The organism is Aeromonas sp. CU5 (assembly GCF_002586745.1).
In the GTDB taxonomy this organism is placed as follows: domain Bacteria; phylum Pseudomonadota; class Gammaproteobacteria; order Enterobacterales; family Aeromonadaceae; genus Aeromonas; species Aeromonas sobria.
In genome coordinates this window covers 3,232,501-3,347,843 of the sequence record NZ_CP023817.1, presented here as the reverse complement: position 1 = coordinate 3,347,843, position 115,343 = coordinate 3,232,501, and the positions used below count along the sequence as shown (strand labels likewise).

Here is a 115,343-nt window from a genome sequence, read left to right as displayed (position 1 = left end):
GCCGTGCTGGTCACCGCCTTTGCGGTGATTTTGGTGACCAACATGACCCGGGGTCTGACAGCCAAGCAGAACGATCTGATGGCGGAAGAGGATCGCCTCAATATCGAATGGCGCCATCTGCTGCTGGAGCAGGGCACCCTGGCTGAACACTCCCGGGTGGCGAGTCTGGCGATGGACAAGTTACAGATGGGACGTCCGCTGGTGACCACCGAGAAGGTAATTACCCAACCATGAAACGCAAGGCTACAGCCAAAGCTGCCAAAGCGACTGTCAAAGCGCCATCGATCTATCCGTGGCGCTTTCGCACGCTGGTGGTATTTATCGGCATCGCGTTTGTGGGTCTGATCCTGCGTCTGGCGTGGATCCAGGTGATCAACCCGGATCGTCTGCGTCAGGAGGGGGATATGCGTTCGCTGCGGACGACATCCACCCAGGCGGTGCGCGGCATGATCACCGATCGCAATGGCGAGCAGCTGGCGGTTTCCGTGCCAGTCGAGGCGGTCTGGGCCGATCCCAAAACAGTCCATGAGTCCGGCGCCATCAATAACGAGCGGGCCTGGCTGGCATTATCAGCAGTGCTGAAACTCGATATCAATACGCTCAAGCACCGCCTTGCCAACCCCAGCAAGCGGTTCGTCTACCTGCAGCGTCAGGTGACGCCTGCTGTTGCCGAGTATATCAAGGGGTTGAAGCTGGGTGGGGTCTACCTGCGCCCTGAAGCGCGCCGTTTCTACCCGACCGGCGAGATCAGCGCCCATCTGGTGGGGGTGACCAACATCGATGACAACGGCATAGAGGGTATCGAGCGTAGCTACAACGAGTGGTTGACGGCCACCTCTGGCGAGATGCGGGTGCGCAAGGACCGTCAGGGTCGCGTAATTGAACGCCTTGGTGTCGTCAAAGAGGGCAAGAACGCCAACGATCTGCAACTCAGTATCGATCAGCGGGTTCAGGCTCTGGCCTACCGCGCCCTCAAGCGGGCAACCGACGAGAACAAGGCGACCTCTGGCTCCATGGTGATGCTGGATATCAAGACCGGCGAAGTGCTCGCCATGGTCAACACCCCCTCTTACAACCCCAATAACCGTGGTCAGTATCAGAGCTTCCGGGTGCGCAACCGGGTAGTAACCGATACCTATGAGCCTGGCTCCACCATTAAGCCATTGATTTTGTTAAGTGGGTTGCAGGCCGGGGTGACCAGCTGGAGAGACACCATTCCGGGTGGGCCACTGTTTATCGGCGCCAAACAGATCAAGGACGTCAGTATTCACAAGGCGACCAACCTCTACGACATTCTGCGTTACTCCTCCAACATCGGTATGTCGCGCATCGCGCTGCGGATGCCGGCGCAGGAGATGATCAACACCCTCAGCATGTTTGGTTTCGGCATGGATACCGGCAGCGGGCTGATGGGCGAGAGCAGCGGCATGCTGCCCCAGCGTCGTCGCTGGTCTGATATCGAGCGGGCGACCCTCTCATTTGGCTATGGCTTGCGGGTCACCCCGCTGCAGCTGGCTTCCGCCTACGCCACCCTGGCCAACAAGGGCAAGCGGGTGCCGCTCTCCATCGTCAAGGTCACCACGCCGCCCAAGGGTGAGCAGGTGATCGACCACAACAACGCCTCTGCCATGTTGCAGGCGCTGGAATATGTGGTCGACAACGCCATTCCCAAGGCCAAGATCCCGGGCTATCGGGTCGGCGGCAAGAGTGGTACCGCCAAGGTCGCCGTCGCTGGTGGCTATGGCAAGGATTACATGGCCTGGTTTGCCGGTTTTGCCCCAGCCAGTGACCCCCGTTTCGTCATGGTGGTGGTGATCAACGAGCCGAAAGGCAGCGCCTATTATGGCGGCGCCGTGGCGACCCCACCGTTTGCAGAGGCCATGGGCGGGGTGCTGCAGCTCTTCAATATTCGTCCTGATGCGGTGCCCACAGCGGTGCCCACCAAACTTGCCCGTACGGAGGCTTCCTTTGTCCCGCGCACATGAGTACCGCGCACTTGATGCATTACTGCGCCCCTTCGGTATCCAGGTGCCGGCGCTCGCCCTGACCGATATCCAGCTGGATAGTCGGCGGGTCGGCCCCGGCTCCCTCTTCGTGGCCATTCGTGGTCATCAGGTGGATGGCAGACGGTTTATCGAACAGGCGGTGGCTCAGGGAGCGACCGCTGTTGTGTTTGAGGAGGATGGTGAATTTATCCCGCCATCGACTCCGGTTCCCTGTATCGGGATGCGGGAGCTGCCCGCTCATCTTTCTGCTCTCTCAGGGTATTTCTACGACCAGCCAGCCAAAAAACTTGAACTGGTGGGGATCACCGGTACCAACGGCAAGAGCACCACGGCGCTGCTGGTCGCTAACTGGCGTACCCTGCTGGGTGGCAAGGCTGGGGTGATGGGTACCATCGGCAATGGCCTGTTTGGCGATCTGATCGAAGCGGAAAACACCACCGGCAGCGCCGTGCAGGTGCAGTCCACGTTGGCTGCGCTGCAAGAGCTGGGAGCGGATCTGGTGGCTATGGAGGTCTCCAGCCACGGTCTGGTGCAGCACCGTGTCGCCGCGCTGCCCTTTGCCGCAGCCGTTTTCACCAACCTGAGCCGGGATCACCTCGACTATCACGGCACCATGGCAGCCTATGGCGCGGCCAAAGAGCAGCTGCTGCAGCTGGTCGATGAGTCAAATGCGGTGATCAACCGCGATGACGAGTTGGGTGTCAAGTGGCTCGAAAAATACCCGGCTGCGGTGGCCTTCAGTGTGGATGGCCCGATTGAACACCATTCTGGCCGTCAATTAACGGCGCAGCAGCTCGATTTTCACCAGCAAGGTTTTCGCGCGCAGATTAACTCCAGCTGGGGGAATGGTGTATTATCCGCCCCCTTGCTCGGGCGCTTCAACGTCAGCAATGTGCTGGCGGCGATGGGGGTGATGCTGGTGCTCGGTTACGACTTCAACGAGCTGCTGGCGACTGCACCTCAACTGCAGCCGGTGACCGGTCGCATGGAGTGTTTCGGCGGTGGCGATACGCCGCTGGCAGTGGTCGATTACGCCCACACCCCGGATGCGCTGGAAAAGGCATTGCAGGCCCTGCGGGTGCACTGCCAAGGTCAGCTCTGGTGTCTGGTTGGCTGTGGCGGCGACCGCGATCGCGGCAAGCGCCCCATGATGGCGGCGATGGCCGAGCAGTATGCGGATCGCGTGATCCTGACCGACGACAATCCCCGTACCGAGGAGCCGGCCCGGATCATGGCCGACATGGTGGCGGGTCTTCGCGATCCTGCTGCGGTGCAGGTGGAGCACGATCGGGTCAAGGCGATTGCGCTGGCCATCGGTCAGGCGAGCAAACAGGACATCATCCTGGTGGCCGGTAAGGGCCACGAGGATTATCAGATCATTGGAACAGACAAGCGGCACTACAGCGATCGGGAAACCGTCGCAGCCGCCTTGCACACATTACTGGAGTCATTCACATGATGACCCTCAAGCTTGCCGAGCTGGCGCAGGTACTCGATGCCCGTCTGATTGGTGAAGATGGCGAGATCACCGCAGTCAGTACCGACACCCGCACCCTGGGTGCCGGTGCCCTGTTCGTTGCCCTGCGCGGCGAGCGCTTCGATGCCCATGATTTTTGCGAGCAGGCCGTTCAGGCAGGGGCCTCTGCCCTGCTGGTCGAGCGTGAACTGCCGCTGGAGATTCCCCAGCTGGTGGTGGCCGACAGCCTCAAGGGGCTGGGTCGTCTCGGCAAGCTGGTGCGCGAGCGCATCAATCCGAAAGTGCTGGCCATTACCGGCAGCTGTGGCAAGACCACAGTGAAGGAGATGGCGACCGCCATCCTGCGTAACGAAGGGGAAGTGCTGGCCACCGCTGGCAACTTCAACAACGAGGTGGGGGTGCCACTCACCCTGCTGCGCCTTGAGCCGCAGCATCAGTTTGCGGTGATGGAGCTGGGCGCCAACCACAAGGGCGAGATCTCCTGGACCACCTCGCTGGCCAAACCTGATGCCGCCATCATCAACAACGTGGCGGCGGCCCATCTGGAGGGCTTCGGCTCGCTCGAAGGCATTTATTACGCCAAAAGCGAAATTTTTGAAGGTTTGAGCGAAGGCGGCACCGCCATCGTCAACGCCGACAACGAGTTCTGGCCGAAGTGGCGGGAGCGCGGCATTCAGTGCGCCTTCTCCATCGAGGATCAGAGCCAGCCGTTCCACGCCCGTGATGTGGTACTCAACGAGCAGGGTTGTGCCGAGTTCGTGATGGTGACCCCGCAGGGCGAATTGAGCCTGACCCTGGCGATCCCGGGTCGCCACAACGTGGCCAACGCGCTGGCCGCCGCCGCAGGCTGTCTGGCTCTTGGCGCATCCCTCTCCTCGGTCAAGGCCGGACTTGAGCAGATGGCGCCGGTCAAGGGGCGTTTCTGCGTCCAGCGCTGGGGTGGTCTGACTCTGGTGGATGATACCTACAATGCCAGCGTGGAATCCGTGCTGGCTGGCATCGATGCCCTGACCGCCATGGGCGGCTTCAAGGTGCTGGTGTTCGGTGACATGCGGGAACTGGGTGAGGAGTCTGCCGAACAACACGCCCGGGTTGGCCGTCATGCCCGCGAGTGCGGTCTGGACGCCGTGCTGACAGTAGGGGAAGAGAGTCGCCACACCGCAGATGCCGCGGCTGGCCGACATTTTGATAACAAGGCGTCGTTGTTTGAAGTGCTTGCGCAAATGATAAATACACATCAGGAAATTTCGATTCTGGTCAAGGGTGCCCGTGGCTCCCGTATGGAAGATATCGTCGAGATGGTCAAAGACCATCAGGAGTCAGCCACATGCTAGTCTGGCTGGCGGAATTGCTCACCCCGCACTTTACCTTCTTCAACGTCTTCTCCTATCTGACGTTTCGCGCCATCCTGTCGATCATCACCGGTCTGGGGGTCGCCCTCTGGATGGGGCCACGGCTGATCCGCCGCCTGCAGATCCTCAAATTCGGCCAGGTGATCCGCAACGATGGCCCCGAGTCTCACCTCAGCAAGCGAGGCACCCCGACCATGGGTGGCCTGATGATCATTGCATCCATCTTTATCTCGGTGCTGCTGTGGGGCCGTCTCGACAACGGCTATGTCTGGCTGGTGCTGTTCGTGCTTGGTGCTTACGGTGCCATCGGCTTTGCCGACGATTACCTCAAGGTGGTACGCAAGAATACCGACGGTCTGATTGCCCGCTGGAAGTACTTCTGGCAGTCCGCGGTGGCACTGGTGGTAGCGGTTACCCTCTACTGCACCGCGACCCACGATGGCCAGACTCAGCTGGTAGTGCCTTTTTTCAAGGATGTGATGCCGCAACTGGGGTTGATGTTTATCGTGCTGACCTACTTTGTCATCGTCGGCACCTCCAATGCGGTTAACCTGACCGATGGTCTCGATGGTCTGGCCATCATGCCGACCGTGATGGTGGCGGGGGGCTTTGCCCTGATCGCCTGGGCCACCGGTAACGTCAATTTTGCCAACTACCTGCACATTCCCTATGTACCCTATACCTCCGAGCTGGTGATCGTCTGTACTGCCATCGTCGGGGCGGGTCTGGGGTTCCTCTGGTTCAACACCTATCCGGCCCAGGTCTTCATGGGGGATGTCGGTTCCCTGGCCTTGGGCGGCGCGCTCGGTACTATCGCCGTGCTGGTTCGTCAGGAGTTCCTGTTGGTGATCATGGGTGGCGTGTTTGTAATGGAAACGCTGTCGGTGATCCTGCAGGTGGGCTCTTACAAGTTGCGCGGCGTGCGGATCTTCCGCATGGCGCCGATCCATCACCACTATGAGAAGAAGGGCTGGCCGGAGCCGCGCGTCATCGTGCGCTTCTGGATCATCACCCTCGTTCTCGTCTTGCTGGGTCTTGCCACCCTGAAGGTGCGATAAGACCATGGTCATCATCATCGGATTGGGCAAAACCGGACTCTCCTGCGTCGATTATTTCCTCAGCCGTGGCGTAACGCCGCTGGTGATGGATACCCGCGCCAACCCGCCCGGCAAGGATCAACTGCCGCCTGAGGTGGAGTTGATCCACGGGCTAGACGAGGCGCTGCTCAAGCAGGCGCACATGATAGTGGCGAGTCCCGGTATTGCGCTGGCGACTCCCGAGCTGAAAGCCGCCGCTGAGCGTGGTGTGCAGATCATTGGCGACATCGAGCTGTTTGTCCGCGAGACCCAGACCCCGGTCATCGCCATCACCGGCTCCAACGGCAAGAGCACAGTCACCACCCTAGTGGGCGAGATGATTGCCGAAGCCGGGCTCAAGGTTGGCGTCGGTGGCAATATCGGCATCCCTGCGCTGGAGTTGCTCAAGCAACCGATGGATCTCTGTGTACTTGAGCTATCGAGCTTCCAGCTCGAGACCACCTACAGTCTGCGTGCTGCGGCGTCCGTGGTGCTCAATCTCTCCGAAGATCACATGGATCGCTATCAGGGCATGGCCGACTATCGCGCCGCCAAGATGGAGATCCATCAGCACTCCAAACATATTCTGGTCAATCGCGACGATGCCCAGACCCTGCCCGATGTGGGTCAGGTGTGGCAGAGCTTTGGCCTCGATTGCAATGGCTACGGCCGCTGCCTGCTGGATGGCCGCTACTGGCTGACCCTGCATGGCGAACCGCTGCTGGCGGTGGATGAGATGAAGATCGTCGGCGCCCACAATCAGGCCAACGCCCTTGCAGCCATGGCGCTGTGCGATGCGGTTGGTATTCCCCGTGCTGCCCAGCTCACCGTGCTGCGCCGCTTTGAAGGCTTGCCCCACCGCGCCCGCTTCGTGCGGGAGGTAAACGGGGTGCGCTGGATCAATGACTCCAAAGCCACCAACGTGGGGGCCACTCTGGCTGCCGTTGCCGGTGTGCGCGAGTCGGTGCAGGGTCGTCTGTTGTTGCTGGCCGGTGGTCAGGGCAAGGGGCAGGATTTTGGCCCCATTCAGGCGCTACTGGGCAGCCAGATCGATCACATGTACTGCTTCGGTCAGGATGCCGAGGTGCTGCTGGCGCTGGGTGCGCAGACTGAGCTGGTCGCCGATCTGGCGGCCGCGGTCGCCAAGGCGGCGGCAGATGCCAAGCCCGGTGACTGGGTGCTGCTGGCGCCGGCCTGTGCCAGCCTCGATCAGTTCAAGTCATTCGAGGTACGCGGCGATCGCTTCACCGAGATGGTACAGATGCTATGAACGCCCTTCGCGCAGCAGCAGGTCTTTTCCAGCGCTGGTTGTTACCGGCGCGTCCTGCCGGTCTTTACGATCGGCAGCTGGTACTGCTGGCGCTCTCCCTGATGGCGGTGGGGGTGGTCATCGTAGCCTCGGCGTCGATCCCGGAAGGGATTGCGCTGGGGGATGACCCCTTCATGTTCGTCAAGCGGCATGGTCTGTTTCTGGTGATGGCGCTGGGGATCTCCTGGTTTGTGCTGCAGGTGCCGATGGCCCGCTGGCAACAGTACAACGGCCCTATGCTGGTGCTGGCGATCCTGATGTTGGTGCTGGTGCTGCTGGTGGGTCGCAACGTTAACGGTGCGGTGCGCTGGTTGCCGCTCGGCCCCTTCAACCTGCAGCCTGCGGAATTTGGCAAACTGGCTCTGTTTGTCTATCTGGCCGGTTATCTGGTGCGCCGTCAGAGCGAAGTGCGGGAAGCCTGGTTCGGCTTCCTCAAGCCGTTGGCTGTTTTCGGCGTACTGGCAAGTTTACTGCTGTTGCAGCCTGATCTGGGTTCCACCGTGGTAATGTTCGTCACCTCGTTCGGCATGCTGTTCCTGGCGGGGGCAAAGCTGGGGCAATTTATCACCCTGATCGGTGCCGGGCTGGGGGTGGTTGTGATGCTGATCATTGCCGCACCGTACCGGATGAGACGGGTCACCTCTTTTATGGACCCCTGGGCCGATCCGTTTGGCAGTGGCTACCAGTTGACCCAGTCGCTGATGGCATTTGGCCGCGGCAGCTGGTTTGGTGAGGGGCTTGGTAACTCCATCCAGAAGATGGAGTACCTGCCGGAAGCGCATACCGACTTCGTGTTTGCGATCCTCGGTGAAGAGCTGGGTTATGTCGGGGTGCTGGGCGCCCTGTTCCTGATTTTTGCGCTGGCGATCAAGGCACTCAAGCTGGGTCATCGGGCGCTGGTGGCAGATCGGCTCTATGACGGCTATCTGGCCATCGGTATCGGCATCTGGTTCAGCTTTCAGACCTTCGTTAACGTCGGTGCGGCCAGTGGCATGATGCCGACCAAGGGCTTGACCTTGCCGCTGGTCAGTTATGGCGGTTCCAGTCTCATCATCATGACGGTGGCGGTGAGCATGTTGATTCGAATTGATTTTGAGTTGCGTCAGGCGACAGCCCAGGCGCGCGTGCGGGAGGTTTAGTGAGCAAGACTCTGTTGGTGATGGCAGGTGGTACCGGTGGACATGTGTTCCCCGGTCTGGCCGTGGCCGATCGCCTGAAGGCCCAGGGCTGGACTGTCCACTGGCTCGGCACTGCCGACCGGATGGAGGCTGAATTGGTGCCTGCCCATGGCTATCCCATCTCCTTTATCGATATTCAGGGGGTGCGTGGCAACGGCATCAAGCGGTTTCTGGTGGCACCCTACCGTATCGTCAAGTCGATCCTGCAGGCGCGTCAGGTGCTCAAGACAGTTCGCCCAGACGTGGTGCTCGGCATGGGCGGCTTTGCCTCCGGGCCGGGTGGGGTAGCGGCTTGGTTCTCCGGCATCCCGTTGCTGCTCCATGAACAGAATGCCGCTGCCGGCATGACCAACAAATTGTTGGCGCGCATCGCCAAGCGGGTGTTGATGGCATTTCCGGGGGCCTTCGCCCCGAGCCGTCGCACCGCTGTGGTGGGTAATCCGGTGCGCCCGGAAGTGGTGGCCTTGCCGGATCCCCAACTGCGCAGCAGCAGCGAACCGCTGCATCTGCTGATCGTCGGTGGCAGTCTGGGGGCCCGGGTGCTCAACGAGCAGGTTCCTGTTGCAGTGGCAGCGGCCGGTGTGCCGATTGCAGTACGTCATCAGTGCGGCAAGGGTAATGGCGAAACGGTCTCCGCCGCCTACACCCAACACGGCATCAATGCCGAGGTGAGCGAATTTATCAAGGATATGGCCGGTGCCTATGCCTGGGCTGACCTGGTGGTTTGCCGAGCGGGGGCCCTGACGGTCTCCGAAGTGGCTGCCGCCGGTGTGGCCGCCATTTTCGTGCCATTGCCCCATGCGGTGGATGATCACCAGACCCGTAACGCCCTGACGCTGGTCGACGGTGGTGCGGCCGAGTTTCTGCCCCAATCCGAGTTGAATACCGTTTCGCTGGCGGCGCGTCTGACCTGGCTGGCTGGTCGCCGGGAGACCCTGTTTAACATGGCGAAGGCGGCCCGTCGCGTGGCTATTACGGATGCGGCCGAGCGGGTAGCGGACGAGTGCAAGCGACTCGCAACCGGGCAGAGTGGTAAAGATTGATGAGCAAGGTTGCAGCGGCGACCCCGTGCAGCCTTGTACCTGACTATATTGATGCCGCCGTGTGACAGCACACGGCCAGCGGCAGACTAGCGAGACGATTATGACCAAGGTTGAATTGGCAAAACTGCGTACTGTGATCCCCGAAATGCGCCGCGTGCGTCGCATTCACTTTATCGGCATAGGTGGTGCCGGTATGGGCGGGATCGCTGAAGTGCTTGCCAACGAAGGGTATCAGGTAACAGGGTCTGACTTGGCCCGTAATGCAGTGACCGAGCGGTTGGCTGGGTTGGGCGCTCACATCTTCGTGGGTCACAGTGCCGAGCATATCGAAGGAGCCAGCGTGGTGGTGGTCTCTACCGCCATCAAGCAGGATAACCCCGAGCTGCTGGCCGCCCGCGAACTGCGGATCCCGGTAGTGCGTCGTGCCGAGATGCTGGCCGAGCTGATGCGTTTCCGTCATGGCATCGCCATCGCCGGTACTCACGGCAAGACCACCACCACCAGTCTGGTGGCGAGCATTTATGCCGAAGCTGACCGTGACCCGACTTTCGTCATCGGTGGTCTGCTTAACAGCGCCGGTACCAACGCTCGTCTGGGTAGCAGCCGTTATCTGATCGCCGAAGCGGACGAGAGCGATGCCTCCTTCCTGCATCTGCAGCCGATGGTCTCTATCGTGACCAACATCGAAGCGGATCACATGGAAACCTACGGTGGCGATTTCGCCAAGCTGAAAGCCACCTTTATCGAGTTTTTGCACAACCTGCCTTTTTATGGGTTGGCGGTGGTCTGCGTCGATGATCCGGTGATCCGTGGCATGTTGCCCGAGATTGCCCGCCCGACCCTGACCTACGGTCTCGCTGACGATGCCGACGTGCAGGTGCTGGATTTTGTCCAGACCACCAACCACAGCTGCTTCCGGGTGCGTCGTAAAGATGCCGGTGAGTTGCAGGTCACCCTCAATTTGCCGGGTATTCACAACGCATTGAACGCTGCAGCGGCGATAGCTGTCGCGACCGAGGACGGTGTCAGCGATGATGCGATTATCTCTGCGCTGGCCAAGTTTGAAGGGGTGGGGCGCCGTTTCCAGCAATATGGCGAGTTCGAAACCGGTCGTGGCAAGGCGATGCTGGTGGACGACTACGGTCACCACCCGAGCGAAGTGAAGGTCACCATCAACGCCGCTCGTGCCGGTTGGCCCGACAAGCGGTTGGTGATGGTATTCCAGCCACACCGCTATACCCGCACCCGCGATCTCTACGAGGACTTCGCTGACGTGCTCTCCAAGGTAGATGTGCTGGTGATGCTGGAGGTTTATGCTGCCGGTGAGGAGCCGATCCCGGGTGCCGACGGACGGGCACTGTGCCGCTCCATTCGCTCCCGCGGCAACCTCGAACCCATCTTTGTTGCCACCCCGGATGACGTGCCAGCCGTGCTGGCCGACTTGATCGGCGAGGGCGATTTGGTGCTGACTCAAGGTGCCGGCAACGTCGGGGCGCTTGCCCGTCGTCTCGGAGAGATGAAATTGAGCATAGATAGCATGAAATCTGGCGCCTGAGGGCCCAATGAGTATTTTGACCGCCAAGCCGGGGCCTATATAATGGCGAACCGGTCTGTCAAAAGGCCGGTTTAGCGCGTTACACGGGGATCGTCGGGTGGAGGCAAGGGCAGAAGGGCGCACCAAGGGTGGCTTCATCGCAGGCGTAGTGTTTTTCCTGCTGGTGTTATGGGGCTGCTATCAGACTGCGCTGGATGTTAAAGGTTGGCTGACAGATGCCAACCGGTTGCCCATGAGCGAGCTGTTGCTACAGGGGCAACACCAGTATTTGGAAACCGAGGAGTTGCGGCTGGCCGTGCTGGATGGCGCCGAGCTGCGCAACTTCTTCGAGTTGGATGTCAACGAATTACAGGCACGGCTCAATGCCCTGCCATGGGTAGCTCAGGTCTCGGTACGAAAAAAGTGGCCGAACAAGATCAAGATCTACCTCACTGAACAGGATGTGGCGGCGCGCTGGAATGGTAATCGCTTCGTCAATGCCAAGGGCAAGGTGTTCAGTGCCCCGGACAGAGTCAAGACGCCGCTGCTGCAACTGTCAGGGCCGGATGACCAGGCTGCCCGGGTGTTAAAAGAGAGTCGGCAGTACCAGTCGCAGCTGGCTGCCAAAGGATATACGTTGCAAGGGGTTAATTTGACCTCGCGCCATGCCTGGGAACTGACCCTGGATGGCAACATCAAGCTGTTCCTCGGGCGCAATGATATTGCGCTCCGGTTACAGCGGTTTATCGATGCCTTCCCGGTGATCGAACCCCGTGCGCAGGTTGCCTACGTGGATCTTCGATACGACACCGGAGTGGCAGTTGGCTGGAAGAAGAGCGAAGAGAAAGTGCATGACCAACACCGCAGATAGGAATTTGATTGTCGGACTGGATATCGGCACAACCAAGGTGGCGGTTCTGGTCGGGGAAGTATTGCCGGATGGTGAGCTGAATGTCATCGGCATGGGTAGTCACGCTTCCCGCGGAATGGAGAAGGGCGGGGTCAATGATCTCGACTCCGTGGTCAAGTCACTGCGTCGTGCGGTAGAAGAGGCCGAAATGATGGCCGATTGCCAGATCAGCTCGGTTTATCTGGGATTGTCCGGCAAGCATATTGACTGTCGCAATGAGACCGGTATGGTGCCCATCTCCGATGAGGAGGTGACCCAGGAGGACGTGGATAACGTCATCCATACCGCCAAGTCGGTCCGTCTCTCCGACGAGCTGCGGGTGCTGCATGTGCTGCCTCAGGAGTTCGCCATCGACTATCAGGAAGGGATCAAGAATCCGGTTGGCCTCTCTGGTGTGCGGATGGCCGCCAAGGTGCACCTGATCACCTGCCATAACGACATGGCCCGCAACATTGAAAAATGTGTGGAGAAGGTGGGATTGCGGGTGGATCAGCTGATCTTCTCCGCGCTGGCCTCCAGCTATGCCGTACTGACCGAAGACGAGAAAGAGCTGGGTGTCTGTGTGGTGGACATCGGTGGTGGCACCATGGACATGTCGCTGTTTACCGGCGGTGCTCTGCGCCACACCAAGGTGATCCCGTACGCTGGCAGCACAGTGACCAGCGATATCGCCTACGCCTTCGGCACTCCGCCGCTCGACGCAGAAGCGATCAAGGTGCGCTACGGTTGCGCCCTCGGCCGTCTGGTCAGCAAAGAAGACACGATTGAAGTGCCCAGTGTCGGCGGTCGTCCGGCGCGTAGCCTGCAACGGCAGACACTGGCTGAAGTGATTGAGCCCCGTTACACCGAGTTGCTCTCCATGGTGAATGATGAGCTGGTGCGGGTACAAAGCGAACTGAAAGCGCAGGGAGTCAAGCATCAGCTGGCAGCCGGTGTGGTCTTGACCGGCGGCGCAGCCCAGATCGAAGGCATTGTGGAGTGTGCAGAGCAGGTCTTCCAATGCCAGGTCCGGGTGGGAGAACCCATGAACATACGTGGTTTGAGTGATTATGTGCAGGCACCGGTGTACTCGACAGCAGTCGGGTTGCTGCAATATGGCCGCACCCATCAAGCCACAGGTAGCAACAAAGAATATACCGCCAAGGCAAGTGTCGGTGGCCTGGTCAAACGGGTTAGCAACTGGCTGCGTGGCGAGTTCTAAGAATTTTGCTGAGTCAGGCAAATAAAGCGGAGAGACAACATGTTTGAATTTATGGATAGCCACACTGACGAAGCCGTCATTAAAGTGATCGGTGTAGGTGGCGGCGGCGGCAACGCTGTCGAGCACATGGTTCGTCAAAATATTGAAGGTGTTGAGTTTATTACCGTCAACACCGATGCCCAGGCACTGCGTAATTCCAGTGCCAACACTACCCTGCAGATCGGTGGTGGTATCACCAAGGGTCTGGGGGCTGGTGCCAATCCGGAAGTGGGTCGTGATGCGGCCATGGAAGATCGCGAAGCGCTGCGTGAGCTGCTGACCGGTTCTGACATGGTGTTCATTGCTGCCGGTATGGGTGGCGGTACCGGTACCGGTGCTGCACCGATCGTGGCCGAAGTGGCGCGCGAGATGGGCATCCTGACCGTTGCCGTGGTGACCAAGCCGTTCTCCTTCGAAGGGAAGAAGCGGATGGCGTTTGCTGCCCATGGTATCGAAGAGCTCTCCAAGAACGTCGACTCCCTGATCACCATCCCCAACGACAAGTTGCTGAAGGTGCTGGGTCGCGGTATCTCCCTGCTGGACGCCTTCAAGGCGGCCAACGATGTACTGCTTGGCGCGGTACAGGGCATTGCCGAGCTGATCACCCGTCCGGGCTTGATCAACGTCGACTTCGCGGACGTGCGTACTGTGATGCGTGAAATGGGTACTGCCATGATGGGTACCGGTTCCGCCTCGGGTGATGATCGTGCCGAAGAAGCGGCCGAAAAAGCCATCTCCAGCCCGCTGCTGGAAGATGTGGATCTGGCCGGTGCCCGTGGCATCCTGGTCAACATCACTGCCGGTATGGACATGACCATCGAAGAGTTTGAAACCGTGGGTAACGCGGTCAAGGCCTTCGCTTCCGAGAACGCCACTGTTGTAGTGGGTACCGTAATCGATCCGGAAATGCACGACGAACTGCGTGTGACTGTGGTTGCGACCGGTATTGGTGCCGAGCGCAAGCCGGACATCACCCTGGTCAAGAGCAGCCAGGTGCAAGAGCGCCCGGTACGTCAGCCGCTGGTTAGCGACATGATGCAAGGCCGCGTGATGGACGAAGCGCCGGCCAAGGTGGTCAACGCCGAGCCGCAAGCTCGTCGTGAACCGGATTACCTGGATATTCCGGCATTCCTGCGCAAGCAAGCTGACTAAGTCTCTTATGGCTCTGGTTTGTTTGTTGTTCAAGGATTGTGCTAAGATGGCCAGCCAACGACCATCTGGTCCGGAATTTAAGCTGTGTAGGGTACACCCATGATTAGACAAAGAACCTTGAAAACGAGTGTACAGGCGACTGGCGTCGGCTTGCATTCGGGCCGGAAAGTCACAATGACGTTCCGTCCGGCACCTGTTAACACAGGAATCGTTTACTTGCGTACCGACTTGAATCCTGTGGTAGAGCTGCCAGCCAATGCCGATCAGGTGCGCGATACCGTGCTCTGTACTGCACTGGTCAACGAAGCCGGCGTCCGTGTCTCAACCATTGAGCACCTCTCTGCCGCGCTGGCCGGGATGGGGATCGACAACCTCTATGTCGAGGTTGACGCGCCCGAGATCCCGGTGATGGACGGCAGTGCGCATCCCTTTATCTACCTGCTGCAGGAAGTCGGGATCCGTGAGCAAAATGCTGCCAAGCAGTTTGTGCGGATCAAGAAGAGCATCCGGGTTGAAGATGGCGACAAGTGGGCGGAATTCCACCCTTATCGCAACGGCTTCAAGATGGATCTCGAGATCGATTTCCAGCATCCGGTGTTTGAAGGGCGCAACCAGCGCTGCGTACTGGATTTCTCCGGTGCCTCCTTCGTGAAAGAGATCAGCCGTGCCCGTACTTTCGGGTTCATGCGCGATATCGAGTACCTGCGTTCTCAGAACCTGGCGCTGGGCGGAAGCCTGGAAAACGCCGTGGTACTGGACGACTATCGGGTGCTGAACGAAGATGGTTTGCGTTATGAGGACGAGTTCGTCAAGCACAAGATGCTGGATGCGATCGGTGACCTCTATATGTGTAACCGCAGCATCATCGGTGAGTTCCGTGCCTACAAGACCGGACATGCCCTGAACAACAAGCTGCTGCGTGCCTTGCTGGCCGAGCAGGAGGCTTGGGAACTGGTGACCTTCGAGGGTGAGGGCGACAAAGCGCCTATCGCTTACTACGACAACGGTCTGGTTCTGGCCTGATAGCTGTGCAGCGGAACGTCGGTCCTCTCTCCGCACCGACGTTCCGTCATTTATTGACTCCATCCTTTAATACCGATTATCTCCCGGTTTTATTTCCTGTGCAGGCTGTTGGCCGCACCTGACCGAGCAGACAGATTTCTATGAGCATTACCCTGATCCTCCACGGCAAGCAGCGACGCAAGTTGCACTTACCCAAACAACGTCTGGCCTGGGTCGGCGGTATCCTCTTCTCTTTGGCCATTCTTGGTGGTGGTTGGCTCTGGCAGAGCTGGCACCAGAAAATGGAAGCGCTGGAAGTGGCGCTGGCCGTTGCCGAGCAGCAGTCTGTCGCTCAGAGTGGCGATGAGGCTCGTGAGCAGTTGGCAATGCTGGCGGCTCAGGTGGGCACCATGCAGGGTCAGTTGGGCCGCTTGAATGCCCTCGGTGAACGACTGACCGAGCAGGCTGATCTCGATCCTGACGAGTTCAATTTCAAAGAGCTGCCTCCCATGGGCGGCCCTTCTTATGATGAAGAGCTGGAAGTTAACCTCAACGAGCTGCAAGCCTCGATGAAACACCTCAGCCAGCAACTCAGTAGCCGCGAAGAGCAGCTGTCGGTACTTGAATCTTTCATCATGAATCACCATATCACCGATGCCGGCTTTATTTCTGGCACGCCAGTCAAACAGGAACGAGTTTGGGTCTCGTCCGGGTTTGGTGGACGGGTCGATCCGTTCAATGGGCGAGCCAAAATGCATAAAGGTGTGGATTTCCGCGGTAAACCAGGCACTCCCATTCTGGCCACCGGTCCTGGCATTATCAGCTGGGCGGGACGTCATCCGGAATTCGGCAATATGGTGGAGATTAATCACGGCAATGGTCTGGTCACTCGTTACGCCCACAACTCCAAGCTGCTGGTTGAAGTGGGCACCCTGGTTGATCAGGGCCAGAAGATTGCCTTGATGGGGCGCACCGGTCGCGCGACCGGCGTCCATTTGCATTACGAAGTGTTGAAAGACGGTCGTCAGGTCAACCCCGCACGCTTTCTGAGTGCCGGACGGGGTTAGGTTTTTTCTCCAGGTTCCCATGACGGAACGCTTTTATAACCAGAAATAGTTGGTACCCATGATTAGCACACTGCTTACCAAGATTATTGGCAGCCGGAACGATAGAACGCTCAAGGCTTTGCGCAAAATTGTAAAACAAATCAATGCAATGGAGCCTCAGTTCGAAGCTCTGTCCGACTCTGAGCTGCAGGCCAAGACGGCCGAGTACCGTCAGCGTCTGGAGCAGGGTGAGACGCTGGAGCAGCTGTTGCCGGAAGCATTCGCGACCGTACGCGAAGCCTCCAAGCGGGTGTTCGGCATGCGTCACTTCGACGTGCAGCTGATCGGCGGCATGGTGCTGGATTCCAACCGCATCGCTGAAATGAAGACCGGTGAAGGTAAAACCCTGACCGCAACCCTGCCAGCGTACCTCAATGCCCTGAGCGGTCGTGGCGTCCACGTGGTGACAGTGAACGACTATCTTGCCAAGCGTGATGCGGAAGCGAACCGTCCGCTGTTTACCTTCCTCGGCATGACCGTGGATTGCAACGTGCCAGGTATGGATGCGTCGCAAAAGCGTGACGCTTATGCTGCCGATATTACCTACGGTACCAACAACGAATTCGGTTTTGACTACCTGCGCGACAACATGGCGTTCTCGCCGGAGCAGCGCGTTCAGCGTCCGCTCAACTATGCGCTGGTGGATGAGGTTGACTCGGTGCTGATCGATGAAGCCCGAACCCCGCTGATTATCTCTGGCCCGGCTGAAGACAGCTCCGCCATGTATACCCAGATCAACAAGCTGATCCCGCTGTTGGTCAAGCAGGACAAAGAAGACACCGAGGAGTACACCGGTGAGGGGCACTACACGGTTGACGAAAAGAACCGTCAGGCCCTGCTGACCGAAAACGGTCAGATTTTCGTGGAAGAGCTGCTTAAGAAAGAGGGGCTGCTCGATGAGCATGACTCCCTGTTCTCTGCCACCAATATCAGTCTGCTGCATCACGTCAACGCCGGTCTGCGTGCTCACACCCTGTTTGAGCGCAACGTGGATTACATCGTCCAGAAGGACGAGATCGTCATCGTCGATGAGCATACCGGCCGTACCATGCCGGGTCGTCGCTGGTCCGATGGTCTGCATCAGGCGGTTGAGGCGAAAGAAGGGGCCAAGATCCAGAACGAGAACCAGACTCTGGCCTCGATCACCTTCCAGAACTACTTCCGTCTCTACAACAAGCTGGCGGGGATGACCGGTACTGCAGATACCGAAGCCTTTGAATTCCAGCAGATTTATGGTTTGGATACCGTGGTTATCCCGACTAACCAGCCGATGGTGCGCAAGGACATGGGCGATCTGGTCTATCTGACCGCCAATGAGAAGTATGCCGCCATCGTTGAAGATATCCGCCAGTGTGTGGCCAAGGGCCAACCTGTGCTGGTCGGTACCGTCTCTATCGAGAACTCCGAGCTGCTCTCCGGCATCCTGAACAAAGAGCAGATCCCGCACAAGGTGTTGAACGCCAAGTTCCACGCCATGGAAGCGGAAATTGTCGCTCAGGCGGGCCAGCTTGGCGCGGTCACCATCGCGACCAACATGGCTGGTCGTGGTACCGACATCGTGTTGGGTGGTAACTGGCAGGCAGAGATTGCCACGCTGGAGAACCCGTCCAGCGAGCAAGTTGCCGAGTTGAAAGCGGCCTGGCAGGTGCGCCACGATGAGGTGCTGGCTGCCGGTGGTCTGCACATTATCGGTACCGAGCGTCACGAATCCCGTCGTATCGACAACCAGCTGCGCGGCCGTTCCGGTCGTCAGGGTGACCCGGGTTCCTCCCGCTTCTACCTATCCATGGAAGATACCCTGATGCGGATCTTCGCCTCCGATCGCGTGACCGGCATGATGAAGAAGCTGGGCATGGAAGAGGGCGAAGCCATCGAGCACCCGTGGGTGACCAAGGCCATCGAAAACGCCCAGCGCAAGGTGGAAGGTCGCAACTTCGACATCCGCAAGAGCTTGCTTGAATTTGATGACGTGGCCAATGACCAGCGCAAGGTGGTTTACGAGCAGCGCAACGAGTTGCTGGATACCAACGACATCTCCGAGACTATTCACGTCATCCGTGACGATGTCTATGGCGCTGTGATCGACGAGTACATTCCGCCTCAGTCACTGGAAGAGATGTGGGATGTCGCCGGTCTGGAAGCGCGCTTGAAGGCTGACTTCGGGCTGGATCTGCCGCTGCAACAGTGGCTGGCAGAAGATGACAAGCTTTATGAAGAGAAGCTGCGCGAGCGCATTCTGGACGAAGCCAACAAGCTCTATAGCCACAAGCAGGAGCTGGTCGGGGTCGAAGTGCTACGTAACTTCGAGAAGGCGGTGATGCTGCAAACCCTGGATGGCCTGTGGAAGGAGCATCTGGCGGCGATGGATCACCTGCGTCAGGGCATTCATCTGCGCGGTTATGCCCAGAAGAACCCCAAGCAGGAGTACAAGCGTGAATCCTTCGATCTGTTTACCCAGATGCTGGAAACCCTCAAGCGCGATGTAGTCAGCATCCTGAGCCGGGTTCAGGTGCAAGAGCGTGATGTAGAAGTGATGGAAGAGCAGCAGCGCCAGCAGGCAGAAGCGGCTCCCCGTACCTACACCCACGCCGCCGCCGAGAGCCAGCTGGCCGATGAAGAGGCCGCAGGCGAAGAGGGTCACACCACCTTCGTGCGCGACGAGCAGAAGGTTGGCCGCAACGATCCGTGCCCTTGTGGCTCCGGCAAAAAGTACAAGCATTGCCATGGTCAGTTGACCTGATCGATTGCAATGCCATAACAAGGCGGGCCCGGTGCCCGCCTTGTTTTTATCAAACGAGCGAAGACCGTCAAGGTTGTCGATATCAAGCCACAGCAGATGTGAGCGCTAATCAGGGATTGGCGGTATCGAGCAGCTTGATTAAGCAGATGGTGCAAAGGTAACAAGATGGAACAGAAAAAGCGGATCTGGGTGGCGGTTGGCGTCATCGAGAATGAACAGGGCGATATCTTCATCGCCAAACGCTCCTCCGATCGCCATCAGGGGGATCGTTGGGAGTTTCCCGGTGGCAAGGTGGAGTCGGGCGAGGATCTGCTCGGTGCGCTGGATCGGGAGCTGTGGGAAGAGATCGGTATCCGGGTGCAGGATTGCGCACCCTTCATGGAGCTGCAGCACGACTATCCCGAGAAACAGGTGTTGCTGGATATCTGGAAGGTAACCCGTTTCAGCGGCGAGCCGTTCGGCAAGGAGGGGCAAGAGTGCTTGTGGGTGCCGGTAACAGAGCTGCACCACTATCAGTTTCCTGATGCCAATGGCCCGATTGTGACGCGGCTACAGGCCACGCTGGCGTGAGCTGGTAACAAGAAATGAAAAAAGGGCCATTCGGCCCTTTTTTCATGTTGCAGAGGTGAGTGACCACGGGCTTATAGCCACTGATCGCCCTCTTCCGGCTCTGGCAGCAGATCCGGGTTGATCGCCCCAGGGATCCGCTTCTCTTCATCGGCCCATTCGCCAAGATCGATCAGCTGGCAGCGTTTGCTGCAGAAGGGGCGAAAAGGGCTCTGCGGACCCCATTCCAGTTCAGTTTGGCAAGTCGGACACTTAACCTTGGTGACCATCTGGAGGTTTCCTTAACAGCAAGCGAGCTGGAACGGCACATCACCAACCAGCTGTTCAGAGGTGGACAAAAACCGCAAGGCAAAGCGATTTTTATGGCCGCTCAGGGTCGGGTAGCAAGAGAGATTGGCTGGCAGCTTGATGCGGATCAGCTCGGCGCTCTCGGCGGTATCCTGGAAGAAGCCGTTGCTGGCAACCTGCTCGCTGAAGGCGCCTGAATCGCGCCACAGCCCCAGTAGCAGGGTAATGGAATTCATCAACAAGTTGATATCGGCAAGCCAGCTTTGCATCTGCTGGTGACGGGCAATCGCCGGGGTACCGAGCCAGTGGTGCAGTTGCGGTACATCGAAGGCACACAGGCCGCCAGGAATAGAGAAACGCTGGCGGATCGCCGCAAGCTGGCGATCTTCTTTCAGTCGTGCGCCGGGGCGAGGGGACTTGAGCAGATTACGGGAGAGCTGGCTGCTCTCTTGCTGCATCTGCTTGATCTGCTCCAGATCAACGTCAGGCAAGCTGGCCCAGTGGCTCAGGCGCTGACTGAGTCGCTCCAGATCCTTGATAAGATCGGCGCGCAGGTCACCCCGCTCCAGCAACTCTTGCAGGTCAAACAACCCTTTGAAGAAGGCGATATGTGCCCAAGGCTGGTCGCTCTCCAGATTGTCGCGGATCTGGGAAAACAGAGACTCCAGACGAAGATAGGTCCGGCTTTTTTCATTGAGAGGAAAATCGTAAATCATGCCTAATCCTGGCCAGCCATAAACCGGCCTAGTGTACTCACAGTTGGTGGGCTTGTTGAGAGGCAAATGCCAGATATGTTTCGTGCAGCGCCAAAATCCGCGTTTTAATCGCCATTTCGCCGCCATTGTGGTTTTCGATGACATCATCTGCCGCAGCGAGACGCTCTGACCGGCTCGCCTGGGCCGCGATAATCAAACGGGCCTGTTCGGCTGACACCCCATCCCGGCGGCAGGTACGCTCAATCTGGGTCGCTTCGTCCACATCGATCACCAGCACCCGGTTGGCCAGTGTGGTGAGCTGGTTCTCCACCAGCAGTGGCACCACCAGCAGGCAGTAAGGTGGGCGGGCGGCGGCGCACTGGCGCAGCATTTCATTGCGAATGAGCGGGTGGAGCAGGGCATTGAGCCACCCCTTGGCCTGTGGATCGGCAAAGATCTGTTCGCGCAGGCGGCGACGATCGAGCTGACCGGCCGGCTCGATGAGGTCAGCGCCAAAATGCGCAGCGATGGCCGCCAGCGCCGGGCTACCCGGTGCCACTACCTCGCGGGCGATCACATCGGCATCCACTACCTCGATGCCCAGTTCGGCAAACTGGTTGGCGATGGTGGTCTTGCCGCTGCCAATGCCACCGGTAATTGCGACTACATACATGGGTTAGAGCACCATCTGAAGATACCAGCGGGTGATGGTATCGCCCCACAGCAGAGCGATCCAGCCCGCGATGGCGAGGTAGGGGCCGAAGGGGATCGGTTTGCCCTGATGGTGCTTGTGCAAGGCGATCAGGGCGATGCCGATAATGGCGCCGACCAAGGATGAGAGCAGTAACACGATGGGCAACGCCTGCCAGCCCAGCCAGGCACCCAGTGCCGCCAGTAACTTGAAGTCGCCATAACCCATCCCCTCCTTGCCGGTGAGCAGCTTGAAGGCCCAGTAGAGGCTCCAGAGCACCAGATACCCGGCCATGGCACCGATCACTGCATCCCCTAGTGGCACAAAACCACCCAGCAGGTTGAATAGCAGGCCACCCCACAGCAGCGGCAGGGTGAGCTGGTCGGGCAGCAGCATCTTGTCGAGATCGATAAAGGTGAGGGCTACCAGCATCCAGGTCAACAGCAGGGCTGCCAGCGTGCCCCAACCAGGGGTAATCACCATGGCAACGGCAACCGAGAGCAGGGCGGTCAACAGCTCCACCAGCGGATAGCGGGCCGAGATCGGGGCTTGGCAGTCACGGCAGCGCCCCTTGAGCCAGAGCCAGCTCAGCAGCGGGATATTCTCCAGCGCCGTAATGGCATGGCCACAGTGAGGGCAGGCGGAGCGCGGCACCATCAGGTTGTAATGCTCTGCTGAAGCGGCCTCCTCATCGGGAGCGAAGTAGCCGCGATATTCCGCCTGCCACTCCCGCTCCAGCATGATCGGCAAGCGGTGGATCACCACGTTGAGAAAGCTGCCGATCATCAGGGAGAAGAGAAAAACCAGAGAGAGGTAGAGCCAGGGCAAGCCGTGAGCCAGCTCGATAAATAGAGGCATAAGAACAACCGTTACTAACAATGGGTGAAAAAAGGTCTGGTTAGCGCAGAGCAATCGAGCGTTGCAATGGCTGGGCTCGGGCACACGGGTCTATCGCGCATCCTTAGCCAATGACATCACCGAGCTTGAAGATGGGCAGGTACATGGCGACCACCATGCCACCAACCAGCACCCCGAGCACCACCATGATCAGGGGTTCGAGCAGGCTGGTGAGGCCATCGACCAGATCATCCACCTCTTGTTCGAAGATGGTGGCGACCTTGGAGAGCATATCATCGATAGCGCCTGACTCCTCACCGATCATCACCATCTGGATCACCATGTCCGGGAAGAGATCGACCGTGCGCATCGCCACGTTGATCTGCATCCCTGCCACCACTTCGTTACGAATGGCCAGCACGGCGGTACGATAGACATAGTTGCCGGAGGCGCCAGCTGCCGAAATCAGCGCATCTACCAGCGGGATACCTGCTGAGAAGGTGGTCGACAGGGTACGGGCAAAGCGCGCCATCGCCGCTTTGTGCAGGATCATTCCGACCACCGGAATAGTCAGTACAAACTTGTCGGTGTTGTCTTTTACCGTTTGCGAGGCGCGCCAGGCGCGCACATAGAGGAAGATCCCCAGCCCCACACCGCCAAAAATCAGGTACCACCAGTTCTGCATAAAGCGGGAGATGCCGATGACAAACTGGGTGAAGGCCGGTAACTCGGCACCAAAGCTTTTGAAGATATCTTCGAACTGGGGGATCACGAACAACAGCAGGATCGAGGTCACCACAATGGCCACCAGCATGACCATGGCAGGGTAAAACATCGCTTTCTTGATCTTCGACTTGAGCGCTTCCGATTTTTCCCGGTAGGTCGCGATACGGTCGTAGATGGTCTCCAGTGCACCGGATTGCTCACCGGCCTCCACCAGATCGCAATAAAGTTCGTCAAAGTGGCGGGGATGGCGGCGCAGCGCCTCTGACATCGGGGTGCCAGTCTCGACATCCGAGGCAATTTGTCCCATCAGCTCGCGCATTGCCGCTTTTTCATGGCTGCGGGCGATGATCTGCAGGCTCTGGACCAGCGGCACCCCGGCAGAGAGCATGGTGGTGATCTGGCGTGACACGATGGCGATATCCATCGGCTTGATCTTGGCGCCCCCCTTGGAGAAGAGCCCCTGGGATTTTTTGGCGACCTTGGTGACGTTGACCCCTTGCTTGCGCAGCTCGGCCTTGACGGTACTGATGCTGTCAGCCTGCAGTTCGCCGGACACTTTTTGTCCTTTGCGATTGACCCCGTGCCAGCGGAAGGCGAAGACTTTTTTGGGCGCATTACTCTTTTTTGCTAGCGTAGCCATGACTGCATCCTGCAATGGGGTTGGTTGTCAGAGCCGGGCTCTGCGCATCACCAACTGGGTCAAGGTGCCCGGCAGGCTTGATGCCTGCGGGGTACTGATAGGGTGGGTGGTACCTTCTTGGCGCCAGCCCAGTAACTTGAATGTCTGATTACTCTGTTGCCGTGGCTATCATCCGTTCCGTATTCGTGAACGACCGATCCCCTTTGCCAACCAAACTGATGAGACGCTTCGTCATGCGATCTAGTTGGTGGTCACTCGGTTGATTTCAGCCAGACTGGTGACGCCGAGCCGGGCCTTCTCCAGGCCGGAGATCCGCAGGGTGCGCATCCCCTCTTTCTGGGCAATGGCGGCGATCTGCAGCGAGTTGGCCCCTTGCATGATCAATTTGGCGATGTTCTCTGACATCAGCATGATTTCGTAGATACCGACCCGCCCCTTGTAGCCCGCCGAGCACTCTTTGCAGCCAACCGGCTTGAACAGCCGCAAACCAGCTGCCAGTTGCTGCGGGGTAAAGCCCAGCTCCAGCAGTTCGGCTTCCGGTACAACTTCTGGCGCTTTGCAGTGATCGCACAGTTTGCGAGCCAGTCGCTGGGCCATGATCAGGGTCACTGAGGAGGCGATGTTAAAGGCGGGCACCCCCATGTTCATCATCCGGGTCAGGGTCTCGGCGGCGGAGTTGGTGTGCAGGGTCGAGAGCACCAGGTGGCCGGTTTGCGCTGCCTTGATGGCGATTTCGGCGGTTTCGAGATCGCGGATCTCCCCCACCATCACCACGTCCGGGTCTTGGCGTAAGAAGGAGCGCAGGGCGCTGGCGAAGGTGAGCCCTGCCTTGGGGTTGACCTGCACTTGGTTGACGCCGGGCAGGTTGATCTCCACCGGATCTTCGGCGGTGGAGATGTTCACCTCTGTGGTGTTGAGAATATTGAGGCCGGTATAGAGCGAGACCGTTTTGCCCGAGCCGGTGGGGCCGGTCACCAGGATCATCCCCTGCGGTTTGGCCAGCGCCCGCAGGTATTGCGCCTTCTGCCGGTCGTCAAAGCCGAGCTGCTCGATATTGAGGCGGGCCGCTGAGGAGTCGAGCAGCCGGATAACGATCTTCTCCCCCCACATGGTGGGCAGGGTGTTGACCCGCATATCCATCGACTTGTTGCGCGACAGCTTCAACTTGATGCGGCCATCTTGTGGCAAGCGCCGCTCGGCGATATCGAGCCGCGCCATTACCTTGAGTCGGGCGGAGAAGCGATTGGAGAGGTTGACCGGCGGGGTGGCGATTTCATGGAGAATGCCATCAATACGAAAGCGCACCCGATACTTGAACTCGTAGGGCTCGAAGTGCAGGTCAGAGGCGCCGCGCTTGATGGCATCCATCAGGATTTTGTTGATGTACTTGACGATGGGGGCGTCGTCATCGGCGGTATTGACGCTCTCATCGAGCCGGCTGTTTTCGTCAGATACTTCGAGTTCGGAGATCTCGGATTCGTCGATCTCTTCCATGCCGAGGGCGTCGTTTTCGCTCTCCAGCAGCTTGCCGATGGCGATGGTGAGTTTGTTCTCCTCCACCAGCAGCGCCTCGGTATGCAGGCCGAAGCTGAAGCCAAAGTCCTCCAACGCCGAGACATTGGTCGGGTCCGACATGGCGATATAGAGGGTGTGGCCCTGGGTGTAGATGGGCAGTACGTGATGTTTCTCAATCAGTTTCTGATTGAGGTACTTCTGCGGGATCTCGGCCAAATCGAAGGCGGCAAGATCCAGCAGAGGTACCCCATACTCCAGCTCGCAGAAATCTGCCAGCGCCTTGCTGTCGAGGATGTCGTTCTCGATCAGAAAGGTGACAAAGTGCTTGCGCTGGGCCTTGGCCTGGCTCAGATAGCGCTGGGAGTCCTCTTCGCTGATCAGTGAAGAGGCGGCCAGGCTTAGCGCCAGGCCGCTATTGGGGCTTGAGGTCATTATTTAGCTGGACAATAGCTATCAGATGTTGTGGCGGGCAGGCATGATGCGACCCAATTTAAGCTGCTGGTTGAAGAACCACTGACTGCAGCTGTGAGTACGTAGGAGTCTGTGCCAGCAACTAATGGTGCTAGTTGCCCTGCTTTTGGTGTCGCTGTAATAACATAGTTACCGGTACCAGAAGACGGGGGCACAGTGATGGTTACTGCAACGTTCGCTGTATCTGCTGTTGTAGCTGCGGTAGGGCAATTAGACGCAGTCTGAATACAAACTTCCGCTTGTGTTTTTAGAGCTCCAGTCGCAGCTATTAATTCCGTCATCTTGGCTTTTTTGGTGTAGTTCTGATACGCCGGCAGCGCTACCGCCGCCAGAATGGCCACGATCGCGACCACGATCATCAGTTCAATAAGGGTAAAACCCGATTGTTTCTTCATTTCGCTGTTCATGGAAAATATCCTTTTATCCTTGGTTCCTGGGAAGTGCCGGTAGAAAATCGTCCGCACGTCAGTATCTTATCCGAGCTATCAGGGGTGGCAACAGAGATTGCGCTCTTTGTTAACCACTTTTCTATCATTTACCAAAAATATGATATAAATCATAAAATAAGCGGCTTCTATCGACTCTTTTTTAGCGGTTGGGGAAGGCCCATCACTACACTCCTTTTCTGCGGGATCCTGCATAAAGAAAAGGCGCCTATGGCGCCTTTTGCAAGTTGTTTATCCGGTTAGGTCGAGTATTTGCTCAGTTCCGATGGTTCGCCTTACTGCTGGATAAAGCGCATGGAGAGATCGAGCGCCCGCAGATGCTTGGTCAGTGCCCCTACCGAGATAAAATCGACCCCGGTGGCGGCAAACTCGGCCAGAGTATCGAGGGTGACATTGCCGGAGACTTCCAGCTTGGCCCGACCCTGATTGATGGCCACAGCCTCGCCCATCATGGCTACATCGAAGTTGTCGAGCATCACGATATCGGCGTGGGCCGCCAGCGCCTGCTCCAGCTCGGCCAGTGATTCCACCTCCACCTCGACCGGTTTGCCCGGATTGAGGCGGCGCGCTTCACCAATCGCCTCGGCAATACCGCCGCAGGCGAGGATATGGTTCTCTTTGATGAGGTAGGCGTCATAGAGGCCGATGCGGTGATTCTTGCCGCCGCCGCAGGTGACCGCGTACTTCTGGGCGGTACGCAGCCCCGGCAAGGTCTTGCGGGTGTCGAGCAGGCGGCAGTCGGTGCCCGCCAGCTCTGCTACATAGCGGGCGGTAAGGGTAGCGACACCGGAGAGGGTCTGGACAAAGTTCAGCGCGGTGCGTTCGCCGGTCAGCAGCAGGCGGGCAGGGCCGTGCAGGCGGAACAACTCCTGATTGGGGGCGAGCAGTTCGCCATCTTGCACTTGCCACTCGACCTGCACGTCGCCACCGAACTGGGCATTGAGTTGCAAAAAGACTTCGTCCACCCAGGGCTGGCCGCAGAACACCCCGGCTTCGCGGGTGATGATCCGGGCGCTGGCCATCCGATCGGCCGGGATCAGCTGGGCAGTGATATCGGCGCTGGCGTCCGGTTGATCCAGCGTGGTGAGGGCATCGCCCAGATCTTCGAGTAGTGCGGCGCGCACGGCGCGGCTGACATCCTGTTGAAACATGCCTTATTCCTGCAAGGGTCTGAGCAGCAACTGCCGCTCCTTTTGAACCAGCTCCAGCCGACCGAGGGCGTTCATGCCAACCAGCACTTCGTCACCGTCTGCCGCCGGATTGATAAAGATGGCCAGATCGTACAAGGTCAGTGGCCCCATCGCCAGCGTTTCGATGGTGCCGTTGCCAACGCGGATCTGCCCCGCGGCGGTGTTGACCTGGCTGCTGCCCCGGGCGGTCAGGCCGAGCCGCTCGGCAACCTGCTGCGGTATGGTGACGCGGGTGGCGCCGGTATCGAGCAGCAGTTGCACCGGCTGGCCGTTGATGGCACCCTCCAGACGATAGTGGCCGCTCTGGTCGGCCCGCAGTAGCAGCTCGCCGCTGGCGGTGACGCTCGGTTGCGAGCGGGAGTGGAAATAGAGGGTCAGCAGGCCCATCAAAGAGAGCCAGGCCAGTAACCACAACCAGCGCGCCGTTTGCTGCATAGTCCATCCATATCGAGCAAAAGATGACTCAGCCTAACATACAATTTCCCGTTGATTCAGCGAGTTGGTGCAGGTTTGCCCATCACGCATCTTCCTCTTTTCGCCATTTGTCAGCCATATCGAGTAGCCGATGACTCAACTCGCTTTGCAACCTCACTTTGCTATCGATGCCGCAGGCTGGTGCCTGCAGGCGCGCCGGGTGCCCTCTCCCCATCACAACGAACGGACCGCGCCGGACGATATTTCCCTGCTGGTGGTGCACGGCATCAGCCTGCCGCCGGGGGAGTTTGGCGGCCCCTTTATCGACGATCTCTTTATGGGACGGCTCGACCCTGACGCTCACCCCTATTTTGCCGCTATCCATCAGTTGCGGGTCTCGGCCCACTGTCTGATCCGCCGTGATGGTGAGCTGGTGCAATATGTGCCGTTTGGCGCGCGCGCCTGGCATGCGGGGGTATCGAGCTGGCAGGGGCGGGAGGCGTGCAATGACTTCTCCATCGGCATCGAGCTGGAAGGAACCGACGAGACCCCCTATACCGAGGCCCAGTATCGGGCACTGGCGGGGCTCACCCGAGCCATCTCAGGCCGTTATCCGGCGATTACCCACGAAAAAATTGTCGGTCATTGCGACATAGCGCCGGGGCGCAAGACGGATCCCGGTGCCAGTTTTCAGTGGGAGTACCTGAGCCAGTTACTCAACCTTGAAAGCAAATAATAAAATTTAGTTTAGATTTTAAAATCAATGGCTTGCCGATCTGGCAGGCCATTGCCACCGCCAGTTGCTCAAATGTTATCTGTGAGCGCCATCAAAATTATTGGTCAGACCAATTTCTATGAGCTAAATCATGTTTACCCCGTTTTACCCCTTAAGTGGTGGGGTTGGTTCTTGATTCAGATCATCTTTTGAGTGGACTTTTGAAAAGGCCTCTGCTAATTTTCGCCCCATCCATGAAATTGGTAATACCAATTTAACAAAGTAGCCTCATGCCCTATCGCAAGATTACGCAACCCAAGTTGGCCGACGCCATTGTCGCCGAGCTGGAACAGATGATTCTGGAAGGCAGTCTGCAGTCCGGGCAGAAATTGCTGCCCGAGCGGGAACTCGCCATCCAGTTTCAGGTATCGCGCCCCTCCCTGCGCGAAGCCATTCAGCGGCTGGAAGCGCGCGGGTTGCTTTATCGCCGTCAGGGCGGCGGCACGTATGTGCAGAATGCCTTGAACAAGGGGATCGCTGATCCGCTGTTTGAACTGCTCAGTACTCACCCGGAAGCCCAGTATGACCTGCTGGAGTTTCGTCACGCGCTGGAAGGCATCTGTGCCTACTATGCGGCGTTGCGCGGGACCGAGTCTGATTTCGAGCGCATTCGTCAGGTGCAAATCACCATCGAAGAGGCGGGCCAGCTGGGCTCGCTGGTGGCCGAGTCGGCAGCCGTTACCCAGTTTTATCTGGCGGTGGCGGAGGCGTCCCACAACGTAGTGCTGCTGCATCTGCTGCGGGCGATGGGCCCGATGCTTGAGCAGAACATTCTGCAAAATAACGAAATTTTGAATCGCCGCCCGGGAGTGGTAGCCAAGATCCGTCGCCATCGTGCGAATCTGATCGAGGCTATTCTTTCGGGGGCTCCGGAGCGGGCCAGAACTGCTTGTCATGAGCATCTGGCCTTTATCGAGGACACCTTGTTGGATATGCAGAGGGAAGAGACCCGGATCCAGCGATCCATGCGTCGGATCCGTCAGCAGGAAAACTAATCCCACAAGGCTTTATTGTCGAATGTTTGCGCCCTTCGCCGCGCAATGCCGTGCAATCACAACAAAATAGGAACCAGCCATGTCTGATATCCTGAAGAACGATGTGGACCCGATAGAAACGCTGGAGTGGCTTGCCTCTCTGGAATCCTTGCTGCGTGAAGAGGGTCCGCAACGCGCTCAGTTCATTCTTGAACAGCTTGCTGAGAAAGCCCGCGCAAGCGGTGTGGACGTGGCTGCCAAGGCAAATCGCGATTACATCAACACCATCCCGTCCAGCGATGAGCCGGACTACCCGGGCGACCTGGAGATGGAACGCCGCATTCGCGCCATCATCCGCTGGAACGCCATGATGATCGTGCTGCGCGCTTCCAAGAAAGATCTGGACCTCGGTGGTCACATGTCTTCCTTCGCCTCTTCTGCGACTATCTATGATGTCTGCTTCAACCACTTCTTCCGCGCTCGCAGCGAGAAGGATGGTGGTGACCTGGTCTATTTCCAGGGTCACATCTCCCCGGGCATCTATGCCCGCGCCTTTGCCGAAGGCCGTCTGACCGCAGAGCAGCTGGACAACTTCCGTCAGGAAGTGGATGGCAAGGGTATCCCTTCCTATCCGCACCCGAAACTGATGCCGGACTTCTGGCAGTTCCCGACCGTCTCTATGGGTCTGGGTCCTATCGCCGCCATCTATCAGGCGCGTTTCCTGAAGTACCTGACCGACCGTGGTCTCAAGGATTGCTCCGAGCAGACCGTTTACGCCTTCCTGGGTGACGGCGAGATGGACGAGCCGGAAGCCAAGGGTGCCCTGACCGTTGCCGTGCGTGAAAAGCTCGACAACCTGGTATTCGTGGTCAACTGCAACCTGCAGCGTCTGGATGGTCCTGTGGTCGGTAACGGCAAGGTGATCAACGAGCTGGAAGGTCTGTTTGCTGGCGCCGGTTGGGATGTCACCAAGGTGATCTGGGGTCGCAAGTGGGATGAGCTGCTGAAGAAAGATACTTCCGGCAAGCTGATCCAGCTGATGAACGAAACCGTGGATGGTGACTACCAGACCATGAAGTCCCGCGACGGTGGCTACATCCGCGAGAACTTCTTCAACCGTTACCCGGAAACTGCCGCGCTGGTCAAAGACATGACCGACGAGGAGATCTTTACCCTGAACCGCGGTGGTCACGATCCTCGCAAACTGTTCGCTGCGTTCAACAAGGCGACCCAGACCAAGGGCAAGCCGACCGTTATTCTGGCCAAGACCATCAAGGGTTATGGCATGGGTGAAGCGGCTGAAGGCAAGAACATCGCGCACCAGGTCAAGAAGATGGAGCTGGACTCCGTGCGTCACCTGCGTGACCGCTTCAACCTGCCGGTGGCCGACGAGCAGCTGGCCGATCTGCCTTACCTGAAGATCGAAGCCGGTTCTGCCGAGCACAAATACCTGCACGACCGTCGCACCGCCCTGAAAGGCTATGTGCCGACCCGTCTGCAGGAGAGCACCACCAAGCTGGAAATCCCTGCGCTGGAAACCTTCGGCCCGCTGCTGGGTGAGCAGGCGCGCGAAATCTCCACCACCATGGCGTTCGTGCGTTCCCTGAACGTGATGCTGAAAGACAAGTCTATCGGCAAGCGCATCGTACCGATCCTGGCTGACGAAGCCCGTACCTTTGGTATGGAAGGTCTGTTCCGCCAGATCGGTATCTACAGCCCGCACGGTCAGCAGTACACCCCGCAAGACCGTGACATCGTCTCCTACTACAAGGAAGACAAGCAGGGTCAGGTTCTGCAAGACGGTATCAACGAGCTGGGTGCCATGTCCTCCTGGCTGGCTGCTGCGACCTCTTACAGCACCAACGACTGCCCGATGATCCCGTTCTACATCTACTACTCCATGTTCGGCTTCCAGCGTGTCGGCGATATGGCGTGGGCAGCCGGGGACCAGCAAGCCCGTGGCTTCCTGCTGGGCGCGACCTCCGGTCGTACCACCCTCAACGGCGAAGGTCTGCAGCACGAAGATGGTCACAGCCACATCCTGGCCAACACCATCCCGAACTGCGTCTCCTACGATCCGTCCTACGCCTATGAAGTGGCGGTGATCGTACAAGACGGCCTGCGTCGCATGTACGGTGAGAAGCCGGAGAACGTCTTCTACTACATCACCACCCTGAACGAGAACTATGCGATGCCAGCCATGCCGCAAGGCGCGGAAGAAGGTATTCGCAAGGGTATCTACAAGCTGGAAACCGTTGCTGGCAGCAAGGGCAAGGTTCAACTGCTGGGTTGTGGCTCCATCCTCGGTCATGTGCGCACCGCCGCCCAGATCCTGGCCAGCGAGTACGGCGTGGGTTCCGACGTGTTCAGCGTCACCTCCTTCAACGAACTGGCCCGTGACGGTCAGGACGTGGATCGCTGGAACATGCTGCACCCGACCGCCGAGGCTCGCGTACCGTACATCGCTACCGTACTGGGTTCCGAAGCCACCATCGCTGCGACCGACTACATGAAGTCCTTCGCCGATCAGGTTCGCGCCTTCGTACCGACCGAGCACTACCGTGTGCTGGGTACCGACGGTTACGGCCGTTCCGACAGCCGCGCCAACCTGCGTCGTCACTTCGAAGTGAACGAATTCTACGTGGTGGTTGCTGCCCTGACCGAACTGGCCAAGCGCGGCGAGATCGACAAGCAGGTTGTGGCTGATGCCATCACCAAGTACGGCATCGATGCCGACAAGGTCAACCCGCTGTACGCGTAAGAGGATCAAGTGTCGCGCCGCACTGCGGCGCGACACTGTCTAGGTTTACAGTAAACGGTTAACGCGCGATACGCGTGAGGGCGGTCAGCCAGTCACGCGGATGCACGCAAGAGGATAAAGCACAATGTCCAAACAGATTATGGTGCCGGATATCGGCGCCGATGAAGTGGAAGTGACCGAGATCATGGTGGCCGTGGGCGATAAGGTCGAGCTCGACCAGTCCCTGATCGCTGTGGAAGGTGATAAAGCCTCCATGGAAGTCCCGGCTCCTGCCGCCGGTATCGTCAAAGAGATCCTGATCAAGGTGGGCGACAAGGTTGCCACCGGTTCCCAGATCATGATCTTCGAAGCAGAGGGCGCGGCTGCCGCTCCTGCTGCAGTTGCCGCCCCGGTTGCTGATGCACCGGCCGCCGCTCCTGCCGCTGCCGCGCGCAAAGATGTACACGTACCGGACATCGGTGATGACGAAGTCGAAGTGACCGAGATCATGATTGCCGTGGGCGACATGGTTGAAGCTGACCAGTCCATCATTGCGGTGGAAGGTGACAAGGCCTCCATGGAAGTCCCTGCGCCGTTCGCGGGCCGCGTGGTCGAGATCAAGGTGGCCACTGGCGCCAAGGTCTCTACCGGTTCTCTGGTAATGGTGTTTGAAGTGGCTGGCGCTGCGCCTGCTGCCGTTGCTGCTCCGGCTCAAGCCGCCGCTCCCGTGGCTGCTGCCCCGGTTGCCGCCGCTGCCAAAGAGGTCAACGTACCGGATATCGGTGGCGACGAAGTGGAAGTCACCGAGATCATGGTTGCCGTGGGTGACAAGGTTGAAGCTGACCAGTCCCTGATCGCCGTGGAAGGTGACAAGGCCTCCATGGAAGTGCCTGCGCCGTTCGCCGGTGTCATTAAAGAGATCAAGGTGAAGGCGGGTGACAAGGTCTCCACCGGTTCCCTGATCATGGTATTCGAAGTAGCTGGCGCTGCGCCTGCCGCCGCCCCGGTGGTACAAGCTGCCGCTCCGGTCGCTGTTGCACCAGTTGCCGCTGCTCCGGCACCGGTTGCCCAGGCTGCTGCCGCTACCGATTTCGTTGCCAACGATGCTTACGTGCATGCCTCTCCGGCGGTACGTCGTCTGGCCCGTGAGTTCGGTGTCAATCTGGCCAAGGTTAAAGGTTCAGGTCGCAAAGGCCGCATCGTCAAAGAAGACGTGCAAGCCTATGTGAAGGATGCCATCAAGCGCGCCGAATCCGCTCCGGCTGCTGGCACCGGCACTGGCAACGGCATGAGCGTTCTGCCGTGGCCGAAGGTCGATTTCAGCAAGTTCGGTGAAGTGGAAGAGGTCGAACTGACCCGGATCCAGAAGATCTCTGGTCCTGCCTTGCACCGCAACTGGGCCATGATCCCTCATGTCACCCAGTTCGACGAAGCTGATACCACCGAGCTGGAAGCGTTCCGCAAAGAGCAGAACCTGATGCTCGAGAAGCAGAAGTCGGACGTGAAGATCACCCCGCTGGTGTTCATCCTGAAAGCCGCCGCCAAGGCGCTGGAAGCGCACCCGCGTTTTTGCAGCTCCCTGTCTGAAGATGGCAGCCGGATTATCATGAAGAAGTACATCAACATCGGTGTGGCGGTGGATACCCCCAACGGTCTGGTGGTTCCGGTGGTGCGTGATGTCAACAAGAAGGGCATCATGGAGCTGTCGCGCGATCTGGCCGAGATCTCCAAGAAGGCCCGTGCCGGCAAGCTGACCGCTGCCGACATGCAGGGCGGTTGCTTCACCATCTCCAGCCTGGGTGGCATCGGCGGTACCAGCTTTACCCCAATCGTCAACGCGCCGGAAGTGGCTATCCTCGGTGTCTCCAAGTCCGAGATGAAGCCGAAGTGGAACGGTAAAGAGTTCGCGCCGCGCCTGATGCTGCCGCTGGCTCTGAGCTACGACCACCGCGTGATCGATGGTGCCGATGGTGCTCGCTTCATCACCACCATGAACGGCGTGCTGTCCGACATTCGTCGACTGGTCCTGTAAGTGAGAGGGCGGGCCCAGAGCCTGCCCTTTTTACTTCTCATTTCATTAACAGGATTGTAAACTTGCCCCGTTTTTTCACGGCCGCAGCCGCCCTCTTGTTTAAGTAAAAAGTAGGCTTGAGACTGCGCCGTCCGGGGATATAAGAACGACAAAGAGGTCATGATGAGTAAAGAAATCAAAACTCAGGTCGTAGTACTGGGTGCTGGCCCTGCCGGTTATTCCGCTGCTTTCCGCGCGGCTGACCTGGGTCTGGATACTGTTATCGTCGAGCGTTACTCCACCCTGGGTGGCGTCTGCCTGAACGTGGGTTGTATTCCCTCCAAGGCGCTGTTGCACGTTGCCAAAGTGATTGAAGAGGCCAAGGCGCTGGCCGAACACGGTATCATCTTCGGTGCCCCGCAAACCGACATCGACAAAGTCCGTCTGTGGAAAGAAAAAGTCATCAACCAGCTGACCGGCGGTCTGGCTGGCATGGCCAAGATGCGTAAAGTTCAGGTTGTTAACGGCTTTGGTAAATTTACCGGCCCGAATACCCTTGAAGTCACCGGGGAAGATGGCAAGACCACTGTCACCTTCGACAACGCCATCATCGCCGCCGGTTCCCGTCCGGTGAAGTTGCCGTTCATCCCCCATGATGACCCCCGCGTATGGGATTCTACCGATGCGCTGGAGCTGACAACCGTACCCGGTAAACTGCTGGTTATCGGTGGTGGCATCATAGGTCTGGAGATGGGTACCGTTTACTCCTCGCTGGGTTCCGAGATCGACGTAGTGGAATTTGCTGACCAGCTGGTACCGGCTGCCGACAAAGACATCGTCAAGATCTACACCAAGCGCGTGGCCAAGAAATTCAACATCATGCTGGAGACCAAGGTCACCGCAGTTGAAGCCCGTGAAGATGGCCTGTACGTATCTTACGAAGGCAAGCATGCCCCTGCCGAGCCGGTACGTTACGACAACGTGCTGGTTGCCGTAGGCCGTGTACCGAACGGCAAGCTGATGGATGCCGAGAAGGCCGGTGTGACCGTGACCGAGCGCGGTTTCATCGAGGTGGACAAGCAGCTGCGTACCAACGTGGCGCACATCCACGCCATCGGTGACATCGTTGGTCAGCCGATGCTGGCCCACAAAGGTGTGCACGAAGGCCACGTTGCCGCCGAAGTTATCGCCGGCAAGAAGCACTACTTCGACCCGAAAGTGATCCCGTCCATCGCCTATACCGAGCCAGAGATGGCGTGGGTCGGTGTGACCGAGAAGGAAGCCAAGCAACAAGGGCTGAACTTCGAAGTCGCCACCTTCCCGTGGGCTGCATCTGGTCGCGCCATTGCGTCTGATTGCTCCGACGGTATGACCAAGCTGATCTTCGACAAGGAGAGCGGCCGCGTCATCGGTGGTGCCATCGTCGGTACCAACGGCGGTGAACTGCTGGGTGAAATCGGTCTGGCCATCGAGATGGGGGCTGACGCCGAAGATATCGCGCTGACCATCCACGCTCACCCGACTCTGCACGAGTCTGTGGGTCTGGCTGCCGAAGTGTTCGAAGGCTCCATCACCGACCTGCCGAACGCCAAAGCCAAGAAGAAAAAGTAATTTTCTTCCCCCGCTTGCCTGAAAAAGCCGCTCAATCGAGCGGCTTTTTGTTTTCTCCGTAGCGCGCCGACTTTTCTAAAGCCAAATATGCTAAAGATAGGTTTTATCACGGACGAGAGATACCCAATGCTAGAGGCACCTATTCCACCCGATGAGGCATTGCGACTGGACACCCTGCGGCGCCTTTCTCTGCTTGATACCGAAGCAGAGGAGCGGTTTGACCGGCTGACCCGCATGGCCCGACGGGTGTTTGATGTCCCGATCGCGCTGGTGAGTCTGGTGGATGAAGATCGCCAGTGGTTTAAATCCTGTATCGGGCTGGAGGTCAGCGAGACTGCGCGGGATATTTCATTCTGCGGCCACGCCATCATGGGTAATGAGACCTTCATCGTACCCGATGCCTCCCTTGATCCCCGTTTTGCCGACAATCCGCTGGTGGTGGGTGGGCCTTGCATCCGCTTCTATGCCGGACAGCCACTGCAGATCGCCAACGGTTGCAAGCTGGGGACGCTCTGTATCATAGACACTGTGCCACGGGTCTTGAGTGACGAAGATGTGGGGCTGCTCAAGGATCTGGCGGCGATGGTGGTGCGGGAGCTCGAAGCGGTACAACTGGCCACCATTGATGAGTTGACCCGGATCTCCAATCGGCGCGGGTTCGTGATGCTGGCAGAGAAGAGTCTCTCACTGGCCAGTCGCTTGCAGATGCCACTGGCGTTGCTCTATCTGGATCTCAATGGTTTCAAGGGGATCAATGATCGGTGGGGCCATGCGGAAGGGGATCGGGCCCTGATCGTCTTTGCCACTCTGCTCAAACAGGCTTTTCGTGGTGCCGATGTGTTTGCCCGCATGGGCGGCGATGAGTTCGCCGTCCTGCTGCCCAATGTGGTGGAGGCACAGGCGCAGCTGGCTTATGAACGTTTCAACGCTATCTTGGCCGAGCATAATCGGCACAGTGGTTGCGGTTATGCGCTGGCCTGCAGTACCGGGATCGTCAGCTATGACGGGCGCAGTTGTGTATCGCTGGCCGAGCTGCTCACCCGCGCCGATGAGCTGATGTATCAGCGCAAGCGGGATAGCAAGCGCTGAGGGTTATACCGCAGGAGCAACCACGAGAAACAACAGAGAGCGCCACGGCGCTCTCTGTTGTTGATGGCTCAGGTCAGGGTGCGGGTCAGAGCCGGAAGTTGCCAACCAGTTTGTCCAGCTGGCCGGAGAGCTGCTGCAGGCTGCGGCTGGACTCGGTCAGCTGGTGGGCGATATCGGCGGTCTCCATGGTGAGCTGGTTGATATCCTCCACATTGCGGTTGATCTCGCCGACCACGCTGGACTGCTCCTCGGTGGCGGTGGCGACCTGGATATTCATGTCGTTGATCTGGGTGATGTGGGCGGTGATCTGGCCGAGGGCTGCGTTGGCTGCATCGGCCTGACTCACCACTTCCAGACTCTGGTTACGCCCTTGTGCCATGGCACTGACGGCGCGGGCACTCTGCTCCTGCAAGCGGTTGATCATCCCCTGGATCTCGGCGGTCGAGGCGGCGGAGCGGTTGGCCAGATTGCGTACCTCATCCGCCACCACGGCAAAACCGCGACCCTGTTCACCGGCGCGAGCAGCCTCGATGGCGGCGTTCAGTGCCAGCAGGTTGGTCTGCTCCGAGATGCTGCGGATGGTTTCGAGGATGCTGCCGATGGAGTCGGTCTGGCTTGCCAGCGACTCGATAACCCCTGCCACCTGCTCAATATCGCCGGAGAGCCCGACGATGCCGTGGCGCGCCTGCGCCACCACTACCGCCCCCGCATCGGCCTGATCGTTGGCCTGTTTGGCAACGTCCGCTGCCAGCGAGGCGTTACCGGCGATCTCGCTCACCGTGGCCCCCATCTCGTGGATGGCGGTGGCCACCTGCACGGTGCGGTCGCGCTGGGCGGTACAGTTGTGCTGGGTCAGCTGCGCCTTGTTGGCCACCTCGTTGGCGGTGTCGGCGAGCTGGCGGGAGTTCTCTGCCACCTGCTCGATGGAGGCGTGGATCTTGGCGACGAAGTTGTTGAAGCCGGTGGCGACCTGACTCAGCTCGTCACGACCTTCCACCTTGAGGCGCTGTGTGAGATCCCCATCGCCGCTGCCCAGCTCCTTGAACAGGCGGGCCAGCTCGTTGAGCGGACGACTGACCGAGCCTGCCAGCAGCATCCCCATCAGCCCCATGACCAGCGCAATCACCAGCGAGATCATCAGGATCTCGTTGCGGGTCTGATCCAGCTCGGCATAGATCTCGGCTTGTGGCACCTGGGCCACCAGATACCAGTCGAGCAGCGGGATATAGCTGCTGGCCAGTACCATGGGCTCGCCGTTCACCTCGGCGTTGATGACGGCAAAAGGTTGTTTGGCCAGCAGGCTGCCGGTATCACCGCTGGCAATGCTGCCAAGGGTATCGCGTTCGATGCGGTTAGCCTCGGGGTGCAGCTTCACCTTGCCGCTGCCATCGACCATAAAGACGATGCCGCTCTCTTCCAGCCGGAAGTTGGCGACCATGGTCACCATGCTGTCGAGGGATTTGGCAAAGCCGGCCAGTCCACGACCGTTGAGCTGCTGGAAGTTGACGAACAGCTTCACCTCGCCGTTGCTCTCGCGAAAGATGCTGAGGGTCATCTCCTTCTGGCTCTTGGTGTAGTCATAGAACCAGCCATCCTGCGTTGGGGTCAGGTTGCGCAGGAAGCCATCCTGGTTGTAGTAGGCGGCACTCTGGCGATCGGCGAAAGAGGCGGTCACCAGACCATACTGGTTGGCCACATCCTTGAGCTGGTTGATGAGGATGGGCTCCTGCTCTTTGGGCATGCCCCGATCTACCCAGTCGAGGATGAAGCGGTCGGTGGCCAGTTGGCGGGCGGCCTGGGCTATGCCGTGGAGATCCTGTTCAATCTCCTTGCTGATCCGCTGGGTCAGGTTGGGCAGCTCCTGCTCGAACATCCGGTTTTCGATCAGTTGCTGGGCCGAGCGTTGACTGAAGTAGCCTACCAGCAGGCAGGAGACGACCACGGCCAGGGTGACTGTAGCCAGTATTTTCTGTTTAAGAGTGAGGGTTGCCAGCATAAACGCGCTCAAAAGGTGGAGGGTTGACGACCCTCATATTAGCGGCAGCGCTGCACCGTCCATGAGGCAGGCAGCCCTTTATTTGCGGATTACGTTTGCGCTCACAGGGGCGGCGGCTCGCCCCTCCGGCATGCAGGCTGCGCAGGATGCGGATTGGCGGTTGCGCTAACCGCCACGCTCCTTATAGTAGAAGCCATCTTTGGTGACTGACCCCCTGAATAATATGGAAAATATGATGCGCAGCTTTGGTGCGGGATGGACCCGTCTGCTTTTGGTGTTGGTGGCGCTCAGCCCTCTGCTGGCTCAAGCCGCTGATGGTGGACGTCCCAAGATTGCTCTGGTGCTCAGCGGCGGCGGCGCCAAGGGTTCGGCCCATATCGGCATCCTCAAGGTGCTGGAGCAAAAGCGTATTCCGGTCGACATCATAGTGGGTACCAGCATGGGATCCTACGTGGCGGGCATGTACGCCATGGGGCTCAGCGCCGAAGAGGTGGAGCGCGCCACCTTGGCCATTGACTGGAACAAGGGCTATCAGGACAAAGTTGGCCGCGATGAGCTCTCTTTGCGCAAGAAGCAGCAAAACGAACAGTATCAGCTGCGTACCGATATTGGGGTCAATGGCGATGCAGTGCAGTTAGCGGATGGCTTCTTTCAGGGCCAATCCATGGCCAGTCTGCTGCGGGGGGCGACCTCCAACCTGCCGGTGCAGCACAGTTTTGATGACCTGCCGATCCCCTATCGGGCGGTAGCGACCGACATGGAGACGGTCACCCCCTTTGTGCTGGGGAGCGGTAGCCTCGCCAAGGCGATGCAGGCCTCCATGTCCATCCCGGGGGCGCTCAAGCCCGTCGATTGGGAAGGGCATATTCTGGCGGACGGCGGCAGTGTCAACAACATGCCGGTGGATGTCGCCAAGGCGATGGGGGCCGATGTGGTGATCGCGGTGGATATCAGCGCCAAGCTGCGCACCCGGGAGTCCCTCAAGTCTGGTCTGGCGATGATCGATCAGCTCACCACCTACATGACCCAGGTGGGCACTGAAAAACAGAAAGCGCTGCTGGGGCCTAAGGATATTCTGCTAGTCCCCGAGTTTGGTGGCATGGGGATCGCCGATTTCGCCCGCATGCCGGAGGGGATCAAGATGGGGGAGGCGGTCGCCGAAAAGGCAGCGCTGCAGCTCGATAAGCTGTCCCTCAGCAAGGAGCAGTACGCCGCCTATCGCAACCAGAAATTGAGCCGTCGTGCCGAGCGCAGTGGTCAGCCTGCTTACTTCATCGACAAGGTGGAGATCATCAACAAGTCGCGCCTCTCTGATGAGACAGTCCGCGCCATGCTCAAAGTGCGGCCGGACAAGGTGCAGACCAACGAGAGTCTGGAGGCGGGTATTCGTCGCCTCTATGCATTGGAGTCGTTTGATCGCATCACCTATGAGGTGGAAGAGCGCGATGGGGAGAATGTGCTGGTGGTGGATGCCAGCGAGAAGAACTGGGGGCCGGGTTACCTCAACTTTCAGTTTGGCTTCACCGATGACTTCGAGAATACCTCCAACTACAACGTTGGCATGTCCTACACCCTCACCAACGTCAATGATTGGGGGGCCGAGTGGCTGACCGAGGCATCGCTGGGCACCGCCAAGCACCTCAAGACCAACTTCTATACTCCGCTTGAGCCTTCCCAGACCTTCTATGGCGAGGCCAGTCTGGCCTATGACCAGACACAGCGCCGGCTGTTCTTCCCCGACCCTGACCCCTCGTCAGTGCAGCTCAGTTATCTCGACTCTGAATACTCTTTCTTCAGCACTAATGTCGCTGTTGGCTGGAATCGCCAGCCATGGAGCCGCTTGTCGATGGGGCTGGAGGGGCAGACTGGCAAAATCGATGTGAAAAATATCAATGACCTGGAGGTGGATGCCAATGCATGGGGGCCTTATGCCCGTTTCGAGCACGATACCCTCGATAGTCTCTACTTCCCTTACCAAGGGGTTAAGTGGGATATGAAGCTGGGCTACTCCCACGTCGATCTGGATGGGGACCCCTCCGAGAGCTCCCGCAGTGAGGGGTGGAACTATCACTTGTCGATGATCAAACCCTGGTCCTGGGACCGCCATAGTCTCAACCTTATCCTCGAAGGGGGCGGCTCAGGCAGTGAAGAGGTGGTGCCGCTGCACATTCAGGATCTGGGGGGGCTGTTCCGCCTATCCGGTTTCCAGCGCTACCAACTGAGTGGCCGCTACAGCCTGTTTGGCGGCTTGCGTTACATCTATCGGGTGGCAGACAACGACTTCGGCGCGCTCAAGGTGCCGCTCTATCTGGGTGGATCCATCGAGCAGGGGGGGTCTGGAACAAGGGTGAGGATATCAGCCTGGAGAGCTCGTTTACGGCTGGCTCTGTCTATGTGGGAGTCGAGAGCTTCCTTGGCCCCATCTTCCTTGGCTACGGCATGGCGGAGGGGGGCAATGATGTCTTCTATCTGCAATTGGGCAGTACGTTCGAATAATGCCAAATTGCTGCCAATTTGTTAACTCTGGTTGGTGGTGGGCAGTAATTTTTCAAAAAATATCAGGCTGGTTAGTTGGTTACGTTTTTGTGATGAATAAGTAAACAGGGTTTGGATTTTAATTAGTCGTTAAAACTTATATAGTGGGGAGCACCCTACGGGGTGTCCTGCAAGGACGATCGCCGCGAGCGTGGGCGAACCCCAAAAAAAGACCAAAGAGGAATTAGTCGTGCTTGAAACATACCGTAAACACGTCGCAGAACGTGCTGCCGAGGGCGTGGTCGCCAAGCCTCTGGATGCAGAGCAAGTCGCCGCCCTGGTAACGCTTCTCAAGAACCCGCCCGCTGGCGAACAAGACTTTCTCAAAGAGCTGTTGTCCTCCCGCATTCCACCCGGAGTTGATGAAGCTGCCTATGTTAAAGCCGGTTTTCTCACCGCCGTCGCCAAGAGCGAAGCCCACTCTCCGATCCTGACTGCGGCAGAAGCCGTTGCCCTGCTCGGTACCATGCAGGGTGGTTACAACATTCAACCGCTGATCGATCTGCTGGATCATGCCACGCTGGCGCCGCTGGCCGCCAAGGGGCTCTCCCATACCCTGCTGATGTTTGACTCCTTCCACGACGTGGAAGAGAAGGCCAAGGCGGGCAATGCCCACGCCAAGCAGGTGATGCAATCCTGGGCTGATGCGCAGTGGTTCCTCTCTCGCCCGGAACTGGCCGAGAAGATCACCGTCACCGTGTTCAAGGTGACCGGCGAAACCAACACTGACGACCTCTCTCCGGCACCGGATGCCTGGTCCCGCCCGGACATTCCGCTGCACGCCCTGGCGATGCTGAAAAACGCCCGTCCCGGCATCACCCCCGACAAAGATGGTGCCGTCGGCCCCATCAAGACCATCGATGCCCTGAAAGAGAAAGGCTTCCCGCTGGCCTATGTGGGTGACGTGGTCGGTACCGGTTCTTCCCGTAAATCCGCCACCAACTCGGTGCTCTGGTTTATGGGCGACGACATTCCGTTCGTGCCGAACAAGCGCGCTGGCGGTGTCTGTCTGGGTGGCAAGATTGCCCCGATCTTCTTCAACACCATGGAAGATGCCGGCGCCCTGCCCATCGAAGTGGATGTCTCCAAGCTGGAGATGGGCGATGTGATCGACATCTACCCCTTTGCCGGCAAGATCTGCAAGCACGGTACCGAGCAGGTGCTGGCGCAGTTTGAACTGAAAACCGAGGTGCTGATCGACGAAGTGCGCGCCGGTGGCCGTATCCCGCTGATCATCGGTCGTGGTCTGACCGACAAGGCTCGCGAAGCCTTGGGTCTGCCATTTTCCACCGTATTCCGTCGCCCGCAGCCGGTGGCCGATACCGGCAAAGGCTTCACCCTGGCCCAGAAGATGGTGGGCAAGGCGTGTGGCGTGCAGGGCATTCGCCCGGGCACCTACTGCGAGCCCAAGATGACCACGGTCGGCTCTCAGGACACCACGGGCCCGATGACCCGCGATGAGCTGAAAGATCTGGCCTGCCTCGGCTTCTCCGCCGATCTGACCATGCAGTCCTTCTGCCACACCGCGGCCTATCCCAAGCCTATCGACGTGCAGACTCACCACACCCTGCCGGACTTCATCATGAACCGCGGCGGTGTGAGCTTGCGTCCGGGTGACGGCGTCATCCACTCCTGGCTGAACCGCATGCTGCTGCCGGATACCGTGGGTACCGGTGGTGACTCCCACACCCGTTTCCCCATCGGAATCTCCTTCCCGGCGGGCTCCGGTCTGGTGGCGTTCGCTGCCGCTACCGGCGTGATGCCGCTGGATATGCCGGAATCGGTACTGGTGCGCTTCAAGGGCGAGCTGCAACCGGGCATCACCCTGCGTGATCTGGTTCATGCCATCCCCTACGCCGCCATCCAGAAAGGGCTGCTGACCGTCGAGAAAGCGGGCAAGAAGAACATCTTCTCCGGCCGCATCCTCGAAATCGAAGGTCTGCCGACTCTCAAGGTAGAGCAGGCATTCGAGCTGGCCGATGCCAGCGCCGAGCGCTCTGCCGCCGGTTGCACCATCAAGCTGGATCAGGCTCCGATCATCGAGTACCTGAAGTCCAACATCGTGATGCTGAAATGGATGCTATCCGAAGGCTACGGCGACCCGCGTACCATTACCCGCCGCATCAAGGGGATGGAAGAGTGGCTGGCCAACCCTGTGCTGATGGAAGCGGACAAGGATGCCGAGTACAGCGAAATCATCGAGATCGATCTGGCCACCATCAAGGAGCCAATCCTCTGCGCGCCGAACGATCCGGACGATGCCCGTCTGCTCAGTAGTGTTGCTGGCGACAAGATCGACGAGGTATTCCTCGGTTCCTGTATGACCAACATCGGCCACTTCCGTGCCGCTGGCAAACTGCTCGAGAAGTATCAGGGCGAACTGCCGACCCGTATGTGGATTGCCCCGCCCACCAAGATGGACAAGGATCAGCTGACCGAAGAGGGCTACTACGGCATTTTCGGTCGTGTCGGAGCCCGCATCGAGATACCGGGCTGCTCGCTGTGCATGGGCAACCAGGCGCGGGTAGCGGAAGGGGCCACAGTGGTCTCTACCTCCACCCGTAACTTCCCGAACCGTTTGGGTAAAGGTGCCAACGTCTACCTGGCCTCTGCGGAGCTGGCAGCAGTTGCCGCCATCCTCGGTAAGATCCCGACCGTGGCGGAGTACCTGCAGTACGCCAAGGCGCTGGATGCCACTGCGGCAGATACTTACCGCTACCTCAACTTCAACGAGATCGCCTCCTACACCAAGAAGGCCGATGCGGTGATCCTGCAGCAAGCCGTTTAACGGAGTTCTTGCGCGATTTACGCGATAAGAAGTCAATAATGCCGCGTATTTACGCGGCATTATTTATTTGTGTGTTATTTGTCGTCTTTCTTGAGAGGGACTTACAGGTTCCTGCTCGAGAAGGTCAATCACCTGTTTTGTGGTTCGTTTTATAAACACTTTGCGTTATTTTGTTAGGTTATGAGCGGTAATGATGGGGCATCGTTATCGAGGGGAAAGTGGATATCTGTTCACTGGGTGCTTGCTTTGGGCAGGCCTGACGAATTGCGGCGTGGTTCATTATGTTTCTGTTCAGGCTAGATCTCTCCCAAACCCGGTTACGTTTCGGTGCCACCTTGCTGGTGTTTGCCCTGCCACTGTTGGCGGGGAGCTGGATCATCAACAGCAATTATGTTCAGGATTTGAAAGCGGACTCCAGCGCCTCGGCCCACAAGGCCAGAGCCCTGCTGGAGGCAATGCTGGATCATGCGGAGCAGGCCAATCGGGAGGTATTGCCGCTGGTCAAAGCCCCTTGCGCCGAGAATAAGTTAGTCCTGCGGACCAAGGTTGCGCTCGAGCCCTTCTTGCGTTCGGTCAATCTGGTTCGCGATGGCATCATCAACTGCACCTCGCTGTTTGGTGAGGCCAATGATGCTGACGACGGCTCCATCTATACCGGGCGCAAGCTGCTGCTGATGAGTGGCAATCGGGTGCGGCAGAATCACCCGCTGCTGGTGGTGCGCACCGAGCAGGGCAGGGATGCGGCCTTGAGTGCCATCGACAGCACCCAGCTCAGTTTTATGCTCTCCCTGAGTGGCCAATCCAGCGAGCTGTTTTTGCAGGTAGGGTCGGCCCGCCTTGATGAGTCGGGCCGCTATCTGAGTGACCCGCCCAAACTGCACCGCAGCACCGGCTTGGCGTTAAGCTCATCGCACTATCCCTTCACCATTCATGCCGGTTACTCCCTACCGCGTTACTGGCAGTCGGTGTGGGAGGCACGGCGTATGGCGTTGTTGTGGCTGGGGGTGTCTTCTTTCTTGTTGTCTTGGTCTGTGTGGTGGATTCTGGGGCGTCCCGGCTCACCAAGTGACGAGCTGCGCCGAGCCCTGCGGGCCAGGGAGTTTGTCCCCTATCTGCAACCGCTGGTTGCCAGTAATGGCGGCCGTATGACAGGGGCAGAGGTACTGATGCGCTGGCAACATGCGACCGAGGGAATGATCCGCCCCGATCTGTTTATCCCGCAAGCGGAAGAGTCGGGGTTGATCGTTCCCATGACCAACCAGATCATGCACCGCGTGGCGAGTCAGTTAAGCCGGGTACAGGAGCAACTGCCTGACGGTTTTCATCTCAGCTTCAACATCAGCGCCGCCCATTGCCACGACTTTGCCCTGCTGGCCGAGTGTCGCGCTTTCCTCGGCCACTTCGTCCCCGGCAAGGTGGTACTGGTGCTGGAGCTGACCGAGCGGGAGCTGCTGATGTCAGATCCCCAGACCCTCTCCCTGTTCCGCCAGCTGGACGAGATGGGGGTCAAACTCGCCATCGACGACTTTGGCACCGGCCACTCCAGCCTGGCTTACCTGCAGCAGTTTCATGTGGATTACCTCAAGATCGACAAATCCTTTATCGCCCGCATCGGTACCGAGTCGCTCTCGGAACATATCGTGGACAATGTGATCGATCTGGCGACCCGGCTCGGTCTGGCGCTGGTGGCGGAAGGGGTGGAGAGCGAGCGTCAGGCGGATTATCTTAGGGCCAAGGGGGTCGACTATCTGCAGGGCTACCTGTTCGCCCGTCCCATGCCGCTGCGCCAGTTCTGCGAGGAGCTGCTGCCAGAAGAGGCACAGACCCGGCAGCCAGATGGGGTGCGGAGCATCCCGAACGCGACCTGATCTATCGGTGACAGATGTGCGGCAAAGCTCCCGTCAGTAAGGGTGGGGGAGTGCTCTCTCCCTATCCCTCCTCGAGTGCAGGGGCTTGTTTTCCATGCCTTGTGGCTCGCTTTTCGGTAGAATCGGCGCTCATTTTGACGTCAGTAAAAGATGAGGCGCGGTATGACGGTTCAGTTCCAGGCATTTCACAGCATCAAGGCGATCGGTAATCGGGAGGTGCTGTTCAACTGGTCGAGAACCAATCCCCTCGGGGCGCTGGATCAGGTGTGGCGCCCGAAAACCCGCGACCAGCTGCAAGCGCTGCTGCGGGAACACCCCGAGCGCAAGTTGCGCCTTATCGGCTCCGGCCTCTCTTTCGAACCCATTCACAGCGTCTATGCCGAGGGCAGTCAGGCGCTACTGGTGGACTTGCACCACCTGCGCGGCCAGTTGGCGCAGACCGCAGATACCGTGACCTATCAGGCGGGGACGCCGCTCGATACCGTCTATGCCGAGTTGATCGCCATGGAGCGGATGCTGCCCGCATCCCCCGGTGTCATCGGCATCCAGACCCTGGGCGGTGCGCTCAGCACCGGCACCCACGGTCAGGGGCTGCACCAGTCAGCCCTCTGCGATGCGGTGGAGGCCATGACTGTGATGCTGGCCAGTGGCGAGATCGTCCGGGTCGATCGCACTGACCCGCGCTTCGGCGCCTTCGTGATGGGGATGGGGATGCTCGGCATCCTGCTCGACGTCACCCTGCGCACCGTGCCCAACCGCATCATGCGCTGCACCAAGTTCACTACCGACTATCCCTTCCTGCTGGAACACAACGAGCGGCTCAACCGCGAGCACGGCTTTGTGAAGAGCTGGTGGTTCGCCTGGACCGGCGAGAGTCACATCTGGCTGGTGGATCCCGCCTCCGATGACGAGGTGGCCCGCTACCGGGCTGGCGGCAGCGAGCCGCTGCTGCTGGAGGGCGATATCGACGCCCGCATGAATGCCACCATTGATGCCACCTTGCAGAAGATGGCGAAAGACACCAAGGATGAGGCGCTGGCGGGGGAGCACTTCGAGACGGTGCGCCGCTTCAAGGATGCCTCCGATCTGGTGGGCAACGTTTACCAGATCCTCTGCAAGGGGATCCCGGCACCCCAGATCAACTGCGAGGTGGCGGTACCGCTTCATCGCATGAACGAGGCGCTGGAGACCCTGCAAGCGTGGCAGCAGGCCAACCCGGGCGTGTTGCACTACCCCTTTATCCTGCGTTGCACCGGCCCTTCCGAGGCCTGGCTCAGTGCCGCTTATGGCCAGCCGGTCTGCTGGATCGGATTTCTGGTCTATCTGGCGGCGGACGGCACCTTCGTCAACGGCTCCATGGAGCAGATGCGCGAGCTGCAGCAACTGCTGGCGCCGCTTGGCGGCATCCCCCACTTTGGCAAGCATCTGGCGATGGACCTCTATGACTTCCCGGCCCTGCTGCCGCGCTGGAACGACTTTGTGGCGTTGAAAGCCGAGCTCGACCCCCACGGCCGCTTTGAAAACCGCTGGCTCAGCGACCTGTTTGCCAACCGGTAAGGATCTGACATGACCGAGATGCAAGATACCCGCGTACTCATCACCCTGCCGAACCGAGGGGAATCATCGATATGACCGATATGCAAGACACCAGGATCCCCGTAACCCTGCTGACCGGCTTTCTCGGCAGCGGCAAGACCACCTTGCTCAACCACTGGGTCAAGCAGCCTGAGCTCGGCGAGTGCGCCGTGCTGATCAACGAGTTCGGCTCGGTGGGGCTGGATCACCATCTGGTGCAGCAGGTGGACGAGCAGGTGATGCTGCTCGACTCCGGCTGCATTTGCTGCTCGGTGCAGGGCTCTCTGGTGGAGGCGCTGCAGGGGCTGTTTATGAAGGCCATCCAGCGCAAGATCAAACCGTTCAAGCGGCTGATTATCGAGACCACCGGGCTGGCCGATCCGGCCCCCGTGCTCTTTACCCTGCGCGAAGAGGGCTTTATCGCCCAGCGCTACCGCTTTGATGGCACCGTCACCGTGGTGGATACCGGTCATATCGAGCAGCAGTTGGCGGTCCAGTATGAGGCGGTGAAGCAGGTGGCGCTGGCGGACCTGCTGGTGGTGAGCAAGGGGGATCTGGTGGACGGCGAGCAGCTGGCCCGGGTCGAAACCCAGCTGGCGGCCCTCAACCCGGCGGCCCCCATCGAGCGGGTGACCAATGGCGAACTGTCGCCAGCGGTGCTGGAGAAGCTTGGCGCCTACAACGAGGCTGCCGGGCGCGACGTGCGCCAGCTGCTGGCCTGGCTGCGCACTGAATCTCCGAAGCAGGGACTAGCTTCGCCGATGCAGCCAAAGATGCAGCCGTTCGCTGCCAAGGTGGGCACCGCGGCGCCCACCCACTTCGAGCACGGCAATATCGAAAGTTTCTCCCTGCGTATCGGCGAGCCGCTCAAGCCCTCTCGCCTGCTGGCTGCCATCGATGCGGTGCAGGCCCAATATGGCGATGCCCTGCTGCGGCTCAAGGGGATCTTGCAGCTGGAAGGGGAGAGTCAGCCGGTGGTGATCCACGGCGTCCACGGTCAGCTCTATCCGCTGCAGGCATTGGGAGACTGGCCGGAGGGCAAGGCCCAGTCCCGGCTGGTGTTTATCGTGAAAAGTCAGGACAAGGAGGGAATAGAGCGTCTCTTTATGGAGACCCTCAAGGCCCCCGAGCCCACCCTGGAAGAGCGGCTCAAAGCCATGCTCGGCCAACCGGACGCCTGACAGGCCAACGTGACCCGCCCCGTTGCAACCCAACGAGTGCGGGTCTCTTTTTATGCAAGCGATGCGAGAGAGGAGGGTGGCGGTTATGTCAGAACATTCACAGAGGGTGACTCCCGCCCAGCGCAAGTGGCTGCCCCTGCTGGCAGCGGTCGGTTTCTTTATGCAGGCGCTGGATGGCACCATCCTCAACACCGCCCTGCCCAGCATGGCCGAAACCTTGGGGGAGAGCCCGCTGCAGATGCAGTCGGTGATCATCGCCTACATGCTGACGGTGGCACTGCTGATCCCGGCCTCCGGCTGGCTGGCGGACAGGTTCGGTACCCGCCGCATCTATCTGGCCGCCATCTCGCTCTTCACGCTCGGCTCGCTCGCCTGCGCCGCCTCCAACTCCCTTCCCATGTTGGTGGCGGCCCGTGTGTTGCAGGGGATTGGCGGCGCTCTGCTGATGCCGGTGGGGCGGTTGGCGGTGCTGCGGGTCTATGACAAGCACGAGCTGTTGCGGGTGATGTCGTTTGTCACCATCCCGGGGCTGCTCGGCCCGCTGATGGGGCCGGCGCTCGGTGGCTGGCTGGTGGAAGTGGCGAGCTGGCATTGGGTATTTCTTATCAACCTGCCGGTGGGGCTGCTCGGCTTTATCGCCAGCTGGCACTTTATGCCGGAGCTGCGGCAGCAGATTGCCCGGTTCGACTGGCAAGGGTTCGTGATGTTCAGTGTCGGCATGGTGCTGGTGTCGGTCGGTTTGCAAGGGCTGGGGGAGCACAGCATCGCTACCGGTTGGGCGCTGTTTGCGCTGATCTTCGGGCTGGCGGCGATGGCGAGTTACTGGCTCTATGCTGCCAATGCGGAGCAGCCGCTCTTTAGCTTGAAGCTGTTCAAAACATCCAGCTTCGCCATCGGCATCTGGGGCAACCTGTTTGCCCGCCTCGGCAGCGGTTCCATGCCATTTCTCACCCCGCTCTTCTTGCAACTGGGGCTCGGCTTCTCGCCGAGCAAGGCGGGGATGACCATGATCCCCACAGTGATTGGCGCCATGCTGACCAAGACGCTGGTGAACAAGCTTATCCCCAAGGTGGGCTATCGCCGCATTCTGATCGGCAACACTTTGGCTCTGGGCGCCATGATCGCCAGTTTCTACTTTATCGACAACCAGCTCCCCTACGGGGTCTTGCTGGGCTGGCTGGCAATCTTTGGCGCCATCAACTCGCTGCAGTTCTCCGCCATGAACACTCTCACGCTACAAGATCTCAGCCCGACCCTGGCCAGCAGTGGCAACGGTCTGCTCTCGGTGGTGATGCAGCTCTCCATGAGTTTGGGGGTGGCGATTGCCGCCAGCCTGCTGGGGCTCTTCTCGGCAGGCACCTCAGCGGCAAACGGTCAGTGGCTGGCCGGGTTCCACCTTACCTACCTCTGTGTCGGGCTGCTCTCCATGCTGGCGGCGTTGATCTTCGCCCAGCTGGCGCGCGATGGCGCTACGCCGTCGGCGCGGGCAGATAGCTGACTTCGCAGGGGAGCTGCGCCAGCACTTCCGCCAGATGCTCGGTCGCCAGCAGAAAGGTCTGCTCCGGGTGGCCCGGGGTCCAGGTGAAGGCGGCGTGGCTGAGCAGTTGCGGATCCACCAGTAGCGGAATATCGGCGCGCGGCAGGAAGGGACAGACCGCCCCCGGCAGACAGCCGATCGCCGTCTGCATCTCCTCGGCGGTACAGATGAAGGGCTTGGCACCGAGCGCAGCTTTGACCGCCTTGTTGTCGAGTCGGCCATCCCTGTGGGTCAGCAGCAGGGCGAAGCGGCCATCCTTGAACTTGAGAAACAGGGTCTTGCTGAACTCCGCCTGCCAGCCGAGGCTGGCCTTGACCCGTTCGTCGGTGGCGTAGTCTAGGATCGGCTCGTGCTCATAGCGCTGGTGGGGCAGTTCGGCCAGCAGCTGGCAGTTGAAGTGGTGAATGGTATCGAGTGGCATGGGGTTCTCCTGTAGTGGGCGCTATCCTGCCAGCCTCGCAGGGCCGGGCCCTCTTATTTCGCTATAAACGACAAGGGCGCCGTGAGGCGCCCTTGTCGATCAGTGATGCTGCAGTTCGCACGCTTCCCAGTGAAAGGGAATGGGGCACAGCTGCTGGGAGGCCTTGTCATAGGACTGCCACAGCTCGCCCATGGTGCGGCCATCGACGGGGTGGCGCAGCGCGGGGGCCAGCTCGGCCAGCGGCCACAGCACGAAGGCGTTGGTGAGCACTTCACCGCGCGGCAGCACCAGCGGGGTGTCGCAGACCAGCTCGCCATAGAGCAGCAGATCGAGATCCAGGGTGCGCGGGGCGAACTTCTTGGCATCCGGCTCGCGGCCGTGGGCGAACTCCATGGCCCGCAGTCGCTGGCAGACGGTGGCCAGCGGCAGGTCGGTCTCGGCAGCCGCTACCAGGTTGTAGAAGGGGCGGCCGTTGAAGCCAACCGCCTCGCTCTCGAATACCCGGGAGACTCGCAGCTCGCCAAATTCGGCGTGCAGGGCATCGAGTCCGGCGCGGATATGGCGATCCCGCTCGATGTTGGAACCCAGGCTGATATAGATGGTGGTCATCAGTTGCTGCTCGCGGCCGGGGTACGATGGCGCAGGATCTCGACGCCGACACCAGCGGCATTGGGGACGGCGCCCGGTTTGGTGAGGGTCACCTTGACCCACTGCACCCGCTCGTCATCCAGCACCAGCATGGCGACCTGTTCGGCCATGGTCTCGACCAGCTCGACCACCTTGCCGGTGACATGCTCACAAATCTTGTTGGAGAGGTCGGCATAATCCAATGCCAGCTTGATATCGTCAGTTGCTGCTGCGGGGCGGTTGTCGAACCCCATCTCGAGGTCAAAGCGAAGCTTCTGGCGAATGCCCTTCTCCCACTCATATACACCGATAGTGGTCAAAACCTCGAGTCCGCGAATAAACACCTTGTCCATGACTGTACTTCTTCTTTACTCTTGATGGGCTGTGATAACAGCGCAGGGATGCTGGCCGGGCAACAGGCTTGCCGGCGCGCTCAGGTTGGGCAAGGACCCATGCCAGCGTGTGTGGCGGCATCATACCCCATTCATATCGTGGTAAAAACGACCAAGATGACGGCCCTGACGATTTTGATGATTATTCTGGCCTACCTGGGTGGTTCACTATCCAGTGCTGTGCTGGTCTCCCGTTGTAGCGGTCTGCCCGACCCGCGGGATCATGGCTCCCACAATCCGGGGGCAACCAATGTGCTGCGCCTCGGTGGTCGAGTTGCTGCGCTGGTGGTGCTGCTGCTCGATGTGCTCAAGGGCACGGTGCCCGTCTATCTCGCCTGGTATCTGCAAATCAAACCCGTCTACCTCGGCTTTATCGGGGTCGCCGCCTGCCTTGGTCATATGTATCCCCTCTTCTTTCACTTTCGCGGCGGCAAGGGAGTGGCCACGGCACTGGGTACCATGATGCCGCTCGGCTTTACCATGGGAGGCGCCGTTATCGGCACCTGGCTGCTGGTGCTGCTGGTCAGCGGCTACTCCTCGCTGGCCTCGATCATCACGGTGTTACTGAGTCCGCTCTTTACCTACCTGCTCAAACCTGAGTACACCCTGCCGGTCTCTTTGCTCTCTTGCCTCATTCTGATCCGCCATCACGAGAACATCTCCCGCCTGTTAAAGGGGGAGGAACCCCGACTATGGGGGCGAAAATCCGGCAACTGCGCCGAGGAAGTGGCAAAAATGAGCGATGTTGCGCAAAAAAAAGACGAACGAAACAAAAAGTGAAATTTCCCGTTGACCATCAGCCTTAAAATCCGTTTAATAGCGCCCACGCCCAGATAGCTCAGTCGGTAGAGCAGGGGATTGAAAATCCCCGTGTCGGCGGTTCGATTCCGTCTCTGGGCACCAAGATTTGGTGCCATGAAATAAAAATTTGTTCATGCACAATAGTTTAAAGTGTGCCGGCTTAGCTCAGTAGGCAGAGCAACTGACTTGTAATCAGTAGGTCACCAGTTCGATTCCGGTAGCCGGCACCATTTATAGATTTGCCCAGATAGCTCAGTCGGTAGAGCAGGGGATTGAAAATCCCCGTGTCGGCGGTTCGATTCCGTCTCTGGGCACCAAGTACAATTCCTCCTTAGTTCAGTCGGTAGAACGGCGGACTGTTAATCCGTATGTCACTGGTTCAAGTCCAGTAGGAGGAGCCATTTAAAAAGCCCTTGTCGCAAGACAAGGGCTTTTTTTTATTGGGCCAAGCCCGTTTATAACCATAAAAACAACCACACACGCACAGATGAACCGCAGGATAGATATGGAAAATCATGTAGTTATAGAGTCAAAGGGGCGACTTGCCGCCATTCGGGACTGGCTGGAACCCGTGCTGGTGCTGCTTATTCTCGGCAGCCTGTTCGGTTACCTCGGTAGCCAGATGGGTCTCTCGGCCATGGTCAACACCCTGTTCAATACCGCCCACCAGCTGTTGCTCAATACCGTGCTCTTTATCATGGGGATCACGGTGCTTTCCGGTGCCCTGAGCCAGCTGCTCAGCGAGTTCGGGGTGATCCGCCTGCTAGAGGTGCTGCTGGCCCCCCTGATGAAGCCGGTGTTCCGTTTGCCGGGTCGCACCGCGCTGGCTGCCCTGATGACCTTCTTCTCCGACAACCCGGCGGTGATCAGCCTCGCCAAGGACAGCCGCTTTCGCAAAGGCTTCACCCCCTGGCAGCTGGTGTCGCTCACCAACTTCGGCACCGCCTTTGGCATGGGGCTGATCGTGGTGACCTTTATGGCCACTCTGCAACTGCCGAGCGGTGAATCCACTGCCAGTGCGGCGCTGATCGGCCTGCTCGGCGCACTGGTTGGCTCGGTGGTCTCTACCCGACTGATGCAGCGGATGATCCGCCCCTTAGTGGGGGAAGTACTGATCGATGACCAGCCTGCAGGCAACGGCCCCAAAGTAGGGGTGACCAAAGAGGCCGCTCCCGGCTGGCTGCGGATCCTCAACTCACTGCTCGATGGCGGCAAATCCGGCGTGGAGCTGGGGATGGCGGTGATCCCCGGGGTGCTGATCATCAGTACCTTCGTGATGCTGTTGACCTTCGGCCCGGGCGACAAGGGGTATACCGGCGAAGCGTTTCAGGGAGTTGCCCTGCTGCCGGTGCTGGCTGCCAAGGTGAGCTGGCTGTTTGACCTGCTGTTTGGTTTCAAGCAGCCGGAGCTGGTCGCCTTCCCGGCCACCTCGCTCGGTGCGGTCGGTGCCGCCATGTCGCTGGTGCCGCCCTTTATTGCCAAGGGGTGGATCACTGGTAACGAGGTCGCGGTGTTTACCGCCATGGGGATGTGCTGGAGCGGCTTTTTGAGCACCCACACCGCCATGCTGGATGCCCTCGGCTATCGCCACCTCACCTCCCGCGCCATCGTTGCCCACACCATCGGCGGCTTGAGTGCCGGTGTGGCGGCGCACCAGCTCTATATGCTGCTGGGCTGAGTAGAGTGAAAGAGAGAGGGGCGCTGCGGCGCCCCTCTCTGTATCTGCTGACGAAACTCGTCTGGTCTCCGGTTTATTCGATATGGCCGATGAGGCACTGCGTGATCACCGCCTCCGGCATCATCTCCCGCAGTCCTGCAATCAGCCTATCTCCTGCCTCTTGCAAGACGGCAAGCGGCATTTCGGGCAGGCTCTCCAGAATGAACCACATCTGGCTCGAATCGATACTTAGTCGGGTACGCACACCCTGCCGCCAGTTCCAGCGTCGACAGGTGACCCCCTTGTCATCCCGCCAGACCACCTCGCCGGGCTCAACCGGTTCGTGGGCGGGCTCGCCCCCTTTCATGGTATCGAACTGCTCGCTGCCATCGGCCACCACCAGTCGCGGTTGCCCTTCATAAGCAAGCAGGTTTTCGCCCCCGACCGGAATGGCATAGCGAATGCTGATGGCGTTGTAGAGATCGACCACGGGGTCGATGGCCGGCAGGTTGCCATCGCGGGCGACCCGTTTTCTCAGGGCTTCGACGGAGCAGGGAGTCCGCTGCGGCTTGGCGCCGAACTTTCTGAACAGCTCGCCCCAAGCGGCGAGGTGTGCCTCTGCCCACGGCACATCGGCGGTCAGCATGGCGCTGCAGGCTTCATCAAGGGCGCGCGCTCCCACGTTCGGGTCAACCACGGCGGCGGCCTGCACCGTGATGCTCAGGGCGCGAAAGCCGGGGGCCAGTTGGCTGACTTCGGGGGAGATATGGGGGGTAATCAGGGACATAACGACTCCAGAATCGAAAGAGGCAGGGGGAGGGCGGCTGTCGACCAGCATAGCGGCAACGGCAAATTCGGTTTGAGAGCCATCATGCGTGAATATGTTAAATAAGAAAATTTACATAATCTTAATAGTCATAAGCTTCATGAATGAAAAATGGCGTAATCGAGGGGCTGGCGGGAGTGGAGGATAAGGAAATTCCGTCGCTTCCGGTTTGCTCCGGCAATGCCCTTTGCCGCGCTGATCCGTAGCGGCAGCCGCTGGCCGCCCGGCTCCCTCCTGATAGCCGCAGTTGTCATGCCCAAGCATGAGGCGGCCATTCAAATCGTTCGGCGGCTCAATGAGTTGGCTATGGTTGGCGTTTTTTTCTTCGTTCTGGCCCCGCTTATGCACATCTCTTTGCAACACCACCAAGGGCTGCCGTCGCGGAGAGATATCATGATCAGTACCCTGCTTCCCCTTGCCTCGATCGCCCTCAAGCTGGGCAGCCAGTTGCTCAGCAGCAGTAGCAAACCCCAGCCGGTGCAACAAACCGTGCAGGAGGATCGCCTGGCACCGACCGTCCAGAACCTGTTCCAGCGGCTCGGCATCAAGGATGCCGACAACGAGCAAAATCGCCCGGCCATCAACCACTTTATGGGGGAGTTGATGCAGACCCTGGGGCAGGAGAATGGCAGTCAATCCCTCCCTGCCGCCATCGACAGCGCTCGCAGCCAGCTGGCCAACGGCACCCAGAGCACCCGCTTTGATGCGCTGCAACGCGAGCTCAATACTCTCAAGGATTCCTTCGGTGCCAGCAATCTCAACCTCGATCAGCTGCTCGGTGCCTTTAAACAGACCCTGCCCAATGGCAAGGGGGAGGGGGTTGGCAAGCTGCTCAATGCCAGCGCCTGAACGGCGGTGAGCAATAAAAAACGGCAACCAATGATTGTCATGTTGCGTTTTATTTCGGGTGGCAATTTCTGTGGATTAACCCGCTCGCTTAACCAGCGGGCTTCTGCTGTGCTCTGAGTTTTGTCTTATTGAAATAAGTTATCTCAGGTTGCCTTTTTCGCTAGCCAAACTAGATGATGTTCTTGGTCACTTTCTTTTAGTAAAAGTTTAAAACCGTATTTTTTAAGTAGCACTTCGTAAGCTACTGGAGCCAAGCTATAGAAATGCAGCTCTTGATTTAACATATTACTGTCGGTGCCTTGATAGTCACTGTCACCACTTGTGAACTGAACAACCCCACCCGGCTTTAACCACTTTTCAAAACGTGAAATCATGAGTTCATGATCATTCTGAGGGAGGTGAAACAGACACCACCATTCAACAATAGCATCAACATGCTCATTGAATGGCGTAAAACGCACATCGCCATAAATACCACGCATCTTCGGACATTTTTTTTTGGCGATATTTAGCAGCTCTCGTGAACCATCAATGCCTGTGACCTGAAAACCTTTTTCAACCAAGTAGTTGGCAATCGGAAAACCGGAGCCACAACCGACATCTAAAATATGTGCACCTGCATGAATATTATTTATTAACAGATCAATGTATTTTTCCTCCGTATAAAAAGAATCTCTCATTTCAGCGAAGCCTTCCGCAATTATATCGTAAGACAGCCCTTGATTGCTCAGTATCATCATGCTCTCATTATTTTTCGCTGGTCAACATTTCACTCTGTCGAGAGTGTAACATTATTGATATTTACCCAGAATAATGAACTGTGAAAAAACGGCAACCTCGGTTGCCGTTTTGCTTTCTATTTCGAGTGACAGGTCCCGCGAATTAACCCGCCCGTTTTGCCAGCCATTGCTCGGCGGCGGTCAGGGCTACCTCTACCTGCTCGCGGGCGACGCCGCCTTTGGCAACCCGCTTGGCTAGGGTCGCTTCCAGCTCCAGATTGGGGTAGACGTCTGCACCAATCACCGGGCTAAAGCGCTGGAACTCGGGCAGCGAGAGATCTTCCAGCGGCTTCTTCGCGCCAATGGCATAGACCACAACCTCGCCAACGATATGGTGCGCCTCGCGGAAGGGTATCCCTTTGGCCACCAGATAGTCCGCCAGCTCGGTGGCGTTGGCGTAGCCGCCCTGCGCCGCCGCCATGGTGCGCTCACCATTCACCTTCAGATCGATCAGCACCAGCGCCGCCATATCGAGGCAGTCGTGCCAGGTGTCGAGGGCATCGAACAGCCCCTCTTTGTCTTCCTGCATGTCCTTGTTGTAGGCCAGCGGCAGCGCCTTGAGGCTCATCAGCATGCCCATCTGGGCGCCCACCACCCGGCCGGTCTTGCCGCGGATCAGCTCCAGCGCATCGGGGTTTTTCTTCTGCGGCATCAGGGAGGAACCCGAGGTGACCGCATCGGAGAGTTCAACAAAGCCCGCTTCGCCGGTGTTGTAGAAGATAAGGTCTTCGGCAAAGCGCGACAGGTGGGTCATGGAGAGGGACGCCACATGCATCAGCTCCACCACGTGATCCCGATCGGAGACTGAATCCAGACTGTTGCGGGTGGCGCCGCTAAAGCCCATGTCGAGCGCCAGTGCTTCACGGTCGATGGCGTAGGCTGTGCCCGCCAACGCGCCGCAGCCGAGCGGGCTGGTATCGAGCCGTTTCAGAGTATCCTGCAGACGGGAGTAGTCCCGCTCCAGCATCTCCACATAGGCCAGCGCCCAGTGGGCGAAGGTGACCGGTTGGGCGCGCTGCAGGTGGGTGTAACCGGGCAGCACCGCAGCCTGATTGGCACGGGCGGAGGCGACCAGCCCCTGCTGCAGGGCAGTGATGGAGCCGAGCAACAGCTCGCCCTGTGCCTTGCACCAGAGTTTCAGGTCGGTGGCGACCTGATCGTTGCGCGAGCGACCGGTGTGCAGCTTCTTGCCGAGATCGCCGGCGGCGGCTATGAGCTGGCTCTCGACCCAGGAGTGGATATCTTCGGCGTCCGAATTGAGGATCTGCTGGGGATCCTGCTGTACCGAGGCGAGCAGTACCTCCATCGCCTGTTGCAGTTTGCCCTGCTCGTCGGCGGTCAACACGCCCACTTTCACCAGCGCCTTGGCCCAGGCCATGGAGCCCTGAATATCCTGCTCCGCCAAGCGGTAATCGAACCGCAGCGAATCGTTGAACTGCTTGAACCGGCTATCGGCTCCTTGACTGAAGCGTCCACCCCAAAGTGCCATACTGCTCTCCTTGAATGCGTTGTCGGTAGGCGTTTGCGCCTGCCGTACTCGCGCGGCCCCTTGGCCTGCGCGCAGAAATCTTGCCCTGTATTTTTCTGCATAACCGTGCGGTGGTGAGGGATGCTGTTGCCGTTGAACACGTCACATCCAGCAACTGCGAACCGATCCCCTCTCCCTCCGGAAGAGGGCAATTCCCCCTCATCCCCAACCCTTCTCCCGCAAGGGGAGAAGGGAGCGGAACGCTGTTCTGTCGAACCATGCGGGATAACCTGTCAGCGCTAAATGGTTAGCCAGCCGTTGTTACATCTAATCCCTATCGGTTCCCTCTCCCTCAGGGAGAGGGTTAGGGTGAGGGGATTACTAAGCATTTTCCTCCCCTCATTCCCGACCCTTCTCCCCTTGTTTTTCAAGTAAGCGGGAGAAGGGAGATAAATATTTCAGCATCTGATTCAAACCGCCCCCGTTATCTCACAGAAGCGGCCCGGGCGCTGCCGCTCTTGTCACAGCTCATCGGTTATCCTTCCCCCGCTTACAGACGAGGGAATCAGGTTGCCGCTTATAAGTGAGGGGGCCAAGCCCCCTCACCGGTTTCTGCGGCTTGAAACCTCGAGGGTTAGCCGTGGGTGTGGTCGCCGCCGATGGCCTGATGCTGCTCCTTCATGGCACGGATCCGGCTGGCCAGGGTGTAGAGACGGATAAAGCCTTCGGCATGGCTCTGGTCATACACTTCGTCGGCGCCGAAGGTAGCGAAGTCTTCGGAGTAGAGGCTGTTCGGTGACTTCTTCTGCACCGCAGTGACCTGACCCTTGTACATCTTCAGAATGACTTCACCGTCGAGATCTTCGGCGATGGCGTTGGCAGAGGCGAGGATCGCCTTGCACAGCGGAGTGAACCAGCGACCGTCATAGACCAGATGGGAGAACTCAGCACCCAGCTTTTCCCGCCAGGCGCGGGTCGGGCGATCCAGAACCAGCTCTTCCACGGCGCGCAGCGCGGCGACCATCACGGTACCGCCCGGGGTTTCGTAGCAACCACGGGACTTCATCCCTACCATGCGGTTTTCGGTGATGTCGATGCGGCCTACGCCGTGCTTGCCAGCACGCTCGTTCAGGGTCATCAGGATCTGGTGCGGGCTGAGCGGCTGGTCATCAACGGCCACCACTTCACCCTGCGCCACGGTCAGCTTGACGTACTCCGGTTGATCCGGTGCCTGCTCGGCCGGTACGGTCCACTGCCAGACCGCTTCGGACGGCTCGTTCCAGGTGCTCTCAAGCTCGCCACCTTCGGTGGAGATGTGCCAGGCGTTGGCATCGCGGCTGTAGATCTTCTTCAAGGTTGCCTTGCAGGGGATGCCGCGGGTCTCCAGATAGGAGAGCAGATCTTCCCGGGAGCGCATGTCCCAGATCCGCCACGGGGCGATCACTTTCAGCTGGGGCGCCAGTGCGGCGACGGCCCCTTCGAAACGCACCTGATCGTTACCCTTGCCGGTACAGCCGTGGGAGATGGCATCGGCCCCTTCCGCCAGTGCTGCTTCTACCATCGCCTTGGCGATGATCGGGCGGGCCATGGAGGTGCCCAGCAGATAGGTGCCTTCGTAGACGGCGCCGGTCTTCAGGGTCGGGTAGACGTACTCTTTGACGAACTCTTCGCGCAGGTCTTGGACGATGCACTTGGTGGCGCCGGAGGCGATCGCTTTCTGCTCGATCCCTTCCAGATCGTCACGCTCCTGACCGACGTCGGCGACGAAGGCAATGATTTCGGCGTCATAGTGCTCTTTCAGCCAGGGAATGATGGCCGAGGTATCCAGTCCACCCGAGTAAGCCAGTACGATCTTGTTGATTCCGCTCATGTTACTTCTCTCCGTGATGATTCGATGATGATTCAATAAAAGGGTCGTGATTCAGGTTGAGTGCCGCGTTACTTGCCACCCAGACTATTTATGTCCAAACAGGGTCAGCAACACGGCGTTCTGGATATGCATCCGGTTTTCGGCCTCGTCCATGATGAGGGAGGCGGGGCCATCCATCACCTGCGAGGTGATCTCCAGCTCCCGGTGAGCCGGTTGGCAGTGCAGCACGTGCGCAATGCCGGTGCGGTCGAGCAGGGCCTGATTGATCTGGTAAGGCATAAAGAGCTCGGTAACCTGCTCCATCGGGGTGCTGTCGCCCATGGAGACCCAGGTATCGGTGTAGGCCACGTCGAACCCTTCGATATCCGCCACGTCGTCGCTGATGTGGATGGTCGCCCCTGACTTAGCCGCCAGAGCCTGCGCCTGCAGGAAGATCTGGGTATCCGGGCCGTGGCCTTTAGGGCAGATGAGAGTCACATCGGTGCCCAGAGTCGCCCCCAGCAGCAGCAGAGAGTGGCTGACGTTGTTGCCATCACCGAGGTAGGCGAGTTTCACCTTCGACAGGTCGTCGTAGTGCTCGGCAATGGTCATAAAGTCGGCCAGCCCCTGACAGGGGTGGTAGAGGTTGCACAGGCTGTTCACTACCGGCACAGAGCCGTGCTCTGCCAGTGCGACCAAGGTCTGGTGGTCGAACACCCGGGCGACGATAGCATCACACCAGCGCGACAGGTTGGCGGCGAAATCCTTCACCGACTCCCGTTTGCCCAGCGCGCCGTTCTGTTGATCCAGATAGACGCTGTGGCCGCCCAGCCTGGCGATGCCGATGTCGAAGGTGACCCGGGTGCGCAGGGAGGGTTTCTCGAACAGGGTGACCACGCTCTTGCCTGCCAGCGCCTGGCTGTACTTCTTCGGGTCGGCCTTGACCGCTTTGCCCAGCGCAATCAACGCTTCAATCTGGGCTTTGTTCAGATCACTGTCTTTCAGAAGATGTTGCATCGGATGTTCCTTGTTCCGGTGGAGATCAAATAGCCACTTGGGTGCCGACCGCGCCGCCAGCCAGCAGCTTGAGCAGCTGATCCGGGTAGCGCCAGCTGGCGACACAGACCGGCTTGCCGAGTGTCTCTGCAGCGTGCAGGGCCGCTTCTACCTTGACCGCCATGCCATCGCGGATCACCCCTTTCTCCATCAGATCCAGTGCGGTCAGCTTGTCGAGCTGGGGCACCAGCTTGCCCTTGCCATCGAGGATGCCGCTCACGTCGGAGAGCATCACCAGATCGGCACCGAGCGCCTCGGCAATGGCGGTGGCCGCCTGATCCGCGTTGACGTTCATCAGTTGCCCCTCGGCGGTGATGCCGATGGAGCTCACCACCGGCAGGAAGCCCTGACCGAGGATCCCCGCCACCAGCGCCGGGTTGCCCGGTTTGCACTCGCCAACGGCACCGAGATCCGGGTCGAGCTGGGTCACCTGACACAGGCCGCCATCTGCCAGACAGAGCCCCACCGCCGGAATGCCGGTGGCAATCGCCTTGGCCATCATCTGCTTGTTGGCAGTGCCCGCCAGCGCCCCGGCAATAAAGGGGATCTGCTCGAACGGGGTCACCCGCAGGCCATTTTTCTTGGTGGAGGTGAGACCCAGCCCCTTGAGCAGGTCATCCACCAGACAGCCACCGCCGTGCACCAGCACCAGCGGACGGTGCTGATCGTCGAGAAAGGTTTTGAGGGTGGCGAACAGGGCGGTCAGCGCCTCGTCGTTCTCGATAAGGGCGCCGCCCAGCTTGATTACCAGAGTCTGTTTGTCCATATCTCTCAATCCTTCCTTAAGTCCTTAAATCAGGCCGGTGGCCGGTTCAAAACCAAATTTGATATTTATGCACTGCATGGCTTGCGAGGCGGCGCCCTTGAGCAGATTGTCGATGGCAGAGACCACCACCAGCATGTTGCCCTGCTGTTGCCAGGCAATATCGCAGTAAGGGGTGTTTGCCACGCCGCGGATGGAGGGCATCTGGCCGGTGAGGCGCACCAGCGGCTTGCCTTCGTAAGCCTTGAGGAAGGCCTGATCCACCTGGGTGGGGGTCACGCCGTCCGCCAGCTGCACATAGATGGTGGCCAGGATGCCGCGCACATAGTTGCCAAGGTGGGGCTGGAACAGCACCTCCTTGCCGAGGTGGTGGCTGATCTCCGGCTGGTGTCTGTGGTTGAAGGTGCCGTAAGGGTTGAGGCTCACTTCGCAGAAGCTGGTGTTGATGGCTGCCTTGCGACCGGCGCCGGAGACCCCGGAGACGGCGTTGATGATCGGCTGCCACCCCTTGGCAATCAGGCCATCCTGCTGCAGCGGCTTGAGAGCGCAGAGGGAGGCGGTCGGGTAGCAACCGGGCACGGCGATAAGCTGGGCGCTGGCGATGGCATCGGCGTTCCACTCGGCCAGACCATAGACGGCCTGATCCAGCCACTGCTCGCTGTCGTGGGTAAAACCGTAGAAGCTGTCGTAAAAGCCCTGATTCTTGACCCGAAAGGCGCCGGAGAGATCGAACACCGGCAGCCCCTTGGCGAGAAACTTGGGTGCCAGCTCGGCGCTCACCTCGTGGGCGGTGGCCAGCAGCACCAGATCGGCCTGGGTCAGGATCCGGGTCATGCCATCCTCGTCCAGCGGCAGCAGCGGCTGATCGAGGGCACCGACCCACTGTGGATGCAGGGAAGAGAAGCGCTTGTGGGCATCCTGACTGCCGGCGGAGACATAGAGGCCGAACAGTTTGAGTTGTGGGTGGTTCTGTACCAGTGCGGCCAGTTCGGCTCCCGCGTAGCCACTGGCACCGACGATAACGGTGTTAAGCATGTTGAATATTCCAAGTCAGAGTTCGAGATTCACAGCATGACGCTGCAGTGCATGGGGTTCATTCACCCCGGTGCACCGTCTTGATAAAACAAGTGCGGAGGGGCGATTCAGGCGGGTGTGTGTCGTCGGTTATAGATCAGGTGACAGAACATTAACTTTCCCTTACAACTAGAAGCCTTTGTTGATGAGCCAGATATTCAGGTAAAATTACAGAATATTCATGCACTCACTTTGCATTTGTATTTTCTAACAGAAACATTCCGGGGACGCAAGGAGGAGCTGATGGCCAATCTGGATTTTTTTTCACTTTATAAGAATATTATTGCGATTCCCTCTATCAGCAGCACGGATCCCAAGTGGGACCAGAGCAACGAGGCGGTGATCCGGCTGCTGGCCGACTGGTTCGGTCAGCTCGGTTTTCAGTGCGAGGTGACGGCGCTGCCTGATCTGCCGGGCAAGTTCAATCTGGTGGCGACGATCGGTCAGGGGGAGGGCGGTTTGCTGCTGGCGGGCCACACCGATACGGTGCCGTTCGATGAGGGGGGCTGGAGCAAGGATCCCTTCCAGGTGACCGAAGAGGGCAACCGTCTCTATGGCCTCGGCACCATCGATATGAAGGGCTTCTTCGCCTTTATCGTCGAAGCACTGAAAGAGATTGACCTCACCAAGCTCAGCAAGCCGCTGCGCATTCTCGCTACCGCCGACGAAGAGACCACCATGGCGGGGGCCCGCGCCATCGCTGCGGCGGCCGAGCTGAAACCCGACTACGCGGTGATTGGCGAGCCGACTGGGCTGGTGCCGGTGGTGGCCCACAAGGGGCACATGTCGGAGGCGATCCGCATTACCGGCAAGAGCGGCCACAGCTCGGATCCCGCCAATGGCGTCAACGCCATGGAGATCATGCACAAGGCGATGGGACAGGTGCTGCGTTTGCAGCAGGATCTGAAAGAGCGCTACGCCGACCACCGCTTTGCCGTGCCGCAGCCGACCCTGAACCTGGGTTACATTCAGGGCGGCGACAGCCCAAACCGCATCTGCGGCTGCTGCGAGCTGCATATCGACCTGCGACCCACCCCGCAGGTGGGGCCGGACGAGTTGATGGGGATGCTGAAAGAGGCGCTGTCGCCCATCGAGATCCATCAGCCGGGCTGCCTGCATCTGCAACATCTGCATGAACCCATTCCCGCCTACGCCTGCGCGGACGACTCTGTGCTGGTGCGCGAAGCTGAGAAGGCGAGCGGCCGCGCCGCCGAGTCGGTCAACTACTGCACCGAGGCGCCGTTTATCCAGCAGCTTGGCTGCCAGACCATAGTGATGGGCCCCGGTCATATCACCCAAGCGCACCAGCCGGATGAGTATCTGGACCTCTCGTTCGTCAAGCCGACCACCTCAGTGTTGCAGCACCTGATCAGACGTTTTTGCCTGTAGCGGCGGCGATGAAAGGGGCGTAAAAACTGTAAGTAAGTTACATAACAAGCCGGTTGTGGAGTGGTGATGGAAATACATGTTCTGAATCGGCCTGTTATTTGACCTTGCGCAGACAATCTGGGTAGATTGTCACCCTAAGATGACGGAGCATATGTTGTAATCGCACAACAATAAGTGAGGTCGTCTTGCACCCCGGATGGGTGTCAGGCACCAACAAGATAAGGATGTGGAATGAACGAAAAGTACGCCGCACTACGCGCCAACGTAGGTATGCTGGGTCAGCTGCTGGGTAAATCCATCAAGGATCATCAGGGTCAGGCCTTTCTCGACAAGATCGAAACCATTCGCCAATTGGCCAAGTCCTCCCGCAAGGGCAATGAATCAGACCGGGAACGTCTGCTCGATACCCTGCGTACCCTGAGTGATAGCGAGCTGCTGCCGGTGGCCCGCGCCTTCAGCCAGTTCCTCAATCTGGCCAACGTGGCGGAACAGTTCCACACCATCTCCCGTCGTTGCGAAGAGCAGGTCTGCACCCCGGATCCGCTGGAGCAGATGTTCGACAAACTGAAAGCCTCCAACCTGTCGCAAGAGGCCATCATTGCGGCCGTGCGCGAGCTGGATATCGATCTGGTGCTGACCGCTCACCCCACCGAGGTGACCCGTCGCACCCTGATCCACAAGCACGTGCAGCTCAACGACTGCCTCGAGGCGCTGGAGCTCTCTGACCTGCTGCCCCGCGAGCGGGACAAGATCCTCAATCGCATCGAGCAGCTGATCAATCAGGCGTGGCACACCAACGAGATCCGCGAACAGCGCCCGACTCCGGTGGACGAGGCCAAGTGGGGCTTCGCTGTGGTGGAGAACAGCCTGTGGCCGGCCATCCCCGAATTCATGCGCAATCTGGACGAGCGTCTGCAACACCATCTGGGTGTGCGGTTGCCGCTGGATGCCGCGCCGGTCAAGTTCACCTCCTGGATGGGCGGTGACCGCGACGGCAACCCCTTCGTCACCGCCAAGGTGACTGCCGAAGTGCTGGAGCTGGGCCGCTGGATGGCGGTGAGCCTGTTCTACAAAGACATCAAGGAGCTCACCTCCGAGCTCTCCATGTCCGACTGTACCGACGCCGTGCGCGCCCGGGTTGGCGATCACCCCGAGCCCTACCGTGCGCTGGTGCGCGAGCTGCGTGAAGCGCTGCGCGAAACCAAAGAGCACCTCACCGCCAAGGTGCAGGGTCAGGTGAGCGAGAGCCAGGATCTGGTCAAGACCACCGCCCAGCTGCGCGAGCCGCTGGAGCTCTGCTACCACTCATTGCATGCCTGCGGCATGGGCAACATCGCCGACGGCATGCTGCTGGACGTGCTGCGCAAGGTCGCCTGTTTCGGCATCCATCTGGTCAAGCTCGATATCCGTCAGGATGGCGAGCGCCACGGGCTGGTCTTCTCCGAGCTGACCCGCTATCTGGGCATGGGTGACTACGCCGAGTGGAGCGAAGATGACAAGCAGGCCTTCCTGCTCAATGAGCTCAACTCCCGCCGTCCGCTTATTCCCCACGACTGGGAGCCGAGCGCCGAGGTACGCGAGACCCTGGATACCTGCCGGGTCATCGCCCAGTACGACCCCGATGCCTTTGGTATCTACATCATCTCCATGGCCGGTGCGCCGTCCGACGTGCTGTCGGTGCAACTGCTGCTCAAAGAGGCGGGCTGCAAGTTCCGCATGCCGGTCGCCCCGCTGTTTGAAACTCAGGATGACCTGATGGCAGGCACCGCCGTGATGGAGCGCCTGCTCTCGGTGGACTGGTATCGCGGTTACATTCAGGGCCGCCAGTACGTGATGATCGGCTACTCCGACTCCGCCAAGGATGCGGGCATGATGGCCGCTGGCTGGGCCCAGTACGCCGCCATGGAATCCTTGGTGGGGCTGGCCGAAGCCAACAATATCCGCCTCACCCTGTTCCATGGCCGTGGCGGTACCGTCGGTCGTGGTGGTGCGCCTGCCCATCAGGCCATCCTCTCCCAGCCGCCGGGATCCCTGCGCGGTGGTCTGCGTACCACCGAACAGGGGGAGATGATCCGCTTCAAGTTCGGCCTGCCGAAAGTGGCGATCAAGAGCCTGGAGCTCTACACCAGCGCCGTGCTGGAAGGGAACCTTTTGCCGCCGCCCAAGCCGAAAGAGTGCTGGCGCGAGGTGATGGAACAGCTGGCCGCCGACTCCTGCGAGCACTACCGCAGTATCGTGCGCGGTCATCCGGACTTCGTCCCTTACTTCCGTGCCGCCACCCCGGAGATGGAGCTTGGCAAGCTGCCGCTCGGTTCCCGTCCCTCCAAGCGCAAACCCAACGGTGGTGTCGAGAGCCTGCGCGCCATTCCATGGATCTTCGCCTGGACCCAAAACCGCCTGATGCTGCCAGCCTGGCTCGGTGCCCACAAGGCGCTGCAACAGGCCATCGACGGTGACAAGCTGGCGGTGCTGGAAGAGATGAGTGCCCAGTGGCCCTTCTTCCGCACTCGCCTTGAGATGCTGGAGATGGTGTTCCTCAAAGCGGACGCTTGGCTCGCCGAGTACTACGACACCCGTCTGGTGCCGCAGGAGCTGTGGGGCTTGGGTAAACAGCTGCGCCAGGAGCTCGCCGACTCCATCGAAGTGGTGCTGAAACTGAGCCCGCGCGGGGATCTGCTGGAAGATCAGCCGTGGATCAAGGAGTCCATCAAGCTGCGCAACCCCTACACCGACCCGCTCAACGTGCTGCAGGCTGAGCTGCTCAACCGCTCCCGTAACCAATCGGAGACCCTGCACCCCGAGCTGGACAAGGCGCTGATGGTCACCATCGCCGGCATTGCAGCAGGTATGCGCAACACCGGTTGATCGCCAGCCCAAGCCAGCAGGTTTCAGCGATATCCATCAAGCCAAAGGGCGCCGACAAGGCGCCCTTTGTTTTGTGTTGTTCGGCATAATTCGGACAGATGGGAACCTCGTCCCGATATGAGGTTGTATTTTGTAGGGTGCAATAAGCGCAGCGCATTGCACCACTCGAAAATGGTTTTTGCCTGATCTCGTCCTGTGTTTAATACGGCGAGCGGTGCAATTCACCTTGTTCATTGCACCCTACGTATTACCGGTGATGAGTACAGATTGCCCCTCCGGCTTGCATCCCCCGCCACGCAGGTGCAGACTGTTTGGCCTTGTTTTTATGCGATTCAATTCAAGGCAACCATTATGACTCCAGCCATCAACCTGCTGAAGAAGCTCAAGATCCCCCACAAGCTCTACCCCTACGAGTGCGAAGCTCACGACGATTTTGGCAAGCATGCCGCGACCCAGCTCGGGCTGCCGGAGGCGCAGGTGTTCAAGACTCTGGTCGCCCATCACGACAAGCAGGCGGTGGTGGCCATCGTTCCCTCATCCGGCATGTGCAGTCTGAAACAGCTGGCCAAGGCGACCGGTCTCAAGAAGGTGGAGATGATGAAACCGGCGGAAGCGGAGAAGCTGACCGGTTACAAGGTGGGTGGCATCAGCCCGCTGGCCCAGAAGAAATTGCTGCCCACCGTACTCGATGAGTCGGCGCTGCAGTTTGACGAGATCCTGGTGAGCGGCGGCAAGCGCGGCCTCTCGGTCGGGGTGGCGCCGCAGGATATGCTGACGCTGATGAAGTGGATCGCCGCCCCTATCGGTGAAGAGTGAGATGGGCGAGCAGTAAGAGGAGTCATGAGCAGAGCCACGCTACTGCTCAGGCTCTGATCCCTGCCATTATCGTACTGTGTTCAAGGGGATACCGGCAGGTCTATACTGGATAGACCTTGTTGTGTGAGCTTGACCAACATGTCGCGACTGCTGTTCTGCCTCTTCTTATTGTTCCCTTCTGTTTTGCTGGCCGCAACCCGTTACACCTATGTCAGCCCGGAGAGCGAGCGGGACCCGCGTACCACCTATGACCGGGAGTTGCTGCGCCTCGCCCTCGACAAGACCCGCGATCAGTTTGGTGACTATCTGCTGGAGCCTGCGCCGCCCATGACCAAGGCGCGCGAGCGGCTCAGCCTGCAGCTCGACAGTTTTCCCAACTTCTTTGTGATGGACAGCTACAGCCGGACCCGCGAGCGGTTGGGGTTGGCCTATGTCCGCTTTCCCATCCATCTGGGCATCGTCAGTTACCGGATCTGTTTTGTCAGCCCGCAGCAACAGGCGGCAGTGGCCAGGGTGACCGACCTCAAGGGGCTGCGTCAGTTTACCTTCGGTCAGGGTAGGGGGTGGCTGGATGTGGATATCTTGCGTCACGCCGGGCTCGAAGTGGTGGATATCGAGGGATATGAGCTGCTGTTCAAGATGGTGGCGCGTGGCCGTTTCGATCTCTTCTGTCGCGGGGTGAGCGAGCTGCGCAGCGAGCAGCTCACTCATCAGGAGATTGAGGGGCTCAAGGTCGATGATGCCCTGATGCTCTACTACCCCTTACCGCGGGTCTTCTACACCAACCCCAACAATCGCGAGGCGCTCAAGCGGGTCGAGCAGGGGTTGCAGTTGGCGTGGCAGGATGGCTCGCTCCAGGCGCTGTGGCGCAAGAGCTTTGGCCCGGCCATCGCCTTTGCCAAGCTGCCAGAGCGACGCCTCATTCGGCTGGAAAACCCCTTTCTCAAGGGAATAAGCTTCGATTACCGCCCCTACTTCTACAATCCGCAAACCGATCGCTTCGGCGATCAGTGAGGCTGCTGCCGCTGGCGGCAGAGGGCCAGCCAGGCTTCGGCTGTGCGCGACAGATAGCGCTCGCTCGGCCAGATCACCCCGAGTTGCCAGCTCAGTTCGGGCTCCAGCGGCCGCAGTACCAGCCCGTCCGGGGTCAGCCGGTTGCAGACCGGCTCCGGTAAAAAGGCGATCCCCATGCCGCTGCGCACCATGGCGGTGAGAAAATCCCACTGGCTGCTGCGCGCCGCCACTTGCGGCACAAAGCCCGCGTTCTGACATGCCTGCTCCAGTCGCTCGCTCAGGGTGAAGGCCTGGGTATAGAGCAGGAAGGGCTCCTCCTGCAGGGACTCCAGTCGCAACGGCGTATCGCCGCGCCAGCGGGGTTGATCCGGCAGTACCACCCTAATCGGGTATTGATCCAGCTCCAGTGCGCTGAGGGCGCCCCCCTCTTTGGTCGGCAGCATGGTAATGGCGAGATCCAGCTCCCCCTCCAGCACCGCCTGTTCGATGCGGCGACCGCCGTACTCCACCAGCGTCAGCTCCACCTTGGGATAGCGGGTGCGATAGGCGCGGATCAGATCCGCATAGACGTGGCCGACCATGGGGGGAATGCCGAGGGTGAGGCGACCGTGTTGCAGGCTCTGCAGATCCGCCAGTTCCGCCTCCAGCTGCTGCATCTCCGCCAGGATGGTCTGGGCCCGGTTGAACAGCACCTGGCCGCTGTCGGTCAGGGTGAAGCGGCGTCCCTCCCGGTTGAGCAGGGGTTGGCCCAGCTCCTCCTCGATATTGCGGATCATCTTGCTGATGGTGGGCTGGGTGACAAACAGTTTTTCAGAGGCGCGGGTAAAGCTCTGCTCTCGCACCAGCTCGACAAAATAGCGCAGGGCGCGAATATCCATGGACTCTCTCGACTCGTGTTGGCGGGTACGGGATTAAGTATGCCTATTTGGCATGAATTCGATAATTTTAATTCATTTCTGGCAGGTTTTGCTCAACTCTATACTGTGAGCCGGTTCACAGAAAGACGATGATCATGAAAGCCCTCTGCTTGCGCTGGTTACAGACTCCCTTCCAGATTGTGTTGCTGGCAGCCATCTGGCTGTTGGCCGATACCGCGGTGCGCACCCTTCATCTGCCACTCCCGGCCAACCTTACCGGCATGCTGTTGCTGCTGGCCTGCATCCTGCTCGGGGTGGTCAAGGTCGAGTGGTTCCGTGCCGGGGCCCGCTGGCTGCTTGCGGAGATGTTGCTGTTCTTCGTTCCTGCCGTGGTGGCGGTGGTCAACTATCAGGATCTGCTGTTGCAGGAGGGGTGGCGGATCATGGTGGTGCTGCTGGTGAGCACCACGCTAGTGCTGGGCACCACAGCGCTGGTGGTGGATCGGGTCTATCGCCTTGAACTGAAACTGGCCCGCCGGAGTCGCCGTCATGTCTGATACCCTGCTCGGGCTGCTCTGTTTCGCCCTGACCCTGATCTTCTACTACGCCAGCAAGTGGCTCTACGGCAAAAAGCGCATCCTGCCGCTGATGCCCCTGCTGCTGGCACCGACCCTGCTGGTGGCGGTGGTGTTGCTGTTCCACATCCCTTATCAGGATTACATGGCCGAGTCCCACTGGTTGCTCTGGCTGTTGGGCCCGGCCACCGTGGCCTTTGCGGTGCCGGTCTACGAGAACCGCCAGCTCATTCGTCGCCACTGGCTGTCGCTGTCGGTGGGGGTGGTCGCCTCGGTCATCATGGCGGTTGGTAGCACAGTGCTGCTGGCGCGCTGGCTGGATCTCTCCGACATGCTGCAACGCAGTCTGGCGATGCGCTCTATCACCACCCCCTTTGCGGTGGAGGCGACCCGTGCCATCGGTGGCCAGAGCGATCTCACTGCGCTGTTTGTGGTGCTGACCGGAGTGATCGGCATGGCAGTGGGGGAGAGCGTGCTCACCGTGCTGGCCATTCGCAGCCGCCTCGGCAAAGGGGCGGGGTTTGGTGCCTCGGCCCACGGCGCCGGTACCGCCAAGGCCTATCAGATGGGTAACGAAGAGGGGGTGGTCTCCAGCATGGTGATGATGATCGCTGGTATGGTGACCGTGCTGCTGGCGCCCCTGCTGGGGCGGGTGTTCTGGTAATTCCCAATAGCGGCTGGCGCACTACACTCAAACCATCAGGTTGTATGGATACTGTTTATGACTCCTTGCTGGCGCTTGCTATTTTGCTTGTTGGGTGGCGTTTTGTTACCAATGCCAGCCCTGCAGGCCGCCGCTATTTTTACTCATCCCAGCCCTGAAAGTGATCAGGATAAACGGGCACTCTACTACCGTGATTTGCTGCAGCTGGCGCTGGAGAAAACCCTCGATAGCCATGGTGACTACCAGTTGCGGCCTGCCCCGCAGATGAACCGGGTTCGACTTCGTCTTGAAGTCCGGCTGGGCACTTATCCCAACTTCTTCTCGGCTGATAGCCAGCGCACCCCTGATGAAATGCTATTCCTTGATTATGTGCCTTTCCCCGCCGAGCTTGGCATCCTGGGTTATCGCATCTGTTTTGTCAGCCCCCAGCGGGAGCGTGAGGTCGCCAATATCACCCGATTGGAGCAGTTACAAGCACTGCAGCATGGACAGGGACGTGGCTGGCAGGATGTGTTTATTTTGCGCCATGCGGGTATGCAGGTGCAGGAGGTAGACAGTTATGAGCGGTTGTTCAAGTTAGTGTCGCGCGGGCGGATAGACCTGTTTTGCCGTGGCGCCAACGAGCTGTATACCGAGCTGGAGCAGCGCCCGGAGCTTGGGCTGCGGGTCGACAAGCAGGTGCTGATCCATTACCCCTTTCCCCATCTTTTCTACACCAACAAGGATAACAAGCAGGGGGTTATTCGTATTACCAAGGGGCTGCAATTAGCCTGGCTTGATGGATCTTTGCAAAAGCTCTGGGCGAGTTACTTCAGATCCGGCCTTGAGCGAGCCAATTTGCCAGCCCGTCAGCTGTTTGAGCTGGAAAATCCGCTATTAACCCCCCTCGGCGTTGACCTTACCCCCTACCAGTATGACCCCATTCGTCAGCAATTCGGCAAGTCGACGCCCTGAGCGAGCAGGCAAAGAAAGGGGAACCTCACGGTTCCCCTTTTGCATGCCTGAGTAGCGGCAAGAGCTTACAACATCTGCTTGAGGCGATAGAGCAGGTCGAGCGCCTGACGGGGGGTCAGCTCGTCCGGGTGCACCCCTGCCAGCTCTTCCACTACCGGATGAGGTCGCGGGGCGAGGGTCACCGGGGCCGGGCGGCGTTCACCGTCGGCGACCGGGGTGGCGCTTTCCAGCTCGTGCAGTTTGTGACGGGCCTGCTGGATCACCGATTTCGGTACCCCCGCCAGTGCGGCGACTTGCAGACCGTAGGAACGGCTGGCCGCCCCCTCCTGCACCGCATGCATAAAGGCGATGGTGTCGCCGTGCTCCACCGCATCCAGATGGACGTTGGCCAGCCCCTCCATCAGCTCCGGCAAGCGGGTCAGCTCGAAGTAGTGGGTGGCGAACAGGGTGTAGGCGCCAATCTTGCTCGCCAGTTGCTCGGCGCAGGCCCACGCCAGCGAGAGGCCGTCGTAGGTGCTGGTGCCGCGGCCAATCTCGTCCATCAACACCAGACTGCGGGCGGTGGCGTTGTTGAGGATGTTGGCGGTCTCGGTCATCTCCACCATAAAGGTGGAGCGGCCGGAGGCGAGATCGTCCGACGCCCCGATCCGGGTGAAGATGCGGTCGATGGGGCCGATGCGAGCGCTGTCGGCGGGCACGAAGGCGCCGATATGGGCCAGCAGCACGATCAGCGCGGTCTGGCGCATGTAGGTGGATTTACCGCCCATGTTGGGACCGGTGATGATCAGCATCCGGCGGCTACGCTGCAAATTGATCGGGTTGGCGATAAAGGGATCGTTCATCACCTGTTCAACGACCGGATGGCGGCCCGCTTCGATCAGGATCTGCTCCTCATCGATCAGGGTGGGGCAACGGTAGTCGAGGCTCTCGGCCCGCTCCGCCAGATTGGCCAGCACGTCCAGTTCCGCCAGTGCGGCGGCCGATTCCTGCAGCTCGCCGAGGTGAGGCAGCAGGCTGTCGAGCAGCTCTTCGTAGAGCCGCTTCTCCAGCGCCAGCGCCTGGGACTGGGCGGTGAGCACCTTGTCCTCGTACTTTTTCAGCTCGTCGATGATGTAGCGTTCGTTGTTCTTGAGGGTCTGGCGGCGGATGTAGTGGGCTGGCACCAGATGGCTGTTGGCGCGACTCACTTCGATGTAGAAGCCGTGTACCCGGTTGTAGCCCACCTTGAGGGTGTTGATGCCGGTCAGCAGTTTTTCCCGCTCCTCGATACGGGCGAGGCTGGCAGTGGCCCCGTCGGCCAGATCCCGCAGCTCGTCCAGCTCCTGATTGAAGCCGTCACGGATGACGCCGCCATCGCGGATCAGCACCGGCGGCACCTCCATTACCGCACGCTCCATCAGATCGAGCAGCTCGGGGAAGGTGCTGGCGCGCTCGGCCAGCTGCTGCACCGCTTCGTGTTGGTTGTCCGCCAGCAGGCGCTGCAACTCGGGCAACTGGGCGAAGGCCTGACGCAGGCGGGTCAGGTCGCGCGGACGGGCCGAACGCAGGGCGAGACGGGCCAGCACCCGTTCCACATCGCCGACTTGGCGCAGCAGACCGCCCAGCTCGTCGTAGAGGTTCTGCTCGATGAGCTCCTTGATGGTGCTCTGGCGACCTTTCAGGATAACCCGATCGCGGATCGGCTGGTGGATCCAGCGCTTGAGCAAGCGGCTGCCCATGGGGGTAGCTGTGCGATCCAGCACCTCGGCCAGGGTATTTTCATAGCCACCGGCCAGATTCTGGGTCAGCTCCAGATTGCGGCGGGTGGCGGCATCCATGATGACAGCATGATCGGGTTGCTCGAGGCGCACGCTGCGGATGTGGGGCAGGGCGGTGCGCTGGGTGTCTTTCACGTACTGCATGAGGCAACCGGCGGCGCACAGGGCAGTCTCGCTCTTGTCGACGCCAAAGCCCACCAGATCCTGGGTGCCGAATTGCTGGCACAAGAGCTTGCGGGCGGTGCCGAGCTCAAACTCCCACTCGGGGCGGCGACGCAGGCCGCTGCGACCCTCGACATGGTGCAGGAACTCGAACGATTCGGGATAGAGCAGCTCGGCCGGATTGGTGCGTTGTAGCTCCGCCAGTAACGTCTCTTCCTTGTCGAACTGGTTGATGAAGAAGCGGCCGGAGCCGATGTCCATGGTGCCATAGCCGAAGCGGCGGCCATCGTGGTAGACGGCGGCGATCAGGTTGTCCTGCCGCTCACTGAGCAGTGCCTCGTCGGAGACGGTGCCCGGGGTGATGATGCGGATCACCTTGCGCTCCACCGGCCCCTTGCTGGTGGCGGGATCTCCCACCTGCTCGCAGATGGCAGCAGATTCGCCGAGCTGCACCAGCTTGGCCAGATACCCTTCGATGGCGTGATAGGGCACCCCCGCCATCGGGATGGGGCTGCCCGCCGACTGGCCGCGCTTGGTCAGGGAGATATCGAGCAGCTGGGAGGCCTTGCGAGCATCGTCATAGAACAGCTCGTAGAAGTCGCCCATCCGGTAGAACAGCAGGATCTCCGGGTTCTCGGCCTTGAGGCCAAGGTACTGCTGCATCATGGGCGTGTGGGCGCTCAGATTGGCGCCGGAAGCGGAGCCTGTGGCGCCGCTGGCTTGGTGTTGTGCGGTCATGTTCTGTTCCAGAAGGGGCCTCTGCGGGCCAGTGTCTGCGGTGATGAGCCTTGAGCTTGATGGCGCCATTCTACACATAAGCGCCGCAGCGGGGGAGCGGGTGTTCCGGGCGCGGCTGCTCTGCAGTATTGAAGGCATGACATCGGAGCGACACCCCATTGCAGCAGGCAAGCGCGGTCTGCCGTGGTTGCGGGCGGCGGTAGCGGGATCGCATAATGTGCCTCTTGAGCGGATCAGCAGGAGTCGTGATGAAACTGGATACAGAGATAGAGCAGCTTGCCATCGAGCTGGGGCAGGCCCTCGGTCAGCGGGGCTGGTTGGCGGCGACCGCCGAATCCTGTACTGGCGGCGGGGTGGCCAGCGCCATCACTGACATCGCGGGCAGCTCCGGCTGGTTCGATCGCGGTTTTGTCACCTACACCAACGAGGCCAAGCAGCAGATGCTGGGGGTGAGCGGCGAGGATCTTGCACAGCATGGCGCGGTGAGCGAAGCCGTGGTGCTGGAGATGGCCCGCGGCGCGCTGGCTCATTCGTCAGCCTCTATCAGCGTTGCCATTAGCGGCATCGCCGGCCCCGGTGGCGCCACTGAGGATAAGCCGGTCGGCACTGTCTGGTTCGCCTGGGCCGATCGCAACGGCCGTCACCACTCCCTGCTCGCCCGTTTCGACGGGGATCGCCGACAGGTGCGCCAGCAGGCGGTGAGACAGGCCTTGTCGGGTCTGTTGGCCCTGCTCAGATAAATTGGGCTTGATACTGTATGAATAGACAGTATACTTAGCCCAACTTCACTTCTTACTCACGATTTCCAGCGGAGATTGGCATGGATCAGAACAAACAGAAGGCACTGGCGGCTGCGCTGGGTCAGATTGAAAAGCAGTTCGGCAAAGGTTCCATCATGCGTCTGGGCGACAGCAAGACCATGGATATCGAAGCCATCTCTACCGGTTCCCTCTCGCTGGACGTGGCGCTGGGCATTGGCGGCCTGCCGTGTGGCCGTATCGTCGAGATCTACGGCCCGGAATCTTCCGGTAAAACCACCCTCACTCTGCAGGTGATCGCGGAAGCCCAGAAGAAAGGCAAGGTCTGTGCCTTTATCGATGCGGAACACGCCCTCGACCCTATCTATGCTGCCAAGCTGGGCGTCAACGTCGACGACCTGCTGATCTCCCAGCCGGATACCGGTGAACAGGCGCTGGAAATCTGCGACATGCTGGTTCGCTCCAATGCCGTTGACGTCATCATCGTCGACTCCGTGGCGGCCCTGACCCCGAAAGCGGAAATCGAAGGGGAGATGGGTGACTCCCACGTCGGCCTGCAGGCCCGTCTGATGTCTCAGGCGCTGCGCAAGCTGACCGCCAACATCAAGAACGCCAACTGCCTGTGCATCTTCATCAACCAGATCCGGATGAAGATCGGCGTCATGTTCGGTAGCCCGGAGACCACCACTGGTGGTAACGCGCTCAAGTTCTACGCCTCCGTGCGTCTGGATATCCGTCGTATCGGCGCTATCAAGGAAGGCGACGAAGTGGTCGGTAACGAGACCCGCGTCAAAGTGGTCAAGAACAAGGTAGCTCCGCCCTTCAAGCAGGCTGAATTCCAGATTTTCTACGGTGTCGGTATCTCCAAAGAGGGCGAGCTGGTGGATCTGGGGGTCAAGCACAAGCTGATCGACAAAGCCGGTGCTTGGTACAGCTACAACGGCGAAAAAATTGGTCAGGGCAAGGCCAACGTGATGAAGCTGTTTGCCGAGAACAAGACGATGGCCGCCGAGATCGAGGTGCGCTTGCGTGAGCTGCTGTTATCCGGTGCGGTTCCCGCCGAAAAGCCGGTGGTGGCTGACGAAGAGCTCGAAGATGAAAGCGAACAAGAGTTCGAGTAAGGTAAAGGAGGCCGGGTTGATACCCGGCCTTGTCATTTATGGTCGATGAATCTCTCCCTGAACCCGTTGAACTCTCCTTTGAAGAGCTGTTTGCTGCCGCCCGCGCTTTTGCCATGCGCAGTCTGGCCCGCCGCGAGAGCGCCGAGTCTGAGCTGGCGAACAGGCTGCGCCAGCAGGGCTTCAAGGAAGAGGTGATTGCGGCGGTGGTCGACTACTGCCGCGGTTACAACTGGGTCAACGACGAACGTTACGGCGGCATGGCGGTGCGGGCCGGTGCGGGCAAGGGGCATGGCCCCATCAAGATCCGCTTCGATCTGCGTCGCAAGGGGCTCGACGATATGCAGATCGATGCCGCCTTCGATCAGCCGGAGCTGGACTGGTTCGAACTGGCGTTTGCCCTGCTCGAACGGCGTGCCCGGGTGGCTGATCTGGGGGATTTCAAGCTGCGGATGAAGTGGCTCAAGTACCTGCTGGGGCGTGGCTTTACCCAGGATCAGGCGCGTTATGCGATCTCAGCCCTGCAAGAGTCGGCCGCAGAGTAACGGGGCCGGTGCCTTGTCCCGTGATGCAAGGTCGTGAGGCGATGTTGTGCCCGCCCTATTCACGGGATGGTGTTGCTGTTTCGGCATCGCGCTGATGGAGAGCCGCAGGTCGTGCCGCTCGTCACGGTTACGGCGTTCCGGCATCTCTCTTTCCTTTTCCTGGCACCATGCAGTGATGCCCCTTATGTTGCCTCTATAGGATTTTTCCAGCCCATTCAGTGGCTTGGATGTCGGGTATGGCAAAAGGCCGACTCTTCCGTGCCACCCGCCTATTTTCCTCTGCTTTTGGCTTGATCTCTGGCTCAAAAAGCCGCTGTTTGCCTCTCTTTTCTCTTCGTATCCGTTTATGCGCGCTTTTTCGCCCGTGACTGGCTGGTACGTTTTACTTTGCCCCGCAGAAAACTTACATTAATGCGATTAAAAGTCCGTATTCGAATCAAGCAGGGTTTTCCATGTATATGTCCACGTCAGAGATACGCGCGGCGTTTCTCGAGTATTTCCGTTCCCAGGAACACCAGGTTGTCTCCTCCAGCTCGCTGGTACCGCATAACGACCCGACTCTGTTGTTTACCAACGCGGGTATGAACCAGTTCAAGGATGTGTTCCTTGGCGCCGAGAAGCGTGCCTACAACCGCGCCACCACGTCCCAGCGTTGTGTCCGTGCCGGTGGTAAACACAATGACCTGGAAAACGTCGGCTATACCGCCCGTCACCACACTTTCTTCGAAATGCTGGGTAACTTCAGCTTCGGCGATTACTTCAAGCATGACGCCATCAAGTTTGCCTGGGCATTCCTGACTGAAGTGCTGCAGCTGCCGAAAGAGCGCCTGTTGGTAACTGTCTACGCGACTGACGATGAAGCGTTCGATATCTGGGAAAAAGAGGTTGGCGTACCGGCCGATCGCATCGTTCGCATCGGTGACAACAAAGGCGCTCCTTATGCGTCCGACAACTTCTGGGCTATGGGTGATACCGGCCCGTGCGGTCCTTGCACCGAGATCTTCTATGACCACGGCGATCACATCTGGGGTGGCCGTCCTGGCTCACCGGAAGAGGATGGCGACCGTTTCATCGAGATCTGGAACGTGGTGTTCATGCAGTTCAACCGTCAGGCTGACGGCACCATGGAGCCGCTGCCCCGTCCGTCCGTGGATACTGGTATGGGTCTGGAGCGTATCTCCGCCATCATGCAGGGGGTGCACTCCAACTACGAAATCGACATCTTCCAGGCGCTGATCAAGAAAGCGGCCGAGATTGTCGGTACCACTGATCTCAGCAACCAGTCTCTGCGCGTCATCGCCGACCACATTCGTTCTTGTGCCTTCCTGATCGCAGATGGCGTGATGCCGTCCAACGAAGGTCGTGGCTATGTGCTGCGTCGCATCATCCGTCGCGCCGTGCGCCACGGTCGCAAGCTGGGCGCTACCGACGTCTTCTTCTTCAAACTGGCTGCCGAGCTGGCGGTGCAGATGAAGGATGTGGCGGGTGAGTTGATCGCCCAGCTGCCGCTGGTCGAGCGCGTGCTGCGCATCGAGGAAGAGCAGTTTGTCCGCACTCTGGATCGCGGTCTGCTGCTGCTGGAAGATGTGCTGGCCAACCTGGGCGACGCCAAAGTCGTGCCGGGTGAGGTGGTGTTCAAGCTGTATGACACCTACGGCTTCCCGGCCGACCTGACTGCTGACGTGGTGCGCGAGCGCGACATCAGCATCGATGAAGAGGGCTTCACCGTCGAGATGCAGAAGCAGCGTGCTCGTGCCAAAGAGGCATCCAGCTTCGGCGTGAACTACAACGAGATGCTCAAGCTCGACTTCGAAACCCCGTTTACCGGTTACCAGAACCTGAGCGAGCGCACCCGTGTGCTCGGCATCTACAAGGGCACCGAAGAGGTGAGCGGCCTGATCGCCGGTGACGAAGCCGTCATCGTGCTGGAGCAGACCCCCTTCTACGCCGAATCCGGTGGTCAGGTTGGCGATAGCGGCACCCTGAAAGTGGACGACGGCATCTTTGCCGTGACCGATACCCTGAAGGCGGGTAAGGCGATCATCCATAAGGGTTACATGGAGCTTGGCACCCTGGAGAAGGGCGCCGAGGTTGAAGCTGTGGTTGATGATGCTCGTCGTCAGGACGTGGCGTTGAACCATTCGGTGACGCACCTGTTGCACGCCGCCCTGCGTCAGTCGCTGGGGGATCACGTGACCCAGAAAGGTTCTCTGGTGGGGGCTGAGCGTATGCGCTTTGACTTCTCTCACTTCGAAGGGCTGACCATGGCGACCATTCGTCGCATCGAAGAGCTGGTCAACGCCCAGATCCGTGCCAACCATGAGATCGACACTCAGGTGATGGATCTGGATGCGGCCAAGTCTGCCGGTGCCATGGCGCTGTTTGGTGAAAAGTACGAAGATGACGTGCGTGTCGTGCGCATGGGCGACTACTCCACCGAGCTGTGTGGTGGTACTCACGCCAAGCGCACCGGTGATATCGGTTTCTTCAAGATTATCGCCGAGAGTGGTATCGCGGCAGGCATTCGCCGTATCGAAGCGGTTACTGGTAAGGGTGCTATCGACTTCATGCACCAGCTGGCCGAGCAGTTTGAAGAGGCTGCTGCGCTGGTGAAAGGCGATCAGTTCTCCATCGGCAGCAAGGTGCGCCAGATGTTGGATAAATCCAAGATGATGGAGCGCGAGCTGGAGCAGCTCAAGGCCAAACTGGCCGCTCAGGCCGGTAGTGACTTGCTGAGCCAGGTGATCGAGATTAACGGTCAGAAAGTACTGATTGCCGCGCTGGAAGGGGCCGATCCAAAAGCCCTGCGCGGCATGCTGGACGAGTTGAAGAATCGGATGAAGTCCGGTGTCGTGCTGCTGGCAACCTGTGCCGATGGTAAGGTCAACCTGATCGCCGGTGTCACCAGCGATTTGACCAGCAAGGTCAAGGCTGGTGAGCTGGTCAATCTGGTTGCCCTGCAGGTGGGTGGCAAGGGCGGTGGCCGTCCGGACATGGCTCAGGCGGGTGGTACTCTGCCGGAAGCTGTGCCTGCGGCGCTGCAATCTGTTCACTCCTGGCTGGAAGAGCGCCTGTAAGCAGGTGAGGTGATCTGTGGCACTCTATGTACAGAAGTACGGCGGCACGTCGGTCGGCACTCTCGAGCGGATCGCGGCGGTAGCGGAGCGGGTTCAACAGACCCGCGCCCAAGGACATGATGTGGTGGTGGTCGTCTCCGCCATGTCGGGCGAAACCAACCGGTTGCTGGGCATGGCCCAGCAACTGGACCCTGATGCCAACCGGCGCGAGATGGATGTGCTGGTCTCCACTGGTGAGCAGGTCACCATAGCGCTGTTGGCGATCGCCTTGAATCAGCGCGGTTGCCCGGCGGTCTCAATGACCGGTGATCAGGTGCGTATTCATACCGATTCCGCCTATGGCAAGGCGCGTATCACCCACATTGACACCGAACGGGTTCAGACTGAGCTGGGGGCGGGCAAGGTGGTGGTGATCGCCGGTTTCCAGGGCCGTGACGAGCATAACGCCATCACCACCCTGGGCCGCGGTGGCTCGGACACCACTGCGGTTGCCGTGGCGGCGGCCATCAAGGCCGATGAGTGCCAGATATTTACCGATGTGGATGGGGTGTACACCACGGATCCGCGCATCGAGCCCAAGGCCCGGCGTCTCGATACCATCACCTTCGAGGAGATGCTGGAGATGGCCAGTCTGGGGGCCAAGGTGCTGCAGATCCGCTCGGTGGAGTTTGCGGGCAAGTACCGCGTCCCGCTGCGGGTGCTGTCGAGCTTTATCGCTGGAGAGGGAACCTTAATCACATATGGAGGTGAAAGGATGGAAGCTCCCCTGGTATCCGGGATCGCTTTTAACCGCAACGAGGCCAGCCTGACCATTCTGGGCGTGCCTGACAGACCAACCGTTGCCGCGCAGATCCTCAATCCGATCAGCGACGCCAACATTGATGTCGACATGATTGTGCAGAACACCCTGGGTGATGGCACTGCCGACTTCACCTTTACGGTGAATCGTGACGACTACCGCCGTGCTCGGGCATTGCTGGAGGAGACTGCCACTGCGCTGGGCGCCTCCTGTGTCCAAGGGAATGGCGAGATAGCCAAAGTCTCCATTGTCGGTGTCGGCATGTGGAACCACCCCGGGGTTGCTCGCACCATGTTCAAGGTATTGGGCGAGGAGGGGATCAACATGCAGTTGATCTCGACCTCTGAAATCAAGATCTCTGTGGTGATTGACGAGAAGTACCTGGAGCTGGCAGTGCGGGCCCTGCACGCGGCTTTCGGGTTGGATCAGGCACCGCAGGAGCAGCCTTTGGGCTAACAATCTCTGATTGATTTAGTTTCAACCATTTACCATATCGGTATCTTTGTAAGATAATGTCGCATATCGATATAAAAACAAAACAAGATACAGGAGCAAGCGAATGCTTATTTTGACTCGTCGTGTTGGGGAAACCCTGATGATTGGTGATGAAGTGACTGTCACCGTATTGGGCGTTAAAGGTAACCAGGTCCGTATCGGTGTCAACGCACCGAAAGAGGTCTCTGTGCACCGTGAAGAGATTTACCAGCGTATCCAGGCTGAAAAAGTGCCGGCACAACCCAACTTCTAAGTAGCGGTTGATGACTGTGACAAGGCGACACCTCATGTGTCGCCTTTTGTTTTTCTGATAGCTGACATTGCCCTGCAACGGGCAAAACGGCGCCCTAAGTAGTGATATTGCTTGAATATTCCACGCTTTGGCCAAATGCTGAGCGAACGCGCTTTTTTATCCAAAAAAGTGTTTGACTAAAAATCCCTGTGAAGTATTATCAGCCCCGCAAACGGAGAGGTGGCCGAGAGGCTGAAGGCGCTCCCCTGCTAAGGGAGTATGCGGCTTATACCCGCATCGGGGGTTCGAATCCCCCCTTCTCCGCCATTTGCGCCCGTAGCTCAGCTGGATAGAGTACCTGGCTACGAACCAGGTGGTCGGAGGTTCGAATCCTCCCGGGCGCACCATATTTAGACTCAAGCAAGAGTCATGTGTTGACCATCAGCAAGTCGGCACTTTGAAAAAGGCTTACTGATAAGTAAGCTTTTTTTATCGTTTTAAAACAGAGCGCCCGTAGCTCAGCTGGATAGAGTACCTGGCTACGAACCAGGTGGTCGGAGGTTCGAATCCTCCCGGGCGCACCATATTTGAAAGCAGTATCAAAAAGTTTGTGAGCGCCCGTAGCTCAGCTGGATAGAGTACCTGGCTACGAACCAGGTGGTCGGAGGTTCGAATCCTCCCGGGCGCACCATTTTTGAAAGTAGTATTAAAAAGTTTGTGAGCGCCCGTAGCTCAGCTGGATAGAGTACCTGGCTACGAACCAGGTGGTCGGAGGTTCGAATCCTCCCGGGCGCACCATATTTGAAAGCAGTACTAAAAAGTTTATGAGCGCCCGTAGCTCAGCTGGATAGAGTACCTGGCTACGAACCAGGTGGTCGGAGGTTCGAATCCTCCCGGGCGCACCATATAGACAGCCTCGACTCAGGTCGGGGCTGTTTTTTTATATGCGAAATTCACCTCTGTGGTGCGGATCTGCTTCCGTGGTGACGGGTCGTTCACCGTACTGTCGATCTGCTCTTGTCATCTCTTCTGCTTCGCTTCCCGCTATTGGGTACCGGTCTTCTGACCATCTCTATCACCGCTTCTGCCTGCGCTCTGTATGTCTGTTACTGCAACGGCGGATAGCGTGCCATGTCATCGCTCAGGGCGGAACAGCCAACTCCTTGTACCACCAGCAGTGGTGTTTTACGGGTAATAAAAAAGGATGCCGCAGCATCCTTTTGACGTGAGAAGGTCAATTCAGCTTTTCAGCCACTTGCGAATGCGGTTGGCATCGCCGATCGGGGTGCGTTTGCCCACCGAGTTGAGTAGCACGATGGCAAGCTCCTGGCGGTCGGGCTTGGCGCGCATCACCAGACAACGGCCCGCTTCATCGGTAAAACCGGTTTTGGAGAGGCGCACATCCCAATCCGGGTTTTTCACCAGCGGGTTGGTGTTGTTGAACATCAGGCTGTAGGCCGGTGAGCTGAACTGCATTTCCCGGTTCTCATCCTGAGTGAACTGGCGGATCAGCGGTTGGCGATAGGCCGCTGCTGCCAGCTTGCCCAGATCCTGGGCGGTAGAGACGTTACGGGTTGAGAGGCCGGTGGAGTCGTAGAAGTGGGTATTGCGCATCCCAAGTTGTCTGGCCTTGTTGTTCATCGCCCGCACAAAGGCACTGCGGCCACCCGGATAGTGACGCGCCAGTGCGGAGGCCATCCGGTTCTCTGAGGACATCAACGCCAGATGCAGCGCATCACGGCGGGTCACCTTGGTGCCCATGCGGATGCGTGAATGGGTGTGTTTGACCCGATCCAGATCGTTCTTGTCAACCGTCAGGGTCTGACTGAGATTCTGTTTGGCATCCAGCACTACCAACGCGGTCATCAGCTTGGTGAGGGAGGCAATGGGGCGCACCTTGGTGGCATTTTTTTGATAGAGGGTCTTGCCCGTGTTGACATCAAGAACCAGCGCGCTGCTGGAGCGAACATCCAGTTTGGCAGGGTTGGGGGCGGCGTTGACCCCAGGCAATCCCAGCATTCCCATCAAGCCGACAACCAGCGCTACTGCGCGAATCCGATACCGCATACAACCGACTCCATTCCCATCCAAAAAAGGCGCTAGATTCACTCATTTTTGCCCCTGCTTTACAAGGGCCTTTCGAGACTATTTATGCTGTTTGCGCAAAAGTGCGATCAAAAAAGCCCTCGGGTGAGGGCTTTTAGGTTTGGGTGACAGATCAATCCCGTGGCTGTACTGCCCTGCGTTTGCTGATCCAGCGCCAGACCAGTGCCACCATGCCACCCACCAGCAGCACTACCGGCAGATAGATGATGATGTTGAGGAACTGGGTCTGGTATTCCGCTGCCAGCTTGGTATGGCTCAGGTAATAACCAAAACCGACCAGCGGGCAGATCCACATGATGGAGCTGATCAGGTTGACGATGAGAAAGCGCCCCTGCGGCAGCTCGGTGGCACCGACGATATAGGGGTAGGCGGTGCGCACGAAGGCGATATAGCGAGCGGTGATCAGGGTGATGATCCCGTACTTGTCCAGCAGGTGGTAAACCTTCTGCTGGTGTCGCTCTTCCACATGGGACATCAGCCGATGGTACATCTGGGTGTGGCCGAGGACGCGCCCTTGCATATAGCCAAGCCAGGTGCCGACAAAGGTGGCCATGATCAACAGCGGGATCACCCCGAGGGACAATACGTCTTGATAAATCAGCACACCGGTGAGGATCAGCAGGCTGTCGCCGGGTAGAAAGGCGGTAGGGATGAATCCGTTTTCCAATACCAGAAACGTCAAAATCACACCACAGATCATGAAGGCCATCTTGGGATCGGAAAGGGTGTTCAGATCATGATTCATAAAGGCGTGAGCCAGTTGGTAAAACTGCTCCATCTTGCAAACTCCGCAGGTTAGCTGGGTTGATCGGTCAAGGGCATGGCAAGCACCTTGTCGATGCGCAGACCATCCATGTCAACTATCTCCAGTTGCCACTGTTCCAGTGTCACCAGATCTCCGGTTTTTGGAACACGACCAAGGAGCAGCATGATAAGCCCTCCAAGGGTGTGATAGTGATGTTTTTCTTCTTCTGGCAGCCGAACCAGCTCCAGGCAGTCCTTCAACTCCGGCAGCGGGATCAGGCCGTCGAGCAGCCAGCTGCCATCGGCACGCTGGAATGCCCAGTTATCAGAGCCATCCTCCTGCTGGAAATCCCCCGCCAGTGCCTCCAGCAGATCTTGTTGGGTGACCAGACCTTGCAGCTCGCCATATTCATCAACCACCAGCACCATGTGCTCGGCATGGGAACGATAATGGTTGAGCAGCTCCAGGCCGTCCAGGGTCTCGGGCAGCAGGCTACCCTCCTCGGTCAGGGCCGCCAGATCGATGGGCTCGCCCTTGATATAGGCCAGCAGCAGGGTGTTCACGTTGATGATCCCCACCAGCTCCGACAGGCTGCCATTGCAGACCGGGAAGAAGTTGTGGCGGTACTCCACCAGTCGTTGCAGGTTGACCGCCAGCGGTTGGGCCAGATCCAGATAGTGGATATCGCTGCGTGGCACCATCAGTGAGGAGAGGCTGCGCTCGTCAAGCCGAAACACGTTGCGCAGCATAGTGTGCTCGTGGTCTTCGATCACCCCGGCTTCGGACCCTTCCACCAGCATGGCGTGGATCTCCTCCTCGGTGACGTTGCTATTGCCATTCTGGTTGACCCGCAGCAGCCGCAGGCCGGCATTGGTCGAGGCTGACAGCAGCCAGACGAAGGGGCGGGTCAGGGTGGCGAGCCAGTGCATGGGGCGAGCCACCAGACAGGCGATGCGCTCGGCATTCAGCTGCCCCAGCCGTTTGGGCACCAACTCCCCCACCACGATGGAGAGGTAGGTGACAACCACAATGACGATAACGGTAGCGAGCAGGCCGCTACTTTTAGCCGAGAGTCCCCACTCCTGCAGCCAGAGCGAGAAGGGCTGCGCCAGCAGGGACTCACCATAGATACCGTTGAGCAGGCCGATACTGGTGATGCCGATCTGCACAGCGGAGAGAAAGTTGGTTGGATCTTCGCCCAGCTTGAGGGCGATAGCGGCGGAACGGTTGCCTTCACTGGCAAGCTTGCCAAGGCGCGCTTTGCGAGCGGTGACAATGGCGATTTCTGACATGGCAAAAATGCCATTAAGCAAAATCAATCCCAACAGGATCAAGATTTCCATACTGCAGTCGTGCCTCTTAGAGAGAGAGAAGATCGTGGGCAGTGTAATGAATTTGGCGCAGATGTGCTTGTGAAAGCAGGTGTTGCAGCGGGTTCATTTTATGACGTTGACTAAGCATGGCTGACAGAGATGATCCGGATGGGGTGGGCTGATGCAAAAGGGCGGGAAATCCCGCCCTTGGTATGGTCTGTCAGGCTGATCTGATCAGAACTGCTGGAACCAGCGCTGGATCTGGGCTGGATCCTTGCTCTGGGTCAGAGAGAGCATCAGCAGGATGCGGGATTTTTGCGGGTTGAGGGTGCCAGAGGCTACAAAGCCGTATTTGGCATCGTCGATCTCGGCATCCAGAGTGGTGGCGCCAGTCGGTACACGGGCAGAGCGCACCACGCGGATACCATCCTTGCTCGCCTGGGTCAGGGTATCGAACAGGGTGTGGTAGAGGTTGCCGTTACCCACGCCAGCACTGACGATGCCGTCGAACTTAGCATCTACCATTGCCTTGGCCGGCAGATCGGTGGCGTTGGCATAGTTGTAGACGATGCCCACTTGCGGCAGCTTGTCGAGCTTGCTCACGTCAAACGGCGTTTTGCTGGTGTGCAGGCGGGCCGGTGTGCGCTGATAGTCGATCTTGCCGTTGTGGATGTAACCCAGCGGGCCGAAGTTTGGAGAGGCGAAGGTCTGCACCCCGGTGGTGTTGGTTTTGGTGACGTCGCGGGCATCCAGCACGGTGTCGTTCATCGCTACCATCACGCCACGGCCCTTGGAGCTAGGGTCGGAGGCGGTGACCACGGCGTTATAGAGGTTGAGCGGGCCATCGGCACTCATGGCAGTGGAGGGGCGCATGGCGCCAACCAGTACCACCGGCTTGTCGCTCTTGACGGTCAGGTTGAGGAAGTAGGCGGTCTCTTCCATGGTGTCGGTGCCGTGGGTGATGACGATACCGTCCACGTCATCCTTGGCCAACAGCTCGTTGACCCGCTTGGCCAGTTTGAGCCACACCTCGTCGTTCATGTCCTGGGAGCCGATCTTGACCACTTGCTCACCCTGCACATCGGCCACGTTTTTCATCTCGGGCACGGCGGCAATCAGGGTTTCGATGGCGACTTTACCCGCCTCGTAGTTGGATTGGGTGGCAGACTGACCCGCACCGGCGATGGTGCCGCCAGTGGCCAGAATGTGGACGCTGGGCAGGGCCATCGCCATGGGGGAGAGGGTCAGGCCAACAACGGCGGCGAGCAGGGTCTTGCGGATCGGTAAGGTCATGCGGCAAATCCTTCTGATAGGGGAAATTGCAGCGATTTTGCGCTTTCTGTAGCGGTTTGTTGTGATAAAACTCACCAAAAGACAGGTGAGTACAGATTTTTAACCTGTTTTATACCTCTATAGAGATAAATTAACCTGCTTGAAAGCCCTGGGCTTCGATCAGGGCGATCAGTGCTGCTTTGCTCAGATCACTTTCGATAACGGCCTTGCTGCTGGCAAAATCGACGGTAGCCGTAGCGACCGCGCTCTGGGCCAGCAGGGCTTTTTGCAGGCTGGCGGCGCAGCCACCACAGGACATGCCGGACACGGTGAGTTCGATGGTCATGGTGTATCTCCTCTGTTGATGAACGCCAGCCTAAAGCTGCCGCCTCCGGCAAGGTCAAGATGTCAGTACATCAAGCCCGGATAGTTCATCAGGGTTGCCCCCAGACTTGCAGTGACCTGCGAGTCCAGGGTCGTGGTGGCGATGATGAGAGTGCCTGCACGTAGCCGACTCCGGCAAGGCAAAGATATCAGTACATCAAGCCCAGATAGTTCATCAGGGTTGCCCCCAGACTGGTGGTGACCAGTGAGCCGAGAGTCGTGACGGCAATGATATTGGCTGCCAATGCACTGTCGCCCCCCATGGCACGGGTCATCACATAGCTGGCGGCGGCGGTCGGGGTGGCGCTGATCAGAAACAGGATGCCGAGCTCCAGATGGCTGAAGCCGAGCAGGGCCGCCCCCATGGTGAAGGCGGCCGGGATCAGGCACAGGCGCATCACCGCAGCCCAGCCAGCCAGCGCTGCCCCACCGCGCAGGGCGTCGAGGCTGAGGGAGGCGCCGGTGCAAAGCAGCGCCAGCGGCAGCGTCATGTTGGCGAAGTAGCTGCCGGTGGTGAGCAGCAGTTGCGGCATCTTGATGTCGAGCAGGCTGAATGGCAGCGCCGCCACAATGGCGATGATCAGCGGATTCTTGATGATGCCGAGCAGGATGGGGCGGATACCGGTGGCGCCGCCTAGGCTGCGGGTGAGGGTGATCACCGCGAGAATGTTGTAGAGCACGGTCACCGCGCCTACATAGAAGGCCGCCGCCCCCAGCCCATCATGGCCGTAGGCGTTTTGCACATAGGCGAGCCCGATGATGGCGCTGTTGCCGCGAAAGCTCCCCTGCACGAAGATGCCGCGCAGCCGCTGCGCCGTGATAAAACGCCCTGCCAGCAGCTCCAGCAGCAGGTAGCTGATGACGGTGGCGAGCAAGCCATAGCCGATAAACCAGAGGCTCGGCATGGTGGCGAAGTTGGTACCCAGAATGCTGAGAAAGAGCAAGGCGGGCAGAGTGACTTGAAACACCAGCCGGGAGGCCGACTCGATAAAAGGATCTGGCAGTAATCCCAGCCGCTTGAGCAAGATGCCGAGCAGCAGCACCACGCAGATGGGGCCGGTGATGGAGAGGGAGAAGAGCAGACTGGCCAGCAGATCCATGATAGCGTCCTGTGCTGTGCCCACACGCCCTGGTGGCGGGGCAAGAGTGCATTCTAACGCCATGGGCTTGTATTCACAGGGGTTAATCACAACAATGTGGGCAATTCCACCGCCTAGCCTCCTGTGAGCCAATTCATGGACAAGAAACTGACCATCCTCGATATCGCCCGACTGAGTGGCGTCGGCAAGTCGACCGTCTCCCGGGTGCTTAATCAGGATCCCAAGGTGAAGCAGGAGACCCGCGAGCGGGTGGAGCAGATCATCGCCGAGCATGGCTTCGTGCCGAGCAAGTCGGCACGGGCCATGCGCAGCCAGAGCCAGCAGGTGGTGGGGATCATCGTCTCGCGGCTCGACTCCAGCTCGGAGAATCAGGCGGTGCGCGGCATGCTGGAGACCCTCTACCAGCGCGGTTACGACGCTGTGCTGATGGAGAGCAAGTTCTCCCCCGCCAAGGTGCAGGAGCATCTGGCGGTGCTGGAGCGACGCGGGGTGGATGGCATCATCCTGTTCGCCTTCAATGACTTGGACTATGCCGCCATGGCCCCGCTGAAAGATAAGCTGGTGCTGGTCGCCCGTGAATATCCCGATTTCTCCTCGGTCTGCTTCGATGACGCCGGTGCGGTGCGCACCATGCTGGCGCAGCTGGCCAGCCGTGGCGCCCGCGACATCGCCTATCTGGGGGTGGATGCCTCGGATCTCACCACCGGCCAGCGTCGCCTCGACGCCTATCTCGCTTACTGCGCAGAGCAGGGGTTGAGCCCGCGCAGCGCCCTCGGCGATCTCAGCCTGCAGAGTGGCTACCGGCTGGCTGCCGAGCTGCTTACTCCCGCCACCCAGGCGCTGGTTTGCGCCAGCGATACCCTCGCCATCGGTGCGGCAAAATACCTGCAAGAACAAGGACGTAGCGAGGTGCTGGTGAGCGGCCTTGGCAACAACCCCATGCTCAGCTTCCTCTTCCCCAACGCCCTTAGTCTCGATCTGGGCTACAAGGGGGCGGGGGAGCAGGCAGCGCGCCAGCTGCTCGGTCAGATTGAGCAGGCGCAGCCTCCGTTGGTGACCATAGCCCCCTGCCGAACCCTGTGAGCCCCATCACTTCCGACTGAACAAAAAACACACTTTTTGTGACGCTGGCCACGAATTGGGAACGTTCCCATTTCGATCTGGCCAGATTGTCGGCATGCTAAATGGGAACGATACCAAAAACGCTCCGGCCGACAGACTGGCTCAAAAGGGCGATACAGACCACTATTCAATGGCGTCACAGAGGGAAGACCCATGTCCAAGATCAACGCACAACAGCTTGCCACCCTGATCGACAAGATCGGCGGCAAGGAGAACATCGCCACCGTCAGTCACTGCCTGACCCGGTTGCGCTTCGTCCTGAACGATCCGGCCAAAGCCGACAGCAAGGCCATCGAAACCATCCCGGCAGTGAAGGGGAGCTTCACCCAGGGCGGCCAGTTCCAGGTGGTGATCGGCAACGAGGTAGAGCAGTGGTACAAGGCGCTGACCGAAGAGCTTGGCGTCAGCGGCGGCAGCAAGGAGGCCGCCAAGCAGGCTGCCCGTCATAACATGAATCCGCTGGAGCGGGGCATCTCCCATCTGGCGGAGATCTTCGTTCCCTTGTTGCCCGCCATCATCACCGGCGGTCTGATCCTGGGCTTTCGCAACGTCATCGGTGACATCAAGATGTTCGACGATGGCACTCACACCCTCACCGAGATCAGCCAGTTCTGGGCTCAGGTACACGCCTTCCTCTGGCTGCTGGGCGAGGCCATCTTCCACTTCCTGCCGGTGGGCGTCTGCTGGTCTGCGGTGAAGAAGATGGGCGGCTCCGAGATCCTGGGTATCGTGCTGGGGGTGACGCTGGTGTCGCCGCAGTTGATGAACGCCTACGGCATTGGTCAGCAGACCCCCGAGGTGTGGGACTTCGGACTGTTCGTCATCCAGAAGGTGGGTTATCAGGCGCAGGTTATTCCGGCGCTGCTGGCGGGGGTATTCCTGGCCTGGGTGGAGACCAACCTCAAGCGGATCATTCCGGCCTACCTCTATCTGGTGATTGTGCCGTTTGTCTCGCTGCTGCTGGCGGTGATCGTGGCCCACGCCTTTATCGGCCCGTTCGGTCGCTGGATTGGTGAGGGCGTCGGCTTCGCTGCCAAGGCCGCCATGACCGGCTCGTTTGCTCCTATCGGTGCCGCCCTGTTCGGCCTCTTCTATGCGCCGCTGGTCATCACCGGCATCCACCACACCACCAACGCGGTGGATCTGCAGCTGATGCAGAGCATGGGTGGTACGCCGATCTGGCCGATCATTGCGCTCTCCAACATCGCTCAGGCTTCTGCCGTGGTGGGCATCATTCTGATTAGCCGCAAGGAGAACGAGCGGGAGATCTCGGTGCCTGCCGCCATCTCGGCTTACTTGGGCGTGACCGAACCGGCCATGTACGGTATCAACCTCAAGTACAAGTTCCCCATGCTGTGCGCCATGGTGGGTTCCAGCTTAGCGGCCCTTATCTGCGGCTTCGCCGGGGTGATGGCCAACGGCATCGGAGTGGGCGGCCTGCCGGGCATCCTCTCCATCCAGCCGCAATATTGGGCCATCTACTCAGTCGCCATGCTGGTTGCCATCGTGGTGCCGGTGGTACTGACCCTGCTGGTCTACAAGCGCCAGCAAGCCGCTGGCAAGTTGGCCCAAGCCAGCGCCTGAACATAGTTATCAGGGCGACCGATGGGTCGCCCTCTCCATTTTCTATTCGAGACAAGAGAAAGACCCATGAGCCAAACACCCTGGTGGCAGAGTGCCGTGATTTACCAGATCTACCCCAAGAGCTTTCAGGATTCCGCTGCCCGTGGCACCGGTGATCTCAAGGGGATCATGGCCCGCCTCGACTATCTCAAGACGCTGGGCGTTGACGCCCTCTGGCTGACCCCGGTCTACGTTTCCCCGCAGGTGGATAACGGTTACGACATCGCCGACTACTACGCCATCGACCCCGCCTACGGCACCATGGAAGATTTCGAGGCGCTGCTGGCCGCGGCCCACGCGCGCGACATCCGCATCGTTATGGATATCGTGGTGAACCACACCTCCACCGAGCACGCCTGGTTCAAGTCGGCGCTGGGGGACAAGAACAGCCCCTATCGCGACTACTACATCTGGCAGGATCCGGTGGCGGGCGGTGTGCCCAACAACTGGCAATCCAAGTTTGGCGGCAGCGCCTGGGCGCTGGATGAGATTACCGGTCAGTACTACCTGCACCTGTTTGCCCGCGAGCAGGCGGACCTCAACTGGGAGAACCCGGCGGTGCGCGCCGAGGTGAAAAACATCATCCACTTCTGGGCGAAAAAGGGGGTGGACGGTTTCCGCCTCGACGTCATCAACCTTATCTCCAAGGATCAGGCATTCCCCAACGACGAGATTGGCGATGGCCGCTGCTTCTACACCGACGGGCCGCGCATCCACGAATTTTTGCAGGATGTGAGCCGCGATGTGTTCGCCCCGGTGGGGGCCATGACGGTGGGGGAGATGTCATCGACCAGTCTGGAACATTGCCAGCGCTACGGTGCACTGGATGGCTCCGAGCTCTCCATGGTGTTCAACTTCCACCATCTGAAGGTGGATTACCCCAACGGTGACAAGTGGACCAAGGCGCCGTTCGATTTCCTCGAACTCAAGCGCATCTTCAACCACTGGCAGAGCGGCATGCACGGCAAGGGCTGGTCGGCGCTGTTCTGGTGCAACCACGATCAGCCGCGTATCGTCTCCCGCTTCGGCGACGAGGGCGAGCATCGGGTGGTAGCCGCCAAGATGCTGGCCAGCACCTTGCATGGGCTGCAGGGTACCCCCTACATCTATCAGGGGGAGGAGATCGGCATGACCAACCCCGGCTATCAGAGCATCGATGACTATCAGGATGTGGAGAGCCGCAACATCTTCGCCATCAAGCAGGCGGAAGGGATGAACGAGGCCGAGATCCTCGCGATTCTGGGGGCCAAGTCCCGCGATAACTCCCGTACCCCGATGCAGTGGAGCGCCGCGCCTAACGCCGGTTTTACGGCAGGCACTCCTTGGCTCACGCCTGCGGCCAACTACCCCGAGATCAATGCCGAGGCGGCGCTGGCCGACCAGAACTCGGTGTTCTGGCACTATCGGGATTTGATTCGCCTGCGTAAGGATTACCCCATCTTCACGCAGGGGGATTATCAGGAGCTGCTGGCGGGGCATGAGAAAGTCTGGGCCTATACCCGCAGTGCCAACGGCCAGACCCTGCTGGTGGTGAGCAACTTCTACGGCGAGCCGGTGGAGTTTACCTTGCCTGCCGAGCTGCAAACCGGTGAAGGTCGGCTGCTGCTGGGTAACTACCCCGATAGCTCGGTCCAACCGCAATCGGGTATGCTGCGCCCTTATGAATCCCTGATCTGGCTGATGGAGTAGTGGATGAGCGAGGTGATGACGAAGGCGACGGCTGTGGTACGTGGCCCCGAGTGGCAGAAGATGGTGGCGGGGGAGCCTTATGATGCCGGGGATCCCGCGCTGGTTGCTGCACGCGAGCAGTGTCGTGCATTGCTGGGTGAACTGAACCGGGAGTCGACCAATTCCCCTGGGTGGGATGAGCGCCTCACGCGTTTGCTCGGTAGCCGTGCTGAACGCTGTTTTATTACCCCGCCATTTTTTTGCGACTACGGCACCAATATCCATGTGGGGAAGAATTTTTACGCCAACTTTAACTGCACCATCCTCGATGTCTGCGAGGTGCATATCGGTGACAACGTGCTGTTGGCACCCGGTGTGCAGATCTACACTGCGGCCCACCCCGTTGCCGTCGCTCCGCGCATCAAGGGGGTGGAGTTTGGCAAGCCGGTGCGGATTGGGCACAACGTCTGGATTGGCGGCAGCACTGTGATTTGTCCCGGTGTCACTATCGGTGACAACAGCGTCATCGGTGCAGGCTCGGTGGTGACCAAAGATGTGCCCGCCAACGTGGTGGCGGTAGGTAATCCCTGCAAGGTATTGCGGCCCATGACAGCAGAGGAGCTGATGGAGGGGTAAGCTACGGGGGTTTAACCGAGATAATGGATGAAGTGGGTAAGTCACCCCCTCAAACGAAAAATGCCCCACCGGAAGGTGGGGCATTTTTATAACAGCAACTAACGTGCCGGCGCGTGTTGATAGCCGCGAGTGTTAGATGGCCCAGCCACCGGCATAGAAGACCACCAGTGCCACGGCGATGATGACGGTACCGACGTTGAGTTTCTTCCACTCGGCGGCAAACAGACGACCAACGACCAGCGCCACGAAGCCCAGCATGATACCGGTAACGATGTTGCAGGTGAGTACGATGAAGACGGCACACAGCATACCGGCCAGCGCATCGACCGAGTCACTGAAGTCCAGCTTGGTGACGTTGCCCAGCATCAGCAGGCCGACGTACATCAGGGCTGGTGCGGTGGCGTAGGCCGGTACCAGATAGCTCAGTGGCGACAGGAAAATCATCATCAGGAACAGCACGCCGACCAGCGCCGCGGTCAGACCGGTCTTGCCACCGGCGGCAGTGCCTGCGGCAGATTCGATGTAGACGGCAGCTGGAGCTCCGCCCACCACGCCAGCAACCATGCTGCTAACAGAGTCGGCAGTCAGGGCCTTGCCGCCGCTGATGATGTGGCCACGTTCGTTGATGAGGCCCGCCTGACCGGCCACGGCACGGATGGTGCCGGTAGCGTCAAATACGGCAGTCATCACCAGCGCCAGCACGGTGGGGATCACCACCGGATTGAGGGCGCCCAGCAGATCCATGCTGCCCACCAGCGAACCGTTCGCACCAGTCAGGCTCGGCATGGCGAAGAAGCCCTGCCAGGTCACGTTCGGGTCGAAGATAAGGCCAAGGATGGAGATGGCGATAATCACCATCAGGATGCCGCCCGGCACCTTGCGACGTTCCAGACCGAAGATGGCGGCCAGACCCAGCACCGTCATGATGACCGGGAAGGAGGTCACTTCACCCAGTTGAACCGGCAGACCGGCCCCTTCGTTCTTGATCACCATGCCGACGCCGTTGGTGGCGATCAGCAGCAGGAACAGACCGATACCGATGCCGGTGCCGTGGGCTATACCGGAGGGGAGGTTATCGAGGATCCACTGGCGCACGCCAGTGATGCTGATCAGGGTGAACAGCACACCCATCAGGAAGATGGCGCCGAGGGCGACCGGAATACTCAGTCCCTGCCCCAGTACCAGACTGAACGCAGTAAAGGCGGTGAGGGAGATAGCACAACCGATAGCCATCGGCAGCTTGGCCCACAGCCCCATCAGCAGGGAGCCGAAGGCGGCGATCAAACAGGTGGCCACAAAGACCGGGCCTTGCTCAAAACCGGCGGCACCCAGCATATTCGGCACAACTATGATGCTGTAGACCATGGCCAGGAAGGTGGTCAAACCGGCCAACAGTTCCTGGCGCACACTACTACCGCGCGCAGAAATGGAAAAATAAGAATCCAAAAAGCCACCGGTGGTGCCGTTGGCGGCCATATCTTGCTTTGCCATAACTTATCCTAAAAGTGTGAAGGAAATCGTTTGCTTTTGTGGCGCGCAAAATAGCAAGAATTCGCGGAAAATGCAGTGGGTAACCTGACTTTTTCATCAATATTTTGCATAAAGGGCCCATTCGGAGTTCAAGTGCAGACTCAAAAGGGAGGAAAGTCAGTGTGAAGTGTTTCTGAGGAGGGGAATAGGTGAGAAAAATGGAATAACAAAAAACCCGCCTAAGGCGGGTTTTTTAAATTCTTGCTGAGCGATTAGCGAATGGCGTTAGCCACAAGCAATATGCTCAAGCTTGAATTACAGACCAACTACGTTGGCTGCAGCCGGGCCTTTCTGGCCTTGCTCGATGGTGAACTCAACGCGCTGACCTTCGTCCAGGGTTTTGAAGCTGGTGGACTGGATAGCGGAGAAGTGTACGAACACGTCTTTGCTGCCGTCAGCCGGGGAGATGAAGCCAAAACCTTTTTCAGCGTTGAAGAACTTAACGGTACCAGTCATTTTGTTAGACATAATAATTTCCTTAAATAGTATTTGAAATGCTACAAAATGTAGCAATCGGTGATTTTTCGTCAGCAATACGTATGGGGAGCACTAAAGAAGGAGAATTATTTTGTAAGAATTATCCTAGGATAACGCTTACACTAATCACTGCTTTACTAAAATGACTGCCTAACATAATCAGGTCTGAACTGCCGAACCATCGAGAGAGATTAAAACACGCTCTCATTGTTAAAGCAAACCTTATCTCTATATTAATTTTTTGTAACGAACGTGAGGTTGGTTGTTTTTTGGTAAAAGCTATTTATTTCAAGTGTATAGAATGTCCCATTTTAACGGGAACCGCTTCTAAGGAAGCTCGCTTACGCTTTTTTGTATCACTAATGTAGCCAGGTTTGGCAGTAAAGATGACGATCATGATCAGATTGAAATGCTTCACGCTTGTGGGCCGTGCGCGCTCGGGGCTATAAATGAAAATGCCCGCTCAGCACCAAGTGCGAGCGGGCATTTTCACTAAGCAGGGAATTAGCGTTTGCTGCGAAACTTGTTGCTGACTGAATCTATCCAGCTAAAGGTTTCTGGCAGTACCTGATTCTTGGCGCGCTCTTTTGCTTTCTCGCGAGCAAGCTTGGAGGCCGCTTTGGCGGCTTCGGCGCGATCTGCCACAATTTTCAGGCGACCCTCTTCACGGATCTTGTTCCGCTCTCCGTTGGTCAGCTGGTGGTCTGCATTGGCTTGCGCTTTCTGCAATAACAAGGCTATTTCAGCTTTTTCAGCCTCGGTCAGATCTTTCATTTCCAGCTTTTTCACAGCGCGCTCCTGCGGCAGGGGGGTTAGATACCCTAACACAGTTGTGCCGATCACTTCTTATGCAATCGGCATTCCAGCGGCAAAAACACCAGTTAGAGCCAGGTTCCCGAGATTTCGCGGCAACTTTAGCGCTTGTTTACCGCATGTCAGGTTATGGCCAGTGGAGATAGCGCCATCTGCTCGTCTGGCTCGACATGGATCAACACAATGGCGTGAGGTAGTTGCTCTATGATTTCATGTTCGATGCGGTCACATATATCGTGAGCCTCACCAATAGTCATCTCGGTTGGCAGGGTGAGGTGAAAATCAATATGGCGACGACGACCAGCACGGCGGCTGCGCAAATCGTGAAAACCGCTGGCGGCAGGGCAACATTTAGTGATGATGCGGCTGGTCGTCTCCAGCTCCTCGTGGCTCATGCTATGGTCGAGCAGGGGGTGGAAGGCTTCATTGAGCATGCCGATCGCCTCCCTGACAATAAAGATGGCGACAGCAATTGCCACCAGTGGGTCGAGGATGGCGAGTGAGTGGCCAAACAGACTGGCCAGCCAGATACCGCCAAGACCGATAGCCACTCCGGCGGAGGTGAGAACATCGGCCTTCAGATGAAGTGCATCTGCAGCCAGCGCGACGGACTCCTCTTCTTTCGCCACCTTATATAAGTAGGCTGATACACCACTGTTAACTAACGCTGAAATCACCATGACAAGCACGCCCCAGCCGATACTTTCGATGGCTGCTGGGTGGATCAGTTTGTCGACCGCCTCGAAAATAATCCACCCTGCAGCCAGCAAGATCAGCAGGGCCTCTATAACACCAGAGACATTTTCAATTTTGTCGTGGCCATAGGGGTGGCGCTCATCGGGAGGAAGGTCTGACTTTTTCACAGCGAACAGGGCGATCAGGGCCGCCACCAGATCCATCGCGGAGTGGATGGCTTCCGAGATGATACTGACCGAGCCACTGGCGATACCTGCCATTACCTTCATGATGATCAGGCTGATATTGGAGCAGACGGATACCATGGCTGCTCTGGTTTTTCTGTTCATGTCACAGCTTCCTGAATAAAAACGGATATTTCGGTGCGGCGCGCATTATATCTGGCTGACCGGAAATAACCTATTAGGTGTTGTAACCTGATGTTTCTGGTGATATTGCGAATGCTTATTAAAATGGTGGCCGCTTGAATGGCAATAAATAATGAGAGAGATTTATATTTATCCGTGAAAATATCTCGGAAGCGCTGCCTTAATATAAGCGTGACAACATTTAATAATGCAAATCACTCTTTTTTGGTTTTTCGTATCGAGCCCATTGGGCTTGATGCCCCAAGGGGCTGCTCGTAGCTATTTTTTGGTGAGAATGAGGCTGGATCCGGATTCGAGTGGAGGGTATGCTGGTTCTGTTGATGGCCCCTGCCATCACACCAAGCGTACTGAAGTTGATGATTCGGATGGCATGCTGGATCCCTTGCGGCTCCAACTGTCTAGATAACATTTTTGGAGTTTGATGATGAGTAACAAAGAACATCACAACGGCAAAGATGCCAAGAAAAAACCGCAGCTATCACTGAAAGAGAAACGCGAAGCCAAACGTCAGAAAGCAGATCTGAAAAACGGCAGCGCAATGAAGTAACGCTCCTCTACTGCTGTTCCTTCGGAGCCAGTACAAAGCCAGCCCTTACCGGCTGGCTTTTATGTTTGTGGCTCACGGCGTGGCGCCGTAAGCCGCGAAAATCTGGCGATAGCGACCATCCTGGCGCATTGCCTCAAGGCGTTCATCAAACAGATTGCGGACATCGGCCACACGGAAGGCAAAGTGATAGAGGGTGGGTGGGAAGAGGTCCGCCTGCCTGACCTGATTGCGCTGGTAGCGCTCGCCAGTCTGGGCTGCGGCGATCAGCTGGTCCAGATAGTAGTAGAACACCCGCTCCTCCAGTACCACGGCATCGACCCTGCCGCGCATCAACTGATGCACCTGCCCCTGCTGCTTGGCTACCTCCTCATAGTGGGGATTCTGGTTGGCCATGGTGGCGAACGCGCCCCCCAGAATGATCCTTGCCCGTTGAAAGGCGGTGACTCGCTTTGTATGCAGATCGTCCAGGGTACTGATATGGGTGCTGCGCAGGGTGAAGATCCGGTTATGGAACGTAATAACGGGCCGGGTCAGAAAGTGGGGATCAACCATGCCGGGTCTGACATTGATGATGGCATCCAGCTTTCCTGACTCGAACAGGCGGAATGTTCGCTCCAGCGGCAGAAATTCAAAGCTGGGCTCATAGCCGCTACCGGCGAACGCCTCTTTCAGCAGATCCAGCTCGATGCCACGGTGAGTGTCTTTGATGACATAGGGGGGAATGGCAAAGCTGACCCCAACCTTGAGTGGCTTGGCCAGTAACTGGCCGGGCATCAAGCTGGCCAGCAGTAGCAATAAAGGGGTGATCAGCTGCATTGCACCTTTCACAAAGCGCTCCTGTCGAGAATATCCATCACCATAAGAGAGGCCGCCATAAAACGTCATATTCCTGTCTGGCTGACAGGCTCAGCCTTGAATGCATAAAAAAAGACCCTGATTTATCAGGGCCTTTTCAATATTTCTGTTCTTAAAAAGGGATATCGTCGTCGAAATCCATCGGCGGCTCGTTATAAACCGGCGGCGCAGATTGTGGCTGCTGGGCCGGACGGCCATAACCGCCTTGCGGTTGCTGCATGTTTTGCTGCGGAGCCGGAGCGGGGCGCTGCTGGTTCATCGGCTGCTGGGCTGGCATGCTCTGCTGCGGCTGGCCCCAGTTGCCTTGGCTTTGACCACCCATAGCTTGTCCGGCGCCACCTTGTGGGCGGCCACCCAGCATCTGCATGACACCACTGAAACTGTCGACCAGCACTTCAGTGGTGTAGCGCTCCTGGCCACCCTGATCTTGCCATTTACGAGTCTGCAGCTTGCCTTCTACATAGACTTGGGAGCCTTTCTTCAGGTATTCACCGGCTACTTCGGCCAGTTTGCCCATGAATACTACACGGTGCCATTCGGTACGCTCTTTTTGCTCACCAGTCTGCTTGTCGCGCCAGGATTCCGAGGTGGCCAGAGTAATGTTGGTCACCGCGCCACCACTCGGCATGTAGCGTACTTCCGGGTCTTGCCCGAGGTTACCGATCAGAATGACTTTATTGATGCCTCGACTGGCCATAATCTCTCTTCCACCTTTATATTCCGGCCAGGCAAAGCCTGGGCCAACCAAATGAGTTACCGCGCTTTTCTCTTTCCCATGCTGTTATCGTATTGAACAACATGGTTTTTCTATACCCGTAGCAGCAATCAGGTTGATGTTCACTTATTACCTGGCTCACGTTTAGCCCCCAATAGTAACAGCTGATGCGTCCCTGCGCACCCTCATCCGCGTGGTGTTGCCGGTTGAGGGGAGGAGGCAGAACGTCTCTCTGGCATGGGGGATGAAGACACAGATCCAATCGTAAAAAAGGATGATGGCGATAGATAATGCCTGTCTATTCATCCAGTAGTCGCTATGCCATACTGACTCGCTCAGGTTTCTGTATCGAGCGTGCAACAAGATGGAAAAAATCGTGGTCCGGGGTGCTCGCACCCACAACCTCAAGAACATCAATCTGACCCTGCCCCGCGACAAGCTGATCGTGGTGACCGGTCTCTCCGGCTCCGGCAAATCCTCGCTGGCGTTCGATACCCTCTATGCCGAAGGGCAGCGCCGCTATGTGGAGTCGCTCTCCGCCTATGCCCGCCAGTTTCTCTCTTTGATGGAGAAGCCGGACGTCGATCATATTGAGGGGCTTTCACCGGCCATCTCTATCGAGCAGAAGTCTACTTCCCACAACCCGCGCTCGACTGTCGGCACCATTACCGAGATTTACGACTATCTGCGGCTGTTGTTCGCCCGGGTCGGTGAGCCGCGCTGCCCGACTCACGAGATCCCACTGGCCGCCCAGACCATCAGTCAGATGGTGGATCAGGTGCTGGCACAGCCCGAGGGCAGCAAGCTGATGCTGCTGGCTCCGGTGGTGCGAGATCGCAAGGGGGAGCACAGCAAGCTATTGGAAAATCTGGCGGCGCAGGGCTACATCCGTGCCCGTATCGATGGCGAGGTGTGCGATCTTTCCGATCCTCCTACGCTGGAGCTGCACAAGAAGCACACCATCGAGGTGGTGGTGGATCGCTTCAAGGTGCGCGATGACCTGGCGCTGCGGCTCGCCGAATCGTTCGAGACGGCGCTAACCCTCTCCGGCGGTATCGTACTGGTAGTGCCGATGGACGGGGAGGAGGGGGTTGCCCCCATGACCTTCTCCGCCAACTTTGCCTGCCCCGAGTGTGGCTACTCCATGTCGGAGCTGGAGCCGCGCATCTTCTCCTTCAACAACCCGGCCGGTGCCTGCCCCACCTGTGATGGCCTCGGGGTGCAGCAATATTTTGATCCGGCCAAGGTGATCGGTGATCCTTCCATCAGTTTGGCCAACGGCGCCATCCGTGGTTGGGACAAGCGCAGCTTCTACTATTTCCAGATGCTGAAATCCCTCTCCGAACACTACAAGTTCGATCTGGATACGCCGTGGGAAGATCTGCCGCCGAAGACCCAGGAGGTGATCCTGCGGGGCTCTGCTCGCACCGAGATCGAGTTCCGTTACATGAATGATCGCGGCGACGTGGTGGTGCGCAAGCACCCGTTTGAGGGGATCTTGCACAACCTGGAGCGCCGCTATCGGGAGACCGAGTCCAACTCGGTGCGCGAAGAGCTCTCCAAGTACATCGCCAACAAATCTTGTACCAGCTGCGGCGGTAGCAGACTGCGGCAAGAGGCGCGCCACGTGTTCGTGGATAACCGTAACCTGCCCGCCATCGCCGAGCAGTCCATCGGCGATGCGCTCGCCTTCTTCGAGGGGCTGAACCTGACCGGTCAGCGCGGTCAGATTGCCGAGAAGATCCTCAAAGAGATCATTGAGCGGCTTGGCTTCCTGGTGAATGTGGGTCTCAACTACCTGAGCCTGTCACGCAGCGCCGAAACTCTCTCTGGCGGCGAAGCCCAGCGCATTCGACTGGCGAGCCAGATTGGTGCCGGGCTGGTGGGGGTCATGTATGTGCTCGATGAACCCTCTATCGGCCTGCACCAGCGCGACAACGAGCGTCTGCTCAAGACCCTCACTCATCTGCGCGATCTGGGCAACACCGTCATCGTGGTGGAGCACGACGAGGACGCCATTCGTCTCGCCGACCACGTGCTCGATATCGGCCCGGGGGCGGGCGTGCATGGCGGCGAAATTGTGGCGCAGGGCACCCCCCAGCAGATCATCGACAATCCAGCTTCACTGACCGGTGACTACCTCTCTGGCCGCAAGCAGATTGCCATCCCTGATGAACGTACCCCGCTCAGCGGCAAGTGGCTGAAGCTCAAAGGGGCGAGCGGTAACAACCTGCGCAACGTCAATCTGGATTTGCCGCTAGGGGTGATGACCTGCGTTACCGGCGTCTCCGGCTCCGGCAAGTCGACCCTGATCAACGACACCCTGTTCCGCATTGCCCACCGCGAGCTGAACAAGGCGACCGAGTCCACGCCGGCACCCTATCGCAGTGTTGAGGGGCTGGAGCATCTGGACAAGGTGGTTGATATCGATCAGAGCCCCATCGGCCGTACCCCGCGCTCCAACCCGGCCACCTATACCGGCCTGTTCACCCCGATCCGCGAGCTGCTTTCCGGCACTCAGGAGGCACGCTCCCGTGGTTATAAGCCCGGCCGTTTCTCCTTCAACGTGAAAGGGGGCCGTTGCGAGGCCTGTCAGGGGGACGGGGTGATCAAGGTAGAGATGCACTTTTTGCCGGATGTCTACGTGCCGTGTGATGTCTGCAAGGGCAAGCGCTACAACCGCGAGACGCTGGAGGTGAAGTACAAGGGCAAGAACATCCACGAGATCCTCGACATGACAGTGGAAGATGCCCGCGAATTCTTCGACCCGGTGCCGGCGGTGGCGCGCAAGCTGCAGACCTTGATGGATGTGGGCCTCTCCTATATCCGGCTCGGCCAGTCAGCCACCACCCTGTCTGGCGGTGAGGCGCAGCGGGTCAAGCTGGCGCGGGAGTTGTCGAAACGCGATACCGGTCAGACGCTTTATATTCTGGATGAGCCGACCACCGGGCTGCACTTCCACGATATCCAGCAGCTGCTCAAGGTGCTGCACCAGCTGCGGGATCGGGGCAACACGATTGTCATCATCGAGCACAATCTGGACGTGGTGAAAACCGCTGACTGGATCGTCGATCTGGGGCCGGAAGGAGGTGCCGGTGGAGGCCGCATTCTGGTGACGGGGACCCCAGAGGAGATCTGCGGCAATAAAGAGTCTCATACAGCACGTTTTTTGCGGCCGCTATTGACGCGATAAGCCGTTATAATCGAGGGGCCTTTGGCCCCTTTTTTTATAAAAATCGGTAACATGGAGGCGCGGCTCGTGTGATACGGGCAGGCTGGCATCACTGCGTCATGGTAAGGGATATATCGAGTTATGGCTCAGGCTCCGCGCACGATTGATCATCAGTTGGCTTACTCCATGTTCCCAATCTGGCTGGGGGCTATCCTGCTATTGCTGATCCTGCTGGCGTGGGCCCAGATCCCGGCCGCCAGCCGGATTGAAGAGCAACGAATTAAGGAGCATCTGCTGCGTGTGACCAAGGCGGTGCAGGCGGATGTGGCAGCTCTGGATGCATTCAGCCGGGATTGGGGTATCTGGGATGACAGCCACCGCTTTATGGGCAACAAAAGCAGGGCATTCGTCGAATCCAACCTGTTCAATGATATGCCGATGCGGGACTTTAGCCTCAACTTGATGAGCTTCATGGATCTCAGTGGCTACGAGGTCTGGACTCGCACCCTGCTGCCCGATGCGCCGGGAGTCAATCCGGATCAGTTTCCCTACTTCCTTGATGAACTGAAAAAGCAGTTAAGAGAGCGCTCTGTGGCGCAAGGGGGCATCAATCTGCACGGGATCCGCGCTTCCCAGTGGGGGCCCTTGATGTACTCCTGGCAGCCGATCAAAAACAGTGACGAGTCGGCCCCGTTCAACGGTTTCTTGCTGGTCGTGCGCTGGCTCGATAAGGCCTATCTTGATCAGGTATCGGAGCGCATCATGCTGCCACTGGCAATTTCCCATGCCAACCTGGATGTCACCGCCACCTTCAAACCGTTGAAACCACAAATAACGTATCGTTTGATCGACCTTGGGTTTACACGGCTTAGGGGAGAGGTGCGACTGCTCAACAGTGATAACCTGCCGGTGTTGACCCTGGTGATTGAGGAGGAGAGAAAGATCTTGAGTGGCGTCATGGAGGGGGCGCTCTGGACTTTCATTGGCATGCTGTTGATCAGTTTTACCTGCGTCATGATCGCCATGTACCGGCTCAAGGGGATAGTGCTGACCCCCTTGCAGCAGCTGGTGTCTGCGCTGCAGCGCTTTGGCGATCGGCCAGATGCCACCTTGATCCCCTATATCGACAGCAGCGCCGAGATGGCGACCCTGAGCGGCAAGTTCAGGGAGATGGCCTGCAAGGTTAGTCAGCAACACGATGATTTACTGGAAAAATCCAGTCAGATGGAGCTGGCTGCATTTACCGATCCCTTGACACGTTGCTTCAATCGTCGCTATCTGGATGGCTGGCTGCAGGCCAACTGGGCCAAGCCTTGTCTGTTATTGCTGCTGGATCTGGATCATTTCAAACGGATCAATGATCGCTTGGGCCATGACATCGGGGATCTGGTGTTGAAACAGTTGGCTGATTTGTTGCGCAAGGTGGTAGCAGGAGAGAGCGAGCCAATTATCCGGCTGGGCGGGGAGGAGTTCTTGTTGCTGCTGCAGGTGGATGACGAGCAAGAGCTGGCCCTACGGGTTGAATATCTGCGCCAGCGTGTCGCGCAACACCGCTTTGGCAAAGAGGATGCGCCACTCTGGTTGACGGTGTCGTTGGGGTTTTGTCGCTATCCGTTGCACCCGGAGTGCCCGGATTCATTCTGGAGTCACAGCTTCAAACTGGCTGATATGGCGCTTTATCAGGCTAAGCAAGAGGGGCGAAATCAATGGTGCGGCTACATAGGGTCACTTCCCTCAGAGGCTATCGTTATGACGGCTACCGAGCTTGCTGAGGGCCAATATCTGCAACTGCAACGGGCAGAAACTCGGGATTAGCCCTGTCTTACCAATACCAGATAAGCCAGCGCGACAATAAAACCGAGCAGGATAAAGAGAAAGGATCCGATTCCCCACACGGCCGCGAGAAAGGCCCCCACCTTTTGCCATCTCGACTCATTTTTCATAAATAAACCATTACTTCCCAATAACTTGTGTGGCACAAAAATACGCTTGTTTACCCATGTTAACAACAATTAATCACCGTCCTGTCGGATTGTAAGATGTGGCTTATTTACCGCTTTTGGCAATGGGCACTGGTAGTGCCAGCCTCTCGAGGTGGGCACTGCGGCTTGTTATCTGGGGATTCGGCGAGATTGAGATGGTGCGCAAAGATGCCACAGCAATCGATTTATTTCTGTGCAACATTTGCTCCAGGTCAATAACTTTACATTCACAAGGGCATATAGTCAGCGGGCTTACAGCATCAAATGAAAACAAAAAAAGGGATTACGTGATGAAAAAATTACTTCCTCTGATGATTGCCGCTGCAGTGACCTCTCCCTTCGCCATGGCTCACCAGGCTGGCGACATTCTGGTTCGTGGTGGTGCTGCTTTTGTTTCTCCGCAAGAGAGCACTTCCCCGATTGATCTAACCATCAATGACAATATGCAGCTTGGCTTAACGCTGACCTATATGGCGACAGACAACTTCGGTGTTGAGTTGCTGGCTGCAACACCTTTCTCTCACTCTGTGAAATTAGGTGATACCGAAGTTGCCAAGGTCAAGCACCTGCCGCCGACCCTGATGGCTCAATATTATTTTGGTGATGCCAAAAGCAAGGTGCGCCCGTACGTTGGCGTTGGTGTGAACTACACCACCTTCTTTGACGAGAAGGGCCGTGGCCCACTGGCAAATGACGATATCAGTCTGGATAGCTCTTGGGGTGTTGCCGGACAAGTCGGTATCGACATGGCAATTACCGACCGCTGGTTTGTAAACGGTTCTGCTTGGATCATGGATATCGATACTGATGTTCATACTCAATCTGTGGGAACCATCAACGCCAAGATTGATCCAATGGTCTTTATGGTTGGTGCAGGCTACCGCTTCTGATGATTTGATTCTGACCGCGGCCCTGAAAAGAACGCGGAAGATAGCAAAGTACGTCTCTTTCAGCCCGGCTTGTGCCGGGCTTTTTTCGCTTGGCTTATATGTTCCAACTTGTGAGCAACCCGATACAAATCAATTAAATACCCACAGCTTTATTTCAGTTATTCGCTACCCCTGCCGATAGTGACTATGTTCACTTTACCTTCCCCAATGAGTGAGGATGTCTCCATGGGTTTATCTATTGTGCAGCGGATCATCGCCGGATTTGTGTTGATGCTGCTGTTGCTGATCCTGCTTGGCGTGATCAGTACCTTTAAAATCAAGGGTATAAATGACGGCCTCTCTGCCGTATCTGACCGGGCAACCCCGCTGGTAGTGGCTGTTGCGGGTCTCAAGGGGGCACTGCAGGATAGTAACCGCTGGGTGCTGGTCTACCGCACCAGTGAAGATGCCGCCCGGTTGCCGCAGCTGGCCAATCAGTTCAAGGAGCAGCAGAACCGCTTCGCCCAGCTGAGTCAGGAGATGAGTAAATTTACCGGCGTGGCGGATGCCCGCGCCCGCTTCCAGCAGGTCGAGAGTGCCACCACGCAATTCTATGGCTTGGCGGATCAGGTGCTGGCCCAGCATCGGCAGTGGGTCAGTGCGCTGGATCAGCGCCACAAGCTGGAGATGGAATTTATTCGTCTTGAGGATACCTACCAGTGGGCGGCAGATTTGCTGTTGCAACAGACGGCCAGCAAACGTTCCATGCGCAACAAGGCGGAACTCATTACCTCCGGCATTGCCCGCGATCTGAAGAATATCCGCCGTGCCGATGCCAAAACCGACCTGAATGAGCTGGAAAAGGTGCTGAGCAAGGACATCGAGATGGCGCGCAAGCGTCTGGAACGGGTATTGGTGCCTGATGATGTGAAGGCGCGCTTTGTCTCCAATCTGGATCGAATGCAGGAGCTGGCGCTCGGTGCTCAGGGTTTGCTGGCTACCATGCGTCAGGCCCAACAACTGGAGCTGTCGCTGGCTCGCCAGAACCAGCAGCTGGATGCCAGCCTGGCCAACAGCCTCAATTTGCTCGACGAGATGGGTAAGTCTGCCGGTGCCATCGCCAGCGATAGCCGGATCAACGCCGATGCGGCGGTCAGCAGTGCCAGCTTCTGGATCCTGGTGGTTGCCGCGATGTCGGCCGCTGCGGCGCTGGTGATCGGCTATACCACGGCGCGCAGCATTCAGCGTCCGTTACAGATGATCAACAGGGAGCTGGACTACATGGCGGCCGGTGACATGACTCGCCGCATCAACTACCGCAGCAGTTGCGAGTTTGGCAACCTCTCCCGTTCCATCGACACGCTCGCAGGCAAGACCGGCGAGCTGCTCTCTCAAATCAATGCGGGTTCCCGCCATCTGGTGGATGAGGCGAGCCGCGCCGCCGAGATCAGCGAGCGGGCCATGTCCAGGGTACAGGAGCAGAAGAGCCAGACCGATCAGGTGGCCGCCGCGATTACCGAGCTGGAAGTGAGCGCCACCGAGGTGGCCCGCTCTACCGATGGCACCAAACGGGAAGTGGATCTGGCCGATGACGAGGCACGCAGTGGCCGCCAGAAAGTGGCGACCACTCGCAAGATCACCGAGCAGCTGGCTGGCGCCATGGAAGAGGCGGTCGGCATTACCTACAAGCTGGGTGAGTTCAGCAACAACATCGGCAGCATCCTCGATGTGATCCGCAGCATTGCCGAGCAGACCAACCTGCTGGCGTTGAACGCCGCCATCGAAGCGGCCCGTGCTGGCGATGCCGGTCGTGGTTTCGCGGTGGTGGCCGATGAGGTGCGGGCGCTGGCGAATCGTACCCAGACCTCGACCGAAGAGATCCAGAGGATGATTGAGAACTTGCAAAGCTCCAGCAAGCAGGTGGTCGAGGTGATGGGGCGCAGCCAGGAGCAGACTCAAAGCTGTGTCGAGCAGACCCGCGAGATGGATGTGGCGCTGCAATCCATTGCCGAGCGGATGGGCGCCATCAAGGCGATGGCCGATCAGGTGGCCCATGCCGCTCAGGAGCAGATCTCCGTCAGTCAGGGGGTCGCTCGTCATATCGCCGGTATTGCCGATGTGGCATACGAGACCGAGCGGGAGGCGCGCGAATCCGCCAGCAGCAGCGAAGTGCTGGCAGAGCTGGTCGCCAAACAGCAGCAATTGATCGCACATTTCAAGGTCTAGGAGGGCTTATGTCTAAAAAGTGGATTGGAGCCCTGAGTCTCCTGTTGTGTGGCCAGCTGATGGCCAGCGAGCTGGTGATTGAAAGCTGGCGAACCGATGACAAGGCGCTGTGGGAGCAGAAGATCATCCCGGCGTTTGAAGCGGCGCATCCCGGCATCAAGGTGAGTTTTCACCCGGTGCAAAACGTCAACTATATGCCCACTCTGTGGGAGAGCCTTAAGGGGGGCAAGGCGGGGGATCTGATCACCTGTCGTCCGTTTGATGATTCGCTCGCTCTGTTCAAGGCGGGCCATCTGGCCGAGCTGACCGAAATGGCGGGGATGGAGAACTTCCCGAGTTTTGCCCAGTCACCCTGGCAGACCGACTCTGGCGCCCAGACCTTCTGCGTGCCGATGGCCTCGGTGATCCATGGCTTCTTCTATAACAAGAAGATTTTCAGTGAGTTGGGACTCACCCTGCCGCAAACCCGCGACCAGTTCTTTGCGGTGTTGGACAAGGTCAAAGCCGATGGCCGTTATGTGCCGCTGGCCATGAGCGGCTCCGAGAGCTGGGTCGCCTCCGAGCTGGGCTTCCAGAACATTGGTCCCAACTACTGGAAGGGGGAGGATGGTCGTCTGGCGCTGATCGGCGGGCAGGAGCGGCTGGATAACCCGCAATATGTGAAGGTGTTCGATGAGCTGGCGCGCTGGCGCTCCTACCTCGGTGAAGGTGGCGAGAGCCGCGATTATGCGACCAGCAACGAGCTGTTCACCTCGGGCAAGGCAGCCTTCTACGTGGCGGGCTCCTGGGAGATTGCCCCCTTCACCGGCAAGGTCGATTTTGGCGTCATGCGTCCGCCGGTGGCCAAACAGGGGGATGGCTGTTTCTTTACCGACCACACCGATATCGGTATGGGGATGAATCCGGCCAGCAATAATAAAGAGGGGGCCATGGCCTTCCTGCAGTGGCTGACGACGCCGCAATTTGCCGAGCTCTATACCAACTCGCTGCCGGGATTCTTCTCCCTCTCCAACCACTTCTTCGATGTCACCAATCCGGCGGCCAAAGAGATGATGGAGTGGCGCGATCAGTGTGATTCGACCATTCGGGTGGCGACCCAGATCCTCTCGCGTGGTACGCCCAAGCTGGGGGATGAGCTGGCCGAGGTGAGTCAGGCGGTATTGCTTGGCAAGATGGAGCCCAAGGCTGCCGCGGATCGACTGGAAGGTGGCTTGAAGGGTTGGTACACCCCTCATCAGGGCAGCAAGGCCAAGAGCGCGGATTGTCAGTGTGATGCGGTCACCCCGGCCCCTGCTGCAGCGCCGGCGGCTGTCCCGGCAGCACCTGCGACCAGTGCGGCTCCCGCCACGGTGGCTCCAGTCGTTACTCCCACTGAGCCCGCATCCGCGGCGACGGCGCCATTACCGGCGCCTTCGGCTGAGGTGGAGCAGGCGCTCTCCAACGAGCTGGAAGCGCCGCAGCAATAAATCATCAGCATCAATAAAAGCGGGAGGCATCAGCCTCCCGTTTTATTTATCAGTGGTTGTCACCGTGATCGGCGTTATTGTGCTTCGCGCGGCCAGCGGCAGAGGCTGCCGATGCGGGCTACCGGGGCGAATCCCAGAGAGCGATAAATTCGTTGGGCATGGTAGTGCTCGTCGGCCACGATGATCAGCTGTTTGGCGCGGGACAATCCTGCGCGAGCCACCTGACTGAGCAGCTGGCGGCATAACCCCCTGTTGCGCCACGCCTGGTGAGTGCGTACCAACTGGAAACGCCCCAGCGAGCCGCAAAAGAAGAGGCCACAGCTGGCGGCCAGTTGCCCCTCTTGCCAGATTCCCCACCACTCCCCGAGACCATCGGCAATCATGGCCTGATAGAGCGCCTGGCGGGATCGCAGATAGGGGAGATAGCTCTGTTCCGAGTGCCCCTCATCCCGCTCATGGAGTTCGAAGTCGAGCCATTCAGACCAATCAGCAATGGTGAAGGGACGAGCCTGAACCTTGTCCATGTCGCTATTAGGGGGCGGGCCGCTCTGCTTATCCAGTGCCAGCACCACGCACTCCATATATTGGTATCCCGTTGCGACAAAACCGGCGATCCGGCTGTTTTGCCCTGCTGCCAGTGGCCACTGAAAGGTGCGGTGGCGAACTCTGGGATCCTGGCCGATCAGCTGATCAAATGCGGCTTCCAGCCAGCCTTTGTCGCGGTCGCTGGGCGGGGTGGGGAGTAGCAGGTAGTTGCCGAAGTAGTAGTCGGGAGCATCCGGCGTGCGAACCGCCCAGAACTGATCGTGCCGAACGACTTCGCCCTGATAGCGATCGAACAGCAAGTCGGTGGCAAAGCCGGGGTGGGTATCCATGATGGTGCTCCTGCAAAGACTCATTTTGTTATCGGCAGGAGTAAGGAATAGATGAAAAAGGGGCCGGAGAAACCTCCGGCCAAACAATCACACGCAGATTCAGAACGTCCAGGACGATCTGGCCCCATCATAACGCGACTGTCGCAAATTTGGGATGGGCACTTTTCGGTTACTTACCGTTAATTATGTAAATATGATATTCACAGTATTGGGCGACAGGTAAATCGCTGTTGACTTTGTCCCGGTTTCACCATAAATATAAAGACGTTTAGACGTCCAAACATCCGTTTTGACGTATGTAAATGGATTGCAGGACAGGGAGAAGAGTAGATGGGATTTCACAGTGCACGTCAGGTTGAGGCGCTCAACCAGAGCTTGGCTGATTTGAATGGCGATATATCGGTCAGTTTCGAGTTTTTTCCACCCAACAGTGAAGGGATGGAGAATACCCTCTGGCAGTCCATCGAACGGCTGAAAGTGCTGGAACCCAAGTTTGTCTCCGTCACCTATGGCGCCAACTCCGGCACCCGTGATCGCACCCACAAGGTGATCAAGGACATCAAGGAGCGGACTGGCCTGATTGCTGCGCCGCACCTGACTTGTATCGATGCCAGTCGCGACGAGCTGCGCACCATCGCCCGTGATTACTGGAACAGCGGCATTCGTCATATCGTGGCGCTGCGCGGTGACTTGCCGCAGGGGCTGGACAAGCCGGATATGTATGCCACCGATCTGGTTGCCTTGCTTAAGTCAGAGGCTGACTTCGATATCTCGGTTGCCGCCTATCCGGAAGGCCACCCGGAGGCCAAGAGTGCGCAATCCGATCTGCTCAACCTCAAGCGCAAGATCGATGCCGGTGCCAACCGTGCCATTACCCAATTCTTCTTCGATGTGGAGACTTATCTGCGCTTTCGGGATCGCTGCGCCGCCATCGGGATCGATGCCGAAATCGTGCCGGGAATCCTGCCGGTCTCCAACTACCAGACCCTGGCCAAGTTTGCCGGTTTCACCAACGTGAAGATCCCGCGCTGGATGCATCAGCGTTTCGAGGGGCTGGATAACGATCAGATGACCCGCAATCTGGTGGGGGCGAGCATCGCCATCGATCAGGTGCGCGTGTTGAGTCAGGAGGGGGTGAAGGATTTCCACTTCTATACCCTGAACCGCTCCGAGCTGACCTATGCCATCTGCCATACCCTGGGGGTTCGTCCCAAGGGCTGACCAGTGATCACCGCGATAAAAGCAAAAAGCCAATGAGTTGCTCATTGGCTTTTTCGTTATGGCCGATTATCAAGGTCTGGTCGGGGCGATCTCTTTTGGCTCAAAATCGATAACCGCATTACCGGCAGCCCCCGGATACTGGTGATAGACCTGATCCTGCTCCAGTGTGTAGAAGGTATCCAGATAGTCGTCGTTATTGGTCATCCAGGAGTCGGGTAGCGCCTTGACGATGCGACCGCCGAGATCGAGGAAGGGCAGTGCTTCCGGCACGCCACCCGCAGTAAAGCCGAGTTTGAGAGCTTCAATCAGCAGGGCGCTCAGCTCCTTGTAGTTGACGTTATCATCCTGCTCCATCATCACCACATCGACGGCACCCCAGCGATAGCGATCCCAGTAAACCAGGATCTGGTTGGGGGTGTAGTCTGTGTTGTCATAGTCGAGGTAGGGCATGTCGACAATATCGACCACAGGCTCATCCCGGCTGGGATTGACCCCTGCGACCACCGCATACACTTCGGCTGCGCCGAGCAGCCAGGGCTCCTGATCATCCTTCAATCTGATCTTTTTCAGGATACTGGTCTTGAGCGGCGCCGTGCTGGCCACCGCTCGCGGCGCGCTTTGCAGATCCGCATCGGCCAGCGCTTTGCGCATCACCTTCAAGCCTGCGTTCTTGGCTTTGACGGGATCGGCTTCGACCACCAGAACAGGCCGGGCCGGTGCCTTGTCCACATCCAGATAGACGGGATTGCCGGCGCTGTCGAACGCTTCAATGGCGCTCCAGCTCTTCTCATCCCCACTCGGCACATAGGCGACCAGCGGTTCGACGCCCTGTTGCAGTGCGGCGGCCTGATCGGTGTTGGCCAGCCGCAACTGCATCAGTTGCTTGACCTCGCCATCCAATCCTTGCCGGCTGATGGCCGCCTGGTTGGCATCGGTCGCCTGCCGTTTAAGGCGTGGGCTGGCTTTTTGCAGCAGGTTGGGAAGCGGGCTTTGGTATTGCTGATTGCTCAGCAGGGGCAGCAGGTTTTTCTGCTGAAGGGCGAGCTGGCGAGCCAGCTCCCTGTCCGTGTCGGCCGCGTGTGCCGTGCTGACGCCCAGAAGCGCCAACAACATGATGAAAGCCTGATGTTTCATTATTGTTCTCCGTTGCATGAACCTGACAGGGCACCATGTCCGGGAAGAGTGGTGCCCTGACACCACTAAAGGGTAATTAGTTTCATCTGTGAATTAATTTATCTGGATCTTGCGCCGGCCATCACGGTTTGAGGTCTCATTGATTTTCTTGTTGATATAAATGAAGCCAGTGCAAGGCAAGTCCGACGAGCAGACCCCAGCAGGCTGCCGCTATGCCGAGCAGGCTGATCCCGGACGCGGTAATGATGAAGGTAAGCAACGCAGCTTCCCGCGCCTCATCTTGTTGCAGGGCAGAGTGCAGGCTGCTGCCGATGGTGCCTAGCAGGGCCAATCCGGCGACGCAGGTGATCAGCGCGGCCGGGAAGGCGCTAAACAGGGCGGCGACGGTCGCGCCAAAACAACCGGTTACAAGATAAAAGCAACCTGCCCAGACCGCAGCAGGCCAGCGGCGCTTGATATCCGGGTCGACCTCTTTGCCCATGCAGATGGCGGCCGTGATGGCGGCCAGATTGAAGGCATAGCCGCCAAAAGGGGCGAGCAGCAGGCCGGTCAGGCCGGTCCAGCTGATCAGCGAGGAGGTGGCAGGCTGATAGCCATGGGCTCGCAAAATGGCGATCCCCGGCATGTTTTGCGATGTCATGGTGACAATGAATAACGGCAGTGCGATGCCAAACAGGGCATCAAGGGAGAAGGTTGGCCATGTCCAGATCGGGCTGGCGAGCTGCCAGTGCAGGGTGCCCAGCTGCAAATCTCCCCGCACGCTGCTGATCAGCATCCCCACTGCCAGTACCAGCAACATGGTATAGCGGGGCCAGAGATGGCGCCCCAGCAGGAAGGCCAGCAGCAGGGTGCCAAGCAGCAAGGGATCGTGCGGGGCGACCTTGAACAGATCCAGTCCGAATCTGAGCAGCACGCCAGCGAGCATGGCGGCGGCCAGCGGAGCCGGGATATGCCTCATCAAACGGTCGAACCAGCCGCTGATGCCACACAGGGTGATCAGTAGTGACGAGATCACAAAGGCGCCGATGGCTTCCGCCAGGGTGAAGTTGCCCAGCGTGGTGATCAGCAGGGCCGCGCCCGGGGTTGACCAGGCTGTGAGCACGGGCATCCGGTAATAGAGAGAGAGGCCGATACAGCTCACCCCCATACCGATCCCCAGCGTCCAGAGCCAGGAGGCGACTTGGGCAGTATCAGCGCCAGCCGCCGTGGCGGCCTGGATGATCAGGATAACGGAGCTGGTGTAGCCGACCAGCACGGCGATAAAGCCTGCAACCAGATGGGGGAGGGCGAAGGGCATGGGACTTCCTCTTGGCGTTGTGACGTACTGTGCGTTATTACGTACAATCTGGTTTTGACTATATCGCTGTGCGCTATAGCGCACAAGGCGCATCATGCAAGAGTAATAAAGAGGCAGTTATGCAAGAGATGAGTCAGCATCTGGCCGCTCGACTGAAGGGGCTACGCAGCGAGCGCGGCTGGAGCCTGGATGCCGCCGCGCGCGAGACGGGTGTCAGCAAGGCGATGTTGGGGCAGATTGAGCGAGGAGAGTCTAGCCCGACGGTGGCAACGCTGTGGAAGATTGCGACCGGTTTTCGAGTCTCATTTTCCAGTTTCATCGAGCCTACGCCAGCCGCGCAGGCAGAGGTGATCTATCGCACCGCCGATGCTATTCGCCAGCAGCCAGCGGGAGAGGGCATGCAAGTGGCGCCGCTCTTCCCTTATGAAAACCGCTTTGGCTTCGAGTTGCTTGAGCTGACCCTGTTGCCGGGTTACCAGCGTGAATCCGAGCCCCATGAGCTGGGAGTGACCGAGCATGTCATCGTCATCAGCGGCATGATGGAGGTGCTGGTGGAAGGGGAGTGGCGCTCACTGGCGCAAGGGGAGGCGGTGCGCTTTGCTGCCGACCGTCCCCACGGTTATCGCAATCTGGGCATAGCTCCGACGATTTTTCACAACCTGATCCACTATCCGGTGGCAACGCCCTGAATATGTTCAGCAGTCATCAACCCGGTCGGCCATCTGCTCTGGGGCGGGTCAGGATCGGGGTATAGACCCAGATAAACAGGCCATAGGCAGCGATCCAGGCAAGCGCGCTGAGGTTCCAGCCATGCAGGGTATAAGCAGGCCAGAACAGCGGAATCACCACCCGCATTGTGGCGGCAGCGATGACCAGGGCAAATGCGACTGTGATCCTGCGCCCCACCTGCAAGGCCCGACCGCTATGGCCGAGGGATACTCGCGCAATCATGCCCAGGATCATGGTGCCTATGCCGCCTGCGCTGAGTAGGTGGCTGGCCATCGACAGCGTGATGGGCAAATCCGCGCTATGTGCCGCCAGGGCGAGCAGGCCAAGGGGAATAAACAGATAGGCGAGATGGAGTGACCACAGTAGTGGATGTGCAAGGGTCGAGGGCAGATGCCAACGCAGTTGCCGCCACAGTTGCAAACTCGCCGCCACTATATATAGAGGCACTATATATATGCTGGTGACCCACAGGGTGGGCAACAGCAGCCAGAGCAGCAAGATAAGCCACTGTGTGGCAAGCGTCGCCCGTTCCAGCCAGAGCAGAGGCGCTGCTTTCTCCTGACCGGTTGCTCGGGTGGTGAAGAACGGAATCACCCTTCCACCCATCACGGCGATCAGGGTGGTAAACAACAGCACAGTTGTGATCAGCAGATGCTCAACGGTGCTCCACTCTGCATGCCATAACCAGCTGGCGCCATTGAGCAGGGTCAGTATCAGTAACAGGGGCACGAAGAAGAGGT

At 58.8% G+C, this 115,343-nt stretch carries 93 protein-coding genes, 10 tRNA genes and 1 pseudogene (2 of these 104 only partly in view); 66 read left to right on the top strand and 38 right to left on the bottom strand.

The genetic code is table 11. The features are described 5' to 3' along the window. The 16 genes from ftsL to mutT all read left to right on the top strand — a co-directional run. Positions 1 to 234 carry the 3' portion of a cell division protein FtsL gene (ftsL, locus tag CK911_RS14905; RefSeq protein ID WP_042019590.1) on the top strand. It extends 81 nt beyond the left edge of the window, so the window shows 234 of its 315 coding nt (coding positions 82-315); its start codon lies off the left edge, out of view; its stop codon occupies positions 232 to 234. Next, positions 231 to 1,985, top strand: coding sequence for a penicillin-binding transpeptidase domain-containing protein (locus CK911_RS14900; protein ID WP_098970909.1), 1,755 nt, complete (start codon positions 231 to 233; stop codon positions 1,983 to 1,985). The genes ftsL and CK911_RS14900 overlap by 4 nt, the downstream gene beginning before the upstream one ends. Further along, positions 1,969 to 3,465 carry a UDP-N-acetylmuramoyl-L-alanyl-D-glutamate--2,6-diaminopimelate ligase gene (murE, locus tag CK911_RS14895; protein WP_098970906.1) on the top strand — a complete coding sequence of 499 codons (1,497 nt, stop codon included), beginning with the start codon at positions 1,969 to 1,971 and terminating at the stop codon, positions 3,463 to 3,465. Before CK911_RS14900 ends, murE begins: the two co-directional genes overlap by 17 nt. Continuing rightward, positions 3,462 to 4,817, top strand: a complete 1,356-nt coding sequence (gene murF / locus CK911_RS14890; protein ID WP_098970904.1) for a UDP-N-acetylmuramoyl-tripeptide--D-alanyl-D-alanine ligase — start codon at positions 3,462 to 3,464, stop codon at positions 4,815 to 4,817. The genes murE and murF overlap by 4 nt, the downstream gene beginning before the upstream one ends. Further along, positions 4,811 to 5,893: a phospho-N-acetylmuramoyl-pentapeptide-transferase gene (gene mraY / locus CK911_RS14885; protein ID WP_098970902.1), complete on the top strand. Its 1,083-nt coding sequence runs from the start codon at positions 4,811 to 4,813 to the stop codon at positions 5,891 to 5,893. Before murF ends, mraY begins: the two co-directional genes overlap by 7 nt. 4 nt (positions 5,894 to 5,897) lie before the next feature. Continuing rightward, the gene (gene murD / locus CK911_RS14880) at positions 5,898 to 7,181 is read left to right on the top strand and encodes a UDP-N-acetylmuramoyl-L-alanine--D-glutamate ligase (RefSeq protein WP_098970900.1); all 1,284 of its coding nucleotides are present in this window, start codon (positions 5,898 to 5,900) and stop codon (positions 7,179 to 7,181) included. Further along, positions 7,178 to 8,359, top strand: a complete 1,182-nt coding sequence (gene ftsW, locus CK911_RS14875; RefSeq protein ID WP_042019584.1) for a cell division protein FtsW — start codon at positions 7,178 to 7,180, stop codon at positions 8,357 to 8,359. The genes murD and ftsW overlap by 4 nt, the downstream gene beginning before the upstream one ends. Beyond that, positions 8,359 to 9,441, top strand: coding sequence for an undecaprenyldiphospho-muramoylpentapeptide beta-N-acetylglucosaminyltransferase (gene murG / locus CK911_RS14870; RefSeq protein ID WP_098970897.1), 1,083 nt, complete (start codon positions 8,359 to 8,361; stop codon positions 9,439 to 9,441). Before ftsW ends, murG begins: the two co-directional genes overlap by 1 nt. A 100-nt stretch (positions 9,442 to 9,541) precedes the next feature. After that, the gene (gene murC, locus CK911_RS14865; RefSeq protein ID WP_068978938.1) at positions 9,542 to 10,996 is read left to right on the top strand and encodes a UDP-N-acetylmuramate--L-alanine ligase; all 1,455 of its coding nucleotides are present in this window, start codon (positions 9,542 to 9,544) and stop codon (positions 10,994 to 10,996) included. A 97-nt stretch (positions 10,997 to 11,093) separates the two neighbouring features. Then, positions 11,094 to 11,846: a cell division protein FtsQ/DivIB gene (locus CK911_RS14860; protein ID WP_042019579.1), complete on the top strand. Its 753-nt coding sequence runs from the start codon at positions 11,094 to 11,096 to the stop codon at positions 11,844 to 11,846. After that, positions 11,827 to 13,086 carry a cell division protein FtsA gene (gene ftsA, locus CK911_RS14855; RefSeq protein WP_042019577.1) on the top strand — a complete coding sequence of 420 codons (1,260 nt, stop codon included), beginning with the start codon at positions 11,827 to 11,829 and terminating at the stop codon, positions 13,084 to 13,086. The genes CK911_RS14860 and ftsA overlap by 20 nt, the downstream gene beginning before the upstream one ends. Positions 13,087 to 13,125: 39 nt before the next feature. Beyond that, positions 13,126 to 14,277 (top strand): cell division protein FtsZ, encoded by a 1,152-nt coding sequence (ftsZ, locus tag CK911_RS14850; RefSeq protein ID WP_042019576.1) that lies wholly within the window; start codon positions 13,126 to 13,128, stop codon positions 14,275 to 14,277. A gap of 99 nt (positions 14,278 to 14,376) precedes the next feature. Beyond that, positions 14,377 to 15,300 (top strand): UDP-3-O-acyl-N-acetylglucosamine deacetylase, encoded by a 924-nt coding sequence (gene lpxC, locus CK911_RS14845; protein WP_005336146.1) that lies wholly within the window; start codon positions 14,377 to 14,379, stop codon positions 15,298 to 15,300. Between the two features lie 140 nt (positions 15,301 to 15,440). Continuing rightward, positions 15,441 to 16,346, top strand: a complete 906-nt coding sequence (locus tag CK911_RS14840; protein ID WP_068978939.1) for a M23 family metallopeptidase — start codon at positions 15,441 to 15,443, stop codon at positions 16,344 to 16,346. Between the two features lie 58 nt (positions 16,347 to 16,404). Further along, positions 16,405 to 19,125, top strand: a complete 2,721-nt coding sequence (secA, locus tag CK911_RS14835; protein ID WP_098970894.1) for a preprotein translocase subunit SecA — start codon at positions 16,405 to 16,407, stop codon at positions 19,123 to 19,125. Between the two features lie 165 nt (positions 19,126 to 19,290). Continuing rightward, on the top strand, positions 19,291 to 19,695 hold the full coding sequence (gene mutT / locus CK911_RS14830; RefSeq protein ID WP_098970892.1) for an 8-oxo-dGTP diphosphatase MutT: 405 nt from the start codon (positions 19,291 to 19,293) through the stop codon (positions 19,693 to 19,695). 71 nt (positions 19,696 to 19,766) lie between these two features. Here mutT and yacG read toward each other — a convergent pair whose 3' ends face one another. The 9 genes from yacG to CK911_RS14780 form a co-directional block, all read right to left on the bottom strand. After that, a complete protein-coding gene (yacG, locus tag CK911_RS14825) occupies positions 19,767 to 19,961 on the bottom strand; it encodes a DNA gyrase inhibitor YacG (protein ID WP_042019568.1) in 195 nt (64 codons plus the stop codon). Between the two features lie 12 nt (positions 19,962 to 19,973). Continuing rightward, the gene (gene zapD / locus CK911_RS14820) at positions 19,974 to 20,696 is read right to left on the bottom strand and encodes a cell division protein ZapD (RefSeq protein WP_068978942.1); all 723 of its coding nucleotides are present in this window, start codon (positions 20,694 to 20,696) and stop codon (positions 19,974 to 19,976) included. Between the two features lie 37 nt (positions 20,697 to 20,733). Further along, positions 20,734 to 21,348, bottom strand: coding sequence for a dephospho-CoA kinase (gene coaE, locus CK911_RS14815; RefSeq protein WP_098970888.1), 615 nt, complete (start codon positions 21,346 to 21,348; stop codon positions 20,734 to 20,736). A gap of 3 nt (positions 21,349 to 21,351) precedes the next feature. Next, a complete protein-coding gene (locus CK911_RS14810; RefSeq protein ID WP_098970886.1) occupies positions 21,352 to 22,224 on the bottom strand; it encodes an A24 family peptidase in 873 nt (290 codons plus the stop codon). 103 nt (positions 22,225 to 22,327) lie between these two features. Beyond that, on the bottom strand, positions 22,328 to 23,569 hold the full coding sequence (locus tag CK911_RS14805) for a type II secretion system F family protein (protein ID WP_068978945.1): 1,242 nt from the start codon (positions 23,567 to 23,569) through the stop codon (positions 22,328 to 22,330). Between the two features lie 240 nt (positions 23,570 to 23,809). After that, a complete protein-coding gene (gene tapB / locus CK911_RS14800; RefSeq protein ID WP_098970883.1) occupies positions 23,810 to 25,516 on the bottom strand; it encodes a PilB family type IVa pilus assembly ATPase TapB in 1,707 nt (568 codons plus the stop codon). Continuing rightward, on the bottom strand, positions 25,516 to 25,950 hold the full coding sequence (locus CK911_RS14795) for a prepilin-type N-terminal cleavage/methylation domain-containing protein (RefSeq protein ID WP_098972701.1): 435 nt from the start codon (positions 25,948 to 25,950) through the stop codon (positions 25,516 to 25,518). Before CK911_RS14795 ends, tapB begins: the two co-directional genes overlap by 1 nt. 326 nt (positions 25,951 to 26,276) lie before the next feature. Then, a complete protein-coding gene (gene nadC, locus CK911_RS14785) occupies positions 26,277 to 27,152 on the bottom strand; it encodes a carboxylating nicotinate-nucleotide diphosphorylase (protein ID WP_098970881.1) in 876 nt (291 codons plus the stop codon). Between the two features lie 3 nt (positions 27,153 to 27,155). Further along, complete coding sequence (locus tag CK911_RS14780) at positions 27,156 to 27,626, bottom strand: TIGR02281 family clan AA aspartic protease (protein ID WP_098970879.1); 471 nt, start codon at positions 27,624 to 27,626, stop codon at positions 27,156 to 27,158. A gap of 130 nt (positions 27,627 to 27,756) precedes the next feature. Between CK911_RS14780 and ampD the strand changes: the two genes are divergently transcribed. The 6 genes from ampD (at position 27,757) to CK911_RS14750 (ending at position 36,805) form a co-directional block, all read left to right on the top strand. Then, complete coding sequence (gene ampD / locus CK911_RS14775; RefSeq protein ID WP_098970877.1) at positions 27,757 to 28,341, top strand: 1,6-anhydro-N-acetylmuramyl-L-alanine amidase AmpD; 585 nt, start codon at positions 27,757 to 27,759, stop codon at positions 28,339 to 28,341. 269 nt (positions 28,342 to 28,610) lie between these two features. After that, a complete protein-coding gene (pdhR, locus tag CK911_RS14770) occupies positions 28,611 to 29,375 on the top strand; it encodes a pyruvate dehydrogenase complex transcriptional repressor PdhR (protein WP_042019553.1) in 765 nt (254 codons plus the stop codon). A gap of 79 nt (positions 29,376 to 29,454) precedes the next feature. Then, the gene (aceE, locus tag CK911_RS14765; protein WP_042019551.1) at positions 29,455 to 32,115 is read left to right on the top strand and encodes a pyruvate dehydrogenase (acetyl-transferring), homodimeric type; all 2,661 of its coding nucleotides are present in this window, start codon (positions 29,455 to 29,457) and stop codon (positions 32,113 to 32,115) included. 124 nt (positions 32,116 to 32,239) lie between these two features. Then, a complete protein-coding gene (gene aceF, locus CK911_RS14760; RefSeq protein ID WP_098970875.1) occupies positions 32,240 to 34,126 on the top strand; it encodes a pyruvate dehydrogenase complex dihydrolipoyllysine-residue acetyltransferase in 1,887 nt (628 codons plus the stop codon). Between the two features lie 162 nt (positions 34,127 to 34,288). After that, complete coding sequence (gene lpdA / locus CK911_RS14755; RefSeq protein ID WP_042019549.1) at positions 34,289 to 35,716, top strand: dihydrolipoyl dehydrogenase; 1,428 nt, start codon at positions 34,289 to 34,291, stop codon at positions 35,714 to 35,716. Positions 35,717 to 35,842: 126 nt separating this feature from the next. After that, the gene (locus tag CK911_RS14750) at positions 35,843 to 36,805 is read left to right on the top strand and encodes a diguanylate cyclase (protein WP_098970873.1); all 963 of its coding nucleotides are present in this window, start codon (positions 35,843 to 35,845) and stop codon (positions 36,803 to 36,805) included. A gap of 85 nt (positions 36,806 to 36,890) precedes the next feature. Here CK911_RS14750 and CK911_RS14745 read toward each other — a convergent pair whose 3' ends face one another. Beyond that, positions 36,891 to 38,801, bottom strand: a complete 1,911-nt coding sequence (locus CK911_RS14745; protein WP_068978952.1) for a methyl-accepting chemotaxis protein — start codon at positions 38,799 to 38,801, stop codon at positions 36,891 to 36,893. A gap of 235 nt (positions 38,802 to 39,036) precedes the next feature. On the opposite strand from CK911_RS14745, the pseudogene CK911_RS14740 reads away from it, so the two are divergent. From CK911_RS14740 to mdtD, 6 genes and pseudogenes are all read left to right on the top strand, one after another. Then, positions 39,037 to 41,297 (top strand): annotated as a pseudogene (locus CK911_RS14740) (patatin-like phospholipase family protein). 229 nt (positions 41,298 to 41,526) lie between these two features. After that, entirely contained in the window at positions 41,527 to 44,124 is a 2,598-nt protein-coding gene (gene acnB, locus CK911_RS14735) for a bifunctional aconitate hydratase 2/2-methylisocitrate dehydratase (RefSeq protein ID WP_098972699.1), read from the top strand. A 281-nt stretch (positions 44,125 to 44,405) separates the two neighbouring features. Further along, complete coding sequence (locus CK911_RS14730; RefSeq protein WP_098970871.1) at positions 44,406 to 45,992, top strand: EAL domain-containing protein; 1,587 nt, start codon at positions 44,406 to 44,408, stop codon at positions 45,990 to 45,992. Positions 45,993 to 46,154: 162 nt separating this feature from the next. Next, complete coding sequence (locus CK911_RS14725; RefSeq protein ID WP_098970869.1) at positions 46,155 to 47,549, top strand: D-arabinono-1,4-lactone oxidase; 1,395 nt, start codon at positions 46,155 to 46,157, stop codon at positions 47,547 to 47,549. A 71-nt stretch (positions 47,550 to 47,620) separates the two neighbouring features. Next, a complete protein-coding gene (locus CK911_RS14720) occupies positions 47,621 to 48,748 on the top strand; it encodes a GTP-binding protein (RefSeq protein ID WP_172954026.1) in 1,128 nt (375 codons plus the stop codon). Positions 48,749 to 48,833: 85 nt separating this feature from the next. Next, entirely contained in the window at positions 48,834 to 50,246 is a 1,413-nt protein-coding gene (gene mdtD / locus CK911_RS14715; RefSeq protein WP_098970867.1) for a multidrug transporter subunit MdtD, read from the top strand. Here the strand turns inward: mdtD and CK911_RS14710 are convergent. The 3 genes from CK911_RS14710 to folB form a co-directional block, all read right to left on the bottom strand. Next, positions 50,218 to 50,706: a YbaK/EbsC family protein gene (locus CK911_RS14710; RefSeq protein ID WP_098970865.1), complete on the bottom strand. Its 489-nt coding sequence runs from the start codon at positions 50,704 to 50,706 to the stop codon at positions 50,218 to 50,220. The two genes, mdtD and CK911_RS14710, sit on opposite strands and share 29 nt — an antisense overlap. 99 nt (positions 50,707 to 50,805) lie before the next feature. Beyond that, the gene (folK, locus tag CK911_RS14705) at positions 50,806 to 51,315 is read right to left on the bottom strand and encodes a 2-amino-4-hydroxy-6-hydroxymethyldihydropteridine diphosphokinase (protein WP_098970863.1); all 510 of its coding nucleotides are present in this window, start codon (positions 51,313 to 51,315) and stop codon (positions 50,806 to 50,808) included. After that, positions 51,315 to 51,686, bottom strand: a complete 372-nt coding sequence (gene folB / locus CK911_RS14700) for a dihydroneopterin aldolase (protein ID WP_042019536.1) — start codon at positions 51,684 to 51,686, stop codon at positions 51,315 to 51,317. Before folB ends, folK begins: the two co-directional genes overlap by 1 nt. Positions 51,687 to 51,842: 156 nt before the next feature. On the opposite strand from folB, the gene plsY reads away from it, so the two are divergent. From plsY to CK911_RS14670, 6 genes are all read left to right on the top strand, one after another. Further along, positions 51,843 to 52,505, top strand: a complete 663-nt coding sequence (gene plsY / locus CK911_RS14695) for a glycerol-3-phosphate 1-O-acyltransferase PlsY (protein ID WP_098970860.1) — start codon at positions 51,843 to 51,845, stop codon at positions 52,503 to 52,505. A gap of 47 nt (positions 52,506 to 52,552) precedes the next feature. After that, positions 52,553 to 52,628: transfer RNA gene (locus tag CK911_RS14690), tRNA-Phe, on the top strand. A gap of 52 nt (positions 52,629 to 52,680) precedes the next feature. Further along, positions 52,681 to 52,756 (top strand) — tRNA-Thr (locus CK911_RS14685). 11 nt (positions 52,757 to 52,767) lie between these two features. Further along, positions 52,768 to 52,843: transfer RNA gene (locus tag CK911_RS14680), tRNA-Phe, on the top strand. An 8-nt stretch (positions 52,844 to 52,851) separates the two neighbouring features. Further along, a tRNA-Asn gene (locus CK911_RS14675) sits at positions 52,852 to 52,927 on the top strand. 104 nt (positions 52,928 to 53,031) lie between these two features. Then, a complete protein-coding gene (locus tag CK911_RS14670) occupies positions 53,032 to 54,204 on the top strand; it encodes a nucleoside recognition domain-containing protein (protein WP_042019533.1) in 1,173 nt (390 codons plus the stop codon). Between the two features lie 73 nt (positions 54,205 to 54,277). On the opposite strand, the gene CK911_RS14665 is transcribed toward CK911_RS14670, so the two are convergent. Next, complete coding sequence (locus CK911_RS14665; RefSeq protein ID WP_098970858.1) at positions 54,278 to 54,970, bottom strand: B3/4 domain-containing protein; 693 nt, start codon at positions 54,968 to 54,970, stop codon at positions 54,278 to 54,280. 432 nt (positions 54,971 to 55,402) lie between these two features. On the opposite strand from CK911_RS14665, the gene CK911_RS14660 reads away from it, so the two are divergent. Beyond that, entirely contained in the window at positions 55,403 to 55,858 is a 456-nt protein-coding gene (locus CK911_RS14660) for a hypothetical protein (RefSeq protein ID WP_098972695.1), read from the top strand. 143 nt (positions 55,859 to 56,001) lie between these two features. On the opposite strand, the gene CK911_RS14655 is transcribed toward CK911_RS14660, so the two are convergent. The 6 genes from CK911_RS14655 to argC all read right to left on the bottom strand — a co-directional run bounded on the left by CK911_RS14655 (position 56,002) and on the right by argC (position 62,808). Further along, positions 56,002 to 56,598: a trans-aconitate 2-methyltransferase gene (locus CK911_RS14655; RefSeq protein WP_098970856.1), complete on the bottom strand. Its 597-nt coding sequence runs from the start codon at positions 56,596 to 56,598 to the stop codon at positions 56,002 to 56,004. A 142-nt stretch (positions 56,599 to 56,740) separates the two neighbouring features. Next, positions 56,741 to 58,126, bottom strand: a complete 1,386-nt coding sequence (argH, locus tag CK911_RS14650; RefSeq protein ID WP_098970854.1) for an argininosuccinate lyase — start codon at positions 58,124 to 58,126, stop codon at positions 56,741 to 56,743. Between the two features lie 613 nt (positions 58,127 to 58,739). Beyond that, the gene (locus CK911_RS14645; protein WP_098970852.1) at positions 58,740 to 59,975 is read right to left on the bottom strand and encodes an argininosuccinate synthase; all 1,236 of its coding nucleotides are present in this window, start codon (positions 59,973 to 59,975) and stop codon (positions 58,740 to 58,742) included. An 84-nt stretch (positions 59,976 to 60,059) separates the two neighbouring features. Next, complete coding sequence (locus CK911_RS14640; RefSeq protein WP_172954025.1) at positions 60,060 to 60,971, bottom strand: ornithine carbamoyltransferase; 912 nt, start codon at positions 60,969 to 60,971, stop codon at positions 60,060 to 60,062. A 25-nt stretch (positions 60,972 to 60,996) separates the two neighbouring features. After that, positions 60,997 to 61,776: an acetylglutamate kinase gene (argB, locus tag CK911_RS14635; RefSeq protein ID WP_005336097.1), complete on the bottom strand. Its 780-nt coding sequence runs from the start codon at positions 61,774 to 61,776 to the stop codon at positions 60,997 to 60,999. Between the two features lie 24 nt (positions 61,777 to 61,800). Continuing rightward, positions 61,801 to 62,808: an N-acetyl-gamma-glutamyl-phosphate reductase gene (gene argC / locus CK911_RS14630; protein ID WP_098970847.1), complete on the bottom strand. Its 1,008-nt coding sequence runs from the start codon at positions 62,806 to 62,808 to the stop codon at positions 61,801 to 61,803. Between the two features lie 282 nt (positions 62,809 to 63,090). Here argC and argE point away from each other — a divergent pair, with 282 nt between their 5' ends. The 4 genes from argE (at position 63,091) to CK911_RS14610 (ending at position 68,931) form a co-directional block, all read left to right on the top strand. Further along, on the top strand, positions 63,091 to 64,236 hold the full coding sequence (argE, locus tag CK911_RS14625) for an acetylornithine deacetylase (protein WP_098970844.1): 1,146 nt from the start codon (positions 63,091 to 63,093) through the stop codon (positions 64,234 to 64,236). A 231-nt stretch (positions 64,237 to 64,467) separates the two neighbouring features. Continuing rightward, the gene (gene ppc / locus CK911_RS14620) at positions 64,468 to 67,101 is read left to right on the top strand and encodes a phosphoenolpyruvate carboxylase (RefSeq protein WP_098970842.1); all 2,634 of its coding nucleotides are present in this window, start codon (positions 64,468 to 64,470) and stop codon (positions 67,099 to 67,101) included. Between the two features lie 351 nt (positions 67,102 to 67,452). Continuing rightward, complete coding sequence (gene ybaK / locus CK911_RS14615) at positions 67,453 to 67,917, top strand: Cys-tRNA(Pro) deacylase (protein ID WP_005336092.1); 465 nt, start codon at positions 67,453 to 67,455, stop codon at positions 67,915 to 67,917. Between the two features lie 138 nt (positions 67,918 to 68,055). Further along, positions 68,056 to 68,931, top strand: a complete 876-nt coding sequence (locus CK911_RS14610; protein ID WP_098970840.1) for an ABC transporter substrate-binding protein — start codon at positions 68,056 to 68,058, stop codon at positions 68,929 to 68,931. Here CK911_RS14610 and CK911_RS14605 read toward each other — a convergent pair. Continuing rightward, positions 68,925 to 69,809, bottom strand: coding sequence for a LysR family transcriptional regulator (locus CK911_RS14605; RefSeq protein WP_098970837.1), 885 nt, complete (start codon positions 69,807 to 69,809; stop codon positions 68,925 to 68,927). The two genes, CK911_RS14610 and CK911_RS14605, sit on opposite strands and share 7 nt — an antisense overlap. 134 nt (positions 69,810 to 69,943) lie before the next feature. On the opposite strand from CK911_RS14605, the gene CK911_RS14600 reads away from it, so the two are divergent. The 3 genes from CK911_RS14600 to CK911_RS14590 all read left to right on the top strand — a co-directional run bounded on the left by CK911_RS14600 (position 69,944) and on the right by CK911_RS14590 (position 71,981). Beyond that, entirely contained in the window at positions 69,944 to 70,345 is a 402-nt protein-coding gene (locus CK911_RS14600) for a CidA/LrgA family protein (protein ID WP_033135641.1), read from the top strand. Beyond that, complete coding sequence (locus CK911_RS14595; RefSeq protein ID WP_098970835.1) at positions 70,338 to 71,027, top strand: LrgB family protein; 690 nt, start codon at positions 70,338 to 70,340, stop codon at positions 71,025 to 71,027. Before CK911_RS14600 ends, CK911_RS14595 begins: the two co-directional genes overlap by 8 nt. 111 nt (positions 71,028 to 71,138) lie before the next feature. Further along, complete coding sequence (locus tag CK911_RS14590) at positions 71,139 to 71,981, top strand: transporter substrate-binding domain-containing protein (RefSeq protein WP_253860329.1); 843 nt, start codon at positions 71,139 to 71,141, stop codon at positions 71,979 to 71,981. Between the two features lie 65 nt (positions 71,982 to 72,046). Here the strand turns inward: CK911_RS14590 and mutS are convergent, their stop codons facing one another. Then, complete coding sequence (gene mutS, locus CK911_RS14585) at positions 72,047 to 74,566, bottom strand: DNA mismatch repair protein MutS (RefSeq protein WP_172954104.1); 2,520 nt, start codon at positions 74,564 to 74,566, stop codon at positions 72,047 to 72,049. 320 nt (positions 74,567 to 74,886) lie between these two features. Here mutS and pncC point away from each other — a divergent pair, with 320 nt between their 5' ends. The 12 genes from pncC to CK911_RS14525 all read left to right on the top strand — a co-directional run bounded on the left by pncC (position 74,887) and on the right by CK911_RS14525 (position 82,567). Next, the gene (gene pncC / locus CK911_RS14580) at positions 74,887 to 75,378 is read left to right on the top strand and encodes a nicotinamide-nucleotide amidase (RefSeq protein ID WP_098970830.1); all 492 of its coding nucleotides are present in this window, start codon (positions 74,887 to 74,889) and stop codon (positions 75,376 to 75,378) included. An 80-nt stretch (positions 75,379 to 75,458) separates the two neighbouring features. Then, a complete protein-coding gene (gene recA / locus CK911_RS14575) occupies positions 75,459 to 76,517 on the top strand; it encodes a recombinase RecA (protein WP_068978981.1) in 1,059 nt (352 codons plus the stop codon). A 38-nt stretch (positions 76,518 to 76,555) separates the two neighbouring features. Then, on the top strand, positions 76,556 to 77,059 hold the full coding sequence (locus CK911_RS14570; protein WP_098970828.1) for a regulatory protein RecX: 504 nt from the start codon (positions 76,556 to 76,558) through the stop codon (positions 77,057 to 77,059). Between the two features lie 452 nt (positions 77,060 to 77,511). After that, positions 77,512 to 80,136 carry an alanine--tRNA ligase gene (alaS, locus tag CK911_RS14565; RefSeq protein WP_098970826.1) on the top strand — a complete coding sequence of 875 codons (2,625 nt, stop codon included), beginning with the start codon at positions 77,512 to 77,514 and terminating at the stop codon, positions 80,134 to 80,136. 16 nt (positions 80,137 to 80,152) lie between these two features. After that, positions 80,153 to 81,391 carry an aspartate kinase gene (locus CK911_RS14560; protein ID WP_042021511.1) on the top strand — a complete coding sequence of 413 codons (1,239 nt, stop codon included), beginning with the start codon at positions 80,153 to 80,155 and terminating at the stop codon, positions 81,389 to 81,391. 103 nt (positions 81,392 to 81,494) lie between these two features. Next, positions 81,495 to 81,683, top strand: coding sequence for a carbon storage regulator CsrA (csrA, locus tag CK911_RS14555; RefSeq protein ID WP_042021513.1), 189 nt, complete (start codon positions 81,495 to 81,497; stop codon positions 81,681 to 81,683). A 213-nt stretch (positions 81,684 to 81,896) separates the two neighbouring features. Then, positions 81,897 to 81,989, top strand: a tRNA-Ser gene (locus CK911_RS14550). Between the two features lie 3 nt (positions 81,990 to 81,992). Further along, positions 81,993 to 82,069 (top strand) — tRNA-Arg (locus CK911_RS14545). 100 nt (positions 82,070 to 82,169) lie between these two features. Next, positions 82,170 to 82,246 (top strand) — tRNA-Arg (locus CK911_RS14540). Between the two features lie 30 nt (positions 82,247 to 82,276). Further along, a tRNA-Arg gene (locus CK911_RS14535) sits at positions 82,277 to 82,353 on the top strand. Positions 82,354 to 82,383: 30 nt separating this feature from the next. Beyond that, positions 82,384 to 82,460: transfer RNA gene (locus CK911_RS14530), tRNA-Arg, on the top strand. A gap of 30 nt (positions 82,461 to 82,490) precedes the next feature. Beyond that, positions 82,491 to 82,567, top strand: a tRNA-Arg gene (locus CK911_RS14525). A gap of 334 nt (positions 82,568 to 82,901) precedes the next feature. On the opposite strand, the gene pbpG is transcribed toward CK911_RS14525, so the two are convergent. The 6 genes from pbpG to CK911_RS14495 form a co-directional block, all read right to left on the bottom strand. Then, on the bottom strand, positions 82,902 to 83,729 hold the full coding sequence (gene pbpG, locus CK911_RS14520) for a D-alanyl-D-alanine endopeptidase (protein WP_098970824.1): 828 nt from the start codon (positions 83,727 to 83,729) through the stop codon (positions 82,902 to 82,904). Between the two features lie 151 nt (positions 83,730 to 83,880). Beyond that, entirely contained in the window at positions 83,881 to 84,546 is a 666-nt protein-coding gene (locus CK911_RS14515; RefSeq protein ID WP_042021519.1) for a DedA family protein, read from the bottom strand. A gap of 17 nt (positions 84,547 to 84,563) precedes the next feature. After that, positions 84,564 to 85,856 carry a hemolysin family protein gene (locus tag CK911_RS14510; RefSeq protein ID WP_098970822.1) on the bottom strand — a complete coding sequence of 431 codons (1,293 nt, stop codon included), beginning with the start codon at positions 85,854 to 85,856 and terminating at the stop codon, positions 84,564 to 84,566. A 204-nt stretch (positions 85,857 to 86,060) separates the two neighbouring features. Further along, the gene (ansB, locus tag CK911_RS14505) at positions 86,061 to 87,119 is read right to left on the bottom strand and encodes an L-asparaginase 2 (RefSeq protein ID WP_098970820.1); all 1,059 of its coding nucleotides are present in this window, start codon (positions 87,117 to 87,119) and stop codon (positions 86,061 to 86,063) included. A gap of 130 nt (positions 87,120 to 87,249) precedes the next feature. Beyond that, the gene (locus tag CK911_RS14500) at positions 87,250 to 87,444 is read right to left on the bottom strand and encodes a heavy-metal-associated domain-containing protein (RefSeq protein ID WP_098970818.1); all 195 of its coding nucleotides are present in this window, start codon (positions 87,442 to 87,444) and stop codon (positions 87,250 to 87,252) included. A gap of 187 nt (positions 87,445 to 87,631) precedes the next feature. Beyond that, entirely contained in the window at positions 87,632 to 88,582 is a 951-nt protein-coding gene (locus tag CK911_RS14495; RefSeq protein ID WP_098970816.1) for an AEC family transporter, read from the bottom strand. A 135-nt stretch (positions 88,583 to 88,717) separates the two neighbouring features. On the opposite strand from CK911_RS14495, the gene treR reads away from it, so the two are divergent. From treR to CK911_RS14475, 4 genes are all read left to right on the top strand, one after another. Beyond that, positions 88,718 to 89,665, top strand: a complete 948-nt coding sequence (gene treR / locus CK911_RS14490; RefSeq protein ID WP_098970814.1) for a trehalose operon repressor TreR — start codon at positions 88,718 to 88,720, stop codon at positions 89,663 to 89,665. A gap of 192 nt (positions 89,666 to 89,857) precedes the next feature. Continuing rightward, positions 89,858 to 91,288 carry a PTS trehalose transporter subunit IIBC gene (gene treB, locus CK911_RS14485; protein ID WP_098970812.1) on the top strand — a complete coding sequence of 477 codons (1,431 nt, stop codon included), beginning with the start codon at positions 89,858 to 89,860 and terminating at the stop codon, positions 91,286 to 91,288. A 66-nt stretch (positions 91,289 to 91,354) separates the two neighbouring features. Then, on the top strand, positions 91,355 to 93,016 hold the full coding sequence (gene treC, locus CK911_RS14480) for an alpha,alpha-phosphotrehalase (protein WP_098970810.1): 1,662 nt from the start codon (positions 91,355 to 91,357) through the stop codon (positions 93,014 to 93,016). A gap of 3 nt (positions 93,017 to 93,019) precedes the next feature. After that, positions 93,020 to 93,631, top strand: a complete 612-nt coding sequence (locus tag CK911_RS14475; RefSeq protein WP_098970808.1) for a sugar O-acetyltransferase — start codon at positions 93,020 to 93,022, stop codon at positions 93,629 to 93,631. Positions 93,632 to 93,763: 132 nt separating this feature from the next. Here the strand turns inward: CK911_RS14475 and CK911_RS14470 are convergent, their stop codons facing one another. The 4 genes from CK911_RS14470 to CK911_RS14455 all read right to left on the bottom strand — a co-directional run bounded on the left by CK911_RS14470 (position 93,764) and on the right by CK911_RS14455 (position 97,476). After that, complete coding sequence (locus CK911_RS14470; protein WP_068978992.1) at positions 93,764 to 95,122, bottom strand: NCS2 family permease; 1,359 nt, start codon at positions 95,120 to 95,122, stop codon at positions 93,764 to 93,766. 294 nt (positions 95,123 to 95,416) lie between these two features. Further along, positions 95,417 to 95,629: an RNA chaperone/antiterminator CspA gene (gene cspA, locus CK911_RS14465; RefSeq protein ID WP_005316548.1), complete on the bottom strand. Its 213-nt coding sequence runs from the start codon at positions 95,627 to 95,629 to the stop codon at positions 95,417 to 95,419. Positions 95,630 to 96,142: 513 nt separating this feature from the next. Beyond that, positions 96,143 to 96,427, bottom strand: coding sequence for a DUF3811 domain-containing protein (gene yjbD, locus CK911_RS14460; protein ID WP_005340165.1), 285 nt, complete (start codon positions 96,425 to 96,427; stop codon positions 96,143 to 96,145). 146 nt (positions 96,428 to 96,573) lie between these two features. Continuing rightward, positions 96,574 to 97,476 carry a cation diffusion facilitator family transporter gene (locus CK911_RS14455; protein ID WP_098970805.1) on the bottom strand — a complete coding sequence of 301 codons (903 nt, stop codon included), beginning with the start codon at positions 97,474 to 97,476 and terminating at the stop codon, positions 96,574 to 96,576. 460 nt (positions 97,477 to 97,936) lie between these two features. On the opposite strand from CK911_RS14455, the gene CK911_RS21595 reads away from it, so the two are divergent. After that, positions 97,937 to 98,062 carry a hypothetical protein gene (locus CK911_RS21595; RefSeq protein WP_262364666.1) on the top strand — a complete coding sequence of 42 codons (126 nt, stop codon included), beginning with the start codon at positions 97,937 to 97,939 and terminating at the stop codon, positions 98,060 to 98,062. Between the two features lie 72 nt (positions 98,063 to 98,134). Here CK911_RS21595 and CK911_RS14445 read toward each other — a convergent pair whose 3' ends face one another. Continuing rightward, positions 98,135 to 98,878, bottom strand: a complete 744-nt coding sequence (locus CK911_RS14445; protein ID WP_098970801.1) for an ABC transporter substrate-binding protein — start codon at positions 98,876 to 98,878, stop codon at positions 98,135 to 98,137. Between the two features lie 151 nt (positions 98,879 to 99,029). Then, a complete protein-coding gene (locus tag CK911_RS14440; protein ID WP_068979511.1) occupies positions 99,030 to 99,614 on the bottom strand; it encodes a single-stranded DNA-binding protein in 585 nt (194 codons plus the stop codon). 382 nt (positions 99,615 to 99,996) lie between these two features. On the opposite strand from CK911_RS14440, the gene uvrA reads away from it, so the two are divergent. The 5 genes from uvrA (at position 99,997) to CK911_RS14415 (ending at position 109,347) form a co-directional block, all read left to right on the top strand. Continuing rightward, positions 99,997 to 102,825 carry an excinuclease ABC subunit UvrA gene (gene uvrA, locus CK911_RS14435; protein WP_098970798.1) on the top strand — a complete coding sequence of 943 codons (2,829 nt, stop codon included), beginning with the start codon at positions 99,997 to 99,999 and terminating at the stop codon, positions 102,823 to 102,825. A gap of 120 nt (positions 102,826 to 102,945) precedes the next feature. Further along, positions 102,946 to 104,619, top strand: a complete 1,674-nt coding sequence (locus CK911_RS14430) for a diguanylate cyclase (protein WP_098970796.1) — start codon at positions 102,946 to 102,948, stop codon at positions 104,617 to 104,619. A 457-nt stretch (positions 104,620 to 105,076) separates the two neighbouring features. After that, positions 105,077 to 105,676 carry an OmpW family outer membrane protein gene (locus CK911_RS14425; RefSeq protein ID WP_098970794.1) on the top strand — a complete coding sequence of 200 codons (600 nt, stop codon included), beginning with the start codon at positions 105,077 to 105,079 and terminating at the stop codon, positions 105,674 to 105,676. 225 nt (positions 105,677 to 105,901) lie between these two features. Next, on the top strand, positions 105,902 to 107,881 hold the full coding sequence (locus CK911_RS14420) for a methyl-accepting chemotaxis protein (protein WP_098970792.1): 1,980 nt from the start codon (positions 105,902 to 105,904) through the stop codon (positions 107,879 to 107,881). Positions 107,882 to 107,889: 8 nt separating this feature from the next. Further along, a complete protein-coding gene (locus CK911_RS14415; protein WP_098970790.1) occupies positions 107,890 to 109,347 on the top strand; it encodes an ABC transporter substrate-binding protein in 1,458 nt (485 codons plus the stop codon). A 74-nt stretch (positions 109,348 to 109,421) separates the two neighbouring features. Here the strand turns inward: CK911_RS14415 and CK911_RS14410 are convergent, their stop codons facing one another. Then, on the bottom strand, positions 109,422 to 110,222 hold the full coding sequence (locus CK911_RS14410) for a GNAT family N-acetyltransferase (RefSeq protein ID WP_098970788.1): 801 nt from the start codon (positions 110,220 to 110,222) through the stop codon (positions 109,422 to 109,424). A gap of 330 nt (positions 110,223 to 110,552) precedes the next feature. Here CK911_RS14410 and metF point away from each other — a divergent pair, with 330 nt between their 5' ends. Beyond that, the gene (gene metF / locus CK911_RS14405) at positions 110,553 to 111,443 is read left to right on the top strand and encodes a methylenetetrahydrofolate reductase (protein ID WP_033138589.1); all 891 of its coding nucleotides are present in this window, start codon (positions 110,553 to 110,555) and stop codon (positions 111,441 to 111,443) included. 69 nt (positions 111,444 to 111,512) lie between these two features. Here the strand turns inward: metF and CK911_RS14400 are convergent, their stop codons facing one another. Further along, positions 111,513 to 112,577, bottom strand: a complete 1,065-nt coding sequence (locus tag CK911_RS14400; RefSeq protein ID WP_098970785.1) for a DUF3103 family protein — start codon at positions 112,575 to 112,577, stop codon at positions 111,513 to 111,515. Positions 112,578 to 112,713: 136 nt separating this feature from the next. Further along, positions 112,714 to 113,874 carry a benzoate/H(+) symporter BenE family transporter gene (locus tag CK911_RS14395; RefSeq protein WP_098970783.1) on the bottom strand — a complete coding sequence of 387 codons (1,161 nt, stop codon included), beginning with the start codon at positions 113,872 to 113,874 and terminating at the stop codon, positions 112,714 to 112,716. Positions 113,875 to 113,993: 119 nt separating this feature from the next. Here CK911_RS14395 and CK911_RS14390 point away from each other — a divergent pair, with 119 nt between their 5' ends. Then, the gene (locus CK911_RS14390) at positions 113,994 to 114,563 is read left to right on the top strand and encodes a helix-turn-helix domain-containing protein (protein WP_098970781.1); all 570 of its coding nucleotides are present in this window, start codon (positions 113,994 to 113,996) and stop codon (positions 114,561 to 114,563) included. 16 nt (positions 114,564 to 114,579) lie between these two features. Here CK911_RS14390 and CK911_RS14385 read toward each other — a convergent pair whose 3' ends face one another. Then, positions 114,580 to 115,343, bottom strand: partial view of an NnrS family protein gene (locus CK911_RS14385; RefSeq protein WP_098972690.1) — the 3' portion only. The gene runs 433 nt beyond the window's last position; only the last 764 of its 1,197 coding nucleotides appear in the window; its start codon lies off the right edge, out of view — the gene reads right to left on this strand; its stop codon occupies positions 114,580 to 114,582.

What these genes read in the sequence shown, in the direction of transcription:
- CK911_RS14410 (WP_098970788.1), bottom strand. Translation starts at nt 110,222, where the DNA reads ATGGATACCCACCCCGGCTTTGCCACCGACTTGCTGTTCGATCGCTAT.
- CK911_RS14430 (WP_098970796.1), top strand. Translation starts at nt 102,946, where the DNA reads ATGGCTCAGGCTCCGCGCACGATTGATCATCAGTTGGCTTACTCCATG.
- treB (WP_098970812.1), top strand. Translation starts at nt 89,858, where the DNA reads ATGTCCAAGATCAACGCACAACAGCTTGCCACCCTGATCGACAAGATC.
- CK911_RS14655 (WP_098970856.1), bottom strand. Translation starts at nt 56,598, where the DNA reads ATGATGATACTGAGCAATCAAGGGCTGTCTTACGATATAATTGCGGAA.
- CK911_RS14395 (WP_098970783.1), bottom strand. Translation starts at nt 113,874, where the DNA reads ATGCCCTTCGCCCTCCCCCATCTGGTTGCAGGCTTTATCGCCGTGCTG.
- CK911_RS14750 (WP_098970873.1), top strand. Translation starts at nt 35,843, where the DNA reads ATGCTAGAGGCACCTATTCCACCCGATGAGGCATTGCGACTGGACACC.
- CK911_RS14745 (WP_068978952.1), bottom strand. Translation starts at nt 38,801, where the DNA reads ATGCTGGCAACCCTCACTCTTAAACAGAAAATACTGGCTACAGTCACC.
- treC (WP_098970810.1), top strand. Translation starts at nt 91,355, where the DNA reads ATGAGCCAAACACCCTGGTGGCAGAGTGCCGTGATTTACCAGATCTAC.
- CK911_RS14515 (WP_042021519.1), bottom strand. Translation starts at nt 84,546, where the DNA reads ATGGAGCAGTTTTACCAACTGGCTCACGCCTTTATGAATCATGATCTG.
- CK911_RS14805 (WP_068978945.1), bottom strand. Translation starts at nt 23,569, where the DNA reads ATGGCTACGCTAGCAAAAAAGAGTAATGCGCCCAAAAAAGTCTTCGCC.
- CK911_RS14725 (WP_098970869.1), top strand. Translation starts at nt 46,155, where the DNA reads ATGACGGTTCAGTTCCAGGCATTTCACAGCATCAAGGCGATCGGTAAT.
- CK911_RS14420 (WP_098970792.1), top strand. Translation starts at nt 105,902, where the DNA reads ATGGGTTTATCTATTGTGCAGCGGATCATCGCCGGATTTGTGTTGATG.
- uvrA (WP_098970798.1), top strand. Translation starts at nt 99,997, where the DNA reads ATGGAAAAAATCGTGGTCCGGGGTGCTCGCACCCACAACCTCAAGAAC.
- alaS (WP_098970826.1), top strand. Translation starts at nt 77,512, where the DNA reads ATGTATATGTCCACGTCAGAGATACGCGCGGCGTTTCTCGAGTATTTC.
- CK911_RS14495 (WP_098970816.1), bottom strand. Translation starts at nt 88,582, where the DNA reads ATGGATCTGCTGGCCAGTCTGCTCTTCTCCCTCTCCATCACCGGCCCC.
- tapB (WP_098970883.1), bottom strand. Translation starts at nt 25,516, where the DNA reads ATGACCTCAAGCCCCAATAGCGGCCTGGCGCTAAGCCTGGCCGCCTCT.
- secA (WP_098970894.1), top strand. Translation starts at nt 16,405, where the DNA reads ATGATTAGCACACTGCTTACCAAGATTATTGGCAGCCGGAACGATAGA.
- CK911_RS14605 (WP_098970837.1), bottom strand. Translation starts at nt 69,809, where the DNA reads ATGGATATTCGCGCCCTGCGCTATTTTGTCGAGCTGGTGCGAGAGCAG.
- ybaK (WP_005336092.1), top strand. Translation starts at nt 67,453, where the DNA reads ATGACTCCAGCCATCAACCTGCTGAAGAAGCTCAAGATCCCCCACAAG.
- argH (WP_098970854.1), bottom strand. Translation starts at nt 58,126, where the DNA reads ATGGCACTTTGGGGTGGACGCTTCAGTCAAGGAGCCGATAGCCGGTTC.
- CK911_RS14645 (WP_098970852.1), bottom strand. Translation starts at nt 59,975, where the DNA reads ATGAGCGGAATCAACAAGATCGTACTGGCTTACTCGGGTGGACTGGAT.
- argB (WP_005336097.1), bottom strand. Translation starts at nt 61,776, where the DNA reads ATGGACAAACAGACTCTGGTAATCAAGCTGGGCGGCGCCCTTATCGAG.
- nadC (WP_098970881.1), bottom strand. Translation starts at nt 27,152, where the DNA reads ATGTTTCAACAGGATGTCAGCCGCGCCGTGCGCGCCGCACTACTCGAA.
- CK911_RS14780 (WP_098970879.1), bottom strand. Translation starts at nt 27,626, where the DNA reads ATGCAGCAAACGGCGCGCTGGTTGTGGTTACTGGCCTGGCTCTCTTTG.
- aceE (WP_042019551.1), top strand. Translation starts at nt 29,455, where the DNA reads ATGTCTGATATCCTGAAGAACGATGTGGACCCGATAGAAACGCTGGAG.
- CK911_RS14590 (WP_253860329.1), top strand. Translation starts at nt 71,139, where the DNA reads ATGCCAGCCCTGCAGGCCGCCGCTATTTTTACTCATCCCAGCCCTGAA.
- mutS (WP_172954104.1), bottom strand. Translation starts at nt 74,566, where the DNA reads ATGATGCAGCAGTACCTTGGCCTCAAGGCCGAGAACCCGGAGATCCTG.
- CK911_RS14440 (WP_068979511.1), bottom strand. Translation starts at nt 99,614, where the DNA reads ATGGCCAGTCGAGGCATCAATAAAGTCATTCTGATCGGTAACCTCGGG.
- CK911_RS21595 (WP_262364666.1), top strand. Translation starts at nt 97,937, where the DNA reads ATGATGAGTAACAAAGAACATCACAACGGCAAAGATGCCAAGAAAAAA.
- murD (WP_098970900.1), top strand. Translation starts at nt 5,898, where the DNA reads ATGGTCATCATCATCGGATTGGGCAAAACCGGACTCTCCTGCGTCGAT.
- CK911_RS14390 (WP_098970781.1), top strand. Translation starts at nt 113,994, where the DNA reads ATGCAAGAGATGAGTCAGCATCTGGCCGCTCGACTGAAGGGGCTACGC.
- recA (WP_068978981.1), top strand. Translation starts at nt 75,459, where the DNA reads ATGGATCAGAACAAACAGAAGGCACTGGCGGCTGCGCTGGGTCAGATT.
- lpxC (WP_005336146.1), top strand. Translation starts at nt 14,377, where the DNA reads ATGATTAGACAAAGAACCTTGAAAACGAGTGTACAGGCGACTGGCGTC.
- CK911_RS14500 (WP_098970818.1), bottom strand. Translation starts at nt 87,444, where the DNA reads ATGACCATCGAACTCACCGTGTCCGGCATGTCCTGTGGTGGCTGCGCC.
- aceF (WP_098970875.1), top strand. Translation starts at nt 32,240, where the DNA reads ATGTCCAAACAGATTATGGTGCCGGATATCGGCGCCGATGAAGTGGAA.
- ppc (WP_098970842.1), top strand. Translation starts at nt 64,468, where the DNA reads ATGAACGAAAAGTACGCCGCACTACGCGCCAACGTAGGTATGCTGGGT.
- CK911_RS14730 (WP_098970871.1), top strand. Translation starts at nt 44,406, where the DNA reads ATGTTTCTGTTCAGGCTAGATCTCTCCCAAACCCGGTTACGTTTCGGT.
- mutT (WP_098970892.1), top strand. Translation starts at nt 19,291, where the DNA reads ATGGAACAGAAAAAGCGGATCTGGGTGGCGGTTGGCGTCATCGAGAAT.
- CK911_RS14445 (WP_098970801.1), bottom strand. Translation starts at nt 98,878, where the DNA reads ATGCAGCTGATCACCCCTTTATTGCTACTGCTGGCCAGCTTGATGCCC.
- CK911_RS14900 (WP_098970909.1), top strand. Translation starts at nt 231, where the DNA reads ATGAAACGCAAGGCTACAGCCAAAGCTGCCAAAGCGACTGTCAAAGCG.
- pncC (WP_098970830.1), top strand. Translation starts at nt 74,887, where the DNA reads ATGAAACTGGATACAGAGATAGAGCAGCTTGCCATCGAGCTGGGGCAG.
- csrA (WP_042021513.1), top strand. Translation starts at nt 81,495, where the DNA reads ATGCTTATTTTGACTCGTCGTGTTGGGGAAACCCTGATGATTGGTGAT.
- folB (WP_042019536.1), bottom strand. Translation starts at nt 51,686, where the DNA reads ATGGACAAGGTGTTTATTCGCGGACTCGAGGTTTTGACCACTATCGGT.
- CK911_RS14810 (WP_098970886.1), bottom strand. Translation starts at nt 22,224, where the DNA reads ATGCCTCTATTTATCGAGCTGGCTCACGGCTTGCCCTGGCTCTACCTC.
- pdhR (WP_042019553.1), top strand. Translation starts at nt 28,611, where the DNA reads ATGCCCTATCGCAAGATTACGCAACCCAAGTTGGCCGACGCCATTGTC.
- lpdA (WP_042019549.1), top strand. Translation starts at nt 34,289, where the DNA reads ATGAGTAAAGAAATCAAAACTCAGGTCGTAGTACTGGGTGCTGGCCCT.
- ftsW (WP_042019584.1), top strand. Translation starts at nt 7,178, where the DNA reads ATGAACGCCCTTCGCGCAGCAGCAGGTCTTTTCCAGCGCTGGTTGTTA.
- CK911_RS14475 (WP_098970808.1), top strand. Translation starts at nt 93,020, where the DNA reads ATGAGCGAGGTGATGACGAAGGCGACGGCTGTGGTACGTGGCCCCGAG.
- yacG (WP_042019568.1), bottom strand. Translation starts at nt 19,961, where the DNA reads ATGGTCACCAAGGTTAAGTGTCCGACTTGCCAAACTGAACTGGAATGG.
- CK911_RS14640 (WP_172954025.1), bottom strand. Translation starts at nt 60,971, where the DNA reads ATGCAACATCTTCTGAAAGACAGTGATCTGAACAAAGCCCAGATTGAA.
- CK911_RS14600 (WP_033135641.1), top strand. Translation starts at nt 69,944, where the DNA reads ATGAAAGCCCTCTGCTTGCGCTGGTTACAGACTCCCTTCCAGATTGTG.
- coaE (WP_098970888.1), bottom strand. Translation starts at nt 21,348, where the DNA reads ATGTATGTAGTCGCAATTACCGGTGGCATTGGCAGCGGCAAGACCACC.
- argC (WP_098970847.1), bottom strand. Translation starts at nt 62,808, where the DNA reads ATGCTTAACACCGTTATCGTCGGTGCCAGTGGCTACGCGGGAGCCGAA.
- treR (WP_098970814.1), top strand. Translation starts at nt 88,718, where the DNA reads ATGGACAAGAAACTGACCATCCTCGATATCGCCCGACTGAGTGGCGTC.
- CK911_RS14710 (WP_098970865.1), bottom strand. Translation starts at nt 50,706, where the DNA reads ATGCCACTCGATACCATTCACCACTTCAACTGCCAGCTGCTGGCCGAA.
- ftsZ (WP_042019576.1), top strand. Translation starts at nt 13,126, where the DNA reads ATGTTTGAATTTATGGATAGCCACACTGACGAAGCCGTCATTAAAGTG.
- CK911_RS14670 (WP_042019533.1), top strand. Translation starts at nt 53,032, where the DNA reads ATGGAAAATCATGTAGTTATAGAGTCAAAGGGGCGACTTGCCGCCATT.
- murF (WP_098970904.1), top strand. Translation starts at nt 3,462, where the DNA reads ATGATGACCCTCAAGCTTGCCGAGCTGGCGCAGGTACTCGATGCCCGT.
- CK911_RS14400 (WP_098970785.1), bottom strand. Translation starts at nt 112,577, where the DNA reads ATGAAACATCAGGCTTTCATCATGTTGTTGGCGCTTCTGGGCGTCAGC.
- zapD (WP_068978942.1), bottom strand. Translation starts at nt 20,696, where the DNA reads ATGATTTACGATTTTCCTCTCAATGAAAAAAGCCGGACCTATCTTCGT.
- CK911_RS14660 (WP_098972695.1), top strand. Translation starts at nt 55,403, where the DNA reads ATGATCAGTACCCTGCTTCCCCTTGCCTCGATCGCCCTCAAGCTGGGC.
- CK911_RS14595 (WP_098970835.1), top strand. Translation starts at nt 70,338, where the DNA reads ATGTCTGATACCCTGCTCGGGCTGCTCTGTTTCGCCCTGACCCTGATC.
- CK911_RS14840 (WP_068978939.1), top strand. Translation starts at nt 15,441, where the DNA reads ATGAGCATTACCCTGATCCTCCACGGCAAGCAGCGACGCAAGTTGCAC.
- ftsA (WP_042019577.1), top strand. Translation starts at nt 11,827, where the DNA reads ATGACCAACACCGCAGATAGGAATTTGATTGTCGGACTGGATATCGGC.
- CK911_RS14570 (WP_098970828.1), top strand. Translation starts at nt 76,556, where the DNA reads ATGGTCGATGAATCTCTCCCTGAACCCGTTGAACTCTCCTTTGAAGAG.
- argE (WP_098970844.1), top strand. Translation starts at nt 63,091, where the DNA reads ATGGCCAATCTGGATTTTTTTTCACTTTATAAGAATATTATTGCGATT.
- ampD (WP_098970877.1), top strand. Translation starts at nt 27,757, where the DNA reads ATGACTCAACTCGCTTTGCAACCTCACTTTGCTATCGATGCCGCAGGC.
- murC (WP_068978938.1), top strand. Translation starts at nt 9,542, where the DNA reads ATGACCAAGGTTGAATTGGCAAAACTGCGTACTGTGATCCCCGAAATG.
- cspA (WP_005316548.1), bottom strand. Translation starts at nt 95,629, where the DNA reads ATGTCTAACAAAATGACTGGTACCGTTAAGTTCTTCAACGCTGAAAAA.
- pbpG (WP_098970824.1), bottom strand. Translation starts at nt 83,729, where the DNA reads ATGCGGTATCGGATTCGCGCAGTAGCGCTGGTTGTCGGCTTGATGGGA.
- folK (WP_098970863.1), bottom strand. Translation starts at nt 51,315, where the DNA reads ATGACCACCATCTATATCAGCCTGGGTTCCAACATCGAGCGGGATCGC.
- CK911_RS14425 (WP_098970794.1), top strand. Translation starts at nt 105,077, where the DNA reads ATGAAAAAATTACTTCCTCTGATGATTGCCGCTGCAGTGACCTCTCCC.
- ansB (WP_098970820.1), bottom strand. Translation starts at nt 87,119, where the DNA reads ATGACCTTACCGATCCGCAAGACCCTGCTCGCCGCCGTTGTTGGCCTG.
- CK911_RS14470 (WP_068978992.1), bottom strand. Translation starts at nt 95,122, where the DNA reads ATGGCAAAGCAAGATATGGCCGCCAACGGCACCACCGGTGGCTTTTTG.
- CK911_RS14415 (WP_098970790.1), top strand. Translation starts at nt 107,890, where the DNA reads ATGTCTAAAAAGTGGATTGGAGCCCTGAGTCTCCTGTTGTGTGGCCAG.
- mdtD (WP_098970867.1), top strand. Translation starts at nt 48,834, where the DNA reads ATGTCAGAACATTCACAGAGGGTGACTCCCGCCCAGCGCAAGTGGCTG.
- CK911_RS14455 (WP_098970805.1), bottom strand. Translation starts at nt 97,476, where the DNA reads ATGAACAGAAAAACCAGAGCAGCCATGGTATCCGTCTGCTCCAATATC.
- plsY (WP_098970860.1), top strand. Translation starts at nt 51,843, where the DNA reads ATGACGGCCCTGACGATTTTGATGATTATTCTGGCCTACCTGGGTGGT.
- CK911_RS14665 (WP_098970858.1), bottom strand. Translation starts at nt 54,970, where the DNA reads ATGTCCCTGATTACCCCCCATATCTCCCCCGAAGTCAGCCAACTGGCC.
- CK911_RS14510 (WP_098970822.1), bottom strand. Translation starts at nt 85,856, where the DNA reads ATGGAAATCTTGATCCTGTTGGGATTGATTTTGCTTAATGGCATTTTT.
- CK911_RS14720 (WP_172954026.1), top strand. Translation starts at nt 47,621, where the DNA reads ATGACCGATATGCAAGACACCAGGATCCCCGTAACCCTGCTGACCGGC.
- CK911_RS14610 (WP_098970840.1), top strand. Translation starts at nt 68,056, where the DNA reads ATGTCGCGACTGCTGTTCTGCCTCTTCTTATTGTTCCCTTCTGTTTTG.
- CK911_RS14795 (WP_098972701.1), bottom strand. Translation starts at nt 25,950, where the DNA reads ATGAAGAAACAATCGGGTTTTACCCTTATTGAACTGATGATCGTGGTC.
- mraY (WP_098970902.1), top strand. Translation starts at nt 4,811, where the DNA reads ATGCTAGTCTGGCTGGCGGAATTGCTCACCCCGCACTTTACCTTCTTC.
- metF (WP_033138589.1), top strand. Translation starts at nt 110,553, where the DNA reads ATGGGATTTCACAGTGCACGTCAGGTTGAGGCGCTCAACCAGAGCTTG.